The sequence below is a fragment of the Microcoleus vaginatus FACHB-2002 genome (assembly GCF_040004035.1).
In the GTDB taxonomy this organism is placed as follows: domain Bacteria; phylum Cyanobacteriota; class Cyanobacteriia; order Cyanobacteriales; family Microcoleaceae; genus Microcoleus; species Microcoleus vaginatus_C.
Genome location: NZ_JAMPLN010000007.1, coordinates 1 through 115,343 on the forward strand (window position 1 = coordinate 1; position 115,343 = coordinate 115,343).

The 115,343-nt window shown below is 46.9% G+C and carries 100 protein-coding genes, 1 tRNA gene and 1 pseudogene; 61 read left to right on the plus strand and 41 right to left on the minus strand.

All coding sequences use genetic code 11. The features are described from left to right. Window positions 1-110: 110 nt before the first annotated feature. On the minus strand, window positions 111-635 hold the full coding sequence (locus NDI35_RS08205) for a Uma2 family endonuclease (RefSeq protein WP_445312298.1): 525 nt from the start codon (window positions 633-635) through the stop codon (window positions 111-113). Window positions 636-1,023: 388 nt separating this feature from the next. Here NDI35_RS08205 and NDI35_RS08210 point away from each other — a divergent pair, with 388 nt between their 5' ends. Beyond that, window positions 1,024-1,434, plus strand: coding sequence for a hypothetical protein (locus NDI35_RS08210; RefSeq protein ID WP_445312299.1), 411 nt, complete (start codon window positions 1,024-1,026; stop codon window positions 1,432-1,434). Window positions 1,435-1,488: 54 nt separating this feature from the next. Here NDI35_RS08210 and NDI35_RS08215 read toward each other — a convergent pair whose 3' ends face one another. Beyond that, on the minus strand, window positions 1,489-3,291 hold the full coding sequence (locus NDI35_RS08215) for a glycosyltransferase family 39 protein (RefSeq protein ID WP_445312300.1): 1,803 nt from the start codon (window positions 3,289-3,291) through the stop codon (window positions 1,489-1,491). Window positions 3,292-3,364: 73 nt separating this feature from the next. Next, window positions 3,365-4,582: a glycosyltransferase gene (locus NDI35_RS08220; RefSeq protein ID WP_445312301.1), complete on the minus strand. Its 1,218-nt coding sequence runs from the start codon at window positions 4,580-4,582 to the stop codon at window positions 3,365-3,367. Between the two features lie 140 nt (window positions 4,583-4,722). On the opposite strand from NDI35_RS08220, the gene cofH reads away from it, so the two are divergent. Next, the gene (gene cofH / locus NDI35_RS08225; RefSeq protein WP_445312302.1) at window positions 4,723-5,868 is read left to right on the plus strand and encodes a 7,8-didemethyl-8-hydroxy-5-deazariboflavin synthase subunit CofH; all 1,146 of its coding nucleotides are present in this window, start codon (window positions 4,723-4,725) and stop codon (window positions 5,866-5,868) included. A 44-nt stretch (window positions 5,869-5,912) separates the two neighbouring features. Here the strand turns inward: cofH and NDI35_RS08230 are convergent, their stop codons facing one another. Both NDI35_RS08230 and NDI35_RS08235 read right to left on the minus strand, forming a co-directional pair. Further along, a complete protein-coding gene (locus tag NDI35_RS08230; protein ID WP_445312303.1) occupies window positions 5,913-6,554 on the minus strand; it encodes a Uma2 family endonuclease in 642 nt (213 codons plus the stop codon). Window positions 6,555-6,720: 166 nt separating this feature from the next. Continuing rightward, window positions 6,721-6,984 carry a hypothetical protein gene (locus NDI35_RS08235; RefSeq protein ID WP_006633059.1) on the minus strand — a complete coding sequence of 88 codons (264 nt, stop codon included), beginning with the start codon at window positions 6,982-6,984 and terminating at the stop codon, window positions 6,721-6,723. Window positions 6,985-7,199: 215 nt separating this feature from the next. Between NDI35_RS08235 and NDI35_RS08240 the strand changes: the two genes are divergently transcribed. Beyond that, window positions 7,200-7,442 carry a helix-turn-helix domain-containing protein gene (locus NDI35_RS08240; protein WP_445312304.1) on the plus strand — a complete coding sequence of 81 codons (243 nt, stop codon included), beginning with the start codon at window positions 7,200-7,202 and terminating at the stop codon, window positions 7,440-7,442. A 131-nt stretch (window positions 7,443-7,573) separates the two neighbouring features. Here NDI35_RS08240 and NDI35_RS08245 read toward each other — a convergent pair whose 3' ends face one another. The 3 genes from NDI35_RS08245 to NDI35_RS08255 all read right to left on the minus strand — a co-directional run bounded on the left by NDI35_RS08245 (window position 7,574) and on the right by NDI35_RS08255 (window position 12,536). Continuing rightward, the gene (locus tag NDI35_RS08245; protein ID WP_445312305.1) at window positions 7,574-9,547 is read right to left on the minus strand and encodes an ATP-binding protein; all 1,974 of its coding nucleotides are present in this window, start codon (window positions 9,545-9,547) and stop codon (window positions 7,574-7,576) included. Window positions 9,548-9,929: 382 nt separating this feature from the next. Further along, on the minus strand, window positions 9,930-11,063 hold the full coding sequence (locus tag NDI35_RS08250) for an AAA-like domain-containing protein (protein ID WP_445312306.1): 1,134 nt from the start codon (window positions 11,061-11,063) through the stop codon (window positions 9,930-9,932). A gap of 234 nt (window positions 11,064-11,297) precedes the next feature. After that, window positions 11,298-12,536: an LL-diaminopimelate aminotransferase gene (locus NDI35_RS08255; RefSeq protein ID WP_333148201.1), complete on the minus strand. Its 1,239-nt coding sequence runs from the start codon at window positions 12,534-12,536 to the stop codon at window positions 11,298-11,300. Window positions 12,537-12,577: 41 nt separating this feature from the next. Between NDI35_RS08255 and NDI35_RS08260 the strand changes: the two genes are divergently transcribed. From NDI35_RS08260 to tilS, 6 genes are all read left to right on the plus strand, one after another. Next, window positions 12,578-13,891: a hypothetical protein gene (locus NDI35_RS08260; protein WP_445312307.1), complete on the plus strand. Its 1,314-nt coding sequence runs from the start codon at window positions 12,578-12,580 to the stop codon at window positions 13,889-13,891. Window positions 13,892-14,199: 308 nt separating this feature from the next. Continuing rightward, window positions 14,200-15,969: a DUF3352 domain-containing protein gene (locus tag NDI35_RS08265; protein ID WP_445312308.1), complete on the plus strand. Its 1,770-nt coding sequence runs from the start codon at window positions 14,200-14,202 to the stop codon at window positions 15,967-15,969. Window positions 15,970-17,190: 1,221 nt separating this feature from the next. Continuing rightward, a complete protein-coding gene (locus NDI35_RS08270) occupies window positions 17,191-21,507 on the plus strand; it encodes a CHAT domain-containing protein (protein WP_445312309.1) in 4,317 nt (1,438 codons plus the stop codon). A gap of 144 nt (window positions 21,508-21,651) precedes the next feature. Continuing rightward, entirely contained in the window at window positions 21,652-22,722 is a 1,071-nt protein-coding gene (gene ccsB / locus NDI35_RS08275) for a c-type cytochrome biogenesis protein CcsB (protein WP_445312310.1), read from the plus strand. Between the two features lie 282 nt (window positions 22,723-23,004). Beyond that, window positions 23,005-23,430 (plus strand): KGK domain-containing protein, encoded by a 426-nt coding sequence (locus NDI35_RS08280; protein WP_445312311.1) that lies wholly within the window; start codon window positions 23,005-23,007, stop codon window positions 23,428-23,430. Between the two features lie 127 nt (window positions 23,431-23,557). Beyond that, entirely contained in the window at window positions 23,558-24,703 is a 1,146-nt protein-coding gene (tilS, locus tag NDI35_RS08285) for a tRNA lysidine(34) synthetase TilS (RefSeq protein WP_445312312.1), read from the plus strand. On the opposite strand, the gene hmpF is transcribed toward tilS, so the two are convergent. Then, window positions 24,700-26,445 (minus strand): pilus motility taxis protein HmpF, encoded by a 1,746-nt coding sequence (gene hmpF / locus NDI35_RS08290; protein WP_445312313.1) that lies wholly within the window; start codon window positions 26,443-26,445, stop codon window positions 24,700-24,702. The genes tilS and hmpF overlap by 4 nt on opposite strands. A gap of 987 nt (window positions 26,446-27,432) precedes the next feature. Here hmpF and NDI35_RS08295 point away from each other — a divergent pair. The 8 genes from NDI35_RS08295 to NDI35_RS08330 all read left to right on the plus strand — a co-directional run bounded on the left by NDI35_RS08295 (window position 27,433) and on the right by NDI35_RS08330 (window position 41,797). After that, the gene (locus tag NDI35_RS08295) at window positions 27,433-27,642 is read left to right on the plus strand and encodes a hypothetical protein (protein WP_445312314.1); all 210 of its coding nucleotides are present in this window, start codon (window positions 27,433-27,435) and stop codon (window positions 27,640-27,642) included. After that, on the plus strand, window positions 27,630-27,851 hold the full coding sequence (locus NDI35_RS08300) for a hypothetical protein (protein ID WP_445312315.1): 222 nt from the start codon (window positions 27,630-27,632) through the stop codon (window positions 27,849-27,851). Before NDI35_RS08295 ends, NDI35_RS08300 begins: the two co-directional genes overlap by 13 nt. Window positions 27,852-28,076: 225 nt before the next feature. Beyond that, window positions 28,077-29,315 (plus strand): response regulator, encoded by a 1,239-nt coding sequence (locus NDI35_RS08305; protein WP_445312316.1) that lies wholly within the window; start codon window positions 28,077-28,079, stop codon window positions 29,313-29,315. A 697-nt stretch (window positions 29,316-30,012) separates the two neighbouring features. After that, on the plus strand, window positions 30,013-30,546 hold the full coding sequence (locus NDI35_RS08310; RefSeq protein ID WP_190661936.1) for a chemotaxis protein CheW: 534 nt from the start codon (window positions 30,013-30,015) through the stop codon (window positions 30,544-30,546). Between the two features lie 147 nt (window positions 30,547-30,693). Next, complete coding sequence (locus tag NDI35_RS08315) at window positions 30,694-33,789, plus strand: methyl-accepting chemotaxis protein (protein ID WP_445312317.1); 3,096 nt, start codon at window positions 30,694-30,696, stop codon at window positions 33,787-33,789. Window positions 33,790-33,846: 57 nt separating this feature from the next. After that, complete coding sequence (locus NDI35_RS08320; RefSeq protein ID WP_445312318.1) at window positions 33,847-34,749, plus strand: helix-turn-helix domain-containing protein; 903 nt, start codon at window positions 33,847-33,849, stop codon at window positions 34,747-34,749. A gap of 51 nt (window positions 34,750-34,800) precedes the next feature. Continuing rightward, on the plus strand, window positions 34,801-40,125 hold the full coding sequence (locus NDI35_RS08325; protein ID WP_445312319.1) for a hybrid sensor histidine kinase/response regulator: 5,325 nt from the start codon (window positions 34,801-34,803) through the stop codon (window positions 40,123-40,125). A 301-nt stretch (window positions 40,126-40,426) separates the two neighbouring features. Beyond that, window positions 40,427-41,797, plus strand: a complete 1,371-nt coding sequence (locus tag NDI35_RS08330) for a Rid family detoxifying hydrolase (RefSeq protein WP_445312320.1) — start codon at window positions 40,427-40,429, stop codon at window positions 41,795-41,797. 309 nt (window positions 41,798-42,106) lie between these two features. Here NDI35_RS08330 and NDI35_RS08335 read toward each other — a convergent pair whose 3' ends face one another. Together NDI35_RS08335 and NDI35_RS08340 are read right to left on the minus strand one after the other, a co-directional pair. Continuing rightward, the gene (locus tag NDI35_RS08335) at window positions 42,107-42,772 is read right to left on the minus strand and encodes a methyltransferase domain-containing protein (protein ID WP_445312321.1); all 666 of its coding nucleotides are present in this window, start codon (window positions 42,770-42,772) and stop codon (window positions 42,107-42,109) included. Between the two features lie 25 nt (window positions 42,773-42,797). Further along, window positions 42,798-44,141, minus strand: a complete 1,344-nt coding sequence (locus tag NDI35_RS08340) for an APC family permease (protein ID WP_445312322.1) — start codon at window positions 44,139-44,141, stop codon at window positions 42,798-42,800. Between the two features lie 314 nt (window positions 44,142-44,455). Here NDI35_RS08340 and NDI35_RS08345 point away from each other — a divergent pair, with 314 nt between their 5' ends. The 6 genes from NDI35_RS08345 (at window position 44,456) to NDI35_RS08370 (ending at window position 52,002) form a co-directional block, all read left to right on the plus strand. Next, on the plus strand, window positions 44,456-44,650 hold the full coding sequence (locus NDI35_RS08345; protein WP_445312323.1) for a hypothetical protein: 195 nt from the start codon (window positions 44,456-44,458) through the stop codon (window positions 44,648-44,650). A gap of 179 nt (window positions 44,651-44,829) precedes the next feature. Next, window positions 44,830-46,053, plus strand: coding sequence for a PQQ-dependent sugar dehydrogenase (locus NDI35_RS08350; RefSeq protein WP_445312324.1), 1,224 nt, complete (start codon window positions 44,830-44,832; stop codon window positions 46,051-46,053). Window positions 46,054-46,176: 123 nt separating this feature from the next. Further along, on the plus strand, window positions 46,177-47,823 hold the full coding sequence (locus tag NDI35_RS08355) for an alpha-amylase family protein (RefSeq protein ID WP_445312325.1): 1,647 nt from the start codon (window positions 46,177-46,179) through the stop codon (window positions 47,821-47,823). 27 nt (window positions 47,824-47,850) lie between these two features. Further along, window positions 47,851-48,552: a rhomboid family intramembrane serine protease gene (locus NDI35_RS08360; RefSeq protein ID WP_333246778.1), complete on the plus strand. Its 702-nt coding sequence runs from the start codon at window positions 47,851-47,853 to the stop codon at window positions 48,550-48,552. 1,312 nt (window positions 48,553-49,864) lie between these two features. After that, window positions 49,865-50,647 (plus strand): superoxide dismutase, encoded by a 783-nt coding sequence (locus NDI35_RS08365; protein ID WP_445312326.1) that lies wholly within the window; start codon window positions 49,865-49,867, stop codon window positions 50,645-50,647. 32 nt (window positions 50,648-50,679) lie between these two features. Beyond that, complete coding sequence (locus NDI35_RS08370; RefSeq protein ID WP_445312327.1) at window positions 50,680-52,002, plus strand: ferredoxin reductase family protein; 1,323 nt, start codon at window positions 50,680-50,682, stop codon at window positions 52,000-52,002. Between the two features lie 234 nt (window positions 52,003-52,236). Here the strand turns inward: NDI35_RS08370 and NDI35_RS08375 are convergent, their stop codons facing one another. Next, window positions 52,237-52,626, minus strand: coding sequence for a hypothetical protein (locus NDI35_RS08375; protein ID WP_445312328.1), 390 nt, complete (start codon window positions 52,624-52,626; stop codon window positions 52,237-52,239). Window positions 52,627-52,785: 159 nt separating this feature from the next. Between NDI35_RS08375 and rppA the strand changes: the two genes are divergently transcribed. Together rppA and NDI35_RS08385 are read left to right on the plus strand one after the other, a co-directional pair. Then, window positions 52,786-53,460, plus strand: a complete 675-nt coding sequence (gene rppA / locus NDI35_RS08380; RefSeq protein WP_445312329.1) for a two-component system response regulator RppA — start codon at window positions 52,786-52,788, stop codon at window positions 53,458-53,460. Then, window positions 53,453-54,757, plus strand: coding sequence for a sensor histidine kinase (locus tag NDI35_RS08385; RefSeq protein WP_445312330.1), 1,305 nt, complete (start codon window positions 53,453-53,455; stop codon window positions 54,755-54,757). Before rppA ends, NDI35_RS08385 begins: the two co-directional genes overlap by 8 nt. Window positions 54,758-54,997: 240 nt before the next feature. Here the strand turns inward: NDI35_RS08385 and NDI35_RS08390 are convergent, their stop codons facing one another. Continuing rightward, the gene (locus NDI35_RS08390; RefSeq protein WP_333037503.1) at window positions 54,998-57,151 is read right to left on the minus strand and encodes a polyribonucleotide nucleotidyltransferase; all 2,154 of its coding nucleotides are present in this window, start codon (window positions 57,149-57,151) and stop codon (window positions 54,998-55,000) included. Then, complete coding sequence (locus NDI35_RS08395; RefSeq protein WP_216670718.1) at window positions 57,105-57,287, minus strand: hypothetical protein; 183 nt, start codon at window positions 57,285-57,287, stop codon at window positions 57,105-57,107. The genes NDI35_RS08390 and NDI35_RS08395 overlap by 47 nt, the downstream gene beginning before the upstream one ends. A 323-nt stretch (window positions 57,288-57,610) precedes the next feature. Between NDI35_RS08395 and NDI35_RS08400 the strand changes: the two genes are divergently transcribed. Then, entirely contained in the window at window positions 57,611-60,988 is a 3,378-nt protein-coding gene (locus NDI35_RS08400; RefSeq protein WP_445312331.1) for a sll1366 family intein-prone helicase, read from the plus strand. A gap of 206 nt (window positions 60,989-61,194) precedes the next feature. Beyond that, window positions 61,195-62,022, plus strand: a complete 828-nt coding sequence (locus tag NDI35_RS08405; protein ID WP_445312332.1) for an SWIM zinc finger family protein — start codon at window positions 61,195-61,197, stop codon at window positions 62,020-62,022. A gap of 151 nt (window positions 62,023-62,173) precedes the next feature. Here the strand turns inward: NDI35_RS08405 and NDI35_RS08410 are convergent, their stop codons facing one another. Together NDI35_RS08410 and queG are read right to left on the minus strand one after the other, a co-directional pair. After that, window positions 62,174-62,812, minus strand: a complete 639-nt coding sequence (locus tag NDI35_RS08410) for an HAD-IA family hydrolase (RefSeq protein WP_445312333.1) — start codon at window positions 62,810-62,812, stop codon at window positions 62,174-62,176. 296 nt (window positions 62,813-63,108) lie between these two features. Then, a complete protein-coding gene (gene queG, locus NDI35_RS08415) occupies window positions 63,109-64,074 on the minus strand; it encodes a tRNA epoxyqueuosine(34) reductase QueG (protein ID WP_445312334.1) in 966 nt (321 codons plus the stop codon). Window positions 64,075-64,353: 279 nt separating this feature from the next. Between queG and NDI35_RS08420 the strand changes: the two genes are divergently transcribed. Together NDI35_RS08420 and NDI35_RS08425 are read left to right on the plus strand one after the other, a co-directional pair. Next, window positions 64,354-65,316, plus strand: coding sequence for an orange carotenoid protein N-terminal domain-containing protein (locus tag NDI35_RS08420; RefSeq protein WP_445312335.1), 963 nt, complete (start codon window positions 64,354-64,356; stop codon window positions 65,314-65,316). 347 nt (window positions 65,317-65,663) lie between these two features. After that, window positions 65,664-66,098 carry a nuclear transport factor 2 family protein gene (locus tag NDI35_RS08425; RefSeq protein ID WP_445312336.1) on the plus strand — a complete coding sequence of 145 codons (435 nt, stop codon included), beginning with the start codon at window positions 65,664-65,666 and terminating at the stop codon, window positions 66,096-66,098. Window positions 66,099-66,443: 345 nt separating this feature from the next. Here NDI35_RS08425 and NDI35_RS08430 read toward each other — a convergent pair whose 3' ends face one another. The 3 genes from NDI35_RS08430 to rsmH all read right to left on the minus strand — a co-directional run bounded on the left by NDI35_RS08430 (window position 66,444) and on the right by rsmH (window position 70,497). Beyond that, window positions 66,444-66,866, minus strand: a complete 423-nt coding sequence (locus tag NDI35_RS08430; RefSeq protein ID WP_015177027.1) for an ATP-binding protein — start codon at window positions 66,864-66,866, stop codon at window positions 66,444-66,446. A 492-nt stretch (window positions 66,867-67,358) separates the two neighbouring features. Next, window positions 67,359-69,032 carry a SpoIIE family protein phosphatase gene (locus NDI35_RS08435; protein WP_445312337.1) on the minus strand — a complete coding sequence of 558 codons (1,674 nt, stop codon included), beginning with the start codon at window positions 69,030-69,032 and terminating at the stop codon, window positions 67,359-67,361. A 562-nt stretch (window positions 69,033-69,594) separates the two neighbouring features. Further along, window positions 69,595-70,497: a 16S rRNA (cytosine(1402)-N(4))-methyltransferase RsmH gene (rsmH, locus tag NDI35_RS08440; RefSeq protein ID WP_445312338.1), complete on the minus strand. Its 903-nt coding sequence runs from the start codon at window positions 70,495-70,497 to the stop codon at window positions 69,595-69,597. Between the two features lie 58 nt (window positions 70,498-70,555). Here rsmH and NDI35_RS08445 point away from each other — a divergent pair, with 58 nt between their 5' ends. Together NDI35_RS08445 and NDI35_RS08450 are read left to right on the plus strand one after the other, a co-directional pair. Then, window positions 70,556-71,740, plus strand: coding sequence for an NAD(P)H-quinone oxidoreductase subunit H (locus NDI35_RS08445; protein WP_445312339.1), 1,185 nt, complete (start codon window positions 70,556-70,558; stop codon window positions 71,738-71,740). Between the two features lie 232 nt (window positions 71,741-71,972). Further along, the gene (locus NDI35_RS08450) at window positions 71,973-73,184 is read left to right on the plus strand and encodes a class I SAM-dependent methyltransferase (RefSeq protein ID WP_445312340.1); all 1,212 of its coding nucleotides are present in this window, start codon (window positions 71,973-71,975) and stop codon (window positions 73,182-73,184) included. A gap of 51 nt (window positions 73,185-73,235) precedes the next feature. Here the strand turns inward: NDI35_RS08450 and NDI35_RS08455 are convergent, their stop codons facing one another. Further along, window positions 73,236-73,883: a hypothetical protein gene (locus tag NDI35_RS08455; RefSeq protein WP_445312341.1), complete on the minus strand. Its 648-nt coding sequence runs from the start codon at window positions 73,881-73,883 to the stop codon at window positions 73,236-73,238. Window positions 73,884-73,961: 78 nt separating this feature from the next. Continuing rightward, the gene (locus NDI35_RS08460) at window positions 73,962-75,092 is read right to left on the minus strand and encodes a DNA cytosine methyltransferase (protein ID WP_445312342.1); all 1,131 of its coding nucleotides are present in this window, start codon (window positions 75,090-75,092) and stop codon (window positions 73,962-73,964) included. A 174-nt stretch (window positions 75,093-75,266) separates the two neighbouring features. Between NDI35_RS08460 and NDI35_RS08465 the strand changes: the two genes are divergently transcribed. The 3 genes from NDI35_RS08465 (at window position 75,267) to NDI35_RS08475 (ending at window position 79,631) form a co-directional block, all read left to right on the plus strand. After that, window positions 75,267-76,865, plus strand: a complete 1,599-nt coding sequence (locus NDI35_RS08465; RefSeq protein ID WP_445312343.1) for an ATP-binding protein — start codon at window positions 75,267-75,269, stop codon at window positions 76,863-76,865. Further along, the gene (locus NDI35_RS08470) at window positions 76,841-79,009 is read left to right on the plus strand and encodes a hypothetical protein (protein WP_445312344.1); all 2,169 of its coding nucleotides are present in this window, start codon (window positions 76,841-76,843) and stop codon (window positions 79,007-79,009) included. Before NDI35_RS08465 ends, NDI35_RS08470 begins: the two co-directional genes overlap by 25 nt. A 298-nt stretch (window positions 79,010-79,307) precedes the next feature. Then, window positions 79,308-79,631, plus strand: a complete 324-nt coding sequence (locus NDI35_RS08475; protein WP_445312345.1) for a hypothetical protein — start codon at window positions 79,308-79,310, stop codon at window positions 79,629-79,631. Between the two features lie 107 nt (window positions 79,632-79,738). Here the strand turns inward: NDI35_RS08475 and NDI35_RS08480 are convergent, their stop codons facing one another. From NDI35_RS08480 to pedR, 4 genes are all read right to left on the minus strand, one after another. After that, the gene (locus NDI35_RS08480) at window positions 79,739-80,488 is read right to left on the minus strand and encodes a Uma2 family endonuclease (protein ID WP_445312346.1); all 750 of its coding nucleotides are present in this window, start codon (window positions 80,486-80,488) and stop codon (window positions 79,739-79,741) included. A 138-nt stretch (window positions 80,489-80,626) separates the two neighbouring features. Next, a complete protein-coding gene (gene hisS, locus NDI35_RS08485; RefSeq protein WP_445312347.1) occupies window positions 80,627-81,901 on the minus strand; it encodes a histidine--tRNA ligase in 1,275 nt (424 codons plus the stop codon). 123 nt (window positions 81,902-82,024) lie between these two features. Beyond that, complete coding sequence (locus NDI35_RS08490; RefSeq protein WP_445312481.1) at window positions 82,025-82,306, minus strand: hypothetical protein; 282 nt, start codon at window positions 82,304-82,306, stop codon at window positions 82,025-82,027. A 34-nt stretch (window positions 82,307-82,340) separates the two neighbouring features. Then, window positions 82,341-82,616 carry a photosynthetic electron transport-dependent transcriptional regulator PedR gene (gene pedR / locus NDI35_RS08495; RefSeq protein ID WP_006633901.1) on the minus strand — a complete coding sequence of 92 codons (276 nt, stop codon included), beginning with the start codon at window positions 82,614-82,616 and terminating at the stop codon, window positions 82,341-82,343. A gap of 60 nt (window positions 82,617-82,676) precedes the next feature. On the opposite strand from pedR, the gene NDI35_RS08500 reads away from it, so the two are divergent. Both NDI35_RS08500 and NDI35_RS08505 read left to right on the plus strand, forming a co-directional pair. Continuing rightward, a complete protein-coding gene (locus NDI35_RS08500; protein WP_445312348.1) occupies window positions 82,677-82,874 on the plus strand; it encodes a hypothetical protein in 198 nt (65 codons plus the stop codon). 185 nt (window positions 82,875-83,059) lie between these two features. Beyond that, window positions 83,060-84,037, plus strand: coding sequence for a carbohydrate kinase family protein (locus tag NDI35_RS08505; RefSeq protein ID WP_445312349.1), 978 nt, complete (start codon window positions 83,060-83,062; stop codon window positions 84,035-84,037). A gap of 223 nt (window positions 84,038-84,260) precedes the next feature. Here the strand turns inward: NDI35_RS08505 and NDI35_RS08510 are convergent, their stop codons facing one another. From NDI35_RS08510 to NDI35_RS08525, 4 genes are all read right to left on the minus strand, one after another. After that, the gene (locus NDI35_RS08510; RefSeq protein ID WP_445312350.1) at window positions 84,261-84,749 is read right to left on the minus strand and encodes a gluconokinase; all 489 of its coding nucleotides are present in this window, start codon (window positions 84,747-84,749) and stop codon (window positions 84,261-84,263) included. Window positions 84,750-84,877: 128 nt separating this feature from the next. Continuing rightward, entirely contained in the window at window positions 84,878-85,576 is a 699-nt protein-coding gene (gene aqpZ / locus NDI35_RS08515) for an aquaporin Z (protein WP_445312351.1), read from the minus strand. 337 nt (window positions 85,577-85,913) lie between these two features. Then, the gene (locus NDI35_RS08520; protein ID WP_445312352.1) at window positions 85,914-86,675 is read right to left on the minus strand and encodes a DNA-binding protein; all 762 of its coding nucleotides are present in this window, start codon (window positions 86,673-86,675) and stop codon (window positions 85,914-85,916) included. 846 nt (window positions 86,676-87,521) lie between these two features. Then, window positions 87,522-88,844, minus strand: a complete 1,323-nt coding sequence (locus tag NDI35_RS08525; RefSeq protein ID WP_190661862.1) for a 3-isopropylmalate dehydratase large subunit — start codon at window positions 88,842-88,844, stop codon at window positions 87,522-87,524. A gap of 101 nt (window positions 88,845-88,945) precedes the next feature. On the opposite strand from NDI35_RS08525, the gene NDI35_RS08530 reads away from it, so the two are divergent. Next, window positions 88,946-89,533: a Uma2 family endonuclease gene (locus NDI35_RS08530; RefSeq protein WP_445312353.1), complete on the plus strand. Its 588-nt coding sequence runs from the start codon at window positions 88,946-88,948 to the stop codon at window positions 89,531-89,533. Between the two features lie 93 nt (window positions 89,534-89,626). Beyond that, the gene (locus NDI35_RS08535; RefSeq protein WP_445312354.1) at window positions 89,627-89,734 is read left to right on the plus strand and encodes a PEP-CTERM sorting domain-containing protein; all 108 of its coding nucleotides are present in this window, start codon (window positions 89,627-89,629) and stop codon (window positions 89,732-89,734) included. Between the two features lie 77 nt (window positions 89,735-89,811). Here the strand turns inward: NDI35_RS08535 and NDI35_RS08540 are convergent, their stop codons facing one another. Beyond that, window positions 89,812-91,956 carry a peptidase domain-containing ABC transporter gene (locus NDI35_RS08540; protein WP_445312355.1) on the minus strand — a complete coding sequence of 715 codons (2,145 nt, stop codon included), beginning with the start codon at window positions 91,954-91,956 and terminating at the stop codon, window positions 89,812-89,814. Window positions 91,957-92,323: 367 nt separating this feature from the next. Here NDI35_RS08540 and NDI35_RS08545 point away from each other — a divergent pair, with 367 nt between their 5' ends. The 15 genes from NDI35_RS08545 (at window position 92,324) to NDI35_RS08615 (ending at window position 102,903) form a co-directional block, all read left to right on the plus strand. Next, the gene (locus NDI35_RS08545; RefSeq protein ID WP_445312356.1) at window positions 92,324-93,217 is read left to right on the plus strand and encodes a helix-turn-helix domain-containing protein; all 894 of its coding nucleotides are present in this window, start codon (window positions 92,324-92,326) and stop codon (window positions 93,215-93,217) included. A gap of 344 nt (window positions 93,218-93,561) precedes the next feature. Further along, a complete protein-coding gene (locus NDI35_RS08550) occupies window positions 93,562-93,774 on the plus strand; it encodes a hypothetical protein (protein ID WP_445312357.1) in 213 nt (70 codons plus the stop codon). A gap of 599 nt (window positions 93,775-94,373) precedes the next feature. Continuing rightward, complete coding sequence (locus tag NDI35_RS08555) at window positions 94,374-94,544, plus strand: hypothetical protein (RefSeq protein WP_445312358.1); 171 nt, start codon at window positions 94,374-94,376, stop codon at window positions 94,542-94,544. Window positions 94,545-94,581: 37 nt separating this feature from the next. Continuing rightward, window positions 94,582-94,764 (plus strand): hypothetical protein, encoded by a 183-nt coding sequence (locus NDI35_RS08560; RefSeq protein WP_445312359.1) that lies wholly within the window; start codon window positions 94,582-94,584, stop codon window positions 94,762-94,764. Window positions 94,765-95,168: 404 nt separating this feature from the next. Further along, entirely contained in the window at window positions 95,169-95,348 is a 180-nt protein-coding gene (locus NDI35_RS08565; protein WP_445312360.1) for a hypothetical protein, read from the plus strand. A gap of 31 nt (window positions 95,349-95,379) precedes the next feature. Then, window positions 95,380-95,601, plus strand: coding sequence for a hypothetical protein (locus tag NDI35_RS08570; protein WP_445312361.1), 222 nt, complete (start codon window positions 95,380-95,382; stop codon window positions 95,599-95,601). Between the two features lie 290 nt (window positions 95,602-95,891). Then, window positions 95,892-96,134 carry a hypothetical protein gene (locus NDI35_RS08575; protein WP_445312362.1) on the plus strand — a complete coding sequence of 81 codons (243 nt, stop codon included), beginning with the start codon at window positions 95,892-95,894 and terminating at the stop codon, window positions 96,132-96,134. A gap of 226 nt (window positions 96,135-96,360) precedes the next feature. Continuing rightward, window positions 96,361-96,927: a hypothetical protein gene (locus NDI35_RS08580; protein WP_445312363.1), complete on the plus strand. Its 567-nt coding sequence runs from the start codon at window positions 96,361-96,363 to the stop codon at window positions 96,925-96,927. A gap of 99 nt (window positions 96,928-97,026) precedes the next feature. Continuing rightward, complete coding sequence (locus NDI35_RS08585) at window positions 97,027-98,562, plus strand: beta-barrel domain-containing protein (protein ID WP_445312364.1); 1,536 nt, start codon at window positions 97,027-97,029, stop codon at window positions 98,560-98,562. A gap of 370 nt (window positions 98,563-98,932) precedes the next feature. Continuing rightward, entirely contained in the window at window positions 98,933-99,664 is a 732-nt protein-coding gene (locus tag NDI35_RS08590; RefSeq protein WP_445312365.1) for a helix-turn-helix transcriptional regulator, read from the plus strand. A 113-nt stretch (window positions 99,665-99,777) separates the two neighbouring features. After that, entirely contained in the window at window positions 99,778-100,158 is a 381-nt protein-coding gene (locus tag NDI35_RS08595) for a hypothetical protein (protein WP_190734491.1), read from the plus strand. Window positions 100,159-100,199: 41 nt separating this feature from the next. Then, window positions 100,200-100,547, plus strand: a complete 348-nt coding sequence (locus tag NDI35_RS08600; RefSeq protein ID WP_333292072.1) for a DUF1036 domain-containing protein — start codon at window positions 100,200-100,202, stop codon at window positions 100,545-100,547. A 239-nt stretch (window positions 100,548-100,786) separates the two neighbouring features. Then, window positions 100,787-101,188 carry a hypothetical protein gene (locus tag NDI35_RS08605; protein WP_445312366.1) on the plus strand — a complete coding sequence of 134 codons (402 nt, stop codon included), beginning with the start codon at window positions 100,787-100,789 and terminating at the stop codon, window positions 101,186-101,188. 107 nt (window positions 101,189-101,295) lie between these two features. Then, window positions 101,296-102,576 carry a S8 family serine peptidase gene (locus NDI35_RS08610; protein WP_445312367.1) on the plus strand — a complete coding sequence of 427 codons (1,281 nt, stop codon included), beginning with the start codon at window positions 101,296-101,298 and terminating at the stop codon, window positions 102,574-102,576. A 99-nt stretch (window positions 102,577-102,675) separates the two neighbouring features. Next, window positions 102,676-102,903: a hypothetical protein gene (locus NDI35_RS08615; RefSeq protein ID WP_445312368.1), complete on the plus strand. Its 228-nt coding sequence runs from the start codon at window positions 102,676-102,678 to the stop codon at window positions 102,901-102,903. A gap of 2 nt (window positions 102,904-102,905) precedes the next feature. On the opposite strand, the gene sfsA is transcribed toward NDI35_RS08615, so the two are convergent. Beyond that, window positions 102,906-103,643, minus strand: a complete 738-nt coding sequence (gene sfsA, locus NDI35_RS08620; protein WP_445312369.1) for a DNA/RNA nuclease SfsA — start codon at window positions 103,641-103,643, stop codon at window positions 102,906-102,908. A 407-nt stretch (window positions 103,644-104,050) separates the two neighbouring features. Here sfsA and murJ point away from each other — a divergent pair, with 407 nt between their 5' ends. After that, the gene (murJ, locus tag NDI35_RS08625; RefSeq protein WP_445312370.1) at window positions 104,051-105,664 is read left to right on the plus strand and encodes a murein biosynthesis integral membrane protein MurJ; all 1,614 of its coding nucleotides are present in this window, start codon (window positions 104,051-104,053) and stop codon (window positions 105,662-105,664) included. A 74-nt stretch (window positions 105,665-105,738) separates the two neighbouring features. Here the strand turns inward: murJ and NDI35_RS08630 are convergent, their stop codons facing one another. From NDI35_RS08630 to moaC, 3 genes are all read right to left on the minus strand, one after another. Then, the gene (locus tag NDI35_RS08630) at window positions 105,739-106,041 is read right to left on the minus strand and encodes a DUF3181 family protein (protein WP_006633891.1); all 303 of its coding nucleotides are present in this window, start codon (window positions 106,039-106,041) and stop codon (window positions 105,739-105,741) included. A gap of 64 nt (window positions 106,042-106,105) precedes the next feature. Further along, on the minus strand, window positions 106,106-106,363 hold the full coding sequence (locus NDI35_RS08635; RefSeq protein WP_333162251.1) for a 2TM domain-containing protein: 258 nt from the start codon (window positions 106,361-106,363) through the stop codon (window positions 106,106-106,108). An 88-nt stretch (window positions 106,364-106,451) separates the two neighbouring features. Beyond that, window positions 106,452-106,973, minus strand: coding sequence for a cyclic pyranopterin monophosphate synthase MoaC (gene moaC, locus NDI35_RS08640; RefSeq protein ID WP_445312371.1), 522 nt, complete (start codon window positions 106,971-106,973; stop codon window positions 106,452-106,454). Between the two features lie 78 nt (window positions 106,974-107,051). Between moaC and NDI35_RS08645 the strand changes: the two genes are divergently transcribed. Beyond that, window positions 107,052-107,125: transfer RNA gene (locus NDI35_RS08645), tRNA-Arg, on the plus strand. A gap of 234 nt (window positions 107,126-107,359) precedes the next feature. Here NDI35_RS08645 and NDI35_RS08650 read toward each other — a convergent pair. After that, window positions 107,360-107,578 (minus strand): annotated as a pseudogene (locus NDI35_RS08650) (IS1/IS1595 family N-terminal zinc-binding domain-containing protein); the annotation flags it as partial. Between the two features lie 254 nt (window positions 107,579-107,832). Continuing rightward, window positions 107,833-108,063 carry a hypothetical protein gene (locus NDI35_RS08655; RefSeq protein ID WP_445312372.1) on the minus strand — a complete coding sequence of 77 codons (231 nt, stop codon included), beginning with the start codon at window positions 108,061-108,063 and terminating at the stop codon, window positions 107,833-107,835. 155 nt (window positions 108,064-108,218) lie between these two features. Between NDI35_RS08655 and NDI35_RS08660 the strand changes: the two genes are divergently transcribed. Continuing rightward, entirely contained in the window at window positions 108,219-109,010 is a 792-nt protein-coding gene (locus NDI35_RS08660; RefSeq protein WP_445312373.1) for a calcium-binding protein, read from the plus strand. A 110-nt stretch (window positions 109,011-109,120) separates the two neighbouring features. Here NDI35_RS08660 and plsY read toward each other — a convergent pair whose 3' ends face one another. The 4 genes from plsY to NDI35_RS08680 form a co-directional block, all read right to left on the minus strand. Then, entirely contained in the window at window positions 109,121-109,801 is a 681-nt protein-coding gene (gene plsY / locus NDI35_RS08665) for a glycerol-3-phosphate 1-O-acyltransferase PlsY (RefSeq protein WP_445312374.1), read from the minus strand. 143 nt (window positions 109,802-109,944) lie between these two features. Then, window positions 109,945-111,276: a DUF3086 domain-containing protein gene (locus NDI35_RS08670; RefSeq protein ID WP_445312375.1), complete on the minus strand. Its 1,332-nt coding sequence runs from the start codon at window positions 111,274-111,276 to the stop codon at window positions 109,945-109,947. Between the two features lie 59 nt (window positions 111,277-111,335). Continuing rightward, complete coding sequence (locus tag NDI35_RS08675) at window positions 111,336-111,728, minus strand: DUF3119 family protein (protein WP_445312376.1); 393 nt, start codon at window positions 111,726-111,728, stop codon at window positions 111,336-111,338. Window positions 111,729-111,791: 63 nt separating this feature from the next. Continuing rightward, window positions 111,792-112,586: an MlaE family lipid ABC transporter permease subunit gene (locus NDI35_RS08680; protein ID WP_190734360.1), complete on the minus strand. Its 795-nt coding sequence runs from the start codon at window positions 112,584-112,586 to the stop codon at window positions 111,792-111,794. Between the two features lie 186 nt (window positions 112,587-112,772). Here NDI35_RS08680 and NDI35_RS08685 point away from each other — a divergent pair, with 186 nt between their 5' ends. The 3 genes from NDI35_RS08685 to NDI35_RS08695 all read left to right on the plus strand — a co-directional run bounded on the left by NDI35_RS08685 (window position 112,773) and on the right by NDI35_RS08695 (window position 114,011). Continuing rightward, entirely contained in the window at window positions 112,773-113,060 is a 288-nt protein-coding gene (locus NDI35_RS08685; RefSeq protein WP_006634216.1) for a hypothetical protein, read from the plus strand. A gap of 195 nt (window positions 113,061-113,255) precedes the next feature. Next, the gene (locus NDI35_RS08690; protein ID WP_445312377.1) at window positions 113,256-113,435 is read left to right on the plus strand and encodes a hypothetical protein; all 180 of its coding nucleotides are present in this window, start codon (window positions 113,256-113,258) and stop codon (window positions 113,433-113,435) included. A 132-nt stretch (window positions 113,436-113,567) separates the two neighbouring features. Then, on the plus strand, window positions 113,568-114,011 hold the full coding sequence (locus tag NDI35_RS08695; protein WP_445312378.1) for an Hsp20/alpha crystallin family protein: 444 nt from the start codon (window positions 113,568-113,570) through the stop codon (window positions 114,009-114,011). 85 nt (window positions 114,012-114,096) lie between these two features. Here NDI35_RS08695 and NDI35_RS08700 read toward each other — a convergent pair whose 3' ends face one another. Then, the gene (locus NDI35_RS08700) at window positions 114,097-114,261 is read right to left on the minus strand and encodes a hypothetical protein (RefSeq protein WP_445312379.1); all 165 of its coding nucleotides are present in this window, start codon (window positions 114,259-114,261) and stop codon (window positions 114,097-114,099) included. Window positions 114,262-114,267: 6 nt separating this feature from the next. Here NDI35_RS08700 and NDI35_RS08705 point away from each other — a divergent pair, with 6 nt between their 5' ends. Together NDI35_RS08705 and NDI35_RS08710 are read left to right on the plus strand one after the other, a co-directional pair. Next, on the plus strand, window positions 114,268-114,630 hold the full coding sequence (locus NDI35_RS08705; protein WP_445312380.1) for a hypothetical protein: 363 nt from the start codon (window positions 114,268-114,270) through the stop codon (window positions 114,628-114,630). A gap of 1 nt (window position 114,631) precedes the next feature. Beyond that, window positions 114,632-115,060, plus strand: a complete 429-nt coding sequence (locus tag NDI35_RS08710) for a hypothetical protein (protein ID WP_445312381.1) — start codon at window positions 114,632-114,634, stop codon at window positions 115,058-115,060. Window positions 115,061-115,343: the final 283 nt, after the last annotated feature.

Here is a 115,343-nt window from a genome sequence, read left to right on the forward strand (position 1 = left end):
TTTTGAGTCAGAAATACTCTTAATCGAGCGCCCATATATTAATTACCTCACTAAAGCTATACCTTTCTTTATGTATCTTAACATAGTTTTGTTTTTTTTCGCCGACCTACTTAATTTCCCTTTTCACAACCAATTCCTAAACCTATTTCGGGCATCCAAACTGGATGTCCCGAATGTAATTCATACTTCCCATTAACTAACTTATGTACTTCCAATCGGGGTTTGCGACGGCGGCGAGATGAATAGATAATGTAATAAAGCACGCCTAAATCTTGATATTCCTCCAACTTTGTGCTGTATTCCTTGCGATACTTTTTGGAAACGACTTCCAGCACCAAAGTTGGCACAACATTTTCATCCCACAGGACGTAACTGGGACGCAATTCTTCATCGTAAAACCGTTCTACTCCTAAACTCAAGAAACCGTCGGGGACAATTGGAGCTTTTTCAGGGTGATAATAGATACCCATATCTATGCCAAAAAACCAGTCCATGCGTTCTGCCCAAAGTATGAGCAATATTGCTTTTAGCAACCCCGGTATTAGTTCTTGAAGTTCGTTATCCACAGGCGTTTCGTCCGAGTCAGGTAGTTCATCGGCTGAGGGCAAGTACCTCGGTAAGTTGTAATTTAACATTGCAGTTTTTCCCAAAACTTACATCAATTATAGCGTGGTTGTTTGTCGATAGACCCTATATAACGTTTTTTATTGCTCGCCATTCATGATAACCGCCTAATTTGAATACCTAATTTAAACGCCTAATTTGAGCGCTTAAATCAACAGTTTACTACTAAACAAATATCATATTAATATTTGTAAATAATTTATTTTTGTATTTATTTGTGGTCTAAGATAACGTCATTGCTCAACTAGATATAGTTTTCGCTCGCCGCAGAGCGAGCGAGAAAAAATCATCAATTAGGACGCATATTGATTGCAGTAGCTCGATGCTCGATCGCGCTCGCAATCGCGTGCAAGTCTGTCACTTTTCTATGGGCAAACATACCCAATTTACAATACAGCCATGAACGCCCCAGAAACTGCGAATGCCTGGATTATTTACCGACTGCTGCCCAACTTTCAGCGCTTACCCGTCGCGCAATTTCGCAGCCGCAGCGAAGCAGAATCTTCCCTGAAAGTCATCCGGCAAATGCTACCCAATACCGAATTAATACTTGCTTTCGAGGTTGGGCCAGAAGATCCAACTACCGAACCGACTCAGCCCCCTGCTAAAAAGCCAAACTTGCAAACTTCAGTTAACCAAGAACTCTTGAAACTTTTCATTATCAGTTCTCGTCCTGTTGTTTCCCGTGTCATTCATTCTTTTCACCGCGATAATTTTGCCTGCGTTTCTGACTGGAGTCCGCTTGTCCCAACTCAAAATCCCGGTGAAGTGATGAGCGTCTTAATTAAACATTTGGCTGCTGACTCTTAGTGACGGTCTAGTTCCCGCCTTTGTAGGGGCAATCCCTCCGCGATCGCCCCTTACCTATGACCTAGAACAGTGATAAACTTGATATTCATACCCATCCACCGCAGGCAACTCGCGCGATTCAAGCTGACATTTTTGTGCTTCTAGATTGACAGGTGCGCGAAAATTAACCAGCCACAAATCCAGCGGACGTTCTAATTGACTGAGTGTTTTGTCAAGTGTCCCTGCCACTATTTCCGGCGCATCCCTTCTCTGATTAGCCAAAAGAAACAGCGGAGAATCAAAGGCTTTAACTTCTTCTTTCTTCCTAACATCCGTTACATCCGTTACATCCGCTACAAAATCCGTTGCCGAACTTCTTTCCCATTCCCACCCTATCCCCATCAACTCTCCTATTTCTACATGAGTCTTTTGAGTAGTGGCAATTAACACGGGAACTTTCGATAATTCGCGGATAATCGGAATTAAAAGGTCTGGTTTGTAATATTTGCGATAGCCGAGATTGGAATTTACTGTGACACCGCTAAAAAAACCCATTACTAAAATTAGCAGAACTGCTTTTTTGCCAGCCATTTCCATAGCAGGTAAATTAAACCATTGACTTTGGACTGTAGGTGTGTTAAAAATAACCGCCAAGATTGCTCCTAAAAGCAATATCACCCCCGGAAAGTAGACGAAATTGTATCGAGCCCCGCGAGTTAGGTCAATCCCTAGAATATATGCAAAGCTGAAAAATAGGAAAATTGCTCCTAGCACAAATCCGGCGAAAATAACAGTACCTAAACGAGTATCGGGCGTTTTTAAGGAATTTTTAAGAGCGCTAAACAGGATGGGAAGCACCAATATAAAAAATATTGTCATTGCGATCGCCGATGCAACTACTACTGCCAAATTGGGCGATTCCACCGGCAGCAGAGACATGACAGTGATCCATCCAGCTAAAGCTTGAAAAATCGGCGCTATCCAATCTAAGAATGTGCGATCGCCGCTGACAATCCAATTAGTTAGTTCGCTGCCGTATTTATTCGACAAAAATACCGGCAGCCAAACTAAACCGCCTGCTAAAGTGCCCATCGCTACTGCGAAAAGCCGCCAGAGGATTGGAAATTGCCAAATATTAGGCTGCTGGCTGTTTGAAATTGGCAACTTTCCATTAAACTCCTGCCAGATTACCGCAATTAATGCTATTACTTCGGCACACAAAGTCAGTGCAAAAAAGTAGTGAACCGCAATTCCCAAACAGTTAACAACTACCCAAAGCAGCACCGCCCAAATAGGCAGAGGAGCGCGCTGTTGCAGCTTTTTTGCAGCTAAGGCGAGGCAAAAAAGAGAGGCAATAACTAATAAGATTCCTAAAGTGTAATGGCGAGCTTCTTGAGCGAGATAAATGCCGTAGGGAGAAACTGCCATCATCGCTGCCGCACATTGACCGACTAAACGAGAACTAAAAGCAAACGTGCCCAAAAAGTAGATACCTGGAACTGAAATCACGCCCAATAATGCAGGAAGAGCTCGCCCAATCCAAACTAAACTATCCTCGGAAGGCGCCAACAGTCGCATCCACCAGTGGGCGACCATAAAATACACTGGTGGATGATTGCTTTCTACCAGCAAATTGCGGAGCACGTCGGCGGTGTCAGCATCGGGGCGCAATTGTAGCGGTTGTAATAATGTAGAAAGGTCGATCGCGCGATCGATCGGCACACCGCGAAAACTGTTGCCCAAACTAAACACTAGAGTGGAAAACTCATCCGTCCACAGCGGTTTCGAGTCCAAATTGGCAAAGCGCAAAATAAAGGCGATCGCCGTCCACAGAAATAGCAACAACAGTTGTTTGTTATTAATCATTAATTCAGTCATCTAAAGGCAGTTGGCAGTTTGCAGTGGTTAGTTGTCAGTTCCAATAACAATTAACAAGTTACCCAACTAAAAACTATTTTTGAACGTCCGTCACCCGCCAACTCAGCTTCATATTGATCCAGAAATTCCACAGAGTCACAGTCGCGATCGCAATCAACTTAGCCAAATACTCGTTTACCTTAAAAACATTAAACAGCACATTCACCAGCAGCACATTCATAATCAAGCCCATCAAACAAATCACATTAAATTTCAACAGCCGTTTCAAGCGCTGGCGCTTTCCAGGCTGCCGCTTAGAAATATCACCAAAAGTCCATAAATCATTCCACAAAAAATTATTGATAATTGCCACTTCAGCAGAAAAGATGGCACTGCGAGTCAGCCCCAAACCGAGGACAGTCCGCAGCAGGTAAAAAACTCCCATATCCACAAACACGCCGCTGAAACCAACCGCGCCAAACCGCAGGAATCGGCCCATCGGCCAGCGGGCAAACCGCAATCTGAGCAAGTGCCGCAAATACTCAATATACTGTTTCCAAGTAACTTTGCTCTCCCCTTCTTGCCGCTCCTGAAACACGTAACCAACTTCTCCAATCCAGCGGATATCCCCCCTGCCGAGCACTTCAATCAATATTTTGTAACCCGCAGGATTCATGCTTTTTCCCGCAATGCAAGTGCGACGCACCATAAAATAGCCGCTCATCGGATCGGAAACTCGGCCCACCACTCCCGGCAGGATCACCAACCCCAGGGTTTGAGCGCCCCGCGATAAAAATCGCCTGACAACGCTCCAGTCGCTCACCCCGCCCTCGCCAACGTGACGACTCGCAGCAGCTAAATCTGCTCCCCGCTGAATTTCTGCTAAAAGCTGCAATAGCGTCTCCGGGGGATGCTGCAAGTCGGCATCGATGACGCCCAAAACCTCGCCGCGAGCTGCCTGCCACCCGCGAATTACCGCTGTGGAAAGTCCCCGCTCCTCTTCCCGGCGCATCACCCGCAATTGCGGATATTCCGGTGTCAGGGACAGGGCGACTTCCCAGGTGCGATCGGGGCTGTCGTCATCGACTACAATTAATTCGTAGTTGCCGGGAAGGATACCATCGAGCAATTGGCTCAATTTTTCCACAATACTCTGGATATTCCTGCGCTCGTTGTAGGTGGGAATTACTAGGGAAAAATAAATTGGCGGTGTGCGTGCGTGTACAAAAGTTGAACCGAAAGTCTGTATAGCAGGAATTTGCAAAGGCCCCGACGGCACTGGCAAGACCTGATTTGGTTGGTAGCTGCCCATAATTTGAGTGTTCAGAAAGTCAAGAATAGTTTGGTAGCACTTGAGATTGTAAAATATCGTTCCTCCATAATTGATTAGTTAAAATATAGAAACGCCTTAATTCTAGTTAGTAATTCTGTAATTGAGTTAAAAAGAAAACTGTGGATGCAATTCTCGATCGAGCTTTACAAGGTTATAACATTTCTGCTGCAGAAGCCTTGGTACTTTTGCAGCAAAGAGATCCAGACGCGCGAGCTTCTATTCAAACAACCGCTGACTTGCTCCGCCGCAGACAATCAGGGGATACTGTCACCTACGTTATCAATCGGAATATTAATTTTACTAATATTTGTGAGCAGCATTGCAGTTTTTGTGCATTCCGCCGTGACGACGGAGATGAGGGCGCTTTTTGGTTAGACGCAGCTCAAATTCAGGAAAAGGCAACTGATGCAGTGCAGCGGGGTGCAACGGAAATTTGTATGCAGGGCGGCTTAAATCTTCAAGCTAAGCTGAACGGCGCATCTTTGCCTTATTATCTGCAATTGGTGAAAACTATTAAGGATAAATTTCCTCAGTTGCACTTGCACGCTTTTTCACCTCAAGAGATAGAATTTATTGCCAGAGAAGATAATCTTAGTTTCAGCTATGTAATTTCGGCTTTGCGGGATGCGGGAGTCGGTTCGATGCCGGGAACGGCTGCGGAAGTTCTCGACGATTCTGTGCGACGGGTGATTTGCCCGGAAAAACTAAATTCGGCAACTTGGCTGGAAATTGTGGGAACTGCTCACCGTCTGGGTTTGCCGACAACGAGTACGATGCTTTGCGGGCATATTGAGACTGCCGAACAGCAGGTTTTGCATTTAGAAAAAGTGCGATCGCTCCAACAAACTGCGATCGACCAAAACTATGGGGCACGCATTACAGAATTTATTTTACTACCATTTGTCGGACAGGAAGCACCGGCACCTTTGCGGAGTCGAGTCGGCCGCGACCAACCAGTTTTAGCAGATACATTGTTACTCACCGCTGTATCGAGAATCTTCTTAGGCAATTTGATTTCCAATCACCAGCCGAGTTGGGTAAAATTAGGTTTAGATGGAGCTACAGAAGCGCTGAAATGGGGCTGCAACGACATCGGCGGTACATTGATGGAAGAGCACATTACAACGATGGCCGGTGCGGTTGGCGGCAGTTGTCAATCTGTCGAAGATTTGCAAAAAGCGATTCGTTCTTTGGGGCGGAGTTATCAGCAAAGAGATACAATTTATCGACCTTTAGGGGTTGACAATTTGGCAGTAATTGTGTGATTTTTTGGATGCGAAGTGCGAAGTGCGTAACGTCTCCTAGGAGTTTAGCCGATCGCACTTTCAAATTCTTCTAGCGCTTGCAAATTTCCAACCTGCCAAGCACGTTCCACTGTAGCCGGAATCAGTTGGGCGATCGCGATTTCTGGAAAATTCGGGCTAATATCCGATTCTACATACTCTCCATCTTGCAGCAAGTAAATGCGAAGTCTGCCGCTGTCATAAACCCATACTTCTGGAACTCCAATAATTTTATAGGCATCGATCGTAGTTTTAGAAGTAACATCCGTCTCAATTGCTAAATCGGGCGGCGGATCATCCGGTAAAAGTCGGCGGCGGCCAATCATCCGTTGATAATTTAGAAGATAAAAGCAAGCATCAGGTTCCACTCCTGCTGCACCTTCCCGTTTGAAAGTAGTAGAACCGAAGGGTTGGTATCTTATGCCCGCCGACTTAAGTAAAATTTTGACAATATCAGAGATTAAATCTCTGGGAATTTCGTGTTCTGGTAAAGGAACCATAATTTCTAAAGTCTCTTTGCTGTAAGCAACTCGTGCCGATCGCTTTTCTCCCAATTCCTCCAAAATTGACTCAAATTCCAGCCAAGTTATATTGGGAATAGTTACGACACTGCCGGGAGCAAGCTCGATCTGGCTAACGGGTTTTAGGACGGGGGTGATAACAATCATAAGCTGAATAGCGAGCTAGTTGTTAAGTTTGTGCCAAGGGCAGGCAGGATGCCTACCCCACAAGAGTTTTTGGATATATCTGTTGAGTTTAGCACGGGCAACGAGAAGAGATTCGCGATCGCACTTTTGACTCAATTCTAGAAACATCGATCGCACATTTATGAATTCATTGCAGCCGGATTAATTTGACTAACAGACTCATGATTTCTCCCTGTTCTGGTGTAATAATGATGCGATTGTCGGGAATGGCGATCGGATGAGTCCAACGAACAGCTTCCTCGTAGCGCAATGCGTGCAGTTGGTGGATAGTTCGCCGTACCCCCAGCGGCGAACCGATGATGACGTGACGGACTGCTTCGCGATCGCCCTCAAAGGTTTGGTTGGTTAAAACATTGGGCGATGTTTGGTTGGATGATGAATCTTGCAACATAGCTTTAACAAATAATTTTGGATAGGTTTGATGCTTTGTAACGGTAAAACCGCGTACAATAACAAGTTGAAAAAAAGACAGCAATTCCCCTACAGCACAAGTGGCTTAGCTGGTGCTGTCTAATCTCTATTAGATTTAATCTAAATTAATTTAGGGTGGGTGTCAATTATTTTAGGTAAAACCCAAATAAATTAATATAACTTAACAAATAGCCTATGGAAACCTCAGAAAGAGCCGATCGATCGCCCCTAATGCGACTGAGAGTTCAGCGGTTTATGACTCAAAAGCAGCTAGCAGAAGCACTTGGCGTTACGGAAGCGACGGTAAGCAACTGGGAAGCTGGGCGATCTGTACCGAAGCTAACGCCTGTTCAATATAAGAAGTTGTTAGAGATTCTGCAAATTACCTCTGCTGAATTACCAGACCAATTTGGTTATCCCAGCGATGCTGAGGGATAGAATTCATATCATTTTTGTTATTGCCATTCATCGTTTCAACTTAACCAGAAATATCGCTTAACCCGAAATACCGCCAGGGGTTTAAACCCCTGGCGGACAGCGGGTATAACGTGTTTGATTTTGATAACTTATCACCTACTTTGAATCTCTACAAACTTCTGAAAGAGGGGTACTTGAAAACGATAACCTTCTTCAGTCACCTCCAGCACTTCTTTCTCCACAAGTCTCTGCCATGAACGACTTTCTCTTACCGCTAAAACTGGTTCATTGATTAATTTATGCAAAAACTCTCGTTCTGATTCCGTTAATTCTTGATAGCGTTCTCGAAATGCAGCCCCCCCTTGTTCCAAACTTGTGAGAATTGCAGCCTGCACGTTTTCTGCTGCTAATTGCCTTTGTTTTTCCTGATTTAACCGCGCATTTTCTCTGTTTATTGCATTCAGGCTATCGACAAGTACGCGACACATCAGTTGTACATAATAAGGCTGACACCGGGTTAAGTAAATAATTTCATCAATCGCGCCCTCTGTATAAATGTCGGGAAAATCATCAATAGGATTCCGAATTAAATCCCGCGCCTCTGATTCCTGCAAATACGTCATCCGTAAAGATTGTGTATTAATCAAATAATCGTTCCAATAAGGATTTAGTTCGTCCAAAGTATGGGAACCGCTGAATAGCAAAATCCAATTAGCGCGGTTCTGCAAAATGTAGCGCAAAAAGTTCAGGGGCGATCGACTTCCGGTATCCCTTACTACTTCTTCCAACCGCTCAAACTCGTCCATACACAACAAAAATCGCTTTACCGGCGCAAATCTTTCAATTTGCACAAACCATTTTTGGAGAGCCATAAACGGATCAATCTTTAGCGATTCTCTGTCAATGGCGGGTAATTGCAAATTGCGGTTGCGCCGCGCCGCTTCCACAATTTCATCAGCGATAAACTCGGCTAAACCGCTCAAGGTTCTTGTCATTGCGGCACCCTGAAAGTCGATCGACAACGGCACTAATTCTGAGCCAACTTTTTGAGGTAAAAACTTGAGGGCGGAGGTTTTTCCGGTGCGACGGCCTCCATACAGCAACAATACAGGTGGTGGAGAGGAACGAGCCAAAGACTCGATTTCTCGAAATACGTCCAAACGCCCTTTGAAGCGACTGCTAGAATTTTCTGGGTTGAGGGCTGGTCCAGCGACATAAACTTGCGGGATTTCTGCTGAATCTAAAGCTGCTTCCTCTAGAGTTTGTCGGGATGTTTCTAAGATACTCAGCCACCGCTGCACAATGCTGCCAAAGCTGGTGGCTAAAGCTGCATTTTTGCGTAAAACCAGACTTTCTCGCAAACGATTGAGTTTAGTCACAGGTGTCGCCAGCATTTCGGATTGAAGGTAGGCAGAACTAGCATTTTCGGCAGCGCGGACATCTTGGCTGATTGCCAAAAATTCAGGTAGTACGGAACCGATTTCGGCTGGCGGTGGTGAGGGTATCCAGGCAAGTTGTTCGGTAATGGCAACAATATCGTGAGAGTTTTGACAGCGGTTAAGGGTATCAATGGCAATTTCCACCATTGCTTTTAATGCTACTTTCTGTTGGTTAGTTGAGTCGATTAGATAATCGATGGTTTGTTGGGCTGCAACTGGGTTCTGGTGATAAGCTTTGACGATAAAAGAGTCCATCCAAGGAATCGGTAAGTGAATGAGTTGGTCGAAGTACGGTGGCAAACGCCGCAGCCATTTTGCCTTGTCTCCTTCTGGCACAAACTGCCACAGGAAAAACATCGACAATAATTCTGGAATCCAGAAATAAACCTGCAAAATGCCGAGAATGAACGCCACATTTAACGCCAAACTGAACGCCACACCCAACGTCACGCCCAACGCAAAACTGGACGCCCCACTGGACAGCACACCGAATGCCATACCTAACACTACATTTAACCCAACACCTAACATCACACCTAACCCCACATCCCTTGCCACATCCCCTGCTACATCCCCCACCATCCAATCAACCTCAAATTGAATTAAATATTGTAGGAGAACGATGTGTGGAATCAATTGCGTTAGTTCCGGTGAGAATATCAGACAAATAATTATCAAAAAGCTCATACTGAAAACCATTGATATAATTTGTTTTAACCAGTTTCTCAAACTACTATCAATACTAATAATTAGCCAGTTTCCCAATTGCAATATCATCGTAAAAATACTGAAATACGACGAAGTAAATATTATAATTGAAACCGAATAAATGATGAAAAATAAGCTTACAGTAACTATAGTGAGTGCTGCTTTTAAAAACCTGAATTGCTCTGCATACCGCCGCAACTTAGGATTAGCCCTAAACTCCGCCCGCATAGTAAAAGGATTAGTATTAGGTTTCAAATCAGGATGAATGTCCCGCAGCCATTCCGCCCAAGTAAAAGGTTTAAAGTAAATCCAGTAGAGAAGTCGAACACATTCAGCTAAATAATTCCCATTCATATTTATCTTAACTATCACACCACTTCGCTAAAACTGGACTCAAACTGCCACACAAGAACTTTTTAAACAAATCAAAAAACTCATTTTCAGGAACGATCCGTGCGACACACATAATCGCCACAATTATCAAACTCAGACCCATTAGCCAAGTAAATATGTCATCCAATTTCAGCCCGAAACGTTTAGTTAAATTGCCTACCCCAATTGGCATATCCCAGACTACCCAGCGCAGCAAATACCAAAACTTCTGAGGGCGCTTTGGTCGAGTTGGCAATTGTAAAACTGCCCTAGCTTGGTCTTGAAACTTCTGCTTTGCCCACTTCACATCTTTACAATATTGTTGCGCTTCCCAAAGATATTTTCCCGCTAATTGCAAAAGCACAGGATGCTGTTTGCCCCACTGCAAAGCTAGACGCTGATTTGTTTGAGTTAAAGCTGGTATAGCCCCTGCTATTGTTCCTTTAGGCAACTCGACCAATTTTTGAGCTTCTGCTTCTGAAAACTTTTCCAATAACCAGAATGAACCGACGTTGAAAAAAGAAGAGGTCAGTTTATATTTGGTGCGGTAGGAATCAAGAGTTTCTAGAGAGACTAATACCAACATCATCGCGCTATTGTTGATTAAGGAGTGAAGATTGTCATAAAAACCTTCATCAAATTTTTCGCGATAACTCTCCTGAAACAGCGCTTCAAATTTATCTATACATAACACGGGTAATATTTTCTGTGCCTCACAAAGTCTAATGGCTTTAGCAAAGGTACTGCGATTCCAATCGACCGCTTGAAAAGCTGTAACTAAACTTGGCTTGGCTTGAATAACTGGCACTTCGCTCAACTTTTGAGCAACTGCTTGATAGAAAGTATTTTCTTCTTGGCATTCACCATCTTGAAATGATAAATAAATGACCGCATAACGACTCGAAGCGTATTGAGGATGATTGCGACAAATTTGATAAAAACGCCAAAGTAGGGATGACTTGCCAATTTTATGTGGTCCCACAATATTAACGCTGGTTGGCTGTGGGCCTGTCATCTGAGATTGAATAAATCTTAGTTCCTCTTGGCGCCCCACAAAGCAATCGGGCTTTTTCAGCATAGAGGGTGCAGAAAACGGACAGGGAGATGGCGAAGGGGGGGCCATAGAGTTATTTGACTAGAGGAGAAGCGGACTCGTATATTTATAATACATTATAATGCTGTAGAACATGGCTCAGTCCGCCAGTCCGCAAGATGCCTGTTCTACAACATATCAAATTCTTGTGGAACAGGCATCTTGCCCGCCCAAAGAAACAGGCAAGATGCCTGTTCCACAACCTATCAATTTCTTGTGGGGTGGGCATCTTGCCCGCCCCAAAAAGACTTATCTCGCGCCTTTTTACACCTTAAACTTCTCCACAATTCGTCTCATCGCTTCTTCCACATTCTCCCGACTATTAAACGCCGAAATGCGGAAATAACCCTCACCCGCCGCACCAAAACCAGAACCGGGTGTTCCCACCACATTGCAAGTTTCCAGCAACTTCTGAAAGAAATCCCAACTCGACAAACCATGAGGCGTTTTCACCCACACATAAGGTGCATTTTCGCCACCAAAAACCTCGATTCCCGCCGCTGTCAATTTCTCGCGAATAATCGCAGCATTTTCCATGTAAAAATTGACTAATGCTTGAATTTGTGCCTTGCCAGCCTCAGAATAAACCGCCTCAGCACCGCGCTGCACGATGTAAGAAACACCGTTAAACTTAGTAGATTGGCGGCGGTTCCACAACTTCCAAATTTCGACATCGGAACCATCTGCTGCTTTTCCAGTCAAAGTCTTCGGTACAACTGTTAGCGCACAGCGAGTACCCGTAAAACCAGCATTTTTGGAAAAAGAACGAAATTCGATCGCACAATCCCGCGCCCCTTCAATTTCGTAGATAGAATGCGGTAAACTCGGATCGGTAATATACGCTTCGTAGGCCGCATCGAAGAAAATAATCGAACCGTTAGCTTTAGCATAATTTACCCAAGCTTGCAAGTGTTCCTTGGTTGCAGTTGCCCCCGTCGGGTTATTCGGAAAACACAAGTAAATTAAATCGACTTTTTTGTCGGTGGGAATTTCCGCAGTAAAATTGTTTTCCGCTGTAATTGGCAGGTAAACTAAGCCGCCGTATTCGCCATTTTCGTTCGCATCTCCCGTGTGCCCGGCCATCACGTTAGTGTCTACATACACCGGATAAACTGGATCGGTAACTGCGATCGTGTTATTGTTGCCAAAGATATCGAGAATATTGCCACAATCGCACTTAGAACCATCAGAAATAAAGATTTCCGAAGCATCAACATCGCATCCCCGCGACTTGAAATCGTGCTCGGCAATTTTCTCCCGCAGCCACTCATAACCTTGTTCCGGGCCGTATCCTTTAAAGGTATCCCGCGAGCCCATGTCTTCCACCGCCTTCACCATCGCCTCCCGACAAGCAGCCGGTAGCGGTTCCGTCACGTCGCCAATCCCCAGCCGAATGATGGGCGCTTCGGGATTCGCCTCTGCATAGGCTTTCACCCTGCGCCCAATTTCGGGAAACAGGTAGCCAGCTTTGAGTTTGAGGTAGTTGTCGTTGATAGTTGCCATAGTTCGATCGCTACAAATGTCGTAGAATAGCTTACTCCCAATTGTCTCTCTCAAGCAGCAGCAAGTTCGGCAACCAGCAGTGTACGGGATTGAACGGATTTAACGGATGGATGTTCAGCCAAGAGAAAGATTTTCCCCACTCGGACACTCAAACACTCCGCCAATCCGCTATTACAGGCAATCTGCGTAGTTGCTCACCAGCCATTGACCAAAAAATCAAATCAGCTTGTATAATCAAAATAGTGTGCAGCGCAGAAACAATTATGGACGAGATCGAGTACGCCAAACTCTATCAAGAACTGGCGGCAATTCTGAATGAGTTTAATTTGGGTTGGGTAGTTGAACAAGTAGCCGATACTGTAGAGATAGGGAAAGTAATAGAAGAGCGATCGCTCAAAAGAAAAACACCCCTGCTCAAGATAGAAGATTATACCGCAAAAGAACAACTTTTGCTGTTAATTGATGCTGTCGAGCAAGCGACTGTGAACACTTCCGAAATGGAAGACGAAATTGCTTATTTCTTGAAAGTAGAATCAGAAACCTCTCCCCTCGGCACAAAAATTACCTTTGCCAATTCAGGTGGCGAAACTGCCAAAACAATCGAGTTTACTTCCAGCGTCACAGCCCCCCGCCACAAACAGGCGATCGCCCTCAAGCACTTGCTCGAAAAACTGCCTTCCGGGCCGAGCAACTACGCCATCAATTCCGAAATTAAAAGCAAATTAAAAAACTCGATCGATCCAGACTTCAACGGAGTCGCAGAACAATCAAGCATTTTTGACGCTTACCTATTCACCATCCTGCTAAAAGCAGTTGCTAATGAAGGGGGTAATATTTATTATAACAATGTTTTAGACGACGAAACACCGAGATATTTAACATTTAGAAAAACAGCGGGAAAAATCCACGGAACTGCACATCCATACACTCATGCTGTTGTGGAATTTCCCGACAAACCAGCCCTGGAAGTTCACCTAGGAGTAAAAGTCCAAGGTAGAGCCGGAGTTCTGCACAACTGTAATGTTTTAATTTTGTACCAAAAAGAAGCGAATATCTGCCGCTTGCTCAACCGCGAACCCCGGCACTCGCAAGTAATTTTAGCAGTAAAATCGGAACACAGCACCTCAGAACTTAAACTAGAAATGGCTGGTGCTTTTATCGGCTTAGCCTCAGACATTCGCTACGAAGGCGGCAGCTATTTCATTTCTAACAGTTACTCCCAACCCGTAGCAAAACTGCTAACTACCGCTCGCAAAAAATGGGAACTAAACATTTTTCCTAGAGCCACAAACGATGTCCACCGGCTCATGTACTCATTTCAAACTATCTTTAAAGACTTTAAGGCCAGAAACTAACATCAGGGAATTGGGAATTGGGCATCGGGCATCGGGAATTGGGGATGGGAAGTAGTTAGTGTAGGACTTATGCGTAAATACCAAAGAAACCTGGTTTTTTACCAGGATTCAACGCTCAAATCCAGTATTTAGTAAAAGAAACGGTTTCTGCGTCTAGGACTATAGTGGCTAGTGGTTACTGGTTAGTAGTTTTTCTAATAACAAATAAAAAACAACAAATTACCAATGCCCCATGCCCCATGCCCAATCCCCCATGCTCCATCCCCAATATAATTTATGATGTTGCGAGCACCCGAACCTTACGAATAATGTTTAAGAAAGATAAATCTTCCCTGCTGTTTACGATCGGAGCCGCCACACTTCTGATCGGTTTAGGCTTTGTCACCTACTACCTCGTCATTTCCCGTGGGCCCGCCAAAGATTTGCCGGCGGGGGCAACGGTTGTCCCGCAAGATACGATGATGGCCCTATCCATCACCACCGATGAATCCCAGTGGAATAGACTGCGAGAGTTTGGCACGCCGGAGTCAAAAGCTTCGTTTGAGAGGTTTTTAAGCGAAATGCGCGATCGCCTCCTCACAAGCAACGGCTACGCCTACCAGCAAGACATTCAACCCTGGGTGGGTAACACAGCAATGGTAGCCTTTCTCCGCAACAAAATAGCTATACCAGCCCCCTCGCCGGCACCCAACACGCCCCCATCTCCGCCAATTCAACAGTCAGTGGCAATTATCTTGCCAATTGCCAACCCGCTCAAAGCCAAAGAATTATTAGCAAAACCCAGACCCCTCAGCCAAGGAAAAATAGTTGAGCGTAATTATAAAGGCGTGCAAGTCACAGAAACTCAAGGCGTACCCGATCGCAATTTCTCAGTCGCGGTATTGGGAACCAGGTATCTAGCAGTCACCACAGATCCTAGCGCTACAGACAGAATAATCGACACCTACAAAGGCGAACCTTCCCTAGCCAAAACCCCTGGCTATGGAGACGCCATAGACAAAATAAAAAGTCCGGGCGCCTTCGGTCAAATCTACGTCAATATGCCCGTTGCCGCCGCCTATGCTGCCGCCAACTCAGCCCGTGAAATTTCACCGGAAAACCTCGAAAAACTGCAACAAAATCAAGGATTTGCCACCACAGCGACGCTGGATGTAGAAGGAATTGCCTTCAAATCAGTCTCTTGGCTAAAACCAGATTCTACCAGAAGGATAGCAGTAGAAAACAATGCTCTAAAAATGGTTAACCGCCTGCCAAGCAATACAATAATGATGGTATCCGGCGGCAACTTGCAGCGTTTGTGGCAAGACTACGTATTGGGAGCCGATGCGAACCCGATTTCCCCGATTAATCCCCAAGTTTTACGCACAGGTTTAAAATCGACTACCGGCTTGGATTTAGATAAAGACTTGATGAACTGGATGGCGGGAGAATTTTCTCTATCATTAATACCAGCCCCCGCCCAGAATCCCAGAGACAAATTTGCTGCCGGATTTGTATTTATGGTGGAAACAAACAACCAGGGCGCCGCCAACAAATCCCTGAAACAGCTTGATGAAACGATGAAAACTAAAGGGTTTAGAGTGGAGGAAATTAAAGTCGGCGGCAAACCGGCAATTAAATGGACATCGCCGTTTGGAGGGATTACGGTAACTCGCGGTTGGATGAACGATGTAATGTTTATGACAGTAGGAGCTCCCGTGGTTGATGCGATCGTTCCGGCACCGAAAAGTCCGCTTTTAAGCAGCGAACTGTTCCAGAAAACTGTACGATCGCAACTTCAGCCCCACAACGGCAATTTTTTCATCGACACCGAGAGTGCGTTTAACCCGAAAAACCTAGCTTTACCGGAGTTTCCTCCCAGCCAAAAAATGTGGATTGATGCCACGCGGTCGATCGGCGTTACAGCAGCCGTCATTGGCGATCGTACCACCCGTTACGACGCTTTTGTCGGTCTCAAAAAATCCACCCAATCCACTCCTTCTGCAAATCCTTCACGCAGTCTTGCTTCACCGAGTCCTGCTTCACCGCGCCCTGTTTCACCCAGTCCCTCGCCCACTGTCCAAACTTCACCCAATTAACTCTTAAATCCTTCCACAAATCCGCCTCTACACCCCCTTAAATACCAATAGGGCGATCGATTAAAACCGAAAAGCAGCCGAGCGAAATCGGCCATAGTGGACTTGACTACAAGAGGGAAATAGAGCCGGACTTAAGTAGTTTTACTTCACAAAACATCACACAAAAAAAACCCAAAACCCGGTTTTTTATTTAAATAAACCGGGTTTCTAAACACCCTAACAATTTAAATTCCTGAAGAATAATTCAGAATTCAGGAGCCAGAATCCAGAAGGGATTCTGTGCGACAGGATGGAGAATCGAGGTTTAAAGCCCCAGATTTTAATCGTGGGTCACAAAAAAATATTTCCGTGACCGTTAACCCTCACTTCAGGCATGGGGTATTCTGAATTCTGAATTCTGTCTTCTGATTCTTTCTCATTTCTTCTTTTCATAATTTTAATTTTGGGCAAGTGTCGAGTATTTTTTGTTGGATATAAAATATTGGGGGATGTTTCCTGGTCAGCCTTGGACGCAGGAACGTAGTTTTTGAACCCCGATACTTCCTTCCTACTCTCAATAATAGTTAAAAAACCGGGTTTCTAGGGGTGGGAGTGCCTCTAGGAAGGCCGTTTTTGTTTCTTTTAATATGTCATGCGGAAGATACAGAGCCGAGGAATTTAGAGTTATATTTAGATTGTGGAGAAGCTACGCTGAAAAAATCGCAAAATCAGACGCCAATTCTACCCATTGAGTCCTGAATGCACTTGCAGTCAGAAACCCGGTTGCTTCATAAATATAGCGTCTTCAACCGTTCCGAACAACCTCTGCCGATCTTGGCATTCCTAGTCAGCACCTGTACAACATCGGAACGTGCAGTCAAGCGTCTTAACTGACTAATTTCATCTGGTCATGACACCATGATGTAAACGCCAGCATTATGCACTGTCGAAGGCGATTAAGTAACGAGTGAACAGGTTTATAGCCAAGCGTATCGCTTTCCTAACAAGGGAACGTGAACATTTACCAGGCCAACCTTACTGAGTAATAAAAGTGACAGAATAGCTCACAAATACCCCTCGGCAAATGAGGGGTAGATTTCCAATCTTCTACGCAAATTGACCAGACATAGCACGGATGTGCAGATATTTATTCACACAGCCGTCAACCAAGTTTTTTCTTTCTATAAAGCCAGTTTCTTTACCTAATTTCTGTGATTTATATATTTTACCCATTAAAAACCCATGAAAACCGCCAAAAATATTCAAAAAAAGTCTAAATTCCTCTCAAAAGCCAGAATAAGCAAACTGACACTTGCTCTGCAAATAGTCTTAATAAATATTTACTTTTTGCAAGCCAAAGCCGAAGGTCAAACAATTGTTCCAGCGGCGGACGCAACAGGCACTACCGTCACTCCCGCAGCCCAAAACGGAACTCCTGGGCAGCCAACTCGCTTCGATATTCAAGGCGGACAATTATCGAGCGATCGACAAAATCTTTTCCACAGCTTTACAGAATTCGGCTTGTCGGAAAATCAGATTGCCAACTTTATATCAAACCCCAACATTCGCAACATTTTAGCGGGCATAGGCGGCGGCAACCCCTCGATTATTAACGGCTTAATTCAAGTAACCGGCGGCAATTCTAACTTGTTTCTGATGAATCCATCCGGCATCATATTTGGCAACAGTGCCAGCTTAAACGTGCCGGCTTCTTTCACAGCAACCACCGCCACCGCTATTGGATTTGGTTCAAACTCATTTAACGCCAACGGTAGTAGCACTTACACATCTCTGACAGGCGCCCCCAATTCCTTTACTTTTGGAGCCGATCAGGCAGGGGCAATTATCAGCACGGCAGACTTAGCAGTTAAGTCAGGGCAGAACTTAACCTTGCTCGGCGGCACCGTTGTCAGCACAGGCAGCCTTTCTGCCCCAAACGGTCAAATTACCGTAGCATCAGTCTCCGGGACAAATTTAGTGCGTGTCAGCCAGCGAGGCAATTTGCTGAGTTTGGAAATCGAGCCGCCCTCAGCGACTAGCAGCACTGAAACATCCAGCACAGCTTCGACATTCTCGATCGCATCCTTGCCCGAACTGCTCACAGGCATCGGTGAAACGAACGCTACAGGCATCAGCGTCAATGCCAGCGGTGAAGTGGTACTCACGGCGTCTAACCGAGCCGTAGCTGCGGGGGACGTGGCACTAAAAGATGCAAACGCTGGGGCGATCGACATTCAAGCAGCCAACACCATTGCAGTCAGCGGAAACCTGACAACTTCCCAAGGCGGCCCAATCGCCCTAGAAGCTAGTGGCGACATTAGCACTGCGGATCTCGACTCCCACTCTGACACCACCGCAGGCGGCAACATCACCGTCACCAGCCGTACAGGAAAAGTAGAAACAGGCAATATCAACGCAAGCTCGATCGACAAAAACAGCAACGCCGGAGACGTTAGTATTGCAGCACCCTCAAGCAGCATTCAAACAGGGTTCATAGACGCCAACTCCGAGGAAAAACAAGGCGGCGAAGTCATCCTCAACGCCCGCAACGACATCGAAGTAACCCATATCAACACCGAAGGCCGAACAGCCGGAGGAGATATTGACATTACAGCCGGCGGTAATTTCCGAGCTACAGGCACTTTCACAAACGATAACCACTGCTTGTCGCAAGCTTGCAGCATTTCCGCATCCACTACTGTTAGCGCTAATGCTGGAGATATCACCATTCGCCACGGTGGCGAAGCCTCGAACACTCCTTTCACCGTCGGGCCCGACTATAACAAACTCAACGGTACTGCTGGCAGCATTGCCACTGGGGGTCCAAAGAAGGAAAATGTGATTACACAGGGAAGTTATTTCAGCCCCACCCCTCAGATAGTACAGCCGACCCAAATTAACATTACGGCTTCTTCAGTATCGCCAGCACCGACACCAGCACCGACACCAGCACCGACACCAGCACCGACACCAGCACCAACACCAGCACCGACACCAGCACCGACACCAGCACCGACACCAGCACCAGCACCAGCACCAGCACCAGCGCCAGCACCAGCACCAGCACCCGCACCAGCACCCGCGCCAGCACCAGCACCAGCACCAGCACCAGCACCAGCGCCCGCGCCAGCACCAGCACCAGCGCCCGCGCCCGCACCAACACCAGCGCCCGCGCCCGCACCGACACCAGCACCGACACCAGCGCCAGCACCAGCGCCAGCACCAGCACCCGCACCCGTGCCAGCACCCGCACCCGCGCCCGCGCCCGCACCAGCACCCGCGCCCGCGCCCGCACCCGCGCCCGCGCCCGCACCCGCGCCCGTGCCCGCGCCCGCGCCAGCACCCGCGCCCGTGCCCGTGCCCGTGCCAGCACCAGCGCCGACTCCCCCACAAGTATTCCTACCAACTCCAGCGCCAGCGCCAGCGCCAGCACCAGCACCAGCGCCCGCGCCAGCACCAGCACCAGCACCAGCGCCAGCACCAGCACCAGCACCAGCACCAGCACCCGCGCCAGCACCAGCACCAGCACCAGCACCAGCACCCGCGCCAGCACCCGCACCAGCACCAGCACCAGCACCAGCACCAGCGCCAGCGCCAGCACCAGCACCAGCGCCCGCGCCAGCACCAGCACCAGCGCCCGCGCCAGCACCCGCGCCCGCGCCAGCACCAGCACCAGCACCAGCGCCAGCACCGATCTCAAATTTGCCACCAGCACCAACGCCTGCGCCAGCACCAGTCTCAAATTTGCCACCAGCACCAACGCCTGCGCCAGCACCAGTCTCAAATTTGCCACCAGCACCAACGCCCGCGCCAGCGCCAGTCTCAAATTTGCCACCAGCACCAACGCCCGCGCCAGCGCCAGTCTCAAATTTGCCACCAGCACCGACAATTACTCAAAATCCAGCGCCAGTCTCAAATTTGCCACCAGCACCAACGCCCGCGCCAGCACCAGTCTCAAATTTGCCACCAGCACCAGCGCCCACGCCAGCGCCAGTCTCAAATTTGCCACCAGCACCGACGATTACTCAAAATCCAGCACCAGTCTCAAATTTGCCACCAGCACCGACAATTACTCAAAATCCAGTGGTTGCGCCTGCTGCTGCGCCGATAAATCTCGCACCGATACCGACACCGGAGCTCGCAGCCAACCAGCCACCCAGCACAAATCGTTTATTTTCGCCTAGCTTGCAAGAGCAAAACCAGATATCTAATTCGTTGCAACAGCGCATTTCACCTCCCGCATCTGCGAATCTTGACGCTTCCAATTTGCCAACTAACGTCGATGCCGTTATTTTTCCCGTGGAGGAGAGATTTACCAGGGAGTTTGCCGATTACCTAAATTTGCCATCAACAAATGCGATCGCCACTCTAGAAGATGCCCAAAATACCCTTCGCAGCGTCCAACAAGCCACAGGCATCAAACCAGCTCTCATTTATATCAGCTTTGTACCCAGGGGTTCTACAGTCGATCGGCCTTACAGCAGTTCGTCCATCTTGCGCGTAGAACAGCAAATCCAAGCCTCTGACGAACTGGAAATGATGGTTATTACCCCGGAAGGTGCGCCCGTTCGCCAGCGCATCCCTGGAACCTCTCGCGCCCAGGTAATGGAAGCTGTTCGGAAATTTCGCGATGAACTGACTAATCCGGTAAAGCGCAACACTAAAAGTTATTTGCCCTTGGCTCAGCAACTCTACCAGTGGATGGTAGCGCCGCTCGAAGCAGAACTGCAAGCCAAAGGCATTGAGAATTTATCTTTTATCTCAGATATGGGGTTGCGATCGATACCGATGGGTGCCCTGCACGACGGCAAAGGCTTTCTGGTAGAGCGTTACAGTGTTGGAGCGATGCCGAGTCTGAGTTTGACAGATACCAACGCCGCCAATTTCAAAAATACCCAAGTTCTGGCAATGGGGGCGTCGCAATTTTCAGAGATGAGTCCTTTGCCTGGGGTGGAAATAGAAGTATCGACAATCACCCCGCAGCAGTGGCCGGGCAAGTCTTTCTTGAACGAAGCTTTCACCCTGGCCAATTTGAAATCGCAGCGGCAGCAGCAGCCTTTTGGGATGATTCACTTGGCTACCCACGCCGAATTTCGATCGGGAGACCCCAGCCAATCCTTTATTCAGTTGTGGGATACTAAATTGCGTTTGGATCAGTTGCGGCAAATGAATTGGCACAGTCCGCAAGTGGAAATGTTAGTTTTGAGTGCTTGCAGGACTGCTGTGGGCGATCGAGAGGCCGAGTTGGGCTTTGGCGGGTTAGCCGTGCAAGCCGGGGTTAAATCGGCTATGGCGACTCTTTGGTATGTCAGCGACGAGGGCAGTTTAGGATTGATGGCGGAGTTTTACGGGCAGTTAAAAACTGCTCCGATTAAAGCAGAAGCACTGCGGCAAGCGCAATTAGCGATGTTGCGGGGAGAAGTGCGAATTGAAGGGGGGATGCTGCACACTTCTGTTGGCAATCTGCCGTTACCCCCGGAATTGGCAAACACGGCGAGTCAGAATTTCTCTCATCCTTATTATTGGTCTGCTTTTAGAATGATTGGCAATCCTTGGTGAGTCGATCGCCCACTAGCACCTCAACAACCGCCAACCACTCATAATTGCCACAAAAATTCAAAATCCCAAACCCAAAACTGCCCAACCCCAGTACGATCGATCTAGTTAGCAAAAATAAGTAAAAACACTACCGGAGTAATTTTTATGGATCTGGTCGTACTCCAGAACTGGCTGGACAACATCTCCTTTGCCATTTTGTTCTCAACAATGCTCATTTACTGGGTTGGCGCAGCATTCCCCGGCATTCCCTACCTGTCAGCCCTAGGCACCGCAGGAATGGCCGTCGCCAACCTATCCATCGCCGCTTTACTCGGTTCTCGATGGATAGAAGCCGGCTACTTCCCCTTAAGCAATCTCTACGAATCCCTATTTTTCCTAGTTTGGGGAATCACTGCCATCCACCTAGTCGCGGAAAATATGAGCCGTTCCCGCTTAGTAGGAGTAGCCACATCCCCCGTAGCAATGGCAATATCCGCCTTTGCAGCCCTGACTCTGCCCACCACCATGCAATCTGCAGAGCCCCTAGTACCCGCCCTCAAATCCAACTGGCTGATGATGCACGTTAGCGTCATGATGCTCAGTTACTCAACTTTAATGGTAGGAGCGCTACTGGCGATCGCCTTTTTAATCGTCACCCGCGGCCAAAAAATCGAACTTACCGGTAGTTCCTTCGGCACCAACAGCAACCGCAACGGCAACTACCGCCTCCAACGCCCTCAAAACCCCGAACCTCAAATTGCAGAAACCAGCGCCGACAGCGCATTAGCTTTCAGCGAACCCTCTTTCAACTCCAACAATAACGGTTTGGGCACCACCGCAGTGCTCGAATTAGCCACCGTTCAAACCCCATCAACCGCCCCAACTCAAACCGCAGAACTTCTCTCGCCCCAGCGATTGAATCTAGCAGAAACTCTTGATAACATTAGCTATCGCATCATCGGTTTAGGATTCCCCTTACTGACAGTTGGCATTATTGCCGGTGCGGTTTGGGCTAACGAAGCTTGGGGATCATACTGGAGTTGGGACCCGAAAGAAACTTGGGCGCTAATTACTTGGTTGGTATTTGCTGCCTACCTGCACGCCCGCATTACTCGTGGCTGGCAGGGAAGACGCCCAGCAATTTTAGCCGCCACAGGTTTTGTGGTAGTTTGGATTTGCTATCTAGGCGTTAATCTGTTAGGCAAAGGTTTGCATTCCTACGGTTGGTTTTTCTAATTCCCGATCCACCAATGGGCCACAGAAGAACAGGATAAGTCAAAGAATCGGGATTAATATCATCTCCGGTTGTAGGGTGGGCAATTCCCACCTTACTCAACCAGCGAGATTCTAATAATTAACTCCCTCTTTCTTCTTCCCTTTTTTTACCCATCGCAAAGTCGAAGGGCCTTCTTCCTTCTTCTAACTTCGGTCTTCCTGACCTCTGTCTTTACATCCGTTGCATCCGTTACAAAATCCGTTGCCGAACTTCCTTCCTTCATTAAAATAAGGACAATTAATATGGACGAATCGAAAATATTTCCCCAAGAAGACGATGTTGTGTCTGCCCCTACGAGCGCTTTGATGTATCAATGTACATTCAAAGTCAGCGAATTTATGGCAATTATGCAGGCGAAATTGGTAGACGAAAAATTATTTTCAGACGGTCTGGATTGCGAGCTATTAAGTGCTGGCAAAGACTGGACAAAAGGAAAACTTAGAATGCGTCTGGAGTTCATTCCGCTTGAATCTGAAATCAAAGAACAAAAAGCCCTCCCTGCCGCGGCCGAAAGATCAGACACCGTGCAAAACTACGCCGTAGATAGCTCAAATCAAACCGATATAGATGAGCCATTCAATCAATGTGACTCAACAGACATAAGTAATAATTTTCCTATTTCTAGGTATCCAGACCGCGACCCCCAAAGTATAGGAATGTGGAGCTAGGAAGGCAAAGACTGAGAGATTGGGAGAGGGGGATGCTTCCCCTTCTTTGCTCAAAATCCATCGGTTAAATTCCGTACACGGCTCGTTGTCTAACTTCCTTATTTTTGCTTAATGAAAAACTGCTCTCATGGCTGAATCTTCCAATTGGACGCACCTGCACGCTCAAGTTCACAGGACGCTGCTGTACAGACAAATATTGCCATCTAATCAGCGCTTGCTAGTAGCAGTATCCGGCGGACAAGATTCTCTGTGTTTAGTTAAATTACTGCTAGATTTGCAGCCAAAATGGGGGTGGGATCTAGCGATTGTTCACTGCGATCATCGTTGGCGTTCTGACTCGCAAGCCTCGGCCAATCATGTAGAACAATTAGCTAAAAGCTGGGGAATATCCTACTATTTGGAAACAGCTTCGGACATCCCCAAAACAGAAGCAGCGGCCAGACAGTGGCGATATCAAGCTTTAACCGAAATTGCGATCGCCCACAACTACCCCTACATTGTTACAGGCCACACAGCCAGCGATCGCGCCGAAACTCTCCTCTACAACCTGATTCGCGGCAGTGGCGCCGACGGACTTTCTGCCCTCACCTGGACACGACCCCTGCTCGATTTTCGATTGCCGATTGCCGATTTTAGATTGGGGAATTCGGGCGAAAATCCCAACTCCCCAATATCTGCCGATTTGAGATTGGGAAATCAGGAGGAAAATTCCCAATCTCAAATCCAAAATCTCAAATCTAAAATCTATTTAGTTCGTCCCTTGCTCGAAATAACTCGATCGCAAACAGGTCAATTTTGTCAAGAGCAAAAACTACCAATTTGGGAAGATTCCACAAATCAAGACTTGCAATATAGTCGCAACCGCATTCGATCGGAATTATTGCCTTATGTGGAAACTCATTTCAACCCAAAAGCCCAGCAAGCCCTAGCTCAAACAGCCGAACTCCTCCGCGCCGACGTAGAATATCTGGAACTTGCAGCCAGCGACTTGCTACAGCGAGCAATGTCTCCAATTGCAGACAGCCCGCAGGTGAATTTTCAACTTCCCGTCAAGTTAAATCGCCCGATTTTGCGGGAAGCACCCCTGGCATTGCAGCGACGGGCAATGCGGCAACTACTGCAACAAATATTGCCCTCGGCGCCGAGTTTTGAAAGTGTAGAAAAACTAACCAGCTTAATCGTAGCGCCCAACCGATCGCAAACCGATCCATTTCCTGGAGGAGCGATCGGTCGAGTCGAACACCCTTCGATAATTTTAGATATTAAATTTTAAGCTGTTATCAAACCCGAAAGCACTTGCCGCAACTCGGAAACTACCCGATCTTGCTCGTCTCCCGTCTCCTGCACCCGATCGAGTTCCCCCGCCACCGCTTCGAGCTTTTGGCGTAGCGCAGTCAAATTGTCCTGCACCGGCTGCAACATTTCTTGATAAACATTCACCCTGCCCCAGAGTTGCGCCACTGCACCTTTCTGGTTGAACAAATTCTGCTCTAACTGCTTGAGTTCGTAGCGTTTCGCCTCACTTTCCCCATTTTGGCGGTTGACATTTGCCTCAATTTGGGATACGGCTTCCCGCACCTGCTGAATTTCGTTTTCCAGTCTTTGCAATTCTTGGCTTTGCTGCTGCCGCTGAGTATTGAGCTGTGCGACAATCGGCCCCAAATCAATATCTCCTCGCTCTTGTTTGGGAGCATTAGCAGTACCCAGCCGCCGCCACAGCACCGCCTGATGCTGCTTTAAAACATCTTCCCGTTCCTGCAACCGGAGCCGCTGTCCCACCAGAGTTTCGTTTAACATCTGGTAACTTTCGAGTTCATCTGCCATTTCATTTTCCAAAGCCATGCGATCGTACTCGCTAGCAGCTTGAATTTTCCCTTGCAGCTCCTCGATTGTCTCCCGCTGCAGAGTCAACTCCTCCTCTTGATCGTTAACAAACCGGAACACCTTTTCCAAATCCTGTTGCAGGTGTTGCACCAGCCCCTGTAACTCATCAACAGGCATCTTCTCCAAAGCTGACACATCTACTTTCGGCTCCGTACCTGCAGCACCCGAAGCAGATGCGAGCCTGGAAACTTGCTGGTAGAGCTCCTCAACAGCCCGCACCTGCAAAGACACGGACTGAGCCTGATCCTGCTTAGCGCTGAGGGTACTTTGCTGCCCTTTAAGCTCCGCTCGAGCTTGCGCCAAAGCTTCTTGAGATTGGTACCACTCTTGCCAGCGGTTTTGGAGGCTCTGGTTTTGTCGATCGACCTCTTCTTGTTGCTGTTGAGCTATGCTTTGTTTTTGCTCCAACTGCTGCCAGTGCTGATCCAGAATTGCCTGCTGAGCGCCCACGGCACCAAAAGACTGATTCAGTTGTTCCCGCACCCCTTGGGCCGAAGCAATTGCCCCTCCCAGCTTCTGCATCAACTCCTGAATCCTCTGAGTCTGCTGCTCGTCAACTACTGCCCCCTGCGGAACCTCAGACTGCTGCTGGGCCACCCGTTGCTGCTCGCCCCGCAACTGTTCCCAAGCCGTCTCAATTTCCACACGACTGCGATCGACTTCTTCTCGCAGTCGGTTAGCTTCATCTCTAGTATTTTCAATTTCCGAGCGCTGAGCCTCCAGCCGCTCCAACTCCTCTTCCATTTGAGCCAACTGCTCTTCGCGGGCTTGCATTTCCATTTCCCGGCGATTGAGTTCCTGACTCGAAAACGTCAGAGAAGCCTTCCACTGTTCAATTTCCTCTTCCTTATCCTTAAACTTGTCCTGCAATCGCGAGAAATTTTGCAGAATGCTCACCAACTGGCGGGCCGCCTCCTGAATCCGCTGCACTTGCTTGCTAGCGCTCAGCTCAACCAGCACCAGCGTGCCGTCGTTAAACTTATTAGCTTCCTCAACTGGGATCGCGTCATCGCCTGGTACGGCGCTCCAGTTATGTTCGCCCCGCTGACAAGCTAGCAGTTTCAGTTCAGCCTTACCGCCACCGAGACCAAAGCCGCTTCTCTGTTTTTGTACTTCCGCTAGATACAGCACACTAATAGTCCTCTGCTTCGTAAAACCTATCCCAACTTACTTTAAGTTACTTAAAGGCCTAAAAGATAAGTGGTGTTTACTTCCTACGCTGTTGGGTAGACGGCTAATTCCAACATAAGTAGGCTATCCCCCTTAAGCCAAAGGTTCTTGACTAAACATAACACTGCGTGTGATCTTTAGTCAACTTACCTAAAGTAAACAAGTATAGGCAAGTAATGATAACTTTTTGCCACTTAAGTCTTACTTTTTGGTATCGTTTGCCCAATCGGGGGATAGCATTTTTTTCTAACTTTTCTTCAGCACTTACGCATAGCACGTCCTCACGGGAGAACTTCCAGAAAGTAAGGCTGCCGCCAGTTGTCTGGAGGAATGAGAGAGCAGTACCCATGCCGCGGGATTAAAGACTAGCTCTCACTGCGGAGACTGCCATAGCCCAAACCTGAAAAAGGTCAGTTTTTGAACCTCCCCACGTCTAAAGCCGGGGGATTCTTGCCCACCTTCTAGACGACAATGGGACATTCAAATATGGCTCTACTCACTCAAACAACTTTACTTCTCCCGGAGCGCAGACTTGCTGAGTCCTTCCTATTTTTAAGGTTGAACGTGACCTATGCTGCAATTATTTGCCCTTTCACTATTCCGAATTAATCGGATTAGTGCGTTGCCGGGGTTGCTCGCCGTCTAGGATATTTCAATGGGTTGAAAGTTATTCTTACTCTGGCGAATCGCTCTCTGCCAATTATACCACTCTGGTTTTAGCAACACAATCGTTTCACGAGACTTAAAAGTCCCTACCGACTGATCCCCAGGTCTAACTCCCATGTCGTTAGCCCAGGGCTTGCCCCTGGCGCTTCGATCCAAAAGTTTGTATTGATTTTACAACGCTTTAGTTATGGGTCGATCGTGAGAAAAGCCGTTGCAGCCCCCAAGCGTGCGCCTTGCTCCGGCGGACTAGGGATTTGAACCGCGCTGCCTTAGAATAAGGTAATGACGCGAGCCTATGACGCTCGCCACGGGCGAGCAAAAAGGTCGATCGGCACTGAGGGTTTTCCTGACAATTGCCAACAAAGGTTCATTTTGACTGCACCTGATTTTAGGGCTGTGGCAAACCCAAAAAAACCTCGATCGCAACTCATCCAACCCAACAGACTAGCCTCACGTTCCCATCGGGGCTCGATCGGCACTTGCTGCTGGTAGCAGCGGTAAAACCAGAGAATCCTCGGTATTTTGAAGTTGACCTACGCCAAGATGTGCTGGATAAACGGACGGCATACTCAGCCAAAAACTTCAAAACTTTGGCTATCGAAGACTTGAACCAGTCGGGAATGCCAGCGTTGCACACTCGAAGAACCCGTGCCATCGTGCGATGTGGATTCTACGAGTTTACGCAACAGTGGGAATACTAAGGTGAAACTCTACACTTAGAGAATGCCGCGAGTTTTGCGGTTTCAGCTTGTGGACTGGTAGCGCGGCCGAGGAGCGGCAGCAAGTATCGCCCTTTCGTCAATTCCCAATTGTGAGATCGGCATCAGCGCGTAAATTATTGACGGCAACTAAAGTCAATCTTTTCGCCAGCACACAGTCTTTCCGAGCTCAGACGCCAACGGTTTTAAGGAGGATACTTTAGCTGCATGCAGGGAAATTTGAGTGAAATAGACATCCGCAGCATCCTGCAACTGATTGAGTTAGGTCAGCGAACCGGAGAACTGTTCGTAGAGGCCTACACCTCCACCGGCAGCAGCACGGGTACTCAACCTACCCCGCGCTCCCTTGCAGGACAATCCTGGTATGTCTTCTGCTTCAACGGTCAGATTATTTACGCTACCCAGAGTGCGGGCAGTTTGTTTCGCTTGCGCGACTACCTGCGCCGCTACAAAGCAGATACCGCCCTCGACAAAATCCAAGTTCCCTATATGGCATCTACCAATGCCCCAGAATACGGCTACCTATGGGCTCTGCTAGAAAACCACATCCTCACCCCAGCTCAAGGGCGCAACATCATCCAGAGCATGATCCACGAAACCCTATTTGACTTGCTCAGTCTCCACCAGGGTTCCTTCACTTTTGAAATGGGCCCAGCTTTGGCTCCTCAACTGACCAGCTTAGAAATTAGCTCGCTGCTGGCCAAGATTGTCAAACAGGTGCAGCAGTGGAAGCAGTTTCACCCTCACATTCAGTCGCCCAACCAATGCCCGGTGATTTCAGACCCCTCCGAGCTGCGAGTCGCGCTGCCTGTCAATACCTTTAATACTCTCAGACGCTGGGCCGACGGGCACACTTCGATCCGCCAAATGGCGCGCTACCTCAACCGAGACGTGCTCACTGTCGCTAAGGCGATCTACCCCTTTGTGCAGCAGGGATTGGTGCAAGTATTTTACGAACCCTCTGTTGCCCCCACCAACAACAAAAAAGAATGGTCGTCCCCAGAAACCAAGGTTCCCAGAGTTGTCTGTATTGACGACGACAATACTATTCGCAAAACAGTCGAGTCAATTTTAAATGAACACGGTTACGAAGCTACTACGATCGGCAATCCCCTCCAAGCATTGAGTTTGGTGTTTCCACTCAAACCCGATTTAATTCTGTGTGACATCGCCATGCCGGAACTCGACGGCTACGAAATTTGCGCTATGCTGCGTAGTTCTAGCGCTTTCCGGCAGACGCCGATCGTTATGCTGACGGGCATAGACGGATTTATCGATCGCGTTAAAGCGCGCATGGCCGGAGCTACAGACTTTTACACGAAACCTTTTGGTGAAAGCGAGTTATTGATGCTGGTAGAAAAATATGTGGGCCCGGGCTACCCTCGGGTCAATCTCTCGGAAAGATTATTAGACCGCTCGCTAGAAGACCACTTAGAAGAAAAATAAATTTCGCACCCATGCCATGAGGGGAGCTTTTTTGTACCTGCGGTTAGATCGAGTCTCGGCTGCCACAAAGAGAAAGCTGGGGGTACTATTGGCGATCGCACCATAAACTAGAATGTATTAATCCGCGCGCTGGCATAAGGGCGTCGGTAAAACTCTGTTCAATTTCTAGGCCCAAGTGGGTCTAACACGCTCAAAGTGCAAATATAATATACTTGTTCTCCACTTGCAGCCGCTCCGAAAAACTGATGCACAGAGCTACTTATTGCTAGGTATTTCTGTACAAAGTCAGAGAGTGCAATTGTCAGTCTTAAGTGACTCCGTTTATGATTGTCGCGACACCAGCCATGTCAACAACTCCTCGCTAATCCGAGTATCGGTTTAGCATTTATCGCAGAAATTACCCAGAGTTTTACCAATTGAGACGGCGGTGGGAGTACAAAGTGAAGCTTTAGGGGTTTCAAATTAATTGTTCGTAGTCGATTTGAGCTAATGTGCCAGCAAAGGTCGCGCGAATTTAGTGATGGCAGTCAATTATTGACGGAGAAATTTTATTGCCAAGGATCTCAGGCAGTCGCGCCATTCACCCCTTGGCTGTGTCAAGCTTGGCTGTGTCAAGTTTCGACCATCGAAGTTGGATCGGGTTATTCTTGGCGGGAAACCTCAACAATTTGCTAGAAATGCAGGTGTCAGAATTATGATTAGCGGTAGCCCAGACTTTATATTACCAGGACTAGGCGTAGATCCGGCTCCGGAATTCCAAGAACTAGAAACTCCCGAAGGCGAGCTGCACCTGCGGTTCTACGTTCCTTCGGGGAACGAGTTCGCACTGCCAGCGACAGGGATTAGAGAGGTACTCTCCCCGTCCCCAGACCGCATGACACCGATCCCCAACGTTTCCTCTTTGCTTTTAGGTACGCTAAATATGAGAGGACGAGTGATTTGGGTGGCAGACCTCGGCCAATTTCTGGGAGACCAAACACCTCTGAACACAGATAGACCCGAAATCCCGATCGTGGCTGTGGAAGACCAAGACACGATTTTGGGGCTGGCAGTCGATCGAATTGTGGGGATGGACTGGCTCGACGTAGAGCAACTGCACTCTCAGAACAATGCACCAGACGGCATGATTCCATTTCTGAGGGGAGAATGGATGTTAGGTGCACAAGCTCAGAAAGTGCTCCGACTGCTAGATCAAGTGAAAATTCTGCGCTCGGCGCGGTGGGCAGCGTGAAATCGATTTTAGATTTGCGATTTGCGATTTTCGATTGGGGTCTAACCATCAACAGTCACACGACTTGAGGCGCGCATCTAAACATTCTATTCAAGATAAAAATCAAAAATCTCAAATCTAAAATCTAAAATCCAAAGAGGGCGGCAAATGGCAACAAGTACCAACTTTCAGCAGGACTACCAACGGGCAGAAGCGGCCTACATGGATGGCAATTATTCCGAAGCCGCAGCCCTAGTTTATCAATTAGTAGAAGATTTTCCCGAAGACCCCAGCGCTCGCCTGCTGTGCGGACACATTTACTGCTACGGACTGCAACAGTATGAGGTGGCGCGGGAACAGTACACGGTTGTGCTAGGCCTGAGTGACGACCCAAGTTTGGTGGAACACGCTCACAACGGAATTACCTACACAGACCAATTTTTATCTGGAGAGCTGCAAACGGAAAATTTCGAGGCTTTGTCTGCTGAAACTGAATTAGAATTCTACCCAGACTTATCTCTTGATGAAGGGTTAGAAGACCCGGATTTGGGACTTTTCCAAGGAAATTCACCCTCCCTTTCCTATACAAGTCAATCCCCAGACGACATGGAAAACGAGGACTTGGCAGACTTGGGCATGAGTGGCTTGGGCTGGGAAGCAGAAGACGACGATGGCGGAGGCTTAGTCCCAGATTTAACCTCACATTCTAACCCGTTTGGTGGCGACAGCGGCGGAATGGCAGCTTATGCTGAGACCTCCGACTCGCTAGACGACATAGACGAGTTTGCCGACTCGGGATTTGGAGACCCTTTTGCCTTAGATGATGGAGGGTTTGATGCTGCTGACGTGTCTAGCAGCAAAGCGTCTGGGAAAAGCCCACCTTACTCAGGAGATTCGTTTTCCGAAGCTCCGACTCAGATGCTCAACGGTCAAAGTTTTGCCTCTTCAGAAACCGGGAATTCCTTCGACTCGAACCAACTAGACTCCCCCATCGGGCACTCGGACAATTTTGGCGAACCTTTTGCTGGGCTCGATTTGCCAGACGAATTCGACGATAACTCCGACTACGACTACCAATCCCCGCCCCAGAGCGGCCAAAATTACGGTCATAACGCACCTCTGGCCGAAGAGGAAGACCCGTTTGCCGAGGCGATGCCCTCGTCGGGTTTCGGGTCTGCTCGACCTCAAAACAAACAGCCGAATAACGGGTCGGACTACTCGTCAAACTATTCCCTGGCGGAAGACGAAACGCTGTTGATGGGAGGTGCTGTCCCCAACTCTCAAAGTCAAAGGTCGAGCCGGGGACAATTTAATTCAGTCGATCAAGCTTCCGCCAACAGCAACGGTTACAGTGACTCGGAACCCCCGGCATTTAGCTCTAGAGACAACTTCGAGTTAGATGCTTTTGAAGACGACGCTTTTAGCGATTCTTTCTCTTTCGACGAAAACGAACAAGCGACAGCTTTCGGGGCGTCCGACAAGAACAATAGCGGCTGGTCGTCAAAAGCAGGGAACGGTCAAGAACACAGCGACTTTTTAGACGAATTTGACGAGTTTGACGATTTGGGCAATTTGCCGGACTTTGATATCTCAGAAGATGCCACCAGTTCGATCCTGACTAGAGGTAACACCAATTTCGGCAACTCGACCAGCGGCATGATGGGAACGACAGGCAGCAGCCTGGACTTTGACAACAGCGATGGCTCAGCAATTCGGGATGACGAAATATTTAGCATAAGCGGCCCGGCTGATGCGTCTGTGCCGAGTTTTTCTCCCACCGAAACAGAAGCGCTCGATACTTCGGTAACAGTAGAACAGGGGGGACTGGCTTTCTTGGAAAATGCCCCTTTGTTTACAAAACAGTTGTACACGGCAATCGGGGCGGGACTGGTTTCTCTGGTAGCTGTGGCTTTCGTCACGAACATTGCCTCCTATCAAGCTCTGCGGCAAGACAAACCGGAGGCGATCGTTTACCTGCGCCAAACAGGCTGGGTAATGACCGCAGCCGCAGGCTTTACCAGCTTTTTAACTTCTTGGGGCATCGGCCAGTTGATCGCCAAGCAGGTACGCAAGTCGTCGGATAATTTGCAAGCTCAGTTCGATGCCGTATCTCAAGGAACTTTGGATGCTCGCGCTACCGTTTACTCGGAAGACGAATTTGGCAAAATGGCTGCTAAATTCAACCACATGGCGAAGGTCATCCAAACCACGATTAGCGATACCAGGCGCAAGTCTGACGAGCAGGAACAGGCAAAAGAAGACTTGCAGCGCCAAGTGATTCGCTTGCTAGACGACGTGGAAGGAGCGGCCCGGGGTGACTTGACGGTGACTGCAGAAGTGACCGCAGACGTTTTGGGTGCGGTTGCTGACTCGTTTAACTTGACAATTCAAAATCTGCGCGAAATTGTCCATCAGGTGAAGCAGGCGGCTCGGGAGGTCAGCAAAGGCGCTACAGATAGTGCTAAGTTTGCGGGCGATTTGTCTTCCGACGCGCTGCGGCAAGCTGAGGAACTGGCGGCAACGCTGAATTCGGTGCAAGTCCTCACCGATGCGATTCAGCGGGTCGCAGAAAGCGCTAGAGAGGCGGAAGAAGTGGCCCGGGGCGCGGCGGCAACGGCTCTGAAAGGGGGCGAGGCTGTGGAGCGGACGGTGGCCGGGATTTTGGAAATTCGAGAAACGGTAGCAGAAACCACGAGAAAAGTCAAGAGGCTGGCGGAAGCTTCTCAAGAAATTTCTAAGATTGTGGCTTTAATTGCGACGATCGCCTCCCGGACGAATTTGTTGGCCCTCAACGCCAGTATTGAGGCGGCGAGAGCTGGGGAAGCGGGCAGGGGTTTTGCGATCGTGGCAGACGAGGTGCGACAATTGGCAGACCGATCGGCTAAGTCTTTGAAAGAAATCGAACAGATCGTGATGCAAATTCAAAGCGAAACCGGCGCGGTAATGACGGCGATGGAAGAAGGGACGCAGCAGGTTATTGAGGGGACAAAATTGGCAGAACAGGCGAAGCGATCGCTTGAAGATATCATTCAAGTAACTAACCGAATTGACGTGTTAGTGCGATCGATTACTGCCGACACTGTAGAGCAAAACGAAACAGCTCGCGCGGTAGCTTCTGTGATGCAAGCTGTCGAATTAACTGCTCAGGAAACGTCCCAAGAAGCGCAGCGAGTTTCGGGTGCTTTGCAAAATTTGGTGGGCGTTGCTCGCGACCTTTTGACATCGGTGGAAAGATTCCGAGTAGAAACAGCAGAAAGGCAGTAATCAATTGTCTAATGCTTTTTTTGCTGGCTGATTTACAAGCACGTTAGTGTGGCAACAATGGCCGACAAAAAGCAACCTCGCAGTCTTGAAACCGCTGCGGGGATGCCAATCCAACACCTAAAGGAAGTAGGAGTTGCACAGATGGACGACAACATAGTAGAGGTTATTCCTGGTATATTTGGTGAAATACAGCCGACGGGCTGTATTATCTCTACCCTAACCAAAAACAGCAGGGGCTATGCCAACAAAAGACTTCGCATTAACGGTGAATGGAAAACGCTGACTGTTCACCGTTTAGTATTAGAAAATATCTTAGAGCGTCCGATTAGACCGGAATACTTGGCTTGCCACACTTGCGATGTCCGCAACTGCATTAATCCCAACCATTTATGGGAAGGTTCTAGACTGGAAAATTCTCAAGATAGGTTTAAGAAAGGACGAATTAAAGATGTAGGAAGTACATCAGCCCCGAAACCTCAAAAACAACTGCGAGGCCAAGAAATAATTCCCGGTATTCGGGCCCAAATACAGCCGAACGGCTGCATGATTTGTACGTTGGCTAAAAGAAGTGATGGTTACGCCATTAAAGCTACTAGAATTAATGGCAAAACAAAAAGTTTATACGCTCACAGACTTGTACTGGAACACAAACTGGTAAGGCCTGTCAAACCCGGTTATTTTGCGTGCCACAGTTGCGACGATCGCGGTTGTGTCAATCCAGACCATTTGTGGGAAGGAACCCCCGCCGATAACTCCCGCGATGCTATAGAAAAAAACCGCTTTCCTTTCGTTCCAGGCAAGATATGTCCTAACCGCAAACTCAAAGCCGAACAAGTGCAGCAGATTCGCTATCTTTTAAGTGAGGGCATATCGAAAGCAAAAATAGCCAGGACATTTGCCATATCTCGTAGCCAGATTATTCTCTTGGCAAGGGGCGAGATATACAGAGACCTTCTCTAGAACTACTAACATAGACCCAATACAATAACGCTTAAAATCAGGAATAAAACTATGCTGCCGGAGCAACAACAGAGGATAATGGGCTACTTTATTGAGGAGGCAAAAGACCACCTCAATACGATCGAACAAGGCTTGCTGAATCTGCAAACCACGATCGAAGACCCAGAACTGGTCAACGAAGTATTTAGGGCCGCTCACTCTGTCAAAGGAGGAGCAGCAATGCTGGGGCTGACCAGCATTCAGCAAACAGCTCACCGACTAGAAGATAGTTTTAAAGTTTTAAAAGAGTGCAGCGTTAAAGTAGACCAACAGCTAGAATCCCTTTTCCTGCGAATTTTTGACACATTGCAAGGGCTCTTAGAGCAACTGTCGGGGCCTTTTGGACTGACAGAAGAATTGGGAGAACAGATGGTTCGAGAATTAGAACCAGTATTTGAAGAACTCAACGGGCACTTGGGGGGACTCGTTGGACACGGAGAACACCATGCAGACGAGAGCTACGCGATGTCAGTACCCGAACCAGTTATGGCGGGGATGGGAGTCGGGGCGTTGGCCTCATCAAGGAGTATTCCGGATTCGCGCTCAGTTTACGCACCTGATGCCAGAGCAACAGAAGACAGCGCGCTGCTGCTAGTATTTGACTCAGACGTGCCGGCGAGGATGCGGGAACTCCTGCAAGAGTTTAAACAGCCCGAGGGACCAGAAAGCAGGCGACAACTCAAGAATATTTGTCGGAATTTGCTCAGGGCAGGGGAAGAATTTGAACTGCCCTGCTGGATAGAATTGATCCAAGCTGTATCCAAGGCGATCGCCAACCCAGAAAATAGCTACCGAACCTTAGCCCCAACGGTAATCAAAGACATCAAACAAGCGCAAGAACTTGTAATTTCTGGTCTAGAATCGTCGATCGCACCAAGCGCAAAACTTCTGGCGCTGCAGCCGGCTGTTTTGGTTCCAGAAACGGATTTTGAAGATTTGCTGGCCTTCGCTCAACCGAGTAAATCCGGGACAAATGTGGTTTCGGTTGAGGATGAGGCGTGGGATCTGGTGGGATCGGGCGATTCCACGGATGGATTGAACAAGTTGCTGCCGACTATTTCTGGGCTGAGTATAGACGAGCTGTTCGACCAACTAGACAGTGGCGACAGCAACGATGACAGTGGCATTCGATCTGTCCAGTTCGACGAGGATTCAGCCTTCGCAGAATCGGATATGGAGACGGGTGCTTTTAGAGGCTCGACCCGCAGCGGCCCGGAAGTGGGCGCGGCAGAACTCAACACTTTAGCTGACTTGTTTGACGGCGAGTCCCCGGAGCTCGACGGCGCTTGGGAAGAAGAAGAAGACCTCGACTATGCACAGTCTTCTGGGATATCGGCGGCGGGAATGCTGGGGTCAGACGATGACAATTCCGGCGATTTTACTGATTTGTTGTTTGACGAATACGATGCGGAAACTTCCGAAACGAACACGAAGCCTCCGATTGATGACCTGACGAGTTTGTTTGGGGAGGATTTGCTGTTTGGAGAAGAGGCAGATGGCTCGGCAGTAGCTGCCGGTCAGAAAAATGGGGGTTCGAGCCAGCGGTTAACTCGCAAACAACTTAAAACGGGTAACGGTAGGAACGGTTTGGAGCGACGAGAAGACACGGTGGCCCCAGCCAGGGGACAAGCGGACGAAGATGCTCTCGGTACGCTTTTGGACGAAGTGGCGGCCCAAACTTCTGCTGGTGTTACGGAGGATGCTGATTTCGATAACTTGTTCGGCGATTTAGGCTTATCTGAGGCAACGGGTGTGCCGGCAGTTTCTTCGGAGTCTTCTCTGAAATCGGAGGCTTTAGACGGAGAATCGAAGGAGCCTGCAGCAGGGGGGGGCAATAATGATTCAGCGGATGCCGAAGCGTCTGCTCTCCCTGAAATGGATGATTTCGAGTTGTTCTCTGAGGTTGGCGAGGACTCGGATTTGAGCGAGCTGTTGGGGATTACTTCTAATTTCCTTTCTTCAGAAGACGAAGGTGGGGAGAACGGGGGCGATCGAGATCAAGCTGCAGGCATCCCACAAAATGAGGAAATGGGCAACGTTCTTAACATGACATCAAATTCTGATTTAGATATCTCTGCGGATGAAAACTGGCTAGAAGATGCTTTCGGCCTGGAAGACGAGTCTGTGCAATCGCTCAACCTGGAAGTGGACGATACGGATTTAGATGCGCTGTTTGGGGATATGACCTCGGGTTCGATTTCTGAGGATGAACAAACTGTGCGGGATGGCCAAGGATCGGCTACTTCCCGAGAAGCGGCGGATTTGGCTGAGCTGTTCGGTTCTGTACCTACGGGTACTGAGTATGACGGAGAAGCTTCGGGGCAAGCCCGTGGGGGTTGGCGGAATGATGGGGATTCAGAATTGCTGAGTGCGGATGTGGGAGTTGAGGAGGGCGACTTGGGGAGTTTGTTCGAGAACAATGGTGCCGCTGTTTCCGACCAAGACTTCGACCAAGACTTGACAAATTCGGCAGAGGTTGAACTTGGGGCTTTGTCCGATGATCGTCCTGAGTCGGAAATTTCAAATGTCGAATCTGATGAGGGCGCAGTTTTCGATTTCTTGGAGGATATGTTTGCCGAAGGCATGGTGCAGCAGCCAGATGCTGGATCGGCGCCAGATGACGGTGCGGCTGTGGATGTGAAGGAGTTGTCTGCCCAGCCTGCCGAGGGTTTGTTCGACGAGGTGGGTGCGGATTTGTTCGATCGATCCGAAACAGATGGCGCCGGGGAGTCTGAGGGCGAAGATGATTTGTTTGATGCCCTAGAAACGGATTTTTTAAGTGCGGATTTAGAGCCACTGCCTGCAGAATCTCTCGATGGTATGTTTGATGGCGATGCTGACTTGCTCTCGGCGATGGAAACCGGGGCTACTCTCAACAACCAAGAGTTGGAGGGTTTTGATGATTTGTTGGATTCGATCGATGCTGAGGTTCTGGTGACTTCGGAACTGACGACGGGCTTTTGGGACGCTGAGGACGAGTCGGGCGAGGCCGATTCCTCGGAGTTAGATGAGGGGTCGCTGGCAGACTTTTTTGCCGAAGGCGAATCAGGCGAGGAGGATGCCGAAGGCAATTTTGACGATTTAGAAGCACTGTTAATTGCAGGGGGTGCTGGAGCTGTCATAGCAGCTTCTGGCAGCACAAATCAGAGTCCGGTAAATACAGAAGTTTTCTCGGATCTCGAAGAACTCCTCAGCGAGAGCGCAACTATGCCAGAAATTCCTGCACCGGCGACAACTGCTAGTAAAGCTCCGCGCACTGCTGCCGATGAGAGCGACGACGAATTTGGCGATTTGGAAAAACTGCTGGAAGATCCCAAGGACAGCGGCCGCCAAGGGGAAGGCAATATGGGGCCGTCGGCGATCAACAGACCCAGGCGCAATATGCGCGCGGGCGGGTTCGGCGACCAAACGATGCGGGTGCCGATCAAGCAACTGGATAACCTCAGCAATTTGATGGGGGAACTGGTGGTAAACCGCAACAGTTTGGAGCAAGACCAAGAACGGATGCGGCAGTTTTTGGACAATTTGCTGCACCAGGTAACGCTGCTGAGCGATGTGAGCCAGCGGACTCAGGATTTCTACGAGCGGAGTCTTTTGGAGATTGCTTTGCTGGCAAACCGTCAGGGACACCGATCGGCCTGGCGCTCTGAGGATTCGGCCCACACCCGGGAAAGTGCCTGGAGACCGGAGGAAATGGACAGGTTTACTCCTTTCCACAGTTTGGCTCAGGAGATTATCGAGCTGATCGTGCGGGTGCGGGAGTCGGCGGCGGACATTGAGTTTTTGGTGGATGAGGCGGATCAGGTGACTCGCCAACTGCGGCAAGTCACGACTCAACTGCAAGAAGGTTTGACTCGCGCCCGGATGAAGCCGTTTGCGGAGACGACGGACAGGTTGTTCCGGGCGGTGCGGGAAATTGCGATTAAGTGCGGGAAGCAGGCTCAGTTGCAGGTTGAGGGTAAGGAGATTTTGATCGACAAGATGATTGTGGATCAGCTATATGACCCGATGACTCACTTGGTGAACAATGCCATTACTCACGGGATCGAAGCGCCGGAGGTGCGTCTGGCGGCTGGGAAGCCTGCTGTCGGCAGGATTACCATTCGCGCTTTCCACCAAGGGAACCAAACGGTAGTTTCGGTTTCTGACGACGGGGCGGGAATTGACCCGCAACGGGTGAAGGCGAAGGCGATTAAGCAGGGTATGCTGACGGCGGCTCAGGCTCAGAGGATGTCTCGCTCGGAAGTTTACGATTTGCTGTTTATGCCGGGTTTCAGCACTCAGGAACAGGCTACGGAGTATGCCGGCCGGGGAGTCGGTATGAATGTGGTGCAGACTTCCTTGCAGGAGATTCGCGGTACTGTGTCGATCGATTCAACCATCGGCAAGGGGACTGTGTTTACCATCCGTTTACCTCTGGTGTTGAGCATTTCTAAGGCTCTGACTTGCATTAGCGATCGAGCTCGCATTGCTTTCCCGATGGATGGGGTCGAGGATATGATCGATGTGCCTCGCGATCAGGTGACGACGGGGGCAGACGGTTTGCCTTGCATTGAGTGGCGGGGTCAAAGCTTGCCGTTCCGGCCGCTGCGGGATTTGCTGGCCTACAACCGCCATTTGGGACGGGGCAGTGTTTACGGGTTTAATACTGACGATGACATGATTTCGGTGATCGTGCTGCGGTCTGCTGGCAATTTCTTAGCGGTGCAGGTGGATCAGGTTTCGACGGAACAGGAAATTGTGATCAAGCCGTTGGAGGGGCCGGTGCCGAAGCCGATCGGGATTGCTGGGGCCACGGTGCTCGGGGACGGTCGGATCGTGGCGATTGCGGACGTTCTGGAACTGATAGATTTGGCTACCGGAAGGCTGCGGAAGGACACTGGCGGTACGCTTTGGGATGAGAGCGAGAAGGCTACTAAGGAGGCGGAAATCGAGAAGACTGAGCCGACTGTGCTGATTGTGGATGACTCGATTACGGTACGATCGCTCTTGTCGATTACTTTCGAGAAGTCTGGCTATCGCGTGGAAGAAGCTCGCGACGGTAAGGAAGCTTGGGAAAAGATGAAATCTGGTCTGCCTTGCGATATCGTTTTCTGCGATATTGAGATGCCGAGAATGGACGGTTTGGAACTACTTTCTCGGATGCAGAAAGATGCTGTTTTGTGTGAATTGCCGATCGCGATGCTAACTTCTCGCGGTGCTGACAGACACCGCCAAATGGCTTACAGTTTGGGCGCGAAGGGCTATTTCACTAAGCCTTATTTGGAGGAGCAATTGCTTGATGCTGCTTCTCGGATGTTGAAAGGTGAGGTTGTTGGTGCTCCGGTTGGTGTGTAATGTGTAAATCTGCTTTTATCTGCGGTTGAAAAATGGGAATTTGTTAACCGCAGATGAAATCAGAATGATTAAACCGCAGAGGACACAGAGAACGCAGAGAAAGAGAACAGAGAGAGCGATGATTCCGAGGAAGGACGAATTTGATATAATTTATCTGGGTTTATCTGTGTTTATCTGCGGTTGAAAAAGGGAGTTGATTGACCGCAGATGAAAATGGATTGATGCGGATTTAGATCGCGCTTTCGGTTTTGGTGGTAGGCTGGGAAAGTGGGGTGTAGCGGAAGGGCGATCGAGGTTATGAATGAACGCTGAAGAACTTTTAGAAAGATACGCTAAAGGCGAAAGAAAATTTCGGACTGCACAGCTAAGTGGGGTAGACCTTCAAGGTGTAGACTTAAGCGGGATTGATTTAGAGGATGCCAATTTGTCTAGGGCAGAATTGAGTGAAGCAATCCTGATTAAGGCTAACCTTCACAAGACAAACCTTAGCAGGGCATCATTAAAAAGTGCGAATTTGACCAATGCCACATCTAGTTCACAAAATCTATCTTGGGCCGACCTCAGTGGTGCTGATTTAAGTGGAGCATACTTAATTAATGCCAATTTAACTAATGCCAATCTCAATAAAGCAAACTTGAGGGGAGCAAATCTAGCCTCTGCTAATCTAACTTTAGCTTCTTTGATTGAGACAAACCTGAGCCTCGCAAATTTGACTGATGCAAATTTGACTGGGGCAAGTTTCACTAAGGCAGAATTAAGTCGTGCGGAGTTAGGTGGCGCAAAAATTCTACAAACTAATTTTCAAGGAGCTAATTTACAAGAAGTAAATATGCCTAAATTTGGTCTGTCTAGCGAGAATCTAGCTGAGGCTAATTTGAGTCGATGCGACTTAGAAAAAGCCTATCTCACCAAAGCTAATCTGCAAAGATCAAACCTAGAGCAAGCCAATCTGCAAGGAGCACATTTGAGCAATGCCAATCTTGAGGGAGCTAATTTGAGTCGATGCAACTTGGAAAAAACATATTTCGACAAAGCTAATCTGCAAGGGGCAAACCTAGAGCAAGCAAATCTGCACGAGACAAATTTGAGCAATGCAAATCTGAAAGGAGCCAATTTGAAGATGGCTAACTTGATGAATGCAATAACCTATGGTTGGAATATCGAAAATGCAGACTTCACGGGTGCTATAATGCCCGATGGAGAAATCTACCAGCCTAAAACCTCTGACACAGAACTCAACCAGCCAGAAACTTCCGAAAAACTCTCTCAAAAAGTGACATCTATGACGCGCAAAATTATTCGTACTGACAAAGCACCGGCACCCGTGGGCCCATACAATCAAGCGATCGCCGCTACGGGCACTATGCTGTTTGTAGCTGGCCAAATTGCGATCGACATTAGACTAAACGATATTGTCTACACCGACGACGTGGCAAAACAAACCGAACAAGTTATGGCAAATCTCGAAGCCATTCTCACAGAAGCCGGCGCTACTTGGTTGGATGTGGTAAAAACTACGGTTTTCCTCAAAGATATGAATGATTTTGCCGCCGTGAATGCGGTTTATGCGAAATATTTTGATGCGGAAACTGCACCGGCGCGCGCTTGTGTGGAGGTTTCGCGTTTGCCGAAAGATGTGTTAGTTGAAATTGACTGTATTGCGGTTATTTAACGTGAGTTAGACTGCTGACCTGGCAGGAAGATCGATCGATTTGCAAGGTATGTATAGTCTGAAGAGATGTAGATCGCGAGAAACCGGGTTTCGAGCAACAGAATCAGTAATGATGCGAGAACTCTAAAGAAACCCGGTTTCTGGGGTGTACTTCATAAAGCTGGAATACGCTGTATGACTCATCAAGCTGCAATAGTCTCATATCATTTCCGGTTACACCGGAATGATGTTGACGGTTGACGGTTGACGCCGTGAACAGTCAACAGTGAACTCGAATTTACTATTCCGATGCTAACGGATTTGATATCACTACTTCAAATTAGCAGGAGGAGTTTCAGGTACAACCCAGTAGTAGACTGTTCTGCCGTCCACTTTTACTACCTGCTCAGGTTTCCACTCGCCCATATCGAATTCATGGGACACAATGCGCGTACCTGGTTTTAATTCACTGAGTAATTTGGGCCGCAGTTTTACGTTGAGTTCTGGCAGTAGGTAAAGCGTGACAACTGTTGCCTCACTGAAGTCTGTTTGGAATAAATCTTCCTGACGAAACTGGACACGATCGGTCACGCCAGCCTTTTTGGCGTTCTCGTTAGCTTCTCGAATGCGTTCAGGGTTGATATCAATACCAATGCCCCGCGCGCCAACCTTTTGAGCGGCTGCAATCACAATCCTACCGTCGCCACTACCCAAGTCGTAAACCACGTCATTGGCTTGCACGTTTGCCAGCCGCAGCATTTCATTCACAACAGGTACAGGGGTTGGAACGTAAACGACATCGGGTTGACGGGTGGGAGCTGCTGTTGTGGGGCTAGGAGTCGCTTGAGCCAGATCAGAAACAGAATTAGTTGGGGATGTGGCAGCCGGAGTTGGAGCCACTGTCTCAAAGTTACGTTGTTCGGTACAGCCGATCGCAGCAAAACTGAGAATGCTAACGCCAACAAAGAATGATTGCCTAATGGTTTTGAGTTGCATGATCGTAAATCTCCAAAAAAAGTTGCTATGTAGTATGACGGGCAAAGGGAATACCCAGTAGAACAACGATGACCCCTACGATCGCGCCGATGCCTGTATAGACCAGGCTGGAATAGAGCAAATAGCCACAAATAGCGCAGAACACTATGGGAATGATCGGGTAAAGCGGTACGCTAAACGGGCGAAGTCGATCGGGTTCTCGAATGCGTAAAACAATTAACGACAGAGTGCTGATCAAAAAGAAAAACCAGAAGATGGGCGCAGTGTAGTCCACCATTGTTTCAAATCCTTTGCGGGTGAAGGTTCCCAGCCCAATCAGCGTCAGGGCGATCGCACCTTGCAATAAATAAGCGGTTGTCGGTGAACTCGGATGCGGATGCCAGCGTGCCAACCAGCGAAACGCAGACCTATCCTGCCCCAGAGCAAAGCTGCTGCGTGCCCCCGTAAAGATGCTGGCGTTGATCGACCCCAGCGTGGCGGTCACAACCAGTAAACTCACAAACGCGGCTCCCGGTTCACCCAGCACTCGCCGCAGTAAATCTGATGCAACGGCTTGAGAGTCAGCCATGCCTGCGATACCCAATCCCCGCAGATATGCCAGATTAATCAGCAGATAAAGTCCTGTAATGATGCCAATACTCCAGAGGAACGATCGCACAATATTGCGTTGCGGGTTGTGAATTTCGGCAGAAATGTAAGCGGCTTCATTCCAACCCCCATAGGACAGCAACACGAAGACCAGCGCTAAGCCCCAGGAAGAGGTACGAGAGGCATCGGAAGAAATGGGCCCGACGGGAGGAAGGGAGGATGCCAGACCCACTACGATGACCAGCAGTAAGCCTAAAACGAGTATCACCGCTAGCCCATTCTGGAGGCTTTTACTCTGGCGCAGTCCAATGATATTCAGCATTGTGAGCAAGGCGATGGCGAGTGCTGCGTAAATTGCAGGCGAGTAGCCACCTAGTGGAAGTAGCTGAGAGGCATAGTCGCCAAACACAAATGCCAGCAGCGCGATCGATCCAGTCTGAATCACGGTCATGCGTGCCCAGGCAAATAAAACCGCGATCGGTTGCCCCAATGCCCGTTTCAGGTAGTAGTAGTTGCCGCCGACATGGGGATATGTAGTTGCCAATTCGGCGTAGCAAAGTGCCCCCAGCAATGACACAACACCGCCTATCAGCCAGACTCCTATGACACCACCAACCGTTCCGGTATTAGCAGCGACCAGAGCAGGGGTTTCAAAAATGCCTGCGCCGATTACTAGCCCGACAATCAAGGCGATCGCTTCAATTAGAGTAATAGAGGGTTTTGGAGCCCCTGTTTGGGGTTCGTTACGTTCCACCAGTGCAGTGTTCTCTAATCTATCCACAGTTTTAGCTTCTCAACGAGTAGAATTTTTAACGACACCCAGGCGTAAAGCAATTTCCGTTTTGCCCAAAAATCCGACGCCCACTCAGAAGAATTAGAATTCCTGTGATACCAGAAATTAAAAAGAGTTGCTGGAAACGTGAATTGTTCATCCTCAAAAACCTATTTAGGAGAGGGTTGACAATCAAGGTCTACTCTTAGCGTCAACAGCAAATGTGACTCAAAGGTGACAATTCCCACATTTTTCCAATTAATTACTCAGAGCAGGTTGCCATGCTTCGATGGTTTGCAGGATAATCAAACCAGAACGAACCATTGCTTGCAGTTGAGGTAGCATCTACCAAATCCGCGTCACTCCTGACATCAATACATGAGCGCTTCGATCGCCAATCAGACAACCTCACAGATAATCCAGAAACGGGACTCAGCCTTTTGCAAGATGAGCAACTCTACACGATCTTGCACAATAGCAATCATGTTGTTGAATGGTTAAAAGCACTGGATTGCTAGATCAGGGCTTGGTATTGTCGGCAAATTTTCGGCTTAAAAGTGATTAAACGACGATCGATCGTGTCTACAAGAAAAAGTGATTTGAACAGGTGGATAAGCGGTGTTAGGTCTTTTCTTTGATTCACAAAAATTGATGGCAATTGGAGCATAGCTCAAAAGTAATTAGCAGGTAAAAAGGCATGAAACGAAAAAACATTCTTAAAAGTGGGCTAATGTTGAGCATCATGGGTCTAGTTGGCTGCACTTCTCCCCAGGCGCAGGTGCGCGAAACACCGACTTCTGTCCAAATTAGTAGTGAAGCGCAACAGGCACAAACTAATCAAACTGCCCAGCCAGCCAGTTGCAAATTGGTGGAAGACGGGTTTGGTCCGCAGGGGCAGGTGAGTGTACGGGTGGAGGAAGTAGTGACAGGGCTGGATGTTCCCTGGGGGATTGCCTTCTTACCAAACCGCGATTTGCTTGTTTCTGAACGATCGGGACGGGTGCGGCTAGTGCAAAATGGCAAGCTGCGCCCCCAAGCGATCGCCACCATCAATGTCAGCGATCGCGGTGAAGGTGGATTACTGGGCATTGCCGCTCATCCCGATTTTGCCAATAACCGATTCTTTTATGTGTATTTCACCGCCAACCAAAATGGCACTCCAGTGAATCGTGTGGAACGCTGGCAGTTGTCCCAAGATGGAGTGAGTGCAACCCGCGATCGCACCATTGTTGACAATATTCCCGTTGCTCAATTCCACAACGGCGGACGGATTCGATTTGGTCCCGATGGGATGCTTTATATTGGCACCGGAGACGCCAGAGATCCAAACCTTTCTCAGAATGTCAAAAGTCTTGCAGGCAAGATTTTGCGCGTCACCCCTGATGGCCAGGTACCCGCTGATAATCCCTTCCCAGGAAATCCAGTTTATATCCTGGGGATTCGCAATACTCAGGGGTTTGATTGGGTGAATGTATCGACTCTGTGGGTCAGCGATCATGGCCCCAGTGGCGAGTTAGGGCGATCGGGACACGATAAAGTCAGTGTTGCCCAGGCAGGTGATAATTTGGGCTGGCCCACTATCTACCGCTGTGAATCACAGCAAGGATTAGTAACCCCTGCGATCGTGTGGCAGCAGGCATTACCCCCCGGAGGAGCCACCATCTACACAGGTAATGCGATTCCTGAATGGAAAGGCAACCTCATCGTTGCAGGACTGCGGGCAGAGCAATTGCAGCGAATAGTCATTGATCCTCGATCGGGTCAGGTGCAGCAGCATGAAGTTTATTTGCAGGGGCAGCAGGGACGGCTCAGAGAAGCGATTATGGGCCCCGATGGCGAATTGTATGTGACCACCAGTAATTGTGATGGTCGCGGCAGTTGCCCACCAGAGCAGGACAAGATTCTTCGCATTACTCGCTGAGTCAGTTTTTGAACCTGTCACCTTCTGATCACTTTTGGGCTTCAAATTGAAAACAGGTAGAGAATCACGATCGCTCAAGCGATTGCTTTACCTGTTCTTTTAGGAGTTGAATGGGTAATTCTAATGCTAGATCTCTGGTACAAAAATGCCATCATCTATTGCATCGATGTCAAAACCTTCATGGATGCGAATGGTGATGGCATTGGTGACTTTGCAGGCTTGACTGAGCGCGTTGATTACCTGTCTGGGTTGGGCGTTACCTGCATCTGGCTCATGCCTTTCTATCCATCTCCCAATAAAGATAATGGGTACGATGTGATGGACTACTACAGCATCGATCCTCGTTTAGGAACATTGGGAGATTTTGTTGCATTCACCCATAGGGCAGAAGAACGAGGAATCCGGGTTATTGTTGATTTGGTTGTCAACCATACATCAGATCAGCACCCCTGGTTTCAAGCAGCTTGTAAAGATAAAACCTCCAAATACTGGAACTACTACTTGTGGTCAAAAGAGAAACCGCAGGATTTGCTAGAAGGTATTATATTCCCTGGTTTTCAGAAAGCGACGTGGGCATATCAACCAGAAGCAGAAGCCTATTATGCCCATCGGTTCTATGACCATCAGGCTGACTTGAATATTACTAATCCTGAAGTCAGGATAGAGATTCAAAAAATCATGGGGTTTTGGTTGAGGTTGGGCGTATCTGGGTTTCGGATTGATGCCGCTCCCTATCTCATTGAACTGAGACAGGCTGATAACCTGTTTGAGCGAGTCGATGATCCTTACATCTACATTGATGAACTGCGGAATTTTCTTTCCTGGCGACGGGGAGATGCGATTTTGCTGGCAGAAGCCAATGAACCTCCCGAAGCACTATCCAGGTATTTTGGGGATGGCAACCGGATGCAAATGCTGTTTAACTTTTGGGGAAATCAACATTTAATGCTTGCCCTGGCACAGGAAACGGCAACTCCACTAATTGAAGCATTTAAAGAATTGCCAGATGTCCCCCCCATTGGGCAATGGGCAAACTTTATTCGCAATCATGATGAACTGTCGCTCGATCAACTCTCCAATGTTCAGCAAGACGAAATTGCAGGGGCATTTGCGCCCGATCGCGATCGAATGTGGATTTTCGATCGCGGTATCCGTCGTCGATTTGCTCCTATGGTCAACGGCGATATTCAGCGACTGCGACTAACCTATAGTTTGCTGCTAACCCTACCAGGCACGCCAGTGATTAACTATGGCGAAGAATTGGGTATGGGCGATGACTTATCATTGAAAGAGCGCGATCCGGCTCGGACACCAATGCAATGGTCGAGTGCGCCCAATGGTGGATTTTCGACGGCCGAGGCCGATCGACTCCTCCTTCCTGTTATTTCCGAAGGCGAATACAGCTACGAGCATTTGAATGTCAAGGTTCAACGTCGAAACCCTGACTCGTTGCTCAACTGGATGGAACGCGCCATCCGCGTGCGGAAGGAATGCCCAGAGTTTGGTTGGGGCGCATGGCAAATCTTGGAGGCAAATCACCCCAGTGTATTTGCCCATCGGTGTGAATGGGAGGGCAGGGTGGTTATTGCCGTACATAATCTGGCAGAAGCTGCCTGTACAGCAACATTGACACTCCAAGAGGATGCCAACAAATATTTGATTGATTTGTTTGAAGATCAGCCGGATGAGGCGATCGTGGATTCCTCTCATAAAATTCATCTCAAAGGCTACGGTTACCATTGGTTTCGCGTGGGCAACCAGCCTTTTTAACCGATTTCCATACAAGGAAGAAGTATTGTGGTTCCCCTTCACGACAACAATCCTACCCGAATTACTCCTTACGTCAATTATGGGTTAATTGGTATCAACATCGTTATTTTTTGGTATGAGGCAAGTTTATCAGCTCCGCAATTGCAGAGTTTTGTACAAGCCTATGCGGTTGTTCCGAATCAATTAACTACCAGTTTTCAAAGTGGTGATCTCACACAAATTCTACTTCAAGCGATGACACTCATTACCTCGCAGTTTCTGCATGGAGGTTTTTTGCACCTGGGTGGGAATATGCTGTTTTTGTGGGTATTTGGCAACAACATCGAAGACCAGTTGGGACATATCAAGTTTTTGATTTTCTATCTGCTTTGTGGAGCCTTAGCAGGGTTGGCGCAGTGGTTTTTCTCAATGCAGTCTACGGTGCCTGCGTTGGGAGCTAGTGGGGCGATAGCGGGTGTCCTTGGAGCTTACATTCTTCGCTTTCCTCACGCTAAAATTCTGACCTTGGTTCCGTTAGGATTCTTTATAACAACTTTCCGTATCCCGGCAATTTTCTTCCTGGGCTTTTGGTTTGTCCAACAAGCTTTGTACGGTATTGCCAGTTTGCAGATACGCAGTAATGTCGGCATGGAAGGTGGTGGTATTGCTTACTGGGCACATGCGGGAGGATTCGTCTTTGGTGTCCTTCTGGGTCCTCTCTTTGGTCTCTTTGCGTCAAAAGAGCGTTAATTTCAGAAACGATCGATCAATTAGTCAAGTAATCTGGGAGGGTGACAAAAAGGTCTACAAACTAAGCATAATCAGGGTTGCAGCCCCTATACCTGTTGATAAAAGCGACGCTTATTTCGAGTTTTCGTTAAGTCTTGCACAGATTCATAATATCGTTCGAGATAATTTGCCCACTGCTCTCCATCTTGCGCCCACGCCTCCCTGTACTCCGTTTGCCGTATTTTTGGCATTGAGGTATGTCCAGCAATCTGTGTAGCTTGCGACGGCGACTTTCGGCTGTTCTTGGATAGGGAAATACCCGTGGGCTCAGCTCTAACCTGACATTGATTTAATTATCCACAGTGGCTCAAAGTCAAGCGAGAATAAGCCATTGGGCTATATAAAAACTGTCCGGACTATTGATCTAAAATCTAAAATCTAAAATCTAAAATCTAAAATCTAAAATCGATTGACTTGTTTTTCTGATTGTATCAAGCCAACCAAGATTGTAATTAACATAAACTGAGCGTGTGTCAGTTGTTTTTGTAAATGGTTCTGATAGGATGTCGGTAGCATTTTTTTAGGATAAGCTAGCCTGTCACAATTCGGCGGTCGATTTTTTTTTCCACAACGAAGCTCAACCTTTGCCCCATCTGGGTTTCAAGTGGGCTTGTCACCCCGCCAGCCGGGAATAAAAAATTTTGTCATTTTTTAGTCACATTTACTTGTGACTCTAAAAGATAAGAGCTTAAACGCTTAGATCAGATCTTTTTCAGTCTGAGTCGAATCTACTCCAATGCTAATTAGCTCATGGCTAATCAGTAGAAGGAAATTAATAAGGATTTTGATTGCCTTTGATGAATCACCCTTTACACCCTTTCTCTTTGAGCAAGCGCTTACCCTAGCAAAACAAGAGAATGCTGTTTGCCAAGTTTTCCATTGTATTGACCCATCTCTCTTGAGTCAGTACACTCCCATCACTTCCCTAAGTGCAGGAGAGGAGAAAAATCAAAAGCTATGGCAGCTTTACCAGCAGAAGTGAAGGCGTGGCATATGTTAGTAGACTTTAGCTACGAAAAGGGAAAGCCAGGACGGGCGATTTGCCATGTATCTCGAGAATGGGGAGCAGACCTTATTGTTGTCGTAGAGCAACCAAAAGGTTAGCCGAGGTGCTAGTAGAAAGTGTCAGTAACTATGTCGTTCCTCATCCTCCTTGCTCCATCCTGGTGATTTCAGGCGAAGCTCTTAGCGAAGCAAGAGCTACTGCCGATCGTGCTGGCTTTTCCGAATCTGTCAAACCGTCTTTTTTACCTCATTAAATTGACCGAGAACGATGAAAAACTTTTTACAACAACCTATCCGTTTTTTGATAGCAGGAGCTGCGGTAGTCCTGCTGATCATTTCCTGTCAATCGACACCACAGGCGCAGACATCGCAGACATCCCCCTCGACGACTCAACCATCTGCTGTCGCATCACGGGCTGGGGAACTGAGTGCCTACCCCGCGCAACTACCGCCGTTGCCCTATGAGTATGGTGCATTGGCGAAAGCTATTGATGCCGAAACCATGAAGCTTCATCACGATCGCCATCACGCCTCTTATGTTGACAATCTCAATGAGGCATTAAAGCAACAGTCGAATTTGCAGAACCGTAGTGTTGAAGCTTTGCTACGTGATCTTAACAGTGTGCCGGAAGCTATTCGCACAACTGTTCAGAATAATGGGGGTGGGCATTTAAACCACACGATTTTCTGGCAAATTATGAGTCCCAATGGGGGTGGGCAACCTACTGGTGCAGTTGCTGAAGCCATCAATCAAACCTTTGGGAGTTTCGAGAACTTTAGAAAACAGTTTAACGAAGCGGGGGGCGGTCGCTTTGGCAGTGGTTGGGTTTGGTTAGTTCGTAATTCCCAAGGACAACTGCAAATTACCACAACGCCCAATCAGGACAATCCGATTACCGAAGGCTTATACCCAATCCTGGGCAACGATGTCTGGGAACACGCTTATTATCTGCGCTACCAAAATCGCCGCGCTGAATATCTGACCAATTGGTGGAATGTGGTCAACTGGGAAGAAGTAAACCGACGGTTTCAACTCGCATCCCAACCATAATCGTCTAGGAGTTTGATATGAGAAGGTTGTTGATGCATAGCCCGAGCGCTGTTGCTGTTCTCTGGATTGTAGGGTATCTGTCACTAACTCTACTTCCCCTGTTGGTGCTGTTACTGCATCCGGCTCCCTCTGGACGTGGATTCTGGACTGAGTTTTCGGTAGCGCTGGGCTTTATTGGTTTGGCGATGATGGCGTTGCAATTTATCCTGACGGCCCGCGTCAATCGGATCGAAACCTCTTACGGGATTGATATCCTGCTGCAGTTTCATCGCTATACCTCACTGGTGGCATTTTTCATGGTGCTGGTACATCCAGTTATCTTATTTATTGCTCAACCGGAAACCCTACAACTACTCAACTTTCCCCAGGCGCCCTGGCGGGCGCGGATGGCAGTCTTGGGTACACTGGCATTTCTGGCAATGGTGGTGACAACCATCTGGCGCAAACCACTAAAGATTCCCTACGAACCCTGGCGAGCCTCTCACACCATTCTGGCAGTGGTGGCAGTGGGGTTCGGCTTTGCACATGCCCTCGCCGTTGGCAATTATTTAGGCTTGTTCTGGAAAGCTGTGCTATGGGGAGGTATTATTCTCGTCTCGCTCTGGCTCATCGTTTATGTGCGGTTGGTCAAACCCTGGTTGATGACTCAAAAGCCCTATGTGGTAGAGGAAGTGCTGCCACAACGGGGTGATGTCTGGACGCTGGCATTGCGTCCGCTGGGACATGAAGGCTTTACCTTTGAACCCGGTCAATTTGCCTGGTTGACGCTGAATATTACCCCGTTGAGTATGCGAGAACATCCGTTTTCGATGTCGTCTTGTGCCGATCGCGCCGATCGCATCGAGTTTGGTATCAAGGCGATCGGAGATTTCACCAAAGGCATCAAAGATGTTCAACCGGGAACGAGAGCGTATTTGGATGGGCCCTATGGGGTATTTACGACCGAGCGCTATTGGGACAGCGCTGGCTTTGTGTTGATTGCTGGTGGAGTGGGGATTACACCCATTTTCAGCATCCTGTTGACAGCGGCCCAACGAAAGGACGATCGCCCCTTTTTGCTCATCTACGCGGCTTCCTCCTGGGACGACCTGACCTATCAAGAAGAGCTAGACGCTTTAAAGGAAAAATTAGATCTATCGATCGTCTATGTGTTGCGAAAAGTTCATGACGATTGGGCAGGTGACACAGGTTATGTTGACCAAGCATTATTGGAAAAATACATTCCTCTTCATCGGGGCAGTCGGCATTACTTTGTCTGTGCGGCTCCGGTGATGATGGATGCAGTTGAGCGGGCGTTATTTGAACTAAATGTTCCCGTTACGAACGTTCACATGGAACACTTTGATTTAGCTTAATGGGGGGGCTATGCGTTACAGTATCATGTTGCAACTGGTAGCAGGCACAACGCTCATTTTGTTGGGAGTTGCTGTTCTCTTTGCCTGGATTCAAACTCGAATTGAGCCTATCGATCTTAGAGAAGACACAATTTCTAGTCCTTCTCATCACAGGCACTAAATCCATGCTTACGATCGGCGGCACTTAATCTATTTCCCACTCGCGAATGGTGCAGCAATTTTTCGATCATCCGCTTAGTTCTTAATACGGTAGCTGATCAATTTGCGGACATTTTCAACCGGCATTGCTAATTCTTGGGCGATCGTTGCTTCGACCTGACTGGTTTGGGCTACTGGAAACTCGTATTCCAGCTTCTTTAAAGTTGAGTCACTGGTGTTGACAAAAATAGTGGTAACACCCAGGCTGCGATCGATTTCTGCATTTATGGTCAAGATTGTTACTGGTAATCTCCGATTTAACTGTCTATCTGCCTGGAGTTTGTTGACAGAGTGATAAGGACAGCTTAGAATTTTGCCCGCGATGAAGTTACCTGTAGTCCAGAATAAGGCTGCTACCAAAGGCAGGGGTAACCAGAATTCCCAGGCAGCGCGGTGTAAAAGTGGTAGGAAGCGAGGTAAAGCCATTGGAATGTTGAATTTTAGATTTAGATTGCTCGAAATAATCTGGAGAAACTACCAACATTTTAGTTAGCAACAGATGGGCATAAATCTTACCTGTGATGGAGGCTTTTCCTAAATTTCTTCTCTACCATACAGACAATTTGCCGAACAATGGTTAGACAGATGCGAATTCTCCTGGTAGAAGACGATGTAGATCAACTGGAGCCACTTCAAGCTGCTCTCTCTGAGGCAGGACATATTGTGGATGGTGTAGAAGATGGGGCGACGGCCCAGTGGATTTTATCGAAGCGGGACTACGATCTGTTGATCCTGGATTGGTTATTACCAGAGGTCAGTGGCTTAAGCTTATGCCAGCAATACCGCCGTCTGGGAAAAACGGCCCCTGTTTTGCTGTTGACTGCCAAAGATGCGATTGTTGACAAAATTAGCGGTTTAGACGCGGGAGCCGATGATTATCTCATCAAACCTGCCGATGTGTTTGAACTGCTGGCACGGGTGCGGGCATTGGGACGACGATCGCCGCTTTGGAAAGGGGATACTTTACAGGTTGAAGATCTGACTCTACATCTATCAACGCTGGCTATTGAACGGGGGGATCAAAGTCTGCATTTATCGAGTCGTGAATTTCTATTTCTAGAGTATCTGATGCGCCATCCTCGTCAGGTACTCTCCCGTAGCCAAATTGAACAAGCCTTGTGGGAGTGGGGCAGCGAACCGGAGAGTAATGCGATTACTGTCCTAGTGCGTCGTCTGCGGCAGCGATTGCAGGTGATAGGTGCTGGCAGTTGGCTAGAAACCGTATATGGTATGGGATATCGCTTGAATCCAGATGTTTAATCGTAGCCGCCGCAATCTTGCCCACTGGTTTACGCTGTCGATGGGGACTATTCTCCTCATTTTTGCAGGGATCATTTACTACCAGCGAGCGGTTAACAGCTTAGAAGAGAGCGATCGGCTACTCTACAAAAAAGCAAGAGTCATGGCTGCCAATATTGACTATGGTTTGCGGCAGGGAAAAGAACACATCGATCTGAGTAACGTTCCGATTCTGGGGAATTATTCTCCTCCCTCTGACAGTGAAGTTGTTTACGCTCGCTGGTATTCAGCGACTGGACAACTGCAACAGTTTTATGGGGCGCAGCCCTCGGATCAGATTCAGGCGATCGCGGCGTTTCAAACCATTAAGTCTTCCCCCGAGTGGCTGCGACAATTAACGCTTCCGGTTGACTACAATGGACGCACGATTGGCTATCTCCAGATTGCCATCCCATTGACGGATGCTCAGAAAACACTGAGAGAGTTACTGATTGTGATGGTGGTAACAGTGCCCTTGACCTTGGGCGTGATTAGTCTAGTAGGTTGGTTTTTAGGCGGATTGGCTATGCAACCGATTCAAAACGCCTATGTCCAAATGCAAAGATTTACGTCTGATGCTTCCCACGAACTAAGAGCACCGCTTGCCACCATACTCAGCAATGCCCAGGTTGGCTTACTCAGCCCAGTCGATGCCGGCAAGCCTAAGCACTCTCGATTGGAAAAGATTGCTGAAACGGCTAAGTCGATGAATCGGTTGGTGACTGATCTTTTGTTTTTAGCACGACAGGCAGGACAGTTAGACGCAAAATCGATTCAATCGATTCACTTGAATGACCTGTTAAAAGATACGATCGCCACTTCATCAATACAGGGTGTTGCCCAGCATTTAAGCCTTCATTTAGAACTGCCTGAAGAGAGAGTTATCATCAAAGGCAATTCTGATTTATTAAAACAAGCTATCACTAATCTACTCACCAATGCCTGCAAATATACCTTACCTGAAGGAACAGTGTGGCTGCGGTTATTGACTCAATCTCATCACATTTTAATTCAAATAAAAGATACGGGAATCGGCATTCCCGATGTAGATTTGCCACACATTTTTGATCGATTTTACCGAGTTGATGAGGTACGAACACGGAAGAAAGGCGGCTCTGGATTGGGATTGGCGATCGCCCAGCAAATTGTGGAAGCTCACGGCGGACACCTAACGGTAAGTAGCGAGGTTGGGAAAGGTTCTCTGTTTCAAATAGAACTGCCCCTGTCCGAGAAGATATCCTGCGGCTATAACGGGGACATCGAAGATTGTCACTCTTGAATCACAGTTGCGATCGATTGTGTAGTTGCGGTTTCAGCCGCAGAGGGGAAAGTGCGCGACTTTATTAACTTCTACAGCCGATCGCACTATTGTCGATCTGTCGCTGTCGCGCACCTACTCCCAAATCAATCTGAAACAATCAGATTTAATCTCAGTTAGCAATTAGCAATTACTAATCACCAGTTAGCAATTAGCAATTAGCAATTACTCTATAAGTAATTACCAATTACCAACCGTAAACTATTTATTCAGCGCTTCGCGGGCGGCTACCGCTTCATCGGGATGAATATTCAAGCGGGTCAAATTAATTCGACCTTTATTGTCAATTTCTCGCACTTTGACAATCACTTCATCGTTCACAGCTAACTCGTCTTCCACTTTGCCAACGCGGTAGTCGGCTAACTGGGAAATGTGAATCATTCCTTCTTTTCCGGGCAAAATTTCCACAAAAGCGCCGATCGGAATAATTCGAGTTACGCGGCCGACATACACGTCTCCTGCATTCAACTTGCGCGTCATGCCTTGGACAATGTTGTAAGCCCGCTGAGCTTTTTCGCTGTCGTTGCCAGCAATTGTCACGGTTCCGTCGTCTTCGATGTCTATTTTGACACCGGTTTCTTCGGTGATGGCTTTGATCGTTTTGCCACCTGGTCCAATTACCAAACCGATAAATTCTGGATCGATTTTCAGGGTTAGCAAACGCGGTGCAAACGGCGACATTTCCTTGCGGGGAGTGTCGATGGTTGCCAGCATTCTTTCTAAAATGTGCAGTCTGGCCGGTTTGGCTTGGCGGATGGCGGTGGCAATCACATCTAAGGGCAAACCTTTGATTTTCATGTCCATCTGCAAAGCAGTAATCCCGGTGTCGGTACCGGCTACTTTAAAGTCCATGTCGCCTAAAAAGTCTTCAATTGCCTGAATGTCAGTCAAAATTCGGACTTCATCGCCTTCTTTAATTAAGCCCATTGCCGCGCCGCTGACGGGTTGGGAAAGGGGAACGCCTGCATCCATTAATGCTAGCGTTGAGGCGCAAACTGAACCCATTGAGGTGGAACCGTCGGAAGAAAGGATTTCGGAAACTACGCGAATCACGTAGGGGAAATCTTCTTTGGATGGCAAAACGGGCAACAAAGCGCGTTCTGCGAGGGCTCCGTGACCGATTTCTCGCCTTCCGGGCGATCGCATCGGCTTGGTTTCTCCCACGGAAAACGGCGGGAAATTGTAGTGGTGGAGGTAGCGTTTGTCTTGCTGCGGGTGCAAGTCGTCTCCTAAGTCTTGGGCGTCGCCTGGGGTTCCCAGGGTAGCTGCAGACAAGACTTGGGTTAACCCCCGATTAAACAACGCACAGCCGTGTACTCGCGACGGCAGCACGCCTACGCGACAAGAAACGGGTCGCACCTCGTCTAGCTTGCGACCGTCTACGCGGATGCCATCTTCGAGGATCTGCTTCCGCATCATTTTTTTGGTAACGTCTTTGAAAACGTTGCCGATCGCCTTGCTGTTGGCGGTGGCCGCTACTTTTACCGGGTCCTCTTCCGGGAGTTCGGCGATCGCAGCTTCGACTTCATTTGCCTTAACTTCGTCCAATGCTGCATTCCGTATTGTTTTGTCTTTTTCAAATCTTGACAAAATGATGCGGATGGGTTCTTGGGCGCGATCGCGAATGAAGGTTTCCAGGGCCGAATCTTGCGATGGCCGTTCCTCTACCACCAAATCGATGCCCAATTCCGCCATAATTTCGCGCTGGGCTTGAATCAAGTCACAGGCTGCTTCATAGCCGAAGTCGATCGCCTCGATGATATCCTGTTCCGGCAATTGGTTGGCGCCGGCTTCTACCATGATTACTCCGTCAGGAGAACCAGCTACCACGAGATCCAACTCGCCTTCTTTGATTTCGCTGTAAGTTGGGTTGATGATGAAATCGTCCCCTACCAAACCGACTCGCACCGCCGCCATCGGCCCGTAAAACGGCATTTTCGCCAGCAGTATCGCCACCGAAGCCCCCGTCACCGCCAAAACGTCTGGTGGCACTTGTTCGTCCATCGAAACCGTTGTGGCTACAACTTGGATGTCATCTCGCAGCCAGCTTGGAAATAGCGGGCGCAGCGGTCGATCGATCAAACGGCCAGTCAAAGTCACTTTTTCGGGGGGACGCCCTTCCCTTCGCAAAAATCCACCGGGAATTTTACCGCCAGCGTAGAGTCTCTCTTCGTAATCCACCAACAGGGGCAGGAAATCAATTCCTTCTCTCCCCTGCGATCGAGTCGCTGTCACTAAAACCGCCGTGTCACCTGACTGAATCAAAACTGCACCGCCTGCTTGAGGCGCTAGTAAACCAATCTTCAGTCTAATATCCCGTCCATCGAAGGATATTGACTTGTCTATCTCTACCATGTAGCACTGCTTCCTTATCTACCACATTCTTTCTCTGTCGGGATCGTAACATTACCACAGGATGTTTGAGAGTCCGACGCCAAAAGACAGGGATAATCGCCTCGCGATCGACTGTCTGCGTCTCGATTGTAAGCATTTATACTCTCGAATTATTTTTTGCACTCCGGGGTCGATTCTCCGGTCGATTCTCCGGTCGATCGCCCGCTAAACGCCTTCCATAGATGGTACGATGAATTTTCGTTTGGGAATTGGGACTTTGAAGGAAGAAGGAACAGGGATTTAGTTATCTAAGTCAGGGAATAAGCCGTAAGGTGTGCCATAAGTACCTAAATATACAGGTTCTACCTAATTCCTATCCGGCTTAAAATTTCCTCGGTTTGTTTTAAATAAAATTTTCATAAATCCCTATAAATGCTGTAGTCAACCTCGCACTTAAATACAAATATCAGGGTAAAAAATATGGCAATTTTACACGGCAGTTGGCTCATAGAGAATGAAAAAACTTGCTTATTTATTTGGGGAGAAACTTGGCGAAAAGTTGGTGCAATTGAAACCAGGGAATCGGGGATAAATTTACCGCATCCCTTAGCAATGACCGAATCGGAATTTAAGACTTTCCTAAATTCCTTGCAGCAGTCGGGAAAACTGGATTGGCAATTACCGGAAACCGCAGAAACTCCACCGGAAAAGAGCAAAAAAACTAGGCGATCGTCCAAAACTCAAAGCGCCGTAGAAATTTCCGCACCCAACTCCTCAATTCAAAGGGAAATTCGGACGATCGCACTTCCCACCAAAATCTCAGAATCGAGCGCAAATCTGATGCCGCAGCACTCAGCAGCAGCACTTGAGGAAACGGCCCAAACCGAGGAAATTTACCTTTATCCATGGCAAGTCGAGGGTTTTTGTCTCAACCCTCAAGCAGCTTTTGTTTTCTTGCAATCACTACCGCTTAACAGCACGGAACCAGACTCTTTTGTCGGCTCAGATTTGCGTTTTTGGTCTCATATTGCTAGGTGGAGTTTGGATTTGTTGGCAAGATGCAAATTTTTGCCTGGATTGGAGAAACAGTCGGACGGTTCTGCTATTGCCAAATGGCAACCGTTGTTAGATAGTTCTACAGATACACTCCGCCTCGCCACTTTTGTCAAGCAAATGCCGACGGCTTGCAGAACATATCAGAAGAAGGAAGAAGGAAGTTCGGCAACGGATTCTGTAACGGATGTAACGGATGTCAGGAAAAAGGAAGAAGGAAGAAGGAAGAAGGAAGAAGGAAGAGGGGAAAAAGAAGAAGAATCCAGTCAATTGCCTTTAGCGGTGGATTTGCCGATGGGGGCTGAGGAATTGGTGTTAGGATTTTTGAGTAGTATTGTAGATAGTCAAGTGCGATCCTCTTCGAGGGCTGCGCTAACGGCTGGTAGCTCTACTTTAGACATCAAAGCAGTTTCTCCTGTGCGCGACTGGCTGCAAGCTTTGCAGCAGGAATCGGGGATTGTGCAAGTAGAAACAGCAGCATTGGAAAACTTGGCAACCAAGCTGAGTGCTTGGACTGCACCGCTGCAAAATCAATTATCTCAACAAAGTCAATTTCGCACTTGCTTTCAACTCATACCACCAGCACCCGGTAAAGCCAACTGGAATTTAAATTATTGCTTGCAAGCAGCAGATGAAACCGAATTTTTGGTAGACGCGACAACTGTTTGGAACAACTCTGTCGAGCGTTTGGCTTATGCGGGGCGGACAATAGAATTGCCTCAAGAAACTTTGCTCAGCGGCTTGGGTTTAGCCTCGAAACTTTATCCGTTAATTGAACCGAGTTTGCAAGCACAGCGGCCTCAATCTTGCCAATTAAATCCGCTGCAAGCATACGAGTTTATTAAGTCTGTAGCTTGGCGGTTTGCTGATAGCGGGTTGGGCGTAGTTTTGCCGCCGAGTTTGACAAAGACAGATGGCTGGGCGAGTCGTTTGGGTTTGAGCATTCAAGCGGAAACTCCGAAAGTGACTCCGGCGAAAGGCGGGTTGGGATTGCAAAGTCTGCTAAATTTTAAGTGGGAATTGACGATCGGCGGACAGCGCCTTTCTAAGGCAGAATTTGACAGATTGATCGCGTTGAATTCGCCTTTGGTGGAAATTAACGGCGAGTGGGTGGAGTTGCGCGCGCCGGATGTGAAAGCGGCTCAAACTTTTTTTGCCAGCCGCAAAGAGCAAATGACTCTTTCTTTGGAGGATGCTTTGCGTTTGGCGTCGGGCGATAGTCAGATGATCGAGAAATTGCCTGTGGTGAATTTTGAGGCTACGGGTCAACTTCAGGAATTGTTGAATACTTTGAGCGATAATCAAGCGGTAAGTGCGATCGCAACTCCGGCTAGTTTCCGAGGACAATTGCGGCCTTATCAAGCCCTAGGAGCAGGCTGGTTAGCATTCTTAGAACGCTGGGGTTTGGGTGCTTGTCTCGCGGACGATATGGGACTTGGTAAGACGATCGAGCTAATTGCTTTCCTCGTACACTTACAAGAACAAGATTCTCTAGAAGCGCCAACATTACTGGTTTGTCCGACATCAGTATTGGGCAATTGGGAGCGCGAAGTCAAGAAATTTGGTCCGACGCTGAAAGTGTTAGTTCACCACGGAGACAAACGCGCTAAAAGCAAAGCATTTGCGGCTGAAATTAAAGGAAAGGATTTAATAATTACCAGTTACGCCTTGGTGTTTCGAGATGCGAAGGAATTTCAAGGCATTAAATGGCAAGGATTGGTTTTAGATGAAGCGCAAAATATTAAGAATTCCGAGGCGAAGCAGTCGCAAGCGGTGCGACAAATCGAGGCATCTTTTAGAATTGCGCTGACAGGAACTCCCGTGGAAAATAGACTGCAAGAATTGTGGTCAATTTTGGAGTTTCTGAATCCTGGCTATTTGGGGCCGCGCAATTTCTTTCAGCGCCGATTTGCAATTCCGATCGAGAAATACGGAGATAGGGAATCATTGCAGACTTTGCGATCGCTCGTTCGGCCTTTCATCCTCCGCCGCCTGAAAACTGACAAAGAAATCATCCAAGATTTGCCCGAAAAACAGGAGATGACTGTATTTTGCGGGCTGGCGGCTCAACAGGCGGTATTGTATCAGAAAATAGTCGAAGAGTCAATAGCGGAATTAGACTCAGCCGAAGGCATTCAGCGCCGGGGAATGATTCTGGCTTTGCTGGTAAAACTCAAGCAACTTTGCAACCATCCGGCTCTTATGAAAGCAGAAGCTAAGCCGAAAGAATTGGGGATTAAAAGTCAGGAATCGGGGAAATTGCAGCGGTTGGTGGAAATGTTAGAAGAGGTGATCGCTGAGGGCGATCGGGCTTTAATTTTTACTCAATTTGCCGAATGGGGAAAACTCCTGAAACCGCATCTCGAACAGCATTTAGGACGAGAAGTTTTGTTCTTGTACGGAGGAATTCGGCAACAGCAGCGGGAAGAAATGATCGATCGCTTCCAGCACGATCCCCAAGGCCCGCCGATTATGATTTTATCTTTAAAAGCAGGCGGCACAGGTTTGAACTTAACCAGAGCAACCCACGTTTTCCACTATGACAGATGGTGGAATCCCGCAGTAGAAAATCAGGCAACTGACCGCGTATTTCGCATCGGTCAAACTCGCAATGTGCAAGTCCACAAATTTGTCTGCACGGGTACATTAGAGGAGAAAATACACGATATGATCGAAAGTAAGAAAGCTCTAGCCGAACAAGTGGTCAGCGCCGGCGAAAACTGGCTCACCGAACTCGATACAGACCAACTTCGCAATTTACTAATCCTCGATCGCAATGCTATCATAGAAACGGAAGAAGAATAATGTGCTTAATTTTCTTCGGTTTCGGGTGAGGACTTTATTTCTCAAAAATCAGAAAAATTACGCACTCTGACCAAAGAAACCGGGTTTTTTACCATGATTAAAGGTTATAGTCCAGTTTTTCCGTAAAAAACCCGGTTCCTGACTCTCCTAGATAACTAAAGCTTTCTTTCTCCTTCCTTCTTCCTTCTTCCTTCTTCCTTCGGCTTATGATTGACAGAGAATGGTGGACACAACAGTGGTTAGATTTAATCAATACCTACCGCTTCAAAAAGCGCTTAGAACGTGGCTGGCAATACGCGCGCGAAGGTAAAGTTCTCAGCATTAACTTCCCTAACCAAGAAGTAATTGCCATAGTTCAAGGAACAGATCCCAAACCCTATCAAGTTTCTTTAGGACTCGACACATTGAGCGATGAAGATTGGGATTATGTGACTGAAAATATGTCGCAAAGAGCAGTTTTTTCAGCTAAATTACTAGCAGGAGAAATGCCACACAATATTGAGGATGTATTTGCGGCAGCAGGCAAAACGCTATTTCCGTTAAGTTTATCTGATATTCGATCGCGCTGTAGCTGTCCTGACCCCAAAAACCCTTGCAAACACATCAGTGCAGTATACTACTTATTGGGCGATCGCTTCAGTGAAGACCCCTTTGTACTCTTTCAACTGCGGGGGAGAACCAAAGAGCAAATCTTGACAGCACTCCGTCAGAGACGAGGTACGCAAGGAGAGGAAAATTCCCAACTCAACTCCGGCGAAAATGCCCCCGCTACGAATTCTAAATTGCCGAAGGTCGATCGCTTTTGGGAATACAATCAGCAGCTAGAATCCTCTTTAGTAGTTATTGTACCGCCGCCCAGCAGCGAAACAGTATTAGATATCTTAGGCCCAATTCCCCTCGCAACCGACGGAAAAGGAACCGCTAGCAAATCCTCGCCCGCATCTGACGCACTCAAGCAGCATTTTAGCAAAATCTACCAAGCAGTTAGCCAGCAAGCAGTTTTAGCAGCACTGAAACGGGGCGAAGGAGATTAACCTAATTTACTCGCAGAGATGATACGAGGGACTCTGGCTGTTAACAAATCAGGCTTTCATACCCCTTTTATTCTTTAGTCCCTCTCTGCTGGAACGAGAGTTTGTGTTGAATAGATTTCAACCGACGAGTCTTACTTCTTGCAATTTCAGTTTACACTTCCCACAAATTACTTATAATCTCTATCAACTCCTGGGGGCGTTTAATCAAAAAATCGGGATTGTGTGCAGCCAAAGCCTCCTGAGAATTAAAACCCCAAGCTACAGCAATTACCTTAATTCCTGTTTTTCGAGCAGCTTCTATATCTCTAATCTCATCTCCCACATAAACGACTTGTTTAGGATTTATATGTTCTCTTGTTAGCCAGCTATTAATAACTTTATGTTTACCAAAAGTTGACCCAGAGTAAATAAATGTGAAAGTGTCTTGCAAACAATTTTTTTCCAGCGATGCCAAGACGTTTTCTCGGGAATTAGATGTGATAATGCCCAGTTGAAATCCTAGTTTTTTTAACTCCAGTAAAACTTCTTTAATTCCCGGAAATAATTGAATGTTGGGAATTTCGCTGCGTAACTCTGCTTTCAACATTCTAATCAACAGTGGGAATTTGAAGATAGAAATGCCAGAATACTGAAGGAGTTGCCAAGAAGTTAAATTGCTCAGTTGAGCGATTTGCTCTTTGGTCGCAGACTTAAAGCCTAATTCTACTGACAAACGGTTGGTGATGCTCAGAAGAATATCGATTGTATCTGCTAAAGTACCGTCAAAATCAAAAATAATTACTTTGGTCATTGGACAATAGCAAATAAGGAACGGGGGAGCATAGAATTTTAGATTTTAGATTTTAGATTTTAGATTTTAGATTTTAGATTTTAGATTTTAGATGGGCATGACTTACTGTATAATGTATTGACTATTGGCGCTCCGTTTTAGATTTTAAATTTTAGATTTTAGATTTTAGATTTTAGATTTTAGATGGGGAATGACTTACTGCATAATATATTGACTATTGGCGCTCCGTAAATACCCTAGGGGTATTATCTATAGGGTAAGGTGCCCCCTAAGCACCCTGACGAACATCTCAACTTTTAAGGGTTAATTTGATTGGCTTTGGCATTTCGCCGCAGCATTTCGGGTTTTATGCGCCGCAGCGCCGAAGCTGTAAATCTGCGGTTCCATTCTTCGTCGGAAATGTCGGCTAATTCTGCAAGTGTAGGCGCTATATTTTCAGGATAAGGCTCAAAGTCGGCAACATCAGTTGGTTTAGCAAATCGCTGATTCCAAGGACAAACATCCTGACAAATGTCGCAGCCTGCTACCCAGCCTTGTAAATTAGATGCAATTTCGTCGGGCAATTTTTCGGCTCGATTCTCGATCGTGTGATAGGCTATACATCGATCGGCATTCACCACAAAAGGCTCAGTAATTGCCCCCGTCGGACACGCCTCAATGCAGCGAGTACAAGTACCGCAATGTTCCGTATGAGGCTCATCGGGCGCTAACTCCAAATTAGTCAAGATTTCTCCCAAAAACACCCAAGAACCGTATTCGCGCGAAATTACATTACCATTTTTGGCAATCCAACCAATCCCGGCACGTTGCGCCCACATTTTATCCTGAACCGGCCCGGTATCAGCATAATACCGCGCTTCAATTCCCTCGCCTTGCGATCGCACCCAATTTGCCAAAACCTTCAGTTTTTTGTGCAAAATTCTGTGGTAATCCCTTCCCCAACCGTAGCGAGAGATTTTAGCATATTCGACCCCTGCCTCGACCCCCCCCTCACCAGGGGGATTTGAGGGGCGTTGGTGAGGTGTGTAGTAGTTGATGGCGACACATATTAATGACTGCACCTCTGGCATTATTAATCGAATATCCTGCCGTTTCGGGTTTGCCATCCAGGCCATATCCGCCTGATAACCCTTGTCCAGCCAAGCTTGCAATCTTTGTTTTTCTAGATCGAAATCCGTGTCTTTTGAGGCGATCCCGACTTTGTGAAATCCCAACTCAAGGGCTTTTTGCTTCACCAAAATGCTGCTAATTGGCGCTTTCATTTGATACCCGGTAAATATTTACCTTTTGTATTGACTATTTTGATTTTATATGATATAAAAAGCAATTTTTAACGCTCGGTTTTCTAAATAACCTAATTCGGCGCACAGTCTAGTGACGGCGATCGCAATTTACCAAACCATTGATCATAGTTTTATAACTCAGATATATGTAATTTATATTTGCAAAACTTAACAAAAAGTTACATAATGTTAATCAAGGGAGCTTGAGGTTTCCTCACTCAAGTACCTCACTAAAACCACAAATCCCACAGCATACACATGGCAGTTAGCATTCAATCCGCTCAATCTATCTTCTCAAACACCGAGATTGCTAGCGTTGTTCCGGCTACCACCGAAGCCTTCTACAAACTCAGCGTTGAAGACCAACTAGCCTTGCTCTGGTATGCCTACACCGAAATGGGCGTTTCCATCACCGCAGCAGCACCGGGAGTAGCCAGCATGGCGCTTGTCGAAGGCATCCTCAGCGAAATCAAGCAAATGTCGCCGGCTGCTCAAAGCAAAACCATGTTTGACCTAGCCAGCAACGCCGACACAACGATAGGTCGGATTTACACTTCCTTGCGCGTCAACACCAAACTCGGTTTCTGGTACGAGTTGGGACAGTTGATGAAACAGGGCCTTGTCGCTCCGATCCCCGCTGGCTATCAAATGTCTTCCGAAGCCACCCAAGTCCTTGAAACCATCAAGAAACTAGATCCAGGCCAGCAAATTACCGTACTTCGGAATACCGTAGTTAACATGGGCTATGACCCTGCTTTTAACCAAGAGTACGCCAAACGCTCTGCCCCCCGCAGCACTCCCACCGCTCCAGAAGAACGGGTAAAAAGCACAATTGAGGGTATTAGCGAGCAGACTGTGCTCAACTACATCGACTACATGAACGCCTTCGACTTCACCCCAGCCGTCGGTTTATTTGCTGAAGAAGGTGCCCTGCAACCGCCTTTCCAAAAGCCGATCGTTGGTCGCGAAGCTATCCTCAACTATATGCGCGAAGAGTGCGTCGGACTGAAAATGATGCCCCAGCAAGGCGTATCGGAACCCGCCGAAGATGGCTACCGACAAGTGAAAGTCACCGGTAAAGTTGAAACTCCCTGGTTCGGATCGAATGTGGGAATGAACATTGCGTGGCGGTTTTTGCTCGATCCCCAAGGTCAAATTTTCTTTGTGGCGATCGACTTGTTGGCATCTCCTAAAGAATTGCTCAATTTGATCCGCAAATAGAATATTCTTGTTTGCTCTGTTAAACAGGCTTGCCCAGAAACCCAGATGCCATTAGGTGTCTGGGTTTATATCATTTTAGATTTTAGATTTTAAATTTTAGATTCAAGAATTGAAGGATGGAAAATGACTGATTGTATCAGGGTTTACAGCTTGGCTACACTTGTATTTTTTGAAAGTAGGATTGATTTTGGTCGAGCGCTCTGAAAGCTGCGCTCGACGCTCTGCGGTTCCCGATTCCTCCTTTTTTCGGAGAATTATTTTCCTACCCCTACTTATATCTTTTGAGGGATTTGCTGCGACAAAGAGAATGATTACAGTATACTCATTCATTTGAAATCACTTGTTTTATGACCGCCACAACTCGACCTATTTTAACTAACTCTATAAAGATTGCAGGCATCACAATGCCAGGGATACTGCAATATTTTGAAACTTTAAACGCGGGGGATTTTGAAGCGACGGCTAATTTATTTGCCGATGATGGGGTTCTGCACGCGCCGTTTGAAGATCCAATTATCGGCAGGATTGCGATCGCCACTTATCTCAAAAAAGAAGCGCGAGGAATGCAGCTAGAACCCCAGAAAGGTGTCAGCCAAATTTTAGAAGATGGCAAAGTAGAAGTTCAGGTCAGCGGTCGGGTGCAGACTTCCGCATTTGGTGTTAATGTCGGATGGCTATTCTTGCTCAATTCTGACCAAAAAATCCTTTCTGTCACCGTCAAACTGTTAGCTTCTCCCCAAGAATTGCTAAGTCTGCGGTCACAGAAAAAATTTGATGCTTAATAAGCTGTTTCAGATTTAAATTGCCTATTTTGGTTTGACCTGTCGATCGCACGTAATAGCTCAAATCGTGAACTCGACAGGTCAATCGGCTTCTTATGGCAAGAATGAGGCAGAAACGGGGTTTTTTTCCCAATTTCTGGTGAAGTGCCGCTAACGGTAGAAAAAATCGGTTTCGTGGCTATTTGTGCGATCGGGACTGTACTCCTACAATCTTACAGTCTCGCGTTGGGCTGACCCTACTTCACGAAAAATTGGCTGTCACCGCAGCGTGCGACAGACAGCCAAAGCGAGTCTCAAAGTGCATTGTCAATCACTAATCACTTATGACTAATGACTAACGACTAATTAAGATTTTTCCGGCAAACTCGCTTCCAACTTTAGACAGTTGCGACCGTCTATTTGCAAACTGTAGTCCACCCGATCCATAAGTCTGCTCATAATCAGCCAGCCGTAGCCGCTTTCCTGTTTAGCTTCCGGCCTCGGGGGATTGTAAGTATCCATTTCGTAACCTTTACCGTAATCCCAAATTTCTAAACCAATATCCCTATTTTTTAAATTCAAACGAATTAACACGGGCAAATTGGGTTGATCTTTGTGAGCATGGCGGATCACGTTAGAATAGGCTTCTGCTAACACCAAGCGCAAACGATTCGACTGACGTGGCCAATCGACGTGCTCTCCTAGCTCTACTTCTAAACTGCTCAGCAACCAATTTTCAACAATTGTTAAAAACCGCAAGTCGCTTGGCACATGAAGCTCAGTATTCATAAAAAAATCCCGTAAGTTTGAAAACCCTGTGTCTTCCAGGTATGAAATACGACGCGCCGAATGGATTCGGCCTCAATACTTGTCGCTAATCGGGGGATACTAGCCTTTTGTGTTTAAAAATCAGGCATTCGTCATTCGGTAGAAGGCAGAAGTTAAGAGTATAGGTGAAAACTTTAGTTATGGGTCTAAAGCCCATTAACAATTGATAATTATACCGAGACTGCAAGCAGCGAGGTATAAAAAATCTTTGTTTCAATCCCCGGCTTTTAAGCTTTGGTTTTTTCTGACCAATGCCTTCTACCTTAACCTTTTGCAGGTGTTTAATCCCCTCGGAAAGCGATTCAGGAAACTAGCTGCGCCATCGCCGGCTAGGTTTTTTACTGTTGACGATAACGCCGTCCTTTGCAGGACTACTCTGTGGGCCGTCAACCAGCAGGGCTTAAGTTTTTTCGGCTCTCACCCCCGACTAGGCGTCGGGAGTCGCTGACAGATTCAAAGAACCTCCAGAGAGAGTATGGTTTGGTCGTCTTCCTGAACGGGATTGTCGGCTCGGATGTGAGCCAACAAATTGTCCAAGTTGAAAGAACCAGGTTCCTGAATCAAGAGTTGCCAAAGCCCTTCTTGTTGTAGCATAGAACGGGTTGGTACACCCCCTGCGACCGCTTCAGTGGTCACGCTAGCTTCAGTAATTCCGTCACTCGTCAGCAGAAATACATCTCCTGACTTTAATTCGATCGTACCTGCTTTCCCTCTCCAAACTGGTAGTATCCCCAAGGGAATGCCACGAGCTTTCAGGAAATTCGGCTCGGCTGGCGTTTTACCGCTAGCGGCTTGAGCTTTCACCTCCGAGTGAGACCAAACAATCGGGTAAATGTGACCGGCATTAGCAAACGCGAGGTGTCCGGTTGACGGAGTGTAACGAGCAACAACCATTGTAATAAAATGATTGTTGCCGATCAGGTCGTCAGACATACTGCTATTCATGTTCTGCATAACTTGATCTGGCTCTGGAGAAACTTCTTGGGAAAGTTCCCGCCGCATCACCGAAATCGCGCTCGCCATAAATAGAGCAGCCGGAACTCCCTTACCGGAAACATCTCCCACCGCTATCCAAATATCCCCTTGGGAGTGGACGTAGACTTCAAAAAAGTCGCCACCAACTTCCCGCGCCGGATAGCAGCAAGCTTGCACCCTGACAGTTTCAAAATCCGGCCAACTTTGGCGCAACAAGTTTGTTTGGATTTGGCGAGCCACTTCCAACTCGTTTTGCATCTGCTTGGCTAAATCCAGAGTGCGCTGGTAGAGCTTAGCTTGAGACAGGGCGAGAGCAGCTTGAGCTGCTACACCTTCTATTAACTCTATATCTTCTGCCGACCAAGGGTTAGTGCCGCCAATCTGGGACAAAGCCAGTACCGCCAGCAATTCTTGCTGGTAAGTCAGGGGCACGGCAATCTCAACCGAGTTACCATTCCCCCCACTGTGTGAGTTCACTTGAGTTTGGCGGGTGGCTACAGCTTGAACCAGCAAATTTTCATCAAAAGAAAAGTTACTGGCATCGTCGGTTTGGGCTTGGTAGGGGAAGGTACTCGGCAATAGTCGATCGCTCTCTACCGGCCGCAGCATACAATAGTTGGCCTCAAAAGTTTGACCTACGGTTTGAACAATAGTTTGTACCATACTAGAGTAATCTAGCGACCCGCGAATGACGCTCATTACCTCATTGAACAGAGATTCCTTGCGTAAAGCGCGGCGCAATGCAACGCTGCGCTGCTTGTAGTATTTGTAAGTATCCGAGGCTTGATTGATCACCAATTTGAGCTCTTCTGGATTCCACGGTTTGGTGATGTATTTGAAAACTTGACCTGAGTTGATGGCCTCAACCAAATCTTCAACATCGGTGTATCCCGTTAGCAGAATCCGAATCGTATCGGGAAATCGCTCGACTGTTTTCCCCAAAAACTCGGTGCCATTCATTTCTGGCATCCGCTGGTCAGATATAATCACCGCCATCTCGCCCTGTTCGTCTAGAACTTCCAGGGCACTGAGGGCGCTATCTGCTTTGTAAACCTGAAAGTCGCGTCGAAACGTCCGGTACAATAAATCCAAGTTGTCGGGTTCGTCATCGACTACCATCAGTTTCAGCTTGCTTCCATCTCCCCGACTCATCTTTCTTCCCCCTTGAAAACCCCCACCATAGCTGTAATCAGCAAGGTGGCGGGAGGAAAAGGGGGGCTGGATATATGCAACATATCAGTTACGTCAAGTTGAGTTAAAGAAACCCGTTTTACCTCAAGGTGAGCATTCCTTTCGCACCATCTGTTCGCACAGATGAGAGGCTTTCGATACTGTAACCCGCCTCGGTAGGCCGCTTCAATAGGGAAAATTCCCGAGTCAGCTTTCACGCTGTGATACGAGCAATGACCTTGTTAGGAGTCGGTACTTTTCTAAACACACCACCATTCAAAACGGCTAATTAATGCTCTGTTTGCAGAGTTCTTAACGAGCTCGGCACTGTCATGGGTGTGAATTTTAACACTTACTACTAACGCAGGTATTGCTACCTAAGTCTGGTCAACATCGGCTGTATTTCAACCCGCACTGTACCCGGAGGGTTAGTGGTGGGTTGTTGGCGCTATTCCCTACATCTTTGCCGAATCGTACTTGATTGCTGCATGCAAGTCTCCCTAATCTATGAACTTTTTGCAGCAAGCATATTACTACTGCCGAATTAAGTTATTCTTTCTGCCAGTCTGAGCTTAGCAGAACGAGAGCGGGGATTTCTAGCGATTTCTTCGGATTGCGGCCCGATCGGCTTTTTTGTCAGTACCTGCAAACTGGGTGTTCCTCTGAGTTGGTGCTTGACTGGTCGGTCTTCCAGACTGTGAAATGTAATGATTCCGATTCTCCCACCTGGTTTTAACCACCTGGGCGCTTGGTTGAGGAAAGTTTCTAAAGAAGCGAGTTCGGAGTTGACAGCTATCCTTAAAGCTTGGAAAGTACGGGTGGCCGGATGGATTCTGCCGTTGCGCTGCTTGGGGGGGAAGCTGGAGGCGATCGCCCCTGCAAGTTCTGTTGTAGTTTGAAAAGGACGCCCTTGCACAATCCGCCTCGCGATGCGCCGCGACAGTCGCTCCTCGCCGTACTTGTAAATAATATCTGCTAGTTTAACTTCTTCCCAGTGGTTGATAATCTCTTCTGCCGTCAAAGATTGCTGCTGGTTCATACGCATATCTAGTTGAGCTGGGTGGCGAAAACTAAATCCTCGTTCTGGTGTATCGAACTGAGCAGAGCTGACGCCCAAGTCTGCTATGATACCATCAAATTCGGCCTCTGAGGACTGATATTCAGCAAAGTTGCCGTGCCAAAACTCAACGGGCAAGTTGGCAAATCGGGCTTGGCAAAAACGGATGGCTTGTTCATCGCGGTCGATCGCCACCACTGTAACATCTGGCGCCGCCGCTAAAATCAAACTCGTGTGTCCGCCGCCCCCAAGCGTCGCGTCCAAATAGTGCCCGCCTGGACGCACAGCCAAACCCGCAATTAATTCTTGACCCAAAACTGGAACGTGATAGGTGTCAATACTGACATCTGATCCAGGGGTATGCTTCTCACAGAGCTCGATATCCTTCATAATCTATAACAGCGAAACAAAAATCAACAATAGTCAGTAATCATTAATTCATTTAATTATGTCAAGAATTGAGACTAGAACCGAACCGATGGTGCTCAACATGGGGCCGCACCACCCTTCCATGCACGGCGTACTCCGGCTAATTGTCACCCTAGACGGGGAAGATGTGGTGGACTGCGAGCCTGTTTTGGGCTATCTGCACCGGGGGATGGAAAAAATTGCCGAAAACCGCACCAACGTGATGTACGTGCCCTACGTGAGCCGCTGGGACTATGCCGAAGGGATGTTTAACGAAGCGGTGACAGTCAATGCACCGGAAAAGTTGGCAAATATTGCTGTCCCCAAACGGGCGAGTTACATTCGGGTAATCATGCTCGAGTTGAACCGGATTGCTAACCATTTGTTGTGGTTGGGGCCGTTTTTGGCGGACGTGGGGGCGCAAACTCCTTTTTTCTATACTATGCGCGATCGCGAGATGATTTTAGACTTGTGGGAAGCAGCCACAGGTTATCGCATGGTGAATAATAACTATTTCCGCATCGGCGGAGTTGCCGCAGATTTGCCCTACGGTTGGGTAGAGAAGTGCCAAGATTACTGCGATTATTTCGTTCCCAAAATTGACGAGTACGAACGTTTAATTACCAACAACCCAATCTTCCGCCGCCGAATTGAAGGCCTGGGTACTATTTCTCGCGAAGAAGCGATTAACTGGGGACTGTCCGGCCCCATGTTGCGTGCTTCCGGCGTTAAGTGGGATTTGCGGAAAGTTGACCATTACGAATGTTACGACGACTTCGACTGGGAAGTTTGTACCGAAGCTGCTGGCGATTGTTTGGCCCGGTATGTGGTGCGGATTCGGGAGATGCGCGAGTCGGTTAAGATTATCTATCAAGCCTTGAAAGGACTCCCCGGTGGCTCTTACGAGAATTTGGAAGCGAAGCGACTCGAAAGCGGGCCAAAATCTGAATGGAATGGTTTTGACTATCAGTTTATTGGCAAAAAAGTTGCGCCGACTTTTAAGATTCCCAAGGGCGAACATTATGTCCGCGTTGAAAGCGGCAAGGGTGAGTTGGGGATTTATATTATCGGGGATGATACTGTGTTTCCTTGGCGCTGGAAGATTCGGACTGGGGATTTTAATAATTTGCAGATTTTGCCTCACATTGTACGCGGTGTGAAGATTGCGGATTTGGTGGCAATTTTGGGTAGTATCGACATTATTATGGGCTCGGTTGACAGGTAGGTTTTGTCCGTTTTTATTTGAGAATTTAACCCGGTTTTTTTATGGAACCGGGTTGATTTTTTTTAACAGCAGATAAACGCGGATAGATATCGATTAATTTTGCTGTTAACGTCGCTAAAATGTACCTTATTTCTCTCTTCTCTCTTCCTCTGTGCCCTCTGCGCCCTCTGCGGTTAATAAAAAAAATCTCTCCTTCACAAATGAAATAAGATCAACTTTGATTCGATAAATTATGAAAGTTCAGCAATCAGATATCAATGACAGTAACCCGGAACTCTGCGCTTTAATCTGCCAAAGAATTGCCGCCAGCCCGCAGCGGCGTATTACTTTTGCTGAATATATGGATTTGGCATTATATCATCCGCAGCACGGATATTATAATAGCGATCGCCCGTCGATCGGCAAACAAGGCGATTTTATCACGTCGTCTCATTGGGGTGCTGATTTTGCGGAGGTTTTGGCAGAGCAGTTTGTGGAAATGTGGGAATTGCTCGATCGCCCTTTCAATTTCGCGATCGTAGAAATGGGCGCTGGGCGGGGAAATTTTGCAGCTAATGTGCTGCAATATCTGCAACGGCAACATCCCGACTTATTTAAAACTTTAACATACATAATTGTTGAAATTTCGCCAATACTTCAAGCGGAACAACGCCAAAGGTTAGGTGGGATCGAGTGCGTCAAGTGGTGCAATTGGGATGAGATAGTTAATAATTCAATAGTCGGTTGTTTCTTTTCTAACGAGTTAGTGGATGCTTTGCCAGTGCATCAATTCATTTTGGCAGAAGGGCAAGTTAGGGAGATTTACGTTGCCGCAGAAACCCCAGGAAATGAACAAGAAAAAATAAAATTTATTGAAGTAATTGGCGAAGTTTCCACGCCTAAAATTGCCGAATATTTGGATTTTGTAAGCATCGATTTGTCGGCGAGTGTTTATGGGGATGGTTATCGCAGTGAGGTGAATTTGGCGGCTTTGGACTGGATGAGTACAGTTGCTCAAAAGTTGCAGCGGGGATATTTGTTAACTATTGATTACGGTTATCCGGCGCACCGCTATTACAATCCGAGGCGCAGGGAAGGGACGCTACAGTGTTATTATCTGCACCGATATCACAATAATCCTTATATTAATGTGGGGCGGCAGGATTTAACGGCTCATGTTAATTTTACGGCGCTGGAAAGGCAGGGTGAATTGTGCGGTTTGGATGTGGTAGGGTTTACTCAGCAGGCTTTGTTTTTGATGGCGTTGGGTTTGGGCGATCGCCTTGCTTCTCTGTCTACAAATGATGCGGAAGTATTGGATGTGGCAACGTTTTTGCGGCGCCGGGAGGCTTTGCATCAGTTAATCGATCCGATGGGTTTGGGGGGTTTTGGGGTTTTGGTGCAGTGTAAAGGGTTGAGGGATGAGGAAAAAGTGCGATCGCTCAAAGGTTTCACAGTGCCTTAAGTTAATTTAAAGCAGCAACACGCACTCTTTTCCAATTACTTTTGTCATCACTTAAGCGCACTGACTCAGCGGCGGAAATTCCCATTCTCTTGAATATAAAGTAGATGGCAGCTTTAAACAATAGGCAGCAGGAATCACCTCAATTAACCACCAATTAAACATATCTCGTTGAGCCGCAGCAAAACCAGAAATAGCATCTCCGGTAATGGCCTCATACAAAATATCCAAGATGGCATTATAGGCTGTTTGGCTGTTGAGTGTTTGCAGCAAGCCGTAGAAGATATTATAAGCTTCGTCAGTAGCTTGATACTTTCCAATTTTGTTGATATTAGGAAATAAGGTATCTGCCCAAGTTTCTGGGATTTCACAACTATCCTTCAGCCAACAAGATACAATTCCTTCAACGATATCAGCTTTGTGTTCTTCAGGAAAGTAATGTTTAATAGTCGGTTTAGCTGCTAATGCTATTCCATAAGCCATGTAGACGTATCGCTGATGGGATATTAGATTATTAGGCATCCCAAAGCCTGTCATTACTTCTACAAAGGCTTCTTCTACATCGCTGTTTCCGCCTCTTTCGTATAAATCGCGATACTTTCTATCCCAAACTGTGTGAAGTGTTTGTTGTAATTGCTCTGGAGTATCTGAATTGTTGGGCAACTTGAAATCGGTGTAATGACCTATGTCAAACTTTATCATTGACTTTCTATCCGGATGTATTTTATTTAATTATAAACAAAAAAACCTACTCTTAAGCTTCCTATCTACCGCCCCATTTCAAATTAACTGCAAACTCTGCTCAAATCCCTCGGATTCAGCCCATTTTAATCGTTCTTGAATTGACATCCCCTGCAACGTTTTACTCATTTCATATAAATCAACTTTAATATAATCCTCCTGAAATAGCGGAATCAGAGACTTAACAACAGCAGCAATTCCATCGGGCGGAACTGCATTACCTATTTGTCTTCTCACCTCAGTTGTCGAACCTTCAAATATGAAGTAATCAGGAAATGTTTGCAACCTTGCTCTCTCTCGGTTAGTCAATGCTCTCGGTTCTTTATAATGATATCCCCAAGTGCCACCGCCGCCACCAGCAATGATTGTGCTAGAGGGTTGATTCGGATCTAATCTCCGATAAACGTGACTGATCAAGCCTTTAACGTAGAGTGGACTATTTCTGGGAATATCACTAAAATTTCCACCGGGTTTTATCTGTGCCAATCTTTGTTGAGTTTTTGGATGAATTTTATGATTTTCATTGTTTTCTCGTACTTTCTCGACACCTTTAAGTGCTTGAGCAGCAGTTCGGTAAGGCTTACGATTTAGTCCATATTCAGGTTGAGGATGAATAAAGTTAAATCCTGTATCCTTCTGAATTCCGACTAATAACACTCTTTCCCGAAATTGGGGAACTCCGTAATCTGCAAAGTTGTATAGCTTAGGCTTGACTAGGTATCCAGGTTCTATGTTTTCAAAATCCTGTATAATCTGCTTGATAGCCTGATGATTATTAGCACTTAACAAACCTTTGACATTTTCAGCCACAAATGCTTTAGGCTGTTTCTGTTTAACAAACTCTCGGAAGTATGTGTACAAATTTCCTCTCTCTACATCCAGTCCGTAACGCTTCCAAATCAGAGAAAAATCTTGACAGGGAAAGCCTCCAATAATAATATCTGCATCGGGAACTTCTTGTTTAATATTAATTTTTTCTATTGAGTTATGGGTAATTACCGGAGAAATATTCCTTTTGAAAGTCTCGCAAGCATATTTATTTGAGTCTATTGCCCAAACTACTTCAAATCCCGCCATCTTAAATGGCAAATCCATACCGCCGCAACCTGAAAACAAGGATATCAGTTGTGGTGGCTTCTCCCAGGTAGGCTTGAGATGTTCGAGTGACATAAAGGCGATCGCTTCCTTTTAGCCTCCTTTCCTACTGAGGCAGTAACAGCTTTTTCATCATAGATGAGGGATCACAGCCTAAATGTAAAGCTTTGTAACAGAAAATTTGTGGGTGGTCGCAGCCAGGAGAGCCTGCTATAATCACAATACAGGTAAAATTACAACAAATAATTTATGCAGGTAGCCGAGCGAAGTGACACTGGCACAGGCATCAAAGCAATACTGGGTTTGACAGAGGAGATGCGGATTGGGACAACCTCCTCAGACCCCTATTTGGGTTCTCCAACCTTTGACGAGGTGCCGTTTCACGTTCATGTAGGATGCAGGCCCGCTTTGGGTACCTATATCATTATCGTGGGTGATGCTGACGAGTTTGTTCACTACGGACGCATCATCAGCGGTACGGAAGATAACCCGCGTGCCAACCCATCATCCCTGCAACAAAATCAAGCTTATGGAGTAGGTTCGAAAGATCCGAGACCAACGGATAAAGCACCTCACGTTACCCGCGTGATGGCCGCCGAAGTATTGGGCGAAATACACCTGGACGATGACAAAAATATAACTGTCAAAGAGCCAAATCAGTTAGCACAAACTGGCAAAGGTGTCTATGAATTACCAGCAAATAAGATTCCGCAGTTGCTGAATATTCCCGACTCATCCGAACCCGACTCATTCGATCGGGGATTTCACATTGGGCGAATCGAATCGGGGAATAGTTCAGTAGACTTTATATTGCCAATGGAGGCGATCGCGCGACATTTGGCAGTAGTTGGAAAAACTGGCGTAGGTAAAAGCTATTTTGTCGGGGTTTTGGTGGAGGAATTGGTACGACATGGCATTCCCGTCATTGCCTTTGACGTGCTCGGCGATATGCTAAAAGCAACAGAAGACTTGGGAGGTTGCAACTTTAAAGCCGGAGAAAACTTTCGAGTACCCTATTCAGTTATTGGAGTGAAGGAATTTCTGGGATTTGTCCCAAATTTGACACCAGACCAACTGGAGATAGTGTCTTTTGCTTATGATGCTCTGTTCAACAAAGCATTCAAAACTTTAGACGAGACAGCAGCAGTCAACATTCCCATTAAAAACCTACTCGGCGAAATTCACAACCTAGCTGCAGAATTCGGTCAAACTGCCGTAGGAGGGCGGGCCGCAAAGAAGGTTGAAACTGCTTTCAACCGCAACTCGCTGTTAACTGCGAAAACCGAAGAATGGTTGAGCGAATTTGTAAAGAAACCGATAACTAACATCTTTGTCGGACATTTGAGCCAACAGCAGCGGAACTTAATAGTAGGAGCAACAGCCCGAATGCTGCAAGCACTCCGCAAGCGAGAACAAGTTCCGCCCTTTGTATTTGTTCTGGATGAAGCTCATTTCTTCTTGCCGTCAGGAGGAGAAACAACGCCATCAACTTTGGTAATTCGAGAGATGATCCGCACTGCCCGCCACGACGGAATCGGGATCGCATTAATTACTCAAAGTCCAGCATCTATGGACAAACAAGTCATTTTAACGTGCAATACGCGGGTAGTATTTGCCCTCGATCCAGATGACCTCAGATTAGTGTCCGGTACGATGGGAGATGTTTCAGAAGAGATGAAAGCCCGCATTCCCAAATTAGCAAAAGGAACTGCCCTTATCTCGTCAGCTACCGATATCATGCGCCATCCAGCGCTTATTAAAGTTCGCCAGCGCCAAACCAGGCACGGCGCGCCAACGCCCAACTTAGCAGAGGAGGTAATGAAATGGCGAAAGATGCAGGAATTCTAATTCAAAATGTTATGGAATTGCTGGATAAAGAGCCAGATGGATTAGAATTTGCAGAGATTTTTGACCAACTCAGTCGATCCCAAGATGTAGGCTCAGAAAGAGGTGTACGCAATCTCCTCAACCGACTTGCAAAAGAAGGAAAGCTAATTAGACGCAAAGGTTGGAGTAAAAAACCGGGCGCACAGCCTTATATTTACTGTCACCCTAAAACCCAACCGCGCCAACTTGAAATTCCGGGTATTAAAGAGTATCGAGTTCATAGTAAAACAGAGTTTGAAATAGGGGAATTAAATCAGGAAGAACGACAGCAACAGCAAAAAGCTGTTTCTGTTTTAGAAAGTATCGCCAGCGGTCATTTACATCAAGAATTTTACGCGCGAGCAATTATTGAAGCTGCGCCTAAGTTAGCAGCCGAAAATCCGGTAGAGTTAGTAATTGGGATGGCGCGTTGGCTAGTTGACGATCTGAACAAGCTGGCGGCTGAAATAGAGCGCAAGTTGAAACGCGGGGCAGCAGATGAATCCAAAAAACTGGCTGTGAAACTCGATTCGCAGTTAGGATGGGCAAAGCGTTATTTTCAAGAATTCTGGAAGCTGTACGATCGTGTAGATGAACTTCCGGGTATTTTGGAATTGCCGTCTCAAGCCAAGCGCTTTCGCTTGTACGGAGAAACTGCTAAATTAGATGAAAAAAAAGCTAGGGAGCAACTGAAAAAACGCATTTTTGGCGATCGGTTAATACAAGAAAAACTGTTGCCCACCAACTTGCACAAATCAGCAGCAGGTACAGATGCCTCTGTAGCAGACTTGTTTTTAGAACACACATCTGGCAGTTTTATTCCCCCCGATCCTGTGGTGGTTCCCACTTCAGCGGCCGCGTTAGTGACTAACTCCAAATACGGCTTTCCAGACGAATACCAAGATTTCGATATCTTTCCAGATAAACTCAAGGACTATGACGACCATACCGCTGCTGCAAATGGCTTAGTCTTGTCGCCAACTCTGGCACGAAACTTTGTGGAAGAGAGTAATTTACAGCATACTCGCAAGGCTGCAATGGATCTCCGCCAATACTGGCAGGATTTTCGGATTGCTACTAAAGAAGCGGATTGGCGACCAATGGGCAATTCGCCAGAGTTAGGAACTAAAAACAAGCCGACATTGATTATACGTGATGGTCGAATCTTTCCCTTGGTACACCGATTGAGAGATTATGAAACTGGCGGTTTGTATGGGCAAATTGTTCGCAGCGAGATTGAGAAATTCATGCAAGTTTTTCACAATACTCTATTAGGATCAGGATTAGATAATATTGTGTACGGTGCTGCTGTTAAAAATCCTGGGATGTCGTGGCTCGCACCTTTGGTATTTTGGTATCTGTACGTTAATAAATGTGCCGTAGACGGGAGAGTTGCAGTTAGCAATGCTGAGGAAGTTTATCAATATCCTTTTGCAGATACAGCAGTATCGCATTTACTATTTTTGGGTGTAGCAAAGAATGCGAGAAACTTCTCTCCCGATCGCCTATTTATTACCTGCCGAGTTCTGCGACGTTTCTCAGATATTGCCCTCGAAGCAGAGGAAATGTCTCCAGTAATTTCAGAAGGCGATGAAATTAAGCGAGTGAAAGAGAACAATCCGAAAGATTGGACGGAGTTTATCGAGCAGCACATTAATAAGAAAAGAAAGCATTATCAGTCAACCAATCTAGATATAGACGACTACGGACCGTTCATTTATCTTTGTTCTAAAGTTGGCGTTTCTATGTGCTACGCTGCTCCCTCTTCTGCTTACGAATTGTTGTCAGGAAACAGCGGTATTTCAGCACATTTCTTGCTACCGCGACTGGAAGTCGCCATCAATACACAGCGATTGGAACAGGAGGCAGAAAACCACGAACAAGAGTGTTTGGATGGTTTGCTTTCCTGGTTAGCGGCGGGACATATAGAGCTCGATCGCAGCCATACGCAATCAGGTTTTGATACGGGAAATCAAGAACATAGCCTTCCTATCCTAGTGCCTGATGTGATTGTTCGCGCCCATGAAGCTGCGACCTTTACCCGCGACAGGTTGGGTGAAGAGGTACAGGATCGCATTAGAGCACTGATTGCCGAATTGAGAAAACGTCTTGAAAAGGCACGCTGAGGATGTAGCAGTCTGATTTTCTCAGTATTGATGGTTAAATCGGGTCGCGATACAGCCAGTGTCCATGCTGTCAGGGTTTTGAGAAATCCGCAATTACAAGGGCAAACAGACTTGACACCTACCTCAATTTTTGCAATAATTATTTCTTGTAAGTGATATTGCAGCAATCAGCGACAAATAGCTTCCGAAAAGCGATTGTCCGATCTGTTGCAGCTTGGCAATGAAAAAGCCAGCCCTAGCGATTGCCGTCGCGGGTGTCTGGCTGAAGTTCAATTAATTAACTTAAAAGGAGTTTACCATGTCTAAACACAAGGTAGCTGACTCGGCTTTGCTGTCAAATGTCGATTTGACTCCAACGCAAATTGCCACCAAACTCAGCCAGCAGACAAGAAAAAAGATTTCCTGCATTAAAGTCAACGAGACTTTGGAAAAACTGGGCTTGCAGCAAAAATTAAAGAGCACAGGAGGTAAGTGGCAGTGGCAACTGACAGAAGGAGGCAAAAAATACGGACGAGTCTATAAAGTAGAATCCAGTTATAGCAACTGGAGTGGCAATCAAGTTAAGTGGGGCGAAGAAATTATCGAGCTACTTAAACAAAACCTGTTAAAGGTGACTGTTTAGCCACTCTCCACTTTGATCCGACAGGTGCGATCGCTCCTTTCTATTCTAAAGGGGCGATCGGCTCAAGAGTTATTTGAATATCTTAACCTGGCCACCCAATTTGTTGCTCACTCTTCATCATCTAACTCGATCCCGGCTTGACGCAGTTTTTCTGCCAATTTTTCAGCGCGGAGTCTTTCGCGATCGGCTCGTTCTTCCGACCACAGCAACAACTCGCCTTCTGCATTCCACCACCTCAACCAACAGCCTGTTCTGCCTTCGTGAGTTCCTTCCCAAATTCCTAAAAACAAGTTTAATCCGGGTATCCAATAACGTCCATTTTCATCTGGTTTTTGCAACTTGTAATGCTCTGATTCTAAATCGTAAACTTCTAAATGAGCTGTTTTTGCTCGGAATATGACGTATCTCGGTACTTTGATTACTTGCTCGTAAAAATACCACTTTCCCACCCGCGAGGTAAATTCAACGGAGTATTCTTCTCCATAGGTTTCTGAAAGAAACTCCATCACGATTTGGGGAATGGTTCCTTCTGTGTGTGGCGTGTAACTACGGCGTACTTGAGAAACATTTTTTGGATTGACGGGTTTCACGTACATCCAATCTGGCGCTTTGCAGATAATACGCTGTTCGTCGCTGGTTGAACCTGGGAAACTAATTCCGGCACACAGGGCAAAGTTGGAAACAATTAAGGCATCCTGCATTAATTCTGGAAATGCTGTTAGCGGCTGTCGCAAAGCGGCGGCTAATAATGGTTGGCTTTCGTCTTCCCCGGGGTCGTCTGGTAGTTGAAAATCTTCTGGTAGTAGCGGCCAGGTGATTGTGAGTTTTGTTTCTGGGTTTTTAGTTGCTACAGACATAGTTTATCAGAGGTTAAATGTTTTAATGCTTAAATTATATCTCTTGGTTTTTGGGATTAATGTTAATGGCTTAATGACGAAGCAGATCCTCTGGATATGCGTTACCGGGCAGAGCCTGGTAACGAGGAACCGAGAGTTTTAAGGGTTGTTAATTTTCTGCTGTAGTTCGGTGCTCATTGCTAGTAGTTCTGATTGTGCGATCGCACTTTGTTCACCACTCGCCAACCACTTCAATTGTACCGTCTGGTTTTCAGCTTCCGCATCTCCCAAAACTAAACACGCAACTGCACCGCTTCTGTCGGCTCTTTTAAACTGTTTCCCGAAAGCACTGCCACTCAAATCTATCTCTACACTAAACCCCGCACTTCGCAATTTTTGAGCTAACAATACCGATTGCTGTTCTGCTTTTTCGCCCCTGGATACCAAATAAAAATCTAACTTTGGCACGGGCAAAGGTTGCAACTTTTGCAGCAGGATAATCAACCTTTCGATACCCATTGCCCAACCGACTGCCGCCGTATCAGGACCGCCCAATTCCTTGACTAAACCGTCGTAGCGGCCGCCTCCGCAAACTGTTGCTTGCGCTCCCAAATCGTCGGAGATAATTTCAAATGCGGTGTAGGTATAGTAATCTAAACCGCGCACTAATCTGGGATTTAACTGATAGCTAATTCCTAAATTTGTGAGCATAAGCTGCACTTGCTCGAAGTGCGATCGCGATTCCTCTCCCAAATATTCTAAAATGCTAGGCGCACCAGCTACAATTTCTTGAGTACGCTGATTTTTGCTGTCCAATATCCGCAGCGGGTTTCGAGTCAAGCGATCTTGAGAATCGGCGTCTAATTCTGATTTGTACGGTGTAAAATAATCGATTAATGCTTGCCTGTAATTTTGTCGGTCTTCCTTATTTCCGACAGAATTAATATCGAGGCGCCAATTTTTTAAACCGAGGGTTTGCAGGATATCGCAGGCGATCGCAATTACTTCGACATCCGCACGAGGATTCGCACTCCCCAAGACTTCCACGCCAATTTGATTAAACTGCCGCTGTCTTCCTTCTTGCGCGCGTTCGTAGCGAAACATCGGCCCCGCATACCACAGACGCTGCACGTCTCCCGCCGCGTACAAACTGTTTTGAATAAAAGCTCGGACTACTCCGGCGGTGCCTTCTGGGCGCAAAGTAGTCGATCGATCGCCCTTATCCTTAAAAGTGTACATTTCTTTGCCCACAACATCGGTAGCTTCGCCGATGCCACGTTCAAATAAAGATGTCTGTTCAAAAATTGGCGTCCGAATTTCTCGGTAAGCCGCTTTTTTTAAAATGGTTCTAGCGACTTCTTCTATATTTTGCCAATATTGAATTTCAGCGGGCAAAATATCCCGCGTTCCCGGTAAAGTTTTAATTGCACTCATTTTGTTAGTCAGTTGTCAGTTGGCAGTTGTCAGTTGTCATTAGTAATTAGTCATTAGTCATTAGTTATTAGTCAACAGTTAACAGTCAACAGTCAACCGCTAACAATTGCCAATTCCCAATAACTAATGACTTAATAATTCCCACGCTCCGTAACGATCGCCATAATAAGCCAAAATGCGATCGACCCGCTGGCGACCTGCCAAATCGAACCCTTCAGGATACTGTATCCACAAACCCCCAATTTGGCTGTCGCCGTAATCAAACCGCTGCGACTGCTGCGGAATTAAACCGGTTTGCACCCCTTCAACTTGACGCAAATGGACCGCCACTTCGCGATACACCGCCAGCGGCAATCCAGGGCATTGAATTTGATAGCGGAGTTGTTTTTCTTGTGCCGTTTGCATCATTTCTTTGCCTGTCCCCAACCAGAATCCCTACTTAAGATACTTCTTTATCGATCGGCCGCGGTAAAGGGCAGCAGTTAATATTGTCCAAACATACCTTTCCCCACTGCAACGCCCAGCGTACAAGGGTAACTCGATTGTCAGCGCGCGTCTTGTTCAAGATATTGCTAATGTGGTTGTCAACTGTACGCTTGCTAATCTCTAACTTTTCGGCAATTTTCTCATTAGTCAATCCCGCCGCTACTAACTCTACCACTTGCAATTCTCTGTCCGACAGGGTGACAGGGGTCCCAGAGACAATCCCACTCATAAATTTTTCCTATGTCTGCATATTTACCTATCTACAATTCTAAAGGATGAGGGATCAAGTATGAAGAGAAAATTAAATTTGGTGTGCTACTCTTTGGGGCCCGAAGCACCAACTCGCTTGCAGAATCGCCAGGAGTGCAAACCCAGCGCGCACAAGGCAAGACGGGCAGCCACCACTGCTTGTGCGTCGGGTGGCGGATGCTGCCTTTACCTACGCCCATCTGACATCCGGGCCCAACCTGCAGATGTTTGCGCGTAAAACAACTAACTGATACGCCCGCACTATTCTTCAGCCTTAAGGGAGTAACTGCCAGTATCAGTAAGTCTGATATTATAGGAGCAGCCATAAAAAAATAGCTTGCAATTTTTCTGGGATGGGTTAAAAATCATTATTGACCTGTCTACTGCTGGTCTAAAATCTAAGATCTCAAATCTAAAATTTCTATGACTTATCCTCGCGTTCTGTGTCTGGGTGAAGTTTTATTTGATTGTTTAGCAGACAAACCAGGAGTATCTCTCGAAGAGGTAGAATCTTGGACTGCATATCCCGGCGGTGCTCCTGCTAATGTTGCCTGTGCTTTGGTTAAATTGGGGACGGCGGCGGGATTTATCGGTGCTGTAGGTGGGGATGAATTGGGGAATTCCCTAGTGCAGGTATTGCAAGAAGTAGGGGTTGATATCGTTGGAGTGCAGCGACATCCAAGTGCGCCGACGCGACAAGTTTATGTCTTGCGGAATGAAGCGGGCGATCGAAATTTTGCCGGTTTTGGTGAATTTGATACTGCGGATTTTGCCGACACCCGCCTCATTGGTGCACAACTACCCGAAGTGCTGTTTGAAAATGCCGAATATTTAGTGCTAGGTACTTTAGAATTAGCTTATCCTGAAAGTCGAGAGGCGATCGCCAGAGCGATCGAACTAGCAGAACAGTACGACGTTAAAATTATACTTGACATCAATTGGCGTCCGGTGTTTTGGCCAAATCCAGACGAAGCAAAAGCGCGCATTAGAAAAATTTTAAAAAAAGTTGATTTTGTGAAGTTATCAGAGGAAGAAGCGGAATGGTTGTTTGACACTACCGACCCAGGAGCTATTACCTACCGCCTCGATTCTGTAGAAGGCGTTTTGGTGACGGCAGGGGAGAAAGGTTGCGCTTATTGTATCTCGGAAAATGAAGGAAAAATCCCCGCCTTTGCAGTAGATGTTGAGGATACAACAGGTGCCGGCGACGCATTTCTGGCTGGTTTTGTACGCCAGTTGTGCAAGCATGGAATTAAGAATCTAGCCGATCCCGAAATAGCCCAAAAAATTATAACTTATGCCAGTGCGGTAGGTGCGATGACAGCCATGAAACCGGGGGCAATTAGATCTCAACCAACCGCTGCTGAAGTAGAAGCTTTCTTGTATTTGTACAAAAATTAGGGCGGCAAACCTATCAGTCTGGAAACGCAGAGGGGTCTAAATTTGGTTCAGCAACGCGGTTGCTTTGAAAAAAATAACTATTATACAAATCCGCGTTAAAAACCCTCGATCAGACTCGGCGTTTGAAAGCGCTACTATACAAACTCTCGCCCTAGTTAAGAGAAACTAAGAACTAAACAGGTATTTAAGCCAGATTTAATATTATAGGTTTTATTTGGGGCAATTAACCGCACATGAGATGATTTCTAATTTGGCGCAAGATTACCTCTAGCGGTTGCGAAGCATCTATGATAATTGCATCTTCTGGTTCTTCGAGAGTGTCTAACTGACTTAACAACAAGTCTGCTTTCATGTAGTGATTTTCGCGACTTGTTAACCGGGCTGCCAATAGCTGAAAAGAACATTTGAGATAAACTATTTTTATCCCCTGTTGGTCGCGGTAGAGCATTTCGCGGTAGGATGCTTTTAAAGCAGAACAAGCCAAAACCACATTTTTATTTTCTAACAGCCACCTGTCTATTGTAGCTTGCAATGCTAATAGCCAAGGAAGGCGATCCGCATCTTCTAAAGGAATGCCCAGAGTCATTTTCTCGATATTAGCGGATGGGTGAAAATCGTCGGCATCGCTGAAATCCCAGTTGAGGGATTGCGCCAGCAACTTGCCAACAGTAGTTTTGCCAGAACCTGAAACTCCCATCACGATCGTAATCATGGCGCATATTTACCGAATACTTGCAATTTTATCAACTTGTGCGATCGACAAACCGGGCTTCTTAAGTTGCCGGATGAATTCTCCCACCCTAAAAAATTCAATAAACCCGGTTTATTTTTGATTCTAGATCAAATTTCTTCCATAGTGGGTTTAATGAAATTATAAGCCAAAACGCCGATAATTCCACCAATCACTGGGAATACAATAAACGCCCACAACTGTTGGATTGCCCATCCGGCTTGAAAAAGTGCCACACCGATACTTCTAGCTGGGTTAACTGAAGTATTGGTTACGGGAATTCCGATTAAGTGAATCAACACCAGCATCAAGCCGATCGGAATTCCACCCAAACCGACGGGATATTTGGGATGAGTAGTACCCATGATTGTAAATAACAGAAAAGCAGTCAGTACAACTTCCGTCAAAGCTGCTGCCAAAAGTCCGTAACCCGTGGGAGAATGTTCTGCAAAACCGTTAGACGCAAATCCCGAAGCCGCCGCATCAAAACCCGGTTTTCCTGATGCTATCATATACAAAACCAGACCGCCTAAAATTCCCCCTACAATCTGACCTCCTATATAATAAGGAAGCAAAACAGCATCGATCAGTTTGGCAACTACTAAACCGATACTTACTGCCGGATTAATGTGGCATCCAGAGATAGGCCCGATCGTATAAACCATGATTAAGAGGGATAGGCCAAAGGCGATCGAAACTCCCAAAAAGCCGATTTTGTCTCCCGCTAAAACCGCACTGCCACATCCACCTAATACCAACACAAAAGTACCAAAAGCTTCAGCAACCCCAATCTTTATTTTTTTGTTCATACTCAGAATTCTCGGAAGTTTATGTTCGGTCAATTTCACACGCATATGAGTTCTAATTCTAATAAAAATTAGAACTCGAATTTGTTTCACTCTGGGCAACAATACTAATAGAAATCATTAGCAACGTGTAGCTCTAATTTTCAGAAATTGTATGGGCTTAACTGAGAATGCGGAATTTGGAATCGATAAATTAGCTCAAAAATACTCTATTATGTAAAAAATGTCAATATTTAGCCAAATATTCGTCTAAATTGTGCAGTTTTCTGTATTCAATTGACAATAATTAACTTGACTTATTCCCTAATTATGCGATCGTAATTTTACTTATTGTTGCTGATTATCCGATCGCACTTGCAGCTAAAACATCACTGCTAATCGGCTGGTACATCCTGCCTTTGAAGGGTCGAAAGCCTTGCTGGCAATCAGCAGTCATCTTGCACAGCAAGCGGAACTGTAGCGGCGTTGGGGGTTGATTGAGGCGATCGACTTGTACGCAAACCAATTCTGGATGCTGCGAAATAATTTCAAAAATATCATCCACCAGATAGCGCTGACAATAGCCGACAATCCAGTGATCTTTAGTACACAGAAGCAGACGGGAAGCGCGCGGATTTTGAAATTCGTGGGCTAAGTACAAAAATTCGCCAATTTGAAGCCGATTAATCCGTTCAATTGCCGACTTTGAAAGGTATCGCAGTCCATCTGCAAAAAAATGGATAAAGTAACGTCCATTTTCATCTGGTTCGGGACAAGGGAACACCTCAAATTTATCCGTTGCCCGTTTGCCTCCGCTACGCGCCAATAAAGCAATTGGGTCATGTTCGTGTTCAGGGATATTCAACCACTGTACAAATTCATTGTAGTCAGGGCGCGATCGCGCCATCACTCGATTAGAAAACAACGAAAACAGTTTCTGTGAAGTGTAAACATTATTGAAATTCGGGAAAGATGGCAAGGGTTGAAACCCGCACTTAAGTTTAGCTTCTAGAACACCATTTGTATAATTGAACTGGTATTCTTTACCGTTAAATATCAATCGACCAATTGGAAACCAAGAACCGCTGTCCGGGCTTTGCCAAGCCAAAAATAGTGTTTTCAAAGCAAATCTCCTGTCAATTCAAGCAGTGCACATCTTACACAATGATCGGGTTGCGCCCTGCGGCGCACATTACCGCTATAAGTAGCCTGTCAAACCAATTTTTACGTAAGTCCTGTGAATTTATTCTCCTAGTCTATAGGAAATGGCATCAAAATTTAGTATTTTTGACTTTCTGCCATGACGACAACAGCACCAATCAACGGAATAAACATCTTTTTTAACCAGAAGCTCAAGCTAGAATAATACCACAAATGCGGACAATAACTTCAATTGTGCTTAACATGATTGTAGTGAATATAGTTTAAATGCTGTTCAAAATCATCTTTTTTGCAAATAAGATATCCCTAAAAGCGCCGATACCAAATATCACTTTTTCGACACTGGTAGTCAGAACACTGAGACATTTTGATTCCAAGTTCCTTGACCTCACAAAGATTGTGTAAATACAACTTTTATCTGTCCAATACGCTTGGCATAGGCAGTATAATTAGCAGGTAATTTTTACAAAAAATGGCTGTATTCGGGCAATACAACTGCCCAATAATTTCCAAAAGTTATTCTGATTTAATCCCCCCTACAGCATTGCGGAGTCGCAAGAAAATTTCTGACTCTGAAAATAGCGGTGTGCGATTGTAGGTAACAAGCGTTAGGAATAAACTTCCACCAGGAAGGTAAAATCGGCGATAGTTTGGCATTAATATCGTCCTCCTACTTTTTTATAGGTCATTTTACACTCATTTTTGCGGGTGCGCCGAAGCACACCTTACATTCATCTCGTAGGGTACTCTGCGGCGCACCTTCCAGGGGCCTTGGCGCCACCGCAGAGTACCTTACATCAGCTACTTTCTAACACAGGAATTCGCGCGGATCGGTGACATACCCAGTCAGGGCAGAAGCCGCCGCCGTATAAGGCGAAGCTAGATAAACTTGCGCTTCTTTATTCCCCATCCGACCGGGGAAATTGCGGTTAGTTGTAGACACGCAAATTTCCGGTTCGTTCATCCGCCCAAAAGTATCTTTCGGGCCGCCCAAACAAGCGGCGCAAGAAGGCGCTGCGGGTTCGATGCAACCAGCCGCTAAGAAGATTTCCGAAAGCGTTTGACCTTCGTATTTGGTGACAAACAAATCTTCGTAAACTTTCTGAGTTGCTGGTACTAAATAAGTCGGAACTTTGACTTGGTTTCCTTTCAGAATGCGGGCGGCATTCAGAAAGTCGGAGGTTTTGCCGCCGGTGCAGGAACCGATGTAAACTCGATCGATCTTGACATCGCGGCAGTTGCGGGCTAAGTCGCGGTTGTCGGGAGAGTGCGGTTTGGCGACGACTGGTTCTAATTTGCTGACATCGTAGGTGCGATCGCTATAAAATTTAGCATCCCCATCGCTGTAAAATGAATCGAAGGGTTTGTCAGTCCGCGAAGTAACGTAATCAAACGTAGTTTTGTCGGGCGCAACAGTGCCGTTTTTACCGCCAGCTTCAATCACCATATTGCACAGCGTCATCCGTTCTTCCATCGTCAAACGCTCAACTGTATCGCCGGCAAATTCCATCGTCCGGTAGTTAGCACCAGCCACGCTAATATCACCAATAATCTGCAAAATTAGGTCTTTTGCTAACAAATAATCCGGCAGTTCACCGTTGAACACAAAGCGCATGGTTGCGGGAACTTTGATTAAGAGTTTGCCGGTTCCCATGATAAAAGCCGCGTCTGTATTGCCGATACCGGTGGCAAATTGTCCGAAAGCGCCGGCATTGCAGGTGTGGGAATCGGTGCCGAACAGCACTTCGCCCGGTCTGGTGTGGCCTTCTTGTGCTAGCGCGATGTGGCAAACTCCTTTGTAGTCGGGATTTGCTTTGAAGTCCGATCGATCCGTGATGTCGTAAAAGTATTTTATCCCTTGTTCTTGGGCAAAATCGCGGAGAATATCGACGTTGCGGTTAGCGCGTTCGTCGTTGGTGAAAATGTAGTGGTCGGGAATGAGGACGATTTTGTCTGGGTTCCAGACTTTAGCATTCTCACCGAATTCGCGTTTGAAAACGCCGATGGTGCCGGGCCCGCAGACATCGTGGGTCATCAACACATCTGTTTCTACCCAGATATTTTCTCCGGGCTCGACTTTAGTGCGCCCTGATGCTTTGGCTAATATTTTTTCGGTCAGAGTCATTCCCATAGTGCGATCGCTGTTTTTTATTAGATGCTACAAGTGTATTGTAAGCGAAACATTCTATTAAAATTGAAATTATCAGGTCTCAAAAATCGGGAGTAATGACGATGACCTTGCTGACGTTACCCCTAAAAGTTAATCTCGATCGCGTTCAATTTACCGATGAGCAGTTTTATCAACTCTGTCTCAGCAATCCTGAATTGACCATAGAGCGCGATGCTGAAGGAAGATTAATTGTTATGTCTCCAGTTGGCGGCGATAGCGGTAGTCGCGAGATGGATCTCGGCGGTGAGGTTTATATTTGGAATCGCCAAACCCAACTAGGTAAGGTGTTTAGTTCTTCCACGCTATTCAAATTGCCCGGTGGAGGATCTCGCTCTCCTGATGTAGCATGGGTGGAATTGTCTCGCTGGGAAGCGCTGACTCCAGAACAACGACAGAAATTTCCCCCCATAGCACCGGATTTTGTAATTGAACTGCGATCGCGATCGGACAATCTGCAAACCTTGCAAGATAAAATGCTGGAATACCTGCAAAGTGGGGTGCGGTTGGGTTGGTTGTTTAATCCACAAAATCAGCAGGTAGAAATTTATCGACAGGGACAACCAAAAGAGGTTCGCTCTTTACCAACACAACTTTCTGGAGAAGATGTTTTACCTGGATTTGTGCTGGAAGTTCCATTATTTACCGATTGAACTATAAGAGGCGATCGCAGTGATGTTGCCAACATTTGGCGGCTCGTCTATAGCAGTTCTCAGGGATCTCGTGCTTTGGGGCTCAATTCTTTCATGATTGCCGGAGCAGTGGCAGAACCCAGCAGCATTGCTGCCATGATTGTTGCAGGATTGGGATTCTTGGTCGTCAAAATTAAGAGGCGATCGCTCTTAGTTAAATGATAGTTTTACCAGACCCGATTGCCGATCGCGCTTGGGTGTTATAACGAACCGCGAAGACGCGAAGTCGGATGCTATAATTATGGATGTAAAAAATTTAAATGTTCTCCGGGAATTTGGCTTAACTCTTCGGGAGTTCCAGTTAGTTTGAGTTCACCCCGATCGAGCAGTACAATCAAATCGGCGCGCTGAATGACTCGGGGACGGTGGCTGATTAAAATAGTCGTTTTGCCCTGACGATGGGCTAATAATCGATCGAGCACTTCAGTTTCTGTTGCCGGATCGAGAGCTCCAGTAGATTCATCTAAAATCAAGACAGGCGGATCGGTGATAAGGGCGCGGGCGATCGCCAATCTTTGCCTTTGTCCGCCAGAAAGATTCGCGCCAAACTCGCCCAAAACAGTCTGATACGTGTCGGGAAGTCCGCTGACAAAATCGTCGGCACCGGCAATTTGGCAAGCTTTTACTATTTGTTCTAAAGTCGCGCTAGGGTAACAAAAGCGGAAATTCTCGACAATCGATCGGCTCCAAAAGTGAGCTTCCTGCGGCACGAGCACGACTTGTTCGCGCAGGCATTCTAGGGACAAATCGGATTGATTGTACTGTCCGAAGCGGATATTGCCGGATTGCAGCCCATACAACCCGGCAAGCAGTTTTGCCAGCGTACTTTTGCCGCAGCCGGATTTGCCAATCAAAGCTGTCACTTTGCCGCCGGGAATCGTTAAGGAAAAGTCTTTTAGCAAATCCACGCGGCCGATGTGGTGGAAGTTGAGGTTTTTGCAAGTAATATCGGCATCAGCGGGAATGTCGGCACGATCGCGCGGGGCGTTGTCCCCCATTTCTGGCGCGGTGTCGATGATGTCGCCGAGACGCTGGGTAGCAGTTTGAGCGCGGGCGAACTCGTCCATCAAGTTGATGGCGGTGCTAATTAGGGCGGTAAAGTTGCGGTTCATGCCGTTGAATGCCAGCAGTTGGCCGACGGTAAGTTCTTGGCGAATTACCAGAATGCTGCCAAAACAGAGGACGGCAAGGGAACCGACGCCGGAAGCCAGAGTAGAAAAAACGCTATTGAGGATGCTGATTTGTAACAAGCCGAAGGTGGCATTTGCCAGATGACCGAAGCGACTTTGCACTTCTTCCCAAGCTTGAGGCGCCGCATTGTTCGTTTTTAAAGTCAAGGCGCCTTTGAAATTCTCAACTAGGATGCCTTGGTTTTCCGCATCTGTGACCAAAACGTCGCGGGTTTTCTGTTGCAGGGCGGGCAGGAAGATTAGGGCTGACAGAGTTGTGAAAAACGAGACGGCGACGGCAGCGACAGTCAGTTTCCAGCTATAGACCAGCATAAATCCCAGGGATACTAGGGCGATGAAGAATTGGCTAGGCAGGCTGGTTACTACCTGGGAGACTAGCAGATTGATTTCCCGGATGTCCCGCAGGCGGCTGACGATTTCGCCGCTGCGGTGCGATTCGTAGTAGCTGAGGGGAAGGCGCAGGATTTGGCGACCGAATTCGAGTGCGAGTCCTAGTTCCAAACGTTGAGCTAGGTGAGCTACTAGATTCGCTTGAACTAGGCTTAGCAGGCTGCTGAAGATGAGTGTGGCGGCGGTGGCGATCGCGATCGTAATTAGCAGTTCCGTGTCTCTGTGCACCAATACGTCGTCGGTGAGTACCTGAATCAGCAGCGGGAAAGCCAGAGAAAGCAGGCCGATCGCCATGTTCAGCGGCAAAACTTCGGCAACTAAGCCCCGGTAGTGCCAGACGCGCTGCAAAAAGCGCCCAAATCCCCCTATTCGGTCATTTGGCAGTGCGTAAAAACGGTTCTCGTCCGGCACCAGCAGCAGCATCACTCCATTGTTCCAAGACTCTGTGAGTGCCTCGCGGGTGAGGTAACGCAGGCCTGCACCGGGATCGGCAACCACATACTTTTTGCCTCGGCGGCCGTAGAGGACAACCCAGTGAACGCCTTTCCAGTGAATGATCGCGGGCAGTGGGGCTTCGTTGAGGCGATCGATCAATTCGGGTGTCGCTTTGACGGAACGGGCGTTAAATCCCAAAGCTTCTGCCCCCCGGCGCAATCCCAGCAGCGTTGTGCCCAATTGTCCGGTGCCGACGGCTTCGCGGACGCGGTTCATGGCTAACGTGCGCCCGCAGGATTTGGCAACGGTGGCGAGACAGGCGGCGCCGCAGTCTTCTTCGCTGTGTTGGAGAACGATCGGATATTTCATAACAAGTTTGAAGCTTACAGGCTTATTTCCTTTGTTGATTTTTCGTTTCTCTGAGTCTTTTGCGCCTAGAACGCTTGATGATTAGACATCTCCAAAAACTCTTGTAGGGAGTAGGGGTTAGGCACTCTGCAGGCCCTTGACTAGGGTTTCACTTCTATGTATCTTGAGAAATTTTAGTCGCCGATCGCCCTATCAAACGTAAAATTAAATAAACCGTAAAGTTTCACTATTAGGACTTACGCATAAACACTCTTTGTAGGGCGAAACACACCGCACCTTACCGCTACCAATAGTGTTGCAAGGCTGTTTTTACGTAAGTCCTAACTATTAAACAGAAAGATAGTTTTGTAGCGCGGGAGAGAAAATTATGTATGAAAGTAAAGTTCTTGTTGTCGATTCAAGTCAAGAAAATCACTTTCCCCAGATATTTCCCCAGTTGCCAATCATCAAGAGCGATCGCACAATTTGGACTGGCATCAGTTTAGAATACCACCGCCAGCCACCGTTTGAAACCCCGGAATATGCGATCGGATCTTACTCGATCGGCATCAACCTCGGACAGAGTTTCCAAATGGAACGAAAGATTGACGGCAAGTGGGAAACCAAGCAAGTATTTCCCGGTGCGCTCGGTCTTTGTCCATTTAATTTATCTCACGAACTTCGCTGGCATAGTGAAATTAATTTACTCTCTCTCAATCTCGATCGCGAATTCTTAGTTCGCAGCGCACTGGAGTTATTCAATACCGAGCAAGTTGAGTTATTGTGGCCGATGGCATTTCAAGATCCGTTAATCCAGCAAATTGGACTGGCACTCAAGGCAGAAGCGCAATCAGATGGCGGGGGCAGCCGGCTTTATGCAGAGACAATGGCGAACGCACTTGCCGTACATTTATTGCGGCATTATTCGACGCAAGGGGATCGTAAACTCAACGGCAAATGGGCAATGTGTCCGCACAAATTGAGGTGGGTTCAAGACTATATCAACGATTATTTAGAACGGCAATTCAGTTTAGATGAACTGGCGGCGATCGCCCAACTCAGTCCCTACCACTTTTCCCGCGCTTTCAAACAATCTGTTGGTATCAGTCCGCACCAATACGTGATCCAACAGCGGGTAGAACGGGCAAAACAATTGCTGTTGCAAGGAAAGATGAGTTTGTCTGAAATTGCGATCGCCTGCGGATTTAGCCACCAAAGTCATCTCAACCGCCACTTCAAACGCTTGACTGGAGTGACCCCCAAGACTTTACTCAAGTCATAGCAAGAATGTGCAAAAACAGCAATATCGTGCAAGATGCTTCTTCCAGTGCGTGCCACTATCAAACTACTAAGTAACTAGCAAAGGAGCCATAATATGTTTCGTAAGCCCTTAGATAAGAAGTTACAACCATCTTTTCAATCGTCACTTGTGCAGTGCGAACTGAGCGATCGCGAACAAGAAAAAATTTGTGGTGGCCAAAACTCTAGACCTTACAAGGGGCCAACAGCAGTTTCAGGTTGTTGGGGTCCCAACGATATGTTACCTCCAAGTTCTGGTCAAGATCGGTGTTAGTAACTGCGGCAATTGGTTGTGAAATAAAAGCTGAATAGTTTGAGTAAAAAAACATGAAAACAACCCAAACAAACATGGAAGCAATCCAAACAAACATGAACACAACGCTTTGGCATGAACTGGACGAAAAAACCTCAGAAACCATTTCTGGCGGTGCAGAGGGCTGTCTGGCCTGCAGTGTTCGTTATGATGTCATCCAACCGCCGCGATCCTCCGAAACCATCATAAATGCTTTTGTGCTTTTGGGATTCCGTTCTGCTTCATAAATTCCTACAAGGAGGTTAAGTAATCATGCTTATTTTTTCAAATCTCAAGCTCAATCTTCAAATCAAATTAAACTCTCTAAATCTCACCATCTTTGGCATGATTTGTCCTTAGATGAGTCTTCATCCTATCTGGGAGGACATGGAAATCCTTTGATTTGGAGGCAGTACGATCCTGTTTGGGGATTGGTCGGTTGGTGCCGGCGCAAACTAGACGGTAGTACGACTTGTACATACAGAGAACCCGGTGTTGATTAGGGTTATGCTCTTTGACAACTCTCCCAAATTTGCCTAATAGCGATCACTGGCGTAGTAGCTGTGCTTTCGATCGATGAAGAGCAAAGCAGATGCAAGAGTTAAACAGGCAGTTCTCAATGATTTCTGAAGGCGAGATTCCCAACTTCTCTAATAATACCAAATCCGGGTTTGTGAGCCCTTTATCGTCATTGCTCGCGCTCGCATAAGTCCTTCACCACAGGCTTCGCCCGCGCATAGACTCTGGAAATGACGGAGGATTTATAAAGGGGATAGATAACCTCAATTTAGTATAAGTCGGGAATCTCAACTCATAGCAATAACGTGCAAATAGAGGATCTAAACCAATGTCTTATCAGTCTCTCATCAAAAAAGCAGCACAACCTAAATTGAATTCTGTACCACTCCAAAAACTCGTCCTCACACTGGACGAACAAGCTGAGGAACTATTGTCAGGTGGTGCCAAGGAACAATTTATCAGACATAAACCCCATGTGAATGCAGGTTCTTTTTTGTAATTCTACTAATGTAGTGCCACCGCTAAGGAGTTGAAAGATGAAACGAAAAATATTAAACAACCAAACATTAAATCCTTCAGGTTGCTTGGAACTAAGCGATCGCGAAGCAGAAGCTTTACAGGGAGGAGCCATTCAACCTGAAGGCGGTAGGATTATTCTACACTTAGGCCTTACGCCCGTGGAAGCATTGGTATTGCTCTTTGCCAATCCCTTTGCTTAGCGCGATAGCATCTACCAAACCTGTCCTGTTAACATCCACAAAGGAGCATAATTAAGGTTTCGTTAATCCCAATCCAACAGTCATCAAAATTGCTTATTAACCGTCCATTATTACCAAATATAGTGGCTGATTTAGACCCACGCCATGAATAGTTTATGTCGGGGAGATATTGTTTTATGATCCTCTTTGCTACACCAGGCCGTGCAAGCGTGAATGAGATTAGATTACACGAGCGACCCGGTATTAAGAAGTAAAAAGCAGCCAATGAGCCCTTCGTTAAATTTGAAGTAAAATGGAGGATTTGATGAGGGAAATTCGAGAACCTTGGCAAGAATTAGATGACCAACAAGCCGAAAAGCTTTCTGGTGGGCATGAGGGTTGCTTAGCTTGGAGTACATTATCCGATGTCGTTCGGCCAAGCACCTCAAAGGCTCCATCCTCTTTCACTTTCCATCCAGGAAGTAGTCTGTCTGAAAGCTCAAATGTTGATGAAGCGGAAGGAAAGATTAGGGGAACATTACTGTTATTATGAGCGATCGCCCTTGAATGTCGCTATCTTATTTGTGCGATCGCATCTCTCATAATTTGTTTGTTTGAAAACTCGGGAGGATAAAAATGTTTCGCAAACACCAAACTAAAAATTCATCAAAATCAGTGTTGGATGTTCAGAAATTACATCCGCTAGTGATGGATTTAAACGAACAGAGTCAGGAATCGATATCGGGTGGGCAATTACAGGTGGTACAGCGTCTCCAAGAGGAGTTCGGGGCAGATTTAGCGACTTTACGTGCGATCGCTCTCCCTTCTTTCCTTAATCAAGCCAACAAGGAAAAATAGTAGTAATTGTAACAGGAGGCTTGGAAATGCTTAATTAGAGTCCTTGGCTGAGCGATCGCGCACTTCAAGATATCTCAGATACAGAAGCAGATTCGATCGCAGGGGGTCAAGTTACCACCGTTCCTGAATTGATGGATGTTCTGCCAATAGATGTGAGTACCGAACCCAATAAAAACCGGGGAATGCTGTCTAACAACTTTAAATCCCTGGGATTGGCAGCACTGTCTGCTAATATCCGGGCTCTACTCTTCGCCAATTCATTTAGTTAAATAACATCAAGGAGACCAACAATGTTTACGAAAATACCAGTCAATAATTTATCGAAGTCCATCTTGGATACTGTTTTCTTGGGAGAACTCACAGTAGCGTTAGACGAACAAAAGGAAGAATTATTCTCAGGAGGAACTTTATTACGTAATCTTTCGCTGAGCGCTACGACTACACGCACGCGGCATGATGTCGATTTTGTGTGTTGGGATGATAATAAAGGCGAGATTGTTTGCGTAGAAATCACAAATAAAGGAGTAGCTTAATAGGACTTACGCAATGGAGTAATTTCTACACTATTTGTGGGGTAAGGTGCGCCGAAGCCCACCCTACGTATAGAGTTGGTGCATAAGTCCTGTTTTAGGGCGATCGGGATATGTGGTGAATAGGTTTAATATTTCTCCGTTTATCCTTTCGCCCTTCAAGGAACGCTTAGCAATCAAGACAGGATAAAAATTTAATATTTCAGGGATATATCTGCACGAGGTGAGTATGATGCAATTAAAACGTCTCATATTTCTTACAGCGATCGCGGGGCTTTTTACCTTTCCTAGTGCCGCTGTAGCTAATGACCAAGATGTTCAAGCAACAACTATTCCTGCTAGTGCTTGTCGCCCGGAAAGTGACACTGCGGACGCAAGTGTTAGGATGGTGAACGGCGCTTTTATTTTCAACGGAAATAGTACGGGAACAGTAAGACTTTTTTGCCCGCTGCCAATCAACAGGTTAACAGTATCCAACCCATCAAACGACAACGATTTGACAGGGTATCGCGTCTACTACCGCGATACGGATGGTACTGGAAATCTGGCTGAAATTACGACGCACCTTTTTTACCGCAATAGCAACGCTGGCAGCTCCATACCAGTTAATGCAGCGTGGAGTTCTAATTCTAACTCTAGCAACTTGGCAGTCAATACATCTTTCTTTGTTGATGACCCAAATCACCAATTTGAGTCGTTTAGGCTTTACTTTTTTGTCGTGACTATGAGGCGGAATAACACAAATCAAGACCCAGCATTTGGCGGTATCGACTTTGTTGTTCCTCCACCAGGTTAAGTAGTGTAAGTAGTGGGGCGGGTTTATGAGATTATCGATTTCAGGCGATTATTGTTGGTAAAACTCGCCCCTACAAGACCTTATAAGGGCTGATGACTAATGACTACTGACTCTTCTTTTGACTTTCTTCGCACCGCAAAACCGGATGAATTCTTGCCGCCCATCAGCCGCTGGATAACGGCGGGCGGATTATTTTTGTTGGCAACTTTTGGCGGGGCGATCGCCCTTGCGGCTGTTGCTAAATATAATGTTACCGTCCGAGCTCCCGCTACCGTCCGTCCTGCTGGAGAAATCCGCATTGTAGAAGCGGCGACAGCAGGCACGGTTAAAAGCATTCAAGTGAAAGAAAATCAGGCTGTCAAACAAGGAGATACGATCGCCCTGATCGACTCTTCCCAACTTTTAACTAAACAAAGCCAACTGCAAGGAAATATCCAGCAAAACCAACTGCAACTGCGTCAAATTGCTGCTCAAATTAGGGCTTTAGACGATCGCCTAGCAGCGGAAACTCAGGCAATGGAAGGCGCTGTTGCCTCCGCCCAAGCAGATTTAAGCCGCAGCCAGCGGGACTATGGAGAACGGCAAATTACCTCGCTGGCTGAAGTTGAAGCGGCCAAAGCTAATGTACAATTAGCTCAGTCGGAATGGGAAAAATCGCTGCCGGAATTGCAAAAAGAACAGGCTTCCTTGCAAACAGCCGCAGCAAATTTAAGGGCTGCCGAGGCAAATTTAAAAGCAGCCGTTTCTAAGCGCGATCGCTATCAGTCAATCCAAGAAACAGGCGCTATTTCGCTGGATTTAGTGGAGGAGACGAAACTTGCCGCACAGCAGCAAGAACAAGCCGTGGCAGGGCAAAAAGCCGCCGTAGAAGCGCAAAAAAAAGCAGTTGAAAGCCAAAGAAAAACCGTTGACAGGCAGCAACAAGCTGTTGAAGTGTCCGCTGCTAAATTGAAAGTTGTTGAAGCTGCATTGAATCCTAGTGGTGCACCCGTGGCGATCGCCCAACAGCAAATTGCTCAAGAAAAAGCCAAGGGTGAAGCAGCTTTGGCAGCGTTGAAAAAAGAACGATTAGTTTCGATTCAGAGTCGCGCTGACATCGAAAATCAAATCAATCGCGATCGCCAAGAGCTCAAACAAATTGATACCGAACTTGCAAAAAGTATTGTTCGTTCTCCCGTAGACGGCACTATTCTCAAACTGAATCTGCGAAATCCCGGACAAACTGCACAACTCGGCGCGGCAATTGCTCAAATTGCTCCTGCTAATGCTGCGATTGTCGTCAAAGCTCGCGTCGCCGCTCCCGATATTGGTAAAATCGCGATCGGTCAAACATCTATCCTGCGGATTTCTGCCTATCCCTATCCCGACTACGGCGTACTAGAAGCGAAAGTTAGTGCGATCGCACCCGATGCCATTGCTGGTGAAAATAACAGTCCGCCTTACTATGAAGTGACTGTTATACCCCAAAGAACTTATTTAGTCAAGCGCGATCGGGCTATTACCGAATCTGCCGATCCACAGTGCTGTCAGTATCCTATTCAAGCCGGAATGGAAGTTACAGCCGACATTATTTCTCGACAAGAAACCGTACTTACATTTATTCTCAGAAAAGCCAGGATGATGGCCGATGTTTAACCAAGTTTACCATCACTAATTAGTATATTTGATGATGTAATTCACCGCGACGTTCTTAAGGAGACTTATTGATGGCTTGCCACTTTCTTTTGAGTTATTTTTTTATATTTAAACTAAAATAAACAGACATTAACACAAAAAATAAAATTATGCAAGTCACTCGATTATGTGACTTGTAACTAATAGCTAGTGACTGTTATTAGTTAGTAATTACTTAAGAAAAGCAACTTAAATCAGGGACTGTCAAAAAATCTCAGAGTGCATTTCTACAGTTGTAGACATTAACAAGAGTGAAATGAGCTAGATACCCGCACCGCAAGGGTATCTGGTTTCGCCATTCTCACCCTGTATGCCAATGGAGATACTTCCCATGAATTCACAGACACCAAAGCGTCAGCGCGCAGTTATGTTGACATCTGAAGGTATGGATAAATTCCCAGCAGCAAAAGCTGAGGCAAAAAGTTACGAAAATTGCTACCAACATTATACTCTCGAAGTTTTAGGCGATCGCACAGACAAGGAGCCAGATACTTTCATTAAGGGATTAGTCAAGCAAATCTTGGATCGCGTAGGGGCTATAGTTGTGGAGATTGCAGGGCAGGTGCAATTCATTACTCAACGGGCAGAAGAACTTTTGAGCCAGTATTTTTTACACCGCATTCCCTACTCATTGCCAGAATCCTTACAACATTGGTTCCAGGAGCAGATTGCACGACTCACATTCAACCGCAATGTTCCCTCTCGCTGTTTGCCCTTGCACATTCAGCAAGCAGGAAGACAGTTGATCGTCCGTCTGCTTCCAGATCCCATCAACCAGCAATATCTCTTGCTGTTGGAGGAAGAAGAACTGCAATCATTCTCTATTTCGACCCTGGAATCGCTAGGACTCACCAAACGCGAGGCGGAGGTTTTATTCTGGATTGCCAAAGATAAAAGCAATGCAGGAATAGCTAAAGTGATCGGTTGCAGTGAAGGAACAGTGCGAAAACATCTGGAGCATCTTTACGGGAAACTAAGCGTACAAACCCGGACGGGTGCTGTGATGGTTGCTCTGGAAAAATTGGGGTTGTTCAACGGGGAATTTGTTGCAATATCTTCATAATCCTATACGCGGATCGTCGTATTGCTCTCAAAGTTTATTTTGAGGAATATGAGATCAAACGCTATACGGAGCCTGTAACCTGTGCCCAACAAAAATCCACTACGGAGGTAAAAATGGAAACCAATAATGTAGACGCAACGGTCGATTTTGTCGATGTCGGTGTTCAGAAACAGGATTCAGCAGCTCGCGAAGGTCAATCAGATGCTAAACCGGGCATCGAAAATGAAACCTTGCTTCACACGCTACGCGCATCATCAATCTTCTCTGTGGAAAACAAAGAAGTTTTACCTCAAAAAAGCCAAGAAGATGCAACAGTCGATTTTGTGGATGTCGCTGCCCTGAAACAAGATTCGACAGCTCGCGAAGGTCAATCAGATGCTAAACCGGGCATTGAAAATCAAACGTTGCTTCATACCCTACGTGCATCATCGATGTTCTCTGTGGAAAAAAAAGAAGTTTTACCTGAATTTACCCGTTCCACCAAAAGGACATAGAACCGTATTCATTGACAATTACTCATTGTAAGAGGTGGAAGATGCTCACAATTTGCAACAAGTATACACATGGTGTTTGGGTAGCTATTATGTACTATCGTCCCAACTGTTCAGATGGTGGAAATTGGGCAAAAAAAGGTTGGTGGCGAATCAATCCTGGCGAATGCAAAGTGGTCTATGGAGGGAGTTTGCGTAGCCTGAATCGCTACTACTGCTACTATGCCGAGGCTGATAACGGAGCAAATTGGTCAGGGCCTTACGTGAGGCCTGTCCCTCCACAAGCATTTGACTGGTGTGAGTGGATAAGCAACACCCAAGCAACTAATGTAGGCTTCCGGTTGCTTGATATTAACAGTTACGACAATTTCACGCTGAATTTGACAGCATAAATCTGAGTAGCGTTGTCAAGTTACATTTTTCTTCTCAATTTAACTTGACCAATCAATCTAAACAGGAATCGTAACAGTTAAGTAAGTTGTTGCAATATCTTCATCATCCTATACGCGGATCGTCGTATTGTTATCCAAATAAAGTTGGGTGATTATTATATCAAAAGCAGTTATCTAGCTTCAGCATATAGCTAGAAACTACTGGCCCTTAAGGTTGTTAAATAACAAGGAAATAAACAATGTCTTCTACAACAGAACTTCATGCCTCAACTTCTATGCCGCAGTTTCCAGCAGCCCAGGAAACCCAAGACGCCAAAGTTGAAGAGGTGGGTCAATTTGGTATGTCTCAAGAAGGAGCTTCGCCCGAAGCATTTTTCGGTAATGGCTACCGTTATCGCCATGACTGGGGCGATCGCAAGGGACAGCACATCTTGCATCTTAATTGGGGCATAATCACACGCGACTCTCTCGTCTTCGTCGCGATTGGTGAAGGTGCTGCGGGAGGTGGAAAGTTTATGGGGAATGCTCGATATACTCTCCATAACGTTGCCCCAAACAACGGTGTTGTTAGTATTTGGGTCAACATCGAATGGGGAAGCCCGATTCGGCTCTCTGTTGACTATTTCGTATTCAACCCTTAGAAGCATGGATGAAATACAGGGCTGTTTCCTCACAAGTCACAGCCTTGTAATTCCATAAATCTATTATCGCACTCAACGCATTATCCAACTCTAAATAAGAGGTATTTATGTCTGAACAACCTAGTTTTCCCATCCCAGAAACTGCCCAACCCGATGAAACAACAGGGCGTTACATTATTACTTTCCGCGAAGATGCAGTGACAGAAGGATTAGACCTCCTGAGCGACCAAACTGGTATCAGAGGACTGGCAAACGCTGACGATTTCGCGGACTCTGCTCTAGACTTGACCCAAATTGAAGCAGCAGGGGGAGCGGTGTTTCCTACTCTCGGCGTTGCCGTTGTTTCCTTAGACGAAGGGGGTTTCAGCAGCGTCATGACATCAGCGGGAGAGGATTCTGCGATTCTGGCGATCGAACCGGAGAGCACTTTCTACGCCATTGGTGATGGGTTGTCGGCAGACTACCTGCGGGGCTATCGGGATGCGGTGGATAACCTGTACGACAAAGCCACTAATACAGAGGTAGCAGAAATCAAGAAACCACAATGTTTTTCTGATGATATCGAGTCTACTTGGGGTCTGAAGGCAACGAAGGTGATGAACTCTCTGTTGACTGGTAGCGGAATGAAAGTTGCGGTGCTGGATACTGGGATGGATTTATTGCATCCTGACTTCGCGGGTCGATCGATCGTATCGCAGTCCTTCGTACCAGGGGAGGACGTACAAGATGGCAACAGTCATGGCACGCACTGCATCGGGACAGCGTGCGGGTTCAAGGATCTTAACGGCCGGCGGTACGGGATCGCTTACGAATCGACCATTTATGTCGGTAAAGTCTTGAGCAATGCCGGTAGTGGCGCTGGTGCGTGGATTCTGGCTGGGATGGAATGGGCTATCGCCAATGGGTGTCAAGTGATCTCGATGTCATTAGGAAACACCAATCCAAAGCCCTCTACGGCCTACGAAACTGTCGGTCGTCGGGCACTACAAAATGGGTGTCTGATCGTGGCGGCCGCCGGCAATAACGGACGAACCGGAGGAAGCGTCGGACAACCAGCCAATAGCCCGTCGATTATGGCTGTTGCAGCCGTCGATAACTGCGTCCAAGTGGCTGACTTCTCGGCTACCTCTGAGCTAATTCAAGGAACTAAAGTCGATATCGCCGCTCCAGGAGTGAAAGTATACTCATCAGTGCCTATGAATAAAGGGCGTTATGCTGCTTACAATGGCACTAGCATGGCTACACCTCACGTAGCTGGCATCGCGGCCCTGTATGCCGAATCGACTGGTAAACGAGGTGCTGAACTTTGGCAATTGCTGACTTCCTATGCTATGGCGCTACCGTTGCCAAATACTCGTGTCGGAAGCGGCTTAGTAGAAGCTCCGTAATGCAGAATACCCAAATCCCCGCAGCACTTTAAGCCTGCGGGGATCTAACACAAGACAATTTACAATAGCGCAATGGATGTACTCCAAAGGATGCTAAATATGTCTGACGAACAAGTACAGCGCATCATAGTGACTGTTGACGACCAAAACATATCGGTAATTCAATCGGTTGTCACTGGCTTAGAATCGGCGGGAATGAAAGTGGATGAGGTGCTAGCTGTTACTGGCATCATTACTGGAGAAGTTTCTCAATCGAAGCTAGAAAGACTAAAGAGCGTACCGGGCGTGGCTAATGTGGAGATCGATCGAGAAATGCAGGCAATTTAAACCTATAATTTAGGGGTTAGTAGATCGAGTTTTGCTAACCCCAAATAGCGAATGCCTTCCGGTGTCACATCAAAGCGACAAGGCAAAACTTCGACACCTTCACTAATCGCCTGTCTGAACAATTCTCCGTAAAGGCGATCGGCACTATCCCCCGGAGCAAAATCAGTACAATCTCCGCGATTAATAAAATACAGCATTACAGCCCTCGAACCCTGCCGCACAACTTCGATCAATTCTCTCAAATGTTTCTGTCCCCTCTCCGTCACTGTATCGGGAAATAAAGCCAACTCCTCTTTTACCCAAGTTGTATTTTTCACTTCCAGAAAAATCGGTTTTTCCTCACCAGTTAGCCAAAAATCGACTCTACTTTTTTTATCAGTGCCGTAAACAACCTCCGGTTGAATTAAACTGTAATTGCCCAACTCTGGAAACAATTTCAATTCCAAAGCTAATTTAACTACTCGATTTGGCAGCCCAGTATTAACTCCCACCCAAGTTGGCACAGTGTCGCAAACTTTAATTAATTCCCAAGTATAAGCTAACTTGCGTTTAGGATTGTCGCTGGGAGATACTAGCACTGGATTGCCCGGAATGTAAACACCAGTCATCGGGCCAGTATTCGGACAGTGCGCGGTGATTATTTCTCCCGAATCTAGTTCTATTTCGGCAAAAAATCGCTTGTAACGTTTGATGAGAATTCCGGGTAAAAGAGGAGGATATTTGTAAATTAAGCCAGTCATTCGATTTTAGATTTTAGATGTTAGATTTTAGATTCTCAATTGTAGATTTTACCTATAACCGAATACCTGGCTCCGCACTTTTTAAATAAGTCTGGGAGCTAACACAATCGATCATAAGTTATCAACTATATGTTATTTATCTGCTTTTATCAACTCATTTATTTCATCATTTTTAAATGGTAGATTTTAGATTGTAGATTTTAGATTGACGCATCATAGCACGAAACGGCGGTTTGTAGTTAGGACGAAGAGTCCCGATCGATTATTGAATTTCCGCAAGTCAGTAATATCGATAAAATTGGTATCAGCGCAATTCCCCCTAGAAGTTTTATGAGTTCATGATATGATTCTCCCGATTCGCGATTAAAATAAGTGAATCCTTTTAGCATTAGCGTTTGTAACCATTTGTGTCCCAATTACAGAAGCCCTCTCGTTCCCTCGCAGGGATTGCCGGCATTGTCGCAGTCGCCACTCTAATTAGCAAAGTCTTTGGATTGGTGCGCCAAATTGCGATCGCCGCAGCCTTTGGAGTCGGTGTCGCCGTCGATGCCTACAACTACGCCTACGTCATCCCTGGTTTCTTATTTATTTTGCTGGGAGGGATTAACGGGCCATTTCACAGCGCCATAGTCAGTGTTTTAGCCCGCCGGGATAAAAAAGAAGCAGCACCGTTAGTCGAGACTATCACCACCTTAGTCGGGGGCTTGTTGCTGTTGGTGACGATCGCTTTAATTATTTTTGCCGATCCGCTGATCGATTTGGTGGCACCGGGATTAAATAGAACAGCAGAAGGTTTACAAATCAAAGCAATTGCCGTCCAGCAATTTCGGATTATGGCGCCGATGGCCTTACTTTCAGGCTTGATCGGCATTGGTTTCGGCACTCTCAACGCCGCCGATATGTACTGGTTGCCTTCGATTAGCCCTTTATTTTCTAGCGTTGCACTTGTCGGCGGTTTGGGTTTTCTCGCAATGCAACTCGGAGACAAAATTATTCAGCCAGAATACGCACTAATGGGTGGCTTAGTGTTAGCTTGGGGAACGTTAGCGGGTGCAGTTTTGCAGTGGTTGGTGCAACTGGTGGCGCAGTGGCGCGCGGGCTTGGGAACATTGCGCTTGCGGTTTAATTTTAAACGGCCGGGAGTGCAAGAAGTAATTAAGGTGATGGTTCCTGCGACCTTATCATCAGGAATGCTGCAAATTAATGTTTATACTGACCTATTTTTCGCATCCTACATCCCTCAAGCTGCCTCTGCGTTGGGTTACAGTGGCTTGTTAGTTATGACGCCTTTAGGCATTATTTCTAATGTAATTTTAGTGCCATTTCTACCCATCTTTTCTCGCCTCACCGATCCGAGAGATTGGCCGGAATTAAAAGCTCGAATTCGTCAATCTTTAATTTTGACGGCCCTTACGATGCTGCCCCTGAGCGCTTTGATGGTAACACTTGCCGGGCCGATCGTCCGCGTGGTTTACGAACGCTATGCTTTTGATCGGTCAGCCTCGCAGTTTGTCACACCGATATTGATGGCTTACAGTATTGGAATGTTTGTGTATTTAGGGCGCGACGTTTTGGTACGGGTATTTTACGCTTTGGGAGACGGAGAAACGCCTTTTCGCATCAGTATTATCAATATCTTTTTGAACGGACTGCTGGATTATTTATTAGTAGGGGCTTTTGGCGCGCCCGGATTAGTTTTAGCGACGGTGGGAGTGAATCTTGTTTCGATGATTATGCTTTTGTACTTATTAGATAAAAAGCTGGGTGGCCTGCCTTGGGGGGAGTGGAGTTTGCCTTTTCTGGGGTTAACTTCTGGCAGTTGTCTAACTGCTTTCGTTACTTTGGCTACTCTGCAAGCCTGTCAAAGAGTTTTGGGTACTGAAGGTTTGGTAATTCAATTAGTGCAGTTGAGTGTGGCAAGTTTTGTAGGGTTAGGAGTTTTTGCCCTGTTTGTCAGTCAGATGAAGTTGCCGGAAGTTGATATGTTTGTCGATCGCATTCGGGGGCGCTTTCGCAAATAAAATTGTCGGGGCGGGTTAAGGGCGAAATACCAGACACAACGCCCACAATCTCCTTACAAAACCCGCCCTTTCCTTTACATTTTCCGCTGAAATTCCTCAAGAACATCCATCAATTGAACTTGACACTGCATCGGAATTAAATCTGCCAGTGGCACTTCCCGCTTGCCGCCGCCCAACTTGACTGGAATTCCTTGCAAAACTTGTCCAACTTTGTCAGCATCTAAATTGCCATCTTCCAGCATTGAATAAAGTTGTTGGGCAACAACGGTATGCAGGTGGGCATCATTGAGATACAAATGCCACTTGGCAATGTCAATGTAGACATTTTCGCCGATTTCGGCTGCTAAGGATTCGATCGCCTGTGTAGTATTAGCCATATCAAAAAAGCCGAAAGTTATTTGTTATCAATCAAAAGACTTAACAAATCGCCGCCAACTGCCTTCAGCCAGAATCTTTGGTGAGGGGCGAATAATCGGCGATCGCAAAATGGTAAATCCCGTGGGCCAAAACTACTAGAGCCCATCCACCCGTTACCGAAATTGCCCAAGGCCAATCAGCCTTTTGCAAATTGTGAACAAACCACAAACCTGAATTGGTAGCAGAAAAAAGACCGACGTGGATAGCAAAATTCATCCGGTCATCTAAGCGGCGGTACTCTGGATCGTTGCGATCGGGTTTGCGGGGCCAACGAGGAGGCATAGTTTTTCACTTGATATTAGTAGTTCAGTGCCTATTTTAATCATAAGTGCAGCTTTTTGAATGCTGCATCCCTCTTTCGGCAGGAAACTTATGCCTCTACATTTTCATAGTCTCCAGACTTGCCACCACTTTTACTCACCAGGTGAATTGACTCAATGGCGATCGACTTTTCCAATCCTTTCGCCATATCATACAAAGTCAGCGCCGCCACCGAAACCGCCGTCAGCGCCTCCATTTCCACCCCTGTTTCCGCCTTAATTTTCACCGTCGCCCGAATTTGATACCCCGGCAACCCAGCATCCGGCATCACCTGCACCTCCACGCTACTCAGCGGCAGAGGGTGACACAGAGGAATCAAATGTGCAGTCTGCTTAGCCGCCATAATTCCAGCCAGCCTTGCAGTGCCCAACACATCACCTTTCGGCGCATTCCCCGCTTCAATCGCCGCAAAAGTCTCCGGCAACATCCGCACCCGGCCCGCAGCCACAGCTTGCCGTACAGTCGGCACCTTCGCTGAAACGTCCACCATTTGGGCTTCCCCACTGTTGTCGAGGTGAGTTAGCTGTGCCACATCGGGCAATTTAGAAAAAGTTTGGGAAAGGTCTTGCATTATTTTGGTAATGGTGTTATTGTTAGATTCTGTGAGAAAAGAACTTAATCAATTTTAGATTAAATCTGAACTCAACAGGGGCTTGTAGCTTAGTTGGATAGAGTGCATGGCTACGAACCATGAGGTCGGGGGTTCGAATCCCTCCAAGCCCACTACTAAAAGTTATGAATTTTGAGTTTTGAGTTTTGAATTAAGAAATTAATCCAACTCAGCATTCAAAGCTCATAACTTTTTTAATTTGGTACGTTTACTGATTCAAAGCATAAATATCGGCGTTGCTGAATCAAGGTATGAATGCCCCAGGAATGGGAATATCGTGAAATTTCAAGTAATGTATTAGTGACATCCTCCCCCACCAAATCAAAGATTATGGTGGGGGAGGATGTCACTACGGTGGTATGATGAACTCCCTTAACTCGTTCTATCGCCCGTAAACCCGTACCATTGACGTACATTTTTAGTCAATCACGTTTAATGCTCTCGCTATAACCTCAATGGGGTTCATAATGATTGATGAATTGACGACCACATTGGACACTAATGTGATTCTGTTTTCCTTTCTTCTTGCTTTTTTTACGGATGTGGGTTGATTTACATTCTGGGCATTACATAAATTATTCTTCCTATTCATACTCTAAGTCAGCAACGCCGTTTTTTCCAATAACAATAAAAAAATACTTTCACCTAAAATCTTGCTAATTTCATGGTAGATATTACCTAAGCGCCATCCTTACAGCTATTGCTCGTTTTAGTTCTCTGGCCTCGATATCGCTTTTAATGAAAGATTCTCTCATAAGCTATTTCTTTTTCGCTATCTTTTTGTGGGAGTTGTAAGTTATTCATTTTTTTATTGTCACAATCAACTATTGCATATAATTGCATCATAGTCTTGATAATGATTTAGGATTGCTCTACTACCCAAACATCTAAACGACGATTGAGGCGGCCCAATTTCCTTGACGACGCACAGGGGATTTGGGGGGCGGTCTAAAGCGTCGTTAGCCGTATAGGTTTTGGCAAATCCTCCCTCACCTAATTGACCGATAATTTGGTAGCGATCGCGCAGAATATCCCCTGGATTCAGACACATAAATTGTTCCATCCCTTCGACTCGCTGCACTCATTGGTGTCGATCGTACCACAAATATGACTTTTATGAACTCAAAGTTATGAATATATGAATTGATTTTGAGAGTGGCTTATTTTATAATCTTGACATCGGAGATTTTACGGAGAAAATATTTTATGGCTTTACAACCAGATCCATCAGGAGTGCCTCGCTTAGTTGGCGACAATACATCCGAATACGCTAATTTACAGTTTCAAAGTACAGCTAATTTCCCTTCGGGAGTATGGATGCTCGGAGGTGACGATACAGTATTCGGCTGGATAAATAATCATTTAATATTTGGCAATGACGGAGAAGATGTGCTAGTTGGTGAATATTCTAGCAACGATTCTTTATTGGGGGGAAAAGGGAAAGATGACCTATGGGGAGGTCAGGGAAATGACTGTCTCAGCGGTGGTCAAGATGCAGATTGGATGCGCGCTGAAGCAGGAGATGATATTTTGTTGGGAGGCAGAGGCAATGATATTTTATACAGCGGTAACGGGAATGACACTTTGATAGGAGGTTTGGGTCGAGACTGGTTATCAAGTGTGGATTATGATGGTTCGCGGAAAACCAGTGGAAGTAACTTATACGTCCTCCAACTAGAATCAGGAATTACTGATATCAATAAGGCCGATTTTATTAACAACTTTCAAGTCGGTTTAGATCGGATTGGATTAGCAGGCGGTTTGACTCTTGACGATATAGTTTTGGATAACTTGACAAATGTGCTAGTGTTAAGAGATTTTGATGTTTCAGAAGATGCGAAACGCACTGTCTCCCCAGCCGATATTTTAAGTCCTGGTACTTTTGTGACTTCAGGGACTCTCATCAGAGTCAGGAATTCAGGAGATTTAATAGGTTTTGTTGATAGTGTAACGCCTAGTGAACTCCAAAACAGCATTATCTCTGTTCAGGGATTCTGAGCTTGAGGATGCGTTGCAACACATCCTACAAAAGCCGGATTTGACAGAGCTAACTTACAGGAAATTGTGGGTTTATTTATCGAAGATTGGGGATAAAATGGGACTAATTATCACTCGCTAGCGGCTGTTTCCAATTTCTCTCCAATCCTCGGTTCAGTACCGTTCAACAACCGCTGAATATTGCTTCGGTGTCGCACAATTACAAACACACCGCCCGCAATTCCAAACAATACATAAGCCAGCGGCTGATGTAAAGCAAACATCAATCCAGCAACGCTAATTGCCCCGATAATCGAACTTAAAGAGACAATTCGCGACACCGCAAACACGATTCCAAAAATTCCGAAAGTTCCCAAACCAACAGGCCAGTACAAACCAAGCAAGACTCCCAAACTCGTCGCCACAGATTTACCGCCGGTAAACCCCAGCCAAATAGATTTGCTGTGACCCAAAACAGCAGAGAAACCCGCCAAAGTTGCCATCCAAGGGAGGACAGTTGCAGTATTTTCTAAACCTGCGGCGGTTGCTAGCTGCTGGGTAAAAGTGAGAGAGTAAATGTAGCGGATTAGGACGATCGCACTTACCCCCTTCAACACATCAACCAGCAACACCCCCAACCCCGGCCACTTCCCCAAAGTCCTCAGTACGTTAGTCGCACCAGTCGAACCCGAACCAACCTCTCGAATATCAATTCCTAGCATCCATTTCCCCAAGGCGTACCCAGTAGGAATCGAACCCAGCAGATAAGCTGCTATTAGCAATGCGCCATTTAAAATTATCCAGCTAGCCATTTTTTAATTTGAGATTTCGTGTACAGCAGAAGGAAGAAGGAAGAAGGAACAACCAATTCCGGTTAATTTCCCTCTGAGTTTCTTCAGTCCGCGCAGGCGGACGAAAGTTTGTATAGCAGCGAATTATATTCGCCCGGACTTGATCAAAAATCCTTAGCAGTCGTCAAAGTTTGCGGATCGGCAGCAAATGCCAGCCATAGCGGAAATTGCAGGATTGACAAACTAATTAAATCCTCCGTTTCATCAATGACAATTAGTGGCAATTTGCCATCTTTCACCAGTCGATCGGCTTTTTGAGCCAAAGCCTCCGCAGACTCAAACATAATAATCCCCCTTTCCGGGCCAAAATCGCTGCGAGTAATGCCCAAACAGTCCTGCAAACCCCGGCGCCACTCTCCCAAACGTTCGGGACTGTTCGCGAGCACCAAAGTCCGCACCCGTCCGCCGTAGACGCTTCTGAGTACAGAAATAATAGTCGAAGTAATCAAGATATTTTGCAACCGCGAACCCATAGTCCGCAAAGCACCCCTTCCTCCTTGGGTGAAAAACCAGTTAGAAACTCGTTCTGCGTGGATGGGTTCAAAAGTGCGGCGAAGTTGCCAAGGCGGGCCGTAGTAGTCGGGGACAGTACGGTATTGATCGAGGGTGCGGCGAATTTGTTTGGCTTGTTCTTGAAATCCCTGTTCGGCAAATTTGGGATTTACCGGTGCTGAGGATTGAGACTCCTCAGCAGGACTTTGCTTGGGTGTCTCTTGCACCGGCGGTGTCAAATCTAAGAGTTCGGCGGTAGCGGCCAAATCCTGCAAACTGCCTACTAGATAGTCTTTGAAACCCTGAACTCGAATTGCTAAATCTTGGGAAACGCCGGCAAAAGTGGTTCGCATTTCCTTTTGAATTCGATCGCGCCGGCGTTCGAGTTTTTCTACTTCGATTTGTAGCGCTTGTTTGCGCTGATCTAGTTGAATCAAGCCGTCTTGTACCAAACGCCCGATCGATGCTTGAGCCTGGCCCAACGCTTCTATAGCATTGGCTTTGTCGGCTTCCAAGGCGGCAATTCTTTCAGTCAAATTTTGTTCTTGCTGCTGCAATTCTTTGACTCTCTCTGCCAACTGTTCGGTAACATTTTCGGGGATGTTCGTTACCGTTTCTGGGGTTGCTGTTGGCTGGGAGTCTGTGGGAAGCTCGATTTGAGCGATCGGAATTTCTGATTCGCCATCGTCGGTGTTGGGTGGAATTTGGGCGATTGCGCCTGCTTCGTCCACGAATTGGGCGATTTCGGCATCTTCCTCCGCCAGCGGCGGGTCTGTTTCTGGCGGGAGTTGGGCTGGCAGTTCATCTTCGTCGATCCACAAATCTCGTGTTTGAGATAGAAGTTGATATTCCGTCTCATTCACGGGTAAATCGACTTCGCCGTCACCGCTTGGGGCGGCTGGTTGTGGTTGCGGTTCTTGGGTTGGAGATTCGTCTGAATTCATGGGAAATTTTGTTCGGCGTGGGGCACAGAAAAGTTAAAAATTAAAAATTAACAACTTTTTTAGTCTTGACGGGGACAGCGCTGTTCTAAGCAGGTCTGTAGCATTTTACGATCGAACAGAACCGGCAGAAAGTGAATGCTGTTAATTTCTTTGAAATAGAACAAAATCGGCACAGCCGGCCAAAATATCCGCCAATTTTGCCATTCTCGGTAAGGAAAGCGGCGGATTAAGTTGGACGATCGATAAATGTCCAAATCGGTTGGGGTAAATTGTAGCCGGATGGTGGCGGCTTGGTACATCAGAAACAAGCCGAACACAGAAAGCGGCAAACTCACCCACTTCTGCACGAACAGCAGCGGTACGGCCGCCAGTACCAGGACTAGGGGAATCGCATAACTCGGAGCGAGCTCGATCGTATTTGTCGGCGCAGTCGAAGAGGCAGTGGTATTCACGGGTTTAAATCAAGGGTAGTAAACGAATGTTGCCGATTATTCATATTTTATCCGTTTCCTAGCTTACAAGCCTTTGAGTACGCTAGAGCCCGTCCCCTGAAACATCAGCCAAGTCAGGAAAAAGTTCACAATAAAAATAGCCAGTAAAGCCGTCACCACCGCCGTAGTAGTCGATTGACCGACGCCTTTTGCCCCGCCGGTGGTGGTCAAACCCCAGCTAGTGCCGATTACAGCAATCAAGCCACCGAATACAAAAGCCTTAATTGCCGCGCTGCAAATATCCCACAGACTCAGGAAATTGCGGACTGATTCTAAAAACACGCTTTGAGAGATGCCGTACATTGTCGTAGCAATCAGCAGTCCGCCGAGGACGCCGGTGACGAGACACATGATGGTTAAAATTGGCAGCATCAAGCAGCAAGCAAGGACGCGGGGAATGACTAAATAGTCGATCGGGTCTGTTCTGAGCATCAGCAGGGCATCTATCTGTTCTGTTACCTGCATCGTGCCGATTTCCGCTGCAAAAGCCGAACCTACCCGTCCCGTCACGATTACGGCTGTTAAGACGGGGCCGAGCTCGCGAGTCAAAGACAAAGCTAAAACGCCACCGACGACATTGCCGGCACCGAGGTTAATAAATTCCCTCGCTACCTGAATAGTAAATACCATGCCGACAAAACCCGCAGTCAGCAAAGCAATCAGCAGAGATTCCGGGCCGACTGCTGCCATTTGGTCGATGGTGTTGCGGCGGTGAATTTTGCCCTTCAGCAAGTGCAGCATGACTTGGCCGCCCAATAAAGCTGCTGCCAGCAACCGCTGACTCCACAAACTGAGGCTCGAAGATGTAGTGGTGCTCAAGGGGATTTCGAGTGTAGAACAACTGCAAAAAATGAAATCTATCTACAAATCTTAAACAAGTTTTTTCTATAACATTTAAGATTTCTGACAGAACTGGCCACTGACGGCGATCGCTGCCTATCGTAGAAAAGGACAAGTTTTGTTTGCTTGCACCTTTCGGCAGTTTAGCTGAATTTACTGACTCTTATGAGCATTTTTCCCAATTTTCTTCGCTCTGTACTGCTGACCAGCCTGTTGAGCTTTGTCGCCCCCGTATTGTTAATCGGCGCGGGATTGGCTAGCTTTTTGCTGATCGGCTTCGTGCCTGCTCTCCAAGGAGTTGGTCGTTCTGGAGAAGACCTGATTTTGCAGTTCTTAGCTACTTTCGGCAGCGGCTGTCCCCTCCAGGGCTTTTTCGTCATTGGTCTAACTTTTGGTTTGGTGGGTGCTTTGTTTGATACCTACGCTTCTTATCAGCATTCGCGGTGGAGTTAATTTTGTTTCGTTATATGTGGAATGTGAGATTTTAGGTTGGGAATTCTAAATAAAATCTAAAATCTCAAATTGTTGGGTTCCGATGCGATCGAATAGCGCCACCTGCAAGGACTTCGCCCACAAACCGATATTTGCTAGCAGACAGGAGTGGTGGAGAGCAGAAAATTTTAGACCAAAGTTAAAATTTCCCGAGTCATGTGTGGAGTCAATCTCAAATCTCAACTCTCCAACCTCAAATCGGCTGACTTCGCCCAAAAACGGATACTTGAAATTTTAGACTCTTGGTCAAACTTCCAGATTCATCTGTGGAGTCAATCTCAAATCTCCACTCTCAAACCGACTCACTCAACATTATTGCTCGCCACTGTTCGGTAATGCGATCGGCCTTTTTGCGGAAAACCGAATCTCCCTATTTCTGGAGCTGGAATATATTAAATACAGGTTGAGTCAAGTGTTTCTCAACCCTAAAAACTTCAGAAAAAACTTCAGAGAGTCGAGGTATTGGTTATGGCACTTATTCGTTGGGAACCTTTGCGGGAAATGGACTCCTTGCAACGCGAAATGAATCGGTTGTTTGATAGCTTGTCACCGGCCACAGATCGCGCATCTAACGGTGTGGCTTTTCTACCCCCCGCCGAACTCGATGAAACTCCCGAAGCCATCCACCTTAAATTAGAAGTTCCGGGCATGGAAGCTAAGGATTTGGACGTACAAGTAACCGCAGAAGCTGTTGCTATTAGCGGCGAACGCCGTCAGGAAACTAAGAGTGAAGATAAAGGCATGACTCGCTCTGAGTTCCGTTACGGTTCGTTCCGCCGGGTGATTCCCCTACCCGCACGGGTTCAAAATGACAGCGTAGAAGCTGAGTACAAAAATGGAGTTTTGCACCTGAATTTGCCCAAAGCGGAAGCAGAAAAGAACCGCGTGGTGAAAGTGCAAATCGGCGGCTAATAATTGTTTCCTACTTTAGTTAGTTTTAGTTAATTAGTAGGGGGGCGCAACGCACCCCCTATTTGTTTTGGAAAGAGGTTATTGGTCATTGGGAATTGATAATTGGGTCGAAAAGCATTGGGCCTTGCGAGTTTGAGGAATGAGCCTTCCTTTTTCCTTCTTCCTTCTTCCTTCCATCCGTTACATCCTCCGAAAGCGAATCCGTTGCCGAACTTCCTTGTTGCCATTCTTCAACCGTGCTAAACTCCAATAAGCAATGGTTGGTGAGGAGACTTGCGTGCCGAGTCAGGGAGTGGGAGGAAATGGAATTGCATCTGAGTTTGGAGACTTAACCGGGATGACTCGCCAAGAAGTCGATGATTTTTTGCGCGGATTGGGTGCAGAAATCAGAACTACTGAAGGGGGTTATTTTGAATACGAATTTGCCGATCGTTCGCGAGTCAATATCCGTCCTGATGGTGAAGTTGTACGCACCCCAGCTCCCCGATACGGTTCAGATGGCCGAAAAATAAACAAAGGTTTGCGTCTTGACAAAGATGGCAGCTTGGTCAAAACACGCGATGAATTTGGCAATAAGATTCCTGGGATGCACAATTCTGGAGAAAAAGTGAGTAATTAATATGCCAGATGACTACAACTTGCTTAATTTAGGTGGACTTACATCCCTCATCACAAATGTCAATGTGTCTTTGTGGGGGAATGAAATTTTATTTGAATGTATTTACGATCCGACAGGCGATCGATTGCCTTATAGCATAGTATTTCATGACTGCCGAGACATCAGTTGGGAGGTGTTCCATCCTGAAGATGTCACAGATCCTGAAGCTGATTTGATTGGCTTTCATTTGGGTGAAAACACGCACCGGAAAGCAGCTTTGATTCATACAGACATTTTTGAAATTTCAATTTTGTACGGCAGTTTTAGCATTCACAAGGGAGAAAATCTAAATGCTGAAGCAGATTTAGAAGCCGGGGATCTTGGTATCACAATCGCCAGCAATATTGTACCAATTGTCAACCCCAGCCCGGTTAAATCGCCAAGGGGTTAGTAATATTATATCGGGTAACATAACTATTACAGGACTTACGCACTCCGACTCCTCGAAACTGGGTGTTGTACCTAATGTGCGGGTTTTAAGGAAGTATTTTCGTAAAAAACAAGGTTTCTGGGCCTCCATGCGTAAGTCCTATATTATTAGGTTTGTAGTGAGGACTGAAGTCCTCAGCAACAATCTGAGGATTGAAGTCCTCGCTACAAAATAATTACTCATTTTTCAAAAAAGACAGTAGGTATTGTTGCCAGCCTCAGTTTACGATACTTAAGAGAACATT

Bases quoted from the DNA above. Each gene is read 5' to 3' on its own strand.
- NDI35_RS08205 (WP_445312298.1), bottom strand. From the start codon at position 635: ATGTTAAATTACAACTTACCGAGGTACTTGCCCTCAGCCGATGAACTA.
- NDI35_RS08210 (WP_445312299.1), top strand. From the start codon at position 1,024: ATGAACGCCCCAGAAACTGCGAATGCCTGGATTATTTACCGACTGCTG.
- NDI35_RS08215 (WP_445312300.1), bottom strand. From the start codon at position 3,291: ATGACTGAATTAATGATTAATAACAAACAACTGTTGTTGCTATTTCTG.
- NDI35_RS08220 (WP_445312301.1), bottom strand. From the start codon at position 4,582: ATGGGCAGCTACCAACCAAATCAGGTCTTGCCAGTGCCGTCGGGGCCT.
- NDI35_RS08230 (WP_445312303.1), bottom strand. From the start codon at position 6,554: ATGATTGTTATCACCCCCGTCCTAAAACCCGTTAGCCAGATCGAGCTT.
- NDI35_RS08235 (WP_006633059.1), bottom strand. From the start codon at position 6,984: ATGTTGCAAGATTCATCATCCAACCAAACATCGCCCAATGTTTTAACC.
- NDI35_RS08240 (WP_445312304.1), top strand. From the start codon at position 7,200: ATGGAAACCTCAGAAAGAGCCGATCGATCGCCCCTAATGCGACTGAGA.
- NDI35_RS08245 (WP_445312305.1), bottom strand. From the start codon at position 9,547: ATGAGCTTTTTGATAATTATTTGTCTGATATTCTCACCGGAACTAACG.
- NDI35_RS08250 (WP_445312306.1), bottom strand. From the start codon at position 11,063: ATGGCCCCCCCTTCGCCATCTCCCTGTCCGTTTTCTGCACCCTCTATG.
- NDI35_RS08255 (WP_333148201.1), bottom strand. From the start codon at position 12,536: ATGGCAACTATCAACGACAACTACCTCAAACTCAAAGCTGGCTACCTG.
- NDI35_RS08265 (WP_445312308.1), top strand. From the start codon at position 14,200: ATGTTTAAGAAAGATAAATCTTCCCTGCTGTTTACGATCGGAGCCGCC.
- NDI35_RS08270 (WP_445312309.1), top strand. From the start codon at position 17,191: ATGAAAACCGCCAAAAATATTCAAAAAAAGTCTAAATTCCTCTCAAAA.
- ccsB (WP_445312310.1), top strand. From the start codon at position 21,652: ATGGATCTGGTCGTACTCCAGAACTGGCTGGACAACATCTCCTTTGCC.
- NDI35_RS08280 (WP_445312311.1), top strand. From the start codon at position 23,005: ATGGACGAATCGAAAATATTTCCCCAAGAAGACGATGTTGTGTCTGCC.
- tilS (WP_445312312.1), top strand. From the start codon at position 23,558: ATGGCTGAATCTTCCAATTGGACGCACCTGCACGCTCAAGTTCACAGG.
- NDI35_RS08295 (WP_445312314.1), top strand. From the start codon at position 27,433: ATGACGCGAGCCTATGACGCTCGCCACGGGCGAGCAAAAAGGTCGATC.
- NDI35_RS08305 (WP_445312316.1), top strand. From the start codon at position 28,077: ATGCAGGGAAATTTGAGTGAAATAGACATCCGCAGCATCCTGCAACTG.
- NDI35_RS08315 (WP_445312317.1), top strand. From the start codon at position 30,694: ATGGCAACAAGTACCAACTTTCAGCAGGACTACCAACGGGCAGAAGCG.
- NDI35_RS08320 (WP_445312318.1), top strand. From the start codon at position 33,847: ATGGCCGACAAAAAGCAACCTCGCAGTCTTGAAACCGCTGCGGGGATG.
- NDI35_RS08325 (WP_445312319.1), top strand. From the start codon at position 34,801: ATGCTGCCGGAGCAACAACAGAGGATAATGGGCTACTTTATTGAGGAG.
- NDI35_RS08330 (WP_445312320.1), top strand. From the start codon at position 40,427: ATGAACGCTGAAGAACTTTTAGAAAGATACGCTAAAGGCGAAAGAAAA.
- NDI35_RS08335 (WP_445312321.1), bottom strand. From the start codon at position 42,772: ATGCAACTCAAAACCATTAGGCAATCATTCTTTGTTGGCGTTAGCATT.
- NDI35_RS08350 (WP_445312324.1), top strand. From the start codon at position 44,830: ATGAAACGAAAAAACATTCTTAAAAGTGGGCTAATGTTGAGCATCATG.
- NDI35_RS08355 (WP_445312325.1), top strand. From the start codon at position 46,177: ATGCTAGATCTCTGGTACAAAAATGCCATCATCTATTGCATCGATGTC.
- NDI35_RS08365 (WP_445312326.1), top strand. From the start codon at position 49,865: ATGAAAAACTTTTTACAACAACCTATCCGTTTTTTGATAGCAGGAGCT.
- NDI35_RS08370 (WP_445312327.1), top strand. From the start codon at position 50,680: ATGCATAGCCCGAGCGCTGTTGCTGTTCTCTGGATTGTAGGGTATCTG.
- NDI35_RS08375 (WP_445312328.1), bottom strand. From the start codon at position 52,626: ATGGCTTTACCTCGCTTCCTACCACTTTTACACCGCGCTGCCTGGGAA.
- rppA (WP_445312329.1), top strand. From the start codon at position 52,786: ATGCGAATTCTCCTGGTAGAAGACGATGTAGATCAACTGGAGCCACTT.
- NDI35_RS08385 (WP_445312330.1), top strand. From the start codon at position 53,453: ATGTTTAATCGTAGCCGCCGCAATCTTGCCCACTGGTTTACGCTGTCG.
- NDI35_RS08390 (WP_333037503.1), bottom strand. From the start codon at position 57,151: ATGGTAGAGATAGACAAGTCAATATCCTTCGATGGACGGGATATTAGA.
- NDI35_RS08395 (WP_216670718.1), bottom strand. From the start codon at position 57,287: ATGCTTACAATCGAGACGCAGACAGTCGATCGCGAGGCGATTATCCCT.
- NDI35_RS08400 (WP_445312331.1), top strand. From the start codon at position 57,611: ATGGCAATTTTACACGGCAGTTGGCTCATAGAGAATGAAAAAACTTGC.
- NDI35_RS08405 (WP_445312332.1), top strand. From the start codon at position 61,195: ATGATTGACAGAGAATGGTGGACACAACAGTGGTTAGATTTAATCAAT.
- NDI35_RS08410 (WP_445312333.1), bottom strand. From the start codon at position 62,812: ATGACCAAAGTAATTATTTTTGATTTTGACGGTACTTTAGCAGATACA.
- queG (WP_445312334.1), bottom strand. From the start codon at position 64,074: ATGAAAGCGCCAATTAGCAGCATTTTGGTGAAGCAAAAAGCCCTTGAG.
- NDI35_RS08420 (WP_445312335.1), top strand. From the start codon at position 64,354: ATGGCAGTTAGCATTCAATCCGCTCAATCTATCTTCTCAAACACCGAG.
- NDI35_RS08425 (WP_445312336.1), top strand. From the start codon at position 65,664: ATGACCGCCACAACTCGACCTATTTTAACTAACTCTATAAAGATTGCA.
- NDI35_RS08430 (WP_015177027.1), bottom strand. From the start codon at position 66,866: ATGAATACTGAGCTTCATGTGCCAAGCGACTTGCGGTTTTTAACAATT.
- NDI35_RS08435 (WP_445312337.1), bottom strand. From the start codon at position 69,032: ATGAGTCGGGGAGATGGAAGCAAGCTGAAACTGATGGTAGTCGATGAC.
- rsmH (WP_445312338.1), bottom strand. From the start codon at position 70,497: ATGAAGGATATCGAGCTCTGTGAGAAGCATACCCCTGGATCAGATGTC.
- NDI35_RS08445 (WP_445312339.1), top strand. From the start codon at position 70,556: ATGTCAAGAATTGAGACTAGAACCGAACCGATGGTGCTCAACATGGGG.
- NDI35_RS08450 (WP_445312340.1), top strand. From the start codon at position 71,973: ATGAAAGTTCAGCAATCAGATATCAATGACAGTAACCCGGAACTCTGC.
- NDI35_RS08455 (WP_445312341.1), bottom strand. From the start codon at position 73,883: ATGATAAAGTTTGACATAGGTCATTACACCGATTTCAAGTTGCCCAAC.
- NDI35_RS08460 (WP_445312342.1), bottom strand. From the start codon at position 75,092: ATGTCACTCGAACATCTCAAGCCTACCTGGGAGAAGCCACCACAACTG.
- NDI35_RS08465 (WP_445312343.1), top strand. From the start codon at position 75,267: ATGCAGGTAGCCGAGCGAAGTGACACTGGCACAGGCATCAAAGCAATA.
- NDI35_RS08470 (WP_445312344.1), top strand. From the start codon at position 76,841: ATGGCGAAAGATGCAGGAATTCTAATTCAAAATGTTATGGAATTGCTG.
- NDI35_RS08475 (WP_445312345.1), top strand. From the start codon at position 79,308: ATGTCTAAACACAAGGTAGCTGACTCGGCTTTGCTGTCAAATGTCGAT.
- NDI35_RS08480 (WP_445312346.1), bottom strand. From the start codon at position 80,488: ATGTCTGTAGCAACTAAAAACCCAGAAACAAAACTCACAATCACCTGG.
- hisS (WP_445312347.1), bottom strand. From the start codon at position 81,901: ATGAGTGCAATTAAAACTTTACCGGGAACGCGGGATATTTTGCCCGCT.
- NDI35_RS08490 (WP_445312481.1), bottom strand. From the start codon at position 82,306: ATGCAAACGGCACAAGAAAAACAACTCCGCTATCAAATTCAATGCCCT.
- pedR (WP_006633901.1), bottom strand. From the start codon at position 82,616: ATGAGTGGGATTGTCTCTGGGACCCCTGTCACCCTGTCGGACAGAGAA.
- NDI35_RS08500 (WP_445312348.1), top strand. From the start codon at position 82,677: ATGAAGAGAAAATTAAATTTGGTGTGCTACTCTTTGGGGCCCGAAGCA.
- NDI35_RS08505 (WP_445312349.1), top strand. From the start codon at position 83,060: ATGACTTATCCTCGCGTTCTGTGTCTGGGTGAAGTTTTATTTGATTGT.
- NDI35_RS08510 (WP_445312350.1), bottom strand. From the start codon at position 84,749: ATGATTACGATCGTGATGGGAGTTTCAGGTTCTGGCAAAACTACTGTT.
- aqpZ (WP_445312351.1), bottom strand. From the start codon at position 85,576: ATGAACAAAAAAATAAAGATTGGGGTTGCTGAAGCTTTTGGTACTTTT.
- NDI35_RS08525 (WP_190661862.1), bottom strand. From the start codon at position 88,844: ATGGGAATGACTCTGACCGAAAAAATATTAGCCAAAGCATCAGGGCGC.
- NDI35_RS08530 (WP_445312353.1), top strand. From the start codon at position 88,946: ATGACCTTGCTGACGTTACCCCTAAAAGTTAATCTCGATCGCGTTCAA.
- NDI35_RS08535 (WP_445312354.1), top strand. From the start codon at position 89,627: ATGATTGCCGGAGCAGTGGCAGAACCCAGCAGCATTGCTGCCATGATT.
- NDI35_RS08540 (WP_445312355.1), bottom strand. From the start codon at position 91,956: ATGAAATATCCGATCGTTCTCCAACACAGCGAAGAAGACTGCGGCGCC.
- NDI35_RS08545 (WP_445312356.1), top strand. From the start codon at position 92,324: ATGTATGAAAGTAAAGTTCTTGTTGTCGATTCAAGTCAAGAAAATCAC.
- NDI35_RS08550 (WP_445312357.1), top strand. From the start codon at position 93,562: ATGAAAACAACCCAAACAAACATGGAAGCAATCCAAACAAACATGAAC.
- NDI35_RS08555 (WP_445312358.1), top strand. From the start codon at position 94,374: ATGTCTTATCAGTCTCTCATCAAAAAAGCAGCACAACCTAAATTGAAT.
- NDI35_RS08560 (WP_445312359.1), top strand. From the start codon at position 94,582: ATGAAACGAAAAATATTAAACAACCAAACATTAAATCCTTCAGGTTGC.
- NDI35_RS08565 (WP_445312360.1), top strand. From the start codon at position 95,169: ATGTCGTTCGGCCAAGCACCTCAAAGGCTCCATCCTCTTTCACTTTCC.
- NDI35_RS08570 (WP_445312361.1), top strand. From the start codon at position 95,380: ATGTTTCGCAAACACCAAACTAAAAATTCATCAAAATCAGTGTTGGAT.
- NDI35_RS08575 (WP_445312362.1), top strand. From the start codon at position 95,892: ATGTTTACGAAAATACCAGTCAATAATTTATCGAAGTCCATCTTGGAT.
- NDI35_RS08580 (WP_445312363.1), top strand. From the start codon at position 96,361: ATGATGCAATTAAAACGTCTCATATTTCTTACAGCGATCGCGGGGCTT.
- NDI35_RS08585 (WP_445312364.1), top strand. From the start codon at position 97,027: ATGACTACTGACTCTTCTTTTGACTTTCTTCGCACCGCAAAACCGGAT.
- NDI35_RS08590 (WP_445312365.1), top strand. From the start codon at position 98,933: ATGAATTCACAGACACCAAAGCGTCAGCGCGCAGTTATGTTGACATCT.
- NDI35_RS08595 (WP_190734491.1), top strand. From the start codon at position 99,778: ATGGAAACCAATAATGTAGACGCAACGGTCGATTTTGTCGATGTCGGT.
- NDI35_RS08600 (WP_333292072.1), top strand. From the start codon at position 100,200: ATGCTCACAATTTGCAACAAGTATACACATGGTGTTTGGGTAGCTATT.
- NDI35_RS08605 (WP_445312366.1), top strand. From the start codon at position 100,787: ATGTCTTCTACAACAGAACTTCATGCCTCAACTTCTATGCCGCAGTTT.
- NDI35_RS08610 (WP_445312367.1), top strand. From the start codon at position 101,296: ATGTCTGAACAACCTAGTTTTCCCATCCCAGAAACTGCCCAACCCGAT.
- NDI35_RS08615 (WP_445312368.1), top strand. From the start codon at position 102,676: ATGTCTGACGAACAAGTACAGCGCATCATAGTGACTGTTGACGACCAA.
- sfsA (WP_445312369.1), bottom strand. From the start codon at position 103,643: ATGACTGGCTTAATTTACAAATATCCTCCTCTTTTACCCGGAATTCTC.
- NDI35_RS08630 (WP_006633891.1), bottom strand. From the start codon at position 106,041: ATGGCTAATACTACACAGGCGATCGAATCCTTAGCAGCCGAAATCGGC.
- NDI35_RS08635 (WP_333162251.1), bottom strand. From the start codon at position 106,363: ATGCCTCCTCGTTGGCCCCGCAAACCCGATCGCAACGATCCAGAGTAC.
- moaC (WP_445312371.1), bottom strand. From the start codon at position 106,973: ATGCAAGACCTTTCCCAAACTTTTTCTAAATTGCCCGATGTGGCACAG.
- NDI35_RS08655 (WP_445312372.1), bottom strand. From the start codon at position 108,063: ATGTGTCTGAATCCAGGGGATATTCTGCGCGATCGCTACCAAATTATC.
- NDI35_RS08660 (WP_445312373.1), top strand. From the start codon at position 108,219: ATGGCTTTACAACCAGATCCATCAGGAGTGCCTCGCTTAGTTGGCGAC.
- plsY (WP_445312374.1), bottom strand. From the start codon at position 109,801: ATGGCTAGCTGGATAATTTTAAATGGCGCATTGCTAATAGCAGCTTAT.
- NDI35_RS08670 (WP_445312375.1), bottom strand. From the start codon at position 111,276: ATGAATTCAGACGAATCTCCAACCCAAGAACCGCAACCACAACCAGCC.
- NDI35_RS08685 (WP_006634216.1), top strand. From the start codon at position 112,773: ATGAGCATTTTTCCCAATTTTCTTCGCTCTGTACTGCTGACCAGCCTG.
- NDI35_RS08690 (WP_445312377.1), top strand. From the start codon at position 113,256: ATGTGTGGAGTCAATCTCAAATCTCAACTCTCCAACCTCAAATCGGCT.
- NDI35_RS08695 (WP_445312378.1), top strand. From the start codon at position 113,568: ATGGCACTTATTCGTTGGGAACCTTTGCGGGAAATGGACTCCTTGCAA.
- NDI35_RS08705 (WP_445312380.1), top strand. From the start codon at position 114,268: ATGGTTGGTGAGGAGACTTGCGTGCCGAGTCAGGGAGTGGGAGGAAAT.
- NDI35_RS08710 (WP_445312381.1), top strand. From the start codon at position 114,632: ATGCCAGATGACTACAACTTGCTTAATTTAGGTGGACTTACATCCCTC.